The organism is Pseudoflavitalea sp. G-6-1-2, assembly GCF_012927185.1.
Taxonomy (GTDB): domain Bacteria; phylum Bacteroidota; class Bacteroidia; order Chitinophagales; family Chitinophagaceae; genus Pseudobacter.
This window is the reverse complement of record NZ_JABBGB010000002.1, coordinates 922,742-1,038,084: the sequence shown is the minus strand read 5'-3', so window position 1 is coordinate 1,038,084 and position 115,343 is coordinate 922,742. Positions and strand designations below refer to the sequence as shown.

Annotated in this window: 100 protein-coding genes, 1 tRNA gene and 1 other RNA gene (2 of these 102 running past the window's edge); 75 read left to right on the top strand and 27 right to left on the bottom strand. The window is 46.2% G+C overall.

Translation table 11 applies throughout. The features are described from left to right. From HHL16_RS13860 to HHL16_RS13815, 10 genes are all read left to right on the top strand, one after another. On the top strand, positions 1 to 562 hold the end of the coding sequence (locus HHL16_RS13860; protein ID WP_169425789.1) for an FG-GAP-like repeat-containing protein. It extends 2,615 nt beyond the left edge of the window; the window shows 562 of its 3,177 coding nt (coding positions 2,616-3,177); its start codon lies beyond the left edge, outside the window; the stop codon is at positions 560 to 562. 97 nt (positions 563 to 659) lie between these two features. Beyond that, positions 660 to 1,043 (top strand): hypothetical protein, encoded by a 384-nt coding sequence (locus tag HHL16_RS13855; RefSeq protein WP_169425788.1) that lies wholly within the window; start codon positions 660 to 662, stop codon positions 1,041 to 1,043. Between the two features lie 228 nt (positions 1,044 to 1,271). Next, entirely contained in the window at positions 1,272 to 2,078 is an 807-nt protein-coding gene (locus HHL16_RS13850) for an MbnP family protein (protein ID WP_169425787.1), read from the top strand. A 6-nt stretch (positions 2,079 to 2,084) separates the two neighbouring features. Then, complete coding sequence (locus HHL16_RS13845) at positions 2,085 to 3,110, top strand: cytochrome c peroxidase (protein ID WP_169425786.1); 1,026 nt, start codon at positions 2,085 to 2,087, stop codon at positions 3,108 to 3,110. Positions 3,111 to 3,128: 18 nt separating this feature from the next. After that, on the top strand, positions 3,129 to 3,776 hold the full coding sequence (locus HHL16_RS13840; RefSeq protein WP_169425785.1) for a DUF2911 domain-containing protein: 648 nt from the start codon (positions 3,129 to 3,131) through the stop codon (positions 3,774 to 3,776). Position 3,777: 1 nt separating this feature from the next. Beyond that, a complete protein-coding gene (locus tag HHL16_RS13835) occupies positions 3,778 to 4,695 on the top strand; it encodes a transporter (RefSeq protein WP_169425784.1) in 918 nt (305 codons plus the stop codon). Positions 4,696 to 4,712: 17 nt separating this feature from the next. Beyond that, positions 4,713 to 5,330: an SCO family protein gene (locus HHL16_RS13830; RefSeq protein ID WP_169425783.1), complete on the top strand. Its 618-nt coding sequence runs from the start codon at positions 4,713 to 4,715 to the stop codon at positions 5,328 to 5,330. Positions 5,331 to 5,491: 161 nt separating this feature from the next. Continuing rightward, positions 5,492 to 6,073: a Crp/Fnr family transcriptional regulator gene (locus tag HHL16_RS13825; protein WP_169425782.1), complete on the top strand. Its 582-nt coding sequence runs from the start codon at positions 5,492 to 5,494 to the stop codon at positions 6,071 to 6,073. Positions 6,074 to 6,183: 110 nt separating this feature from the next. Further along, entirely contained in the window at positions 6,184 to 6,738 is a 555-nt protein-coding gene (locus HHL16_RS13820) for a YceI family protein (RefSeq protein ID WP_169425781.1), read from the top strand. 50 nt (positions 6,739 to 6,788) lie between these two features. Further along, positions 6,789 to 7,424 (top strand): pirin-like C-terminal cupin domain-containing protein, encoded by a 636-nt coding sequence (locus HHL16_RS13815; protein ID WP_169425780.1) that lies wholly within the window; start codon positions 6,789 to 6,791, stop codon positions 7,422 to 7,424. A gap of 106 nt (positions 7,425 to 7,530) precedes the next feature. Here the strand turns inward: HHL16_RS13815 and HHL16_RS13810 are convergent, their stop codons facing one another. The 3 genes from HHL16_RS13810 to accD all read right to left on the bottom strand — a co-directional run bounded on the left by HHL16_RS13810 (position 7,531) and on the right by accD (position 10,285). Continuing rightward, positions 7,531 to 8,772, bottom strand: coding sequence for a hypothetical protein (locus HHL16_RS13810; RefSeq protein WP_169425779.1), 1,242 nt, complete (start codon positions 8,770 to 8,772; stop codon positions 7,531 to 7,533). 89 nt (positions 8,773 to 8,861) lie between these two features. Next, positions 8,862 to 9,299 carry an SsrA-binding protein SmpB gene (gene smpB, locus HHL16_RS13805; RefSeq protein ID WP_169425778.1) on the bottom strand — a complete coding sequence of 146 codons (438 nt, stop codon included), beginning with the start codon at positions 9,297 to 9,299 and terminating at the stop codon, positions 8,862 to 8,864. Positions 9,300 to 9,373: 74 nt separating this feature from the next. Beyond that, positions 9,374 to 10,285 (bottom strand): acetyl-CoA carboxylase, carboxyltransferase subunit beta, encoded by a 912-nt coding sequence (gene accD / locus HHL16_RS13800; protein WP_169425777.1) that lies wholly within the window; start codon positions 10,283 to 10,285, stop codon positions 9,374 to 9,376. A gap of 338 nt (positions 10,286 to 10,623) precedes the next feature. On the opposite strand from accD, the gene HHL16_RS13795 reads away from it, so the two are divergent. The 8 genes from HHL16_RS13795 (at position 10,624) to HHL16_RS13760 (ending at position 23,281) form a co-directional block, all read left to right on the top strand. Next, positions 10,624 to 11,331 (top strand): succinate dehydrogenase cytochrome b subunit, encoded by a 708-nt coding sequence (locus tag HHL16_RS13795; RefSeq protein WP_169425776.1) that lies wholly within the window; start codon positions 10,624 to 10,626, stop codon positions 11,329 to 11,331. Between the two features lie 52 nt (positions 11,332 to 11,383). Further along, positions 11,384 to 13,354 carry a fumarate reductase/succinate dehydrogenase flavoprotein subunit gene (locus tag HHL16_RS13790; protein WP_169425775.1) on the top strand — a complete coding sequence of 657 codons (1,971 nt, stop codon included), beginning with the start codon at positions 11,384 to 11,386 and terminating at the stop codon, positions 13,352 to 13,354. A gap of 21 nt (positions 13,355 to 13,375) precedes the next feature. Next, entirely contained in the window at positions 13,376 to 14,137 is a 762-nt protein-coding gene (locus HHL16_RS13785; RefSeq protein ID WP_169425774.1) for a succinate dehydrogenase/fumarate reductase iron-sulfur subunit, read from the top strand. 96 nt (positions 14,138 to 14,233) lie between these two features. Further along, entirely contained in the window at positions 14,234 to 14,725 is a 492-nt protein-coding gene (locus tag HHL16_RS13780; protein WP_169425773.1) for a VOC family protein, read from the top strand. Positions 14,726 to 14,895: 170 nt separating this feature from the next. Further along, the gene (locus HHL16_RS13775; RefSeq protein WP_206022417.1) at positions 14,896 to 16,974 is read left to right on the top strand and encodes a S9 family peptidase; all 2,079 of its coding nucleotides are present in this window, start codon (positions 14,896 to 14,898) and stop codon (positions 16,972 to 16,974) included. A 59-nt stretch (positions 16,975 to 17,033) separates the two neighbouring features. Further along, positions 17,034 to 18,653, top strand: coding sequence for an ATP-binding cassette domain-containing protein (locus HHL16_RS13770; protein ID WP_169425771.1), 1,620 nt, complete (start codon positions 17,034 to 17,036; stop codon positions 18,651 to 18,653). A gap of 290 nt (positions 18,654 to 18,943) precedes the next feature. Then, positions 18,944 to 19,552, top strand: a complete 609-nt coding sequence (locus HHL16_RS13765; RefSeq protein WP_169425770.1) for an outer membrane beta-barrel protein — start codon at positions 18,944 to 18,946, stop codon at positions 19,550 to 19,552. Between the two features lie 231 nt (positions 19,553 to 19,783). Next, positions 19,784 to 23,281: a hypothetical protein gene (locus HHL16_RS13760; RefSeq protein ID WP_240966140.1), complete on the top strand. Its 3,498-nt coding sequence runs from the start codon at positions 19,784 to 19,786 to the stop codon at positions 23,279 to 23,281. A 471-nt stretch (positions 23,282 to 23,752) separates the two neighbouring features. On the opposite strand, the gene HHL16_RS13755 is transcribed toward HHL16_RS13760, so the two are convergent. After that, positions 23,753 to 24,730, bottom strand: a complete 978-nt coding sequence (locus HHL16_RS13755; protein WP_169425769.1) for a hypothetical protein — start codon at positions 24,728 to 24,730, stop codon at positions 23,753 to 23,755. Between the two features lie 226 nt (positions 24,731 to 24,956). Here HHL16_RS13755 and holA point away from each other — a divergent pair, with 226 nt between their 5' ends. Continuing rightward, positions 24,957 to 25,955, top strand: coding sequence for a DNA polymerase III subunit delta (gene holA / locus HHL16_RS13750; RefSeq protein ID WP_169425768.1), 999 nt, complete (start codon positions 24,957 to 24,959; stop codon positions 25,953 to 25,955). On the opposite strand, the gene HHL16_RS13745 is transcribed toward holA, so the two are convergent. After that, on the bottom strand, positions 25,939 to 26,880 hold the full coding sequence (locus HHL16_RS13745) for a bifunctional riboflavin kinase/FAD synthetase (protein WP_240966138.1): 942 nt from the start codon (positions 26,878 to 26,880) through the stop codon (positions 25,939 to 25,941). The genes holA and HHL16_RS13745 overlap by 17 nt on opposite strands. A gap of 184 nt (positions 26,881 to 27,064) precedes the next feature. Between HHL16_RS13745 and HHL16_RS13740 the strand changes: the two genes are divergently transcribed. From HHL16_RS13740 to folB, 6 genes are all read left to right on the top strand, one after another. Next, a complete protein-coding gene (locus HHL16_RS13740) occupies positions 27,065 to 28,249 on the top strand; it encodes an AIR synthase-related protein (RefSeq protein ID WP_169425767.1) in 1,185 nt (394 codons plus the stop codon). A gap of 401 nt (positions 28,250 to 28,650) precedes the next feature. Then, positions 28,651 to 29,508: an RNA polymerase sigma factor RpoD/SigA gene (locus HHL16_RS13735; RefSeq protein ID WP_014217201.1), complete on the top strand. Its 858-nt coding sequence runs from the start codon at positions 28,651 to 28,653 to the stop codon at positions 29,506 to 29,508. 100 nt (positions 29,509 to 29,608) lie between these two features. Continuing rightward, positions 29,609 to 30,463: an alpha/beta hydrolase-fold protein gene (locus HHL16_RS13730; RefSeq protein WP_169425766.1), complete on the top strand. Its 855-nt coding sequence runs from the start codon at positions 29,609 to 29,611 to the stop codon at positions 30,461 to 30,463. Between the two features lie 17 nt (positions 30,464 to 30,480). After that, positions 30,481 to 31,359: a DUF4249 domain-containing protein gene (locus tag HHL16_RS13725; protein WP_169425765.1), complete on the top strand. Its 879-nt coding sequence runs from the start codon at positions 30,481 to 30,483 to the stop codon at positions 31,357 to 31,359. A 118-nt stretch (positions 31,360 to 31,477) separates the two neighbouring features. Continuing rightward, the gene (trxB, locus tag HHL16_RS13720) at positions 31,478 to 32,416 is read left to right on the top strand and encodes a thioredoxin-disulfide reductase (RefSeq protein WP_169425764.1); all 939 of its coding nucleotides are present in this window, start codon (positions 31,478 to 31,480) and stop codon (positions 32,414 to 32,416) included. An 83-nt stretch (positions 32,417 to 32,499) separates the two neighbouring features. Further along, positions 32,500 to 32,859: a dihydroneopterin aldolase gene (folB, locus tag HHL16_RS13715; protein WP_169425763.1), complete on the top strand. Its 360-nt coding sequence runs from the start codon at positions 32,500 to 32,502 to the stop codon at positions 32,857 to 32,859. A 19-nt stretch (positions 32,860 to 32,878) separates the two neighbouring features. Here the strand turns inward: folB and HHL16_RS13710 are convergent, their stop codons facing one another. After that, complete coding sequence (locus HHL16_RS13710; protein WP_169425762.1) at positions 32,879 to 33,322, bottom strand: hypothetical protein; 444 nt, start codon at positions 33,320 to 33,322, stop codon at positions 32,879 to 32,881. Between the two features lie 439 nt (positions 33,323 to 33,761). On the opposite strand from HHL16_RS13710, the gene HHL16_RS13705 reads away from it, so the two are divergent. The 4 genes from HHL16_RS13705 (at position 33,762) to HHL16_RS13690 (ending at position 42,310) form a co-directional block, all read left to right on the top strand. Next, positions 33,762 to 34,046 carry a hypothetical protein gene (locus tag HHL16_RS13705; RefSeq protein ID WP_169425761.1) on the top strand — a complete coding sequence of 95 codons (285 nt, stop codon included), beginning with the start codon at positions 33,762 to 33,764 and terminating at the stop codon, positions 34,044 to 34,046. A gap of 366 nt (positions 34,047 to 34,412) precedes the next feature. Continuing rightward, positions 34,413 to 37,457, top strand: coding sequence for an RHS repeat domain-containing protein (locus HHL16_RS25330; protein ID WP_206022415.1), 3,045 nt, complete (start codon positions 34,413 to 34,415; stop codon positions 37,455 to 37,457). 86 nt (positions 37,458 to 37,543) lie between these two features. Then, positions 37,544 to 41,848, top strand: a complete 4,305-nt coding sequence (locus HHL16_RS13695; RefSeq protein ID WP_169425759.1) for a DUF6443 domain-containing protein — start codon at positions 37,544 to 37,546, stop codon at positions 41,846 to 41,848. Between the two features lie 15 nt (positions 41,849 to 41,863). Beyond that, positions 41,864 to 42,310, top strand: a complete 447-nt coding sequence (locus tag HHL16_RS13690; RefSeq protein WP_169425758.1) for a hypothetical protein — start codon at positions 41,864 to 41,866, stop codon at positions 42,308 to 42,310. 79 nt (positions 42,311 to 42,389) lie between these two features. On the opposite strand, the gene HHL16_RS13685 is transcribed toward HHL16_RS13690, so the two are convergent. Further along, positions 42,390 to 43,763 (bottom strand): MATE family efflux transporter, encoded by a 1,374-nt coding sequence (locus HHL16_RS13685; protein WP_169425757.1) that lies wholly within the window; start codon positions 43,761 to 43,763, stop codon positions 42,390 to 42,392. A gap of 108 nt (positions 43,764 to 43,871) precedes the next feature. Here HHL16_RS13685 and HHL16_RS13680 point away from each other — a divergent pair, with 108 nt between their 5' ends. The 10 genes from HHL16_RS13680 to HHL16_RS13635 all read left to right on the top strand — a co-directional run bounded on the left by HHL16_RS13680 (position 43,872) and on the right by HHL16_RS13635 (position 54,166). After that, positions 43,872 to 44,720 carry a DUF3822 family protein gene (locus HHL16_RS13680; protein WP_169425756.1) on the top strand — a complete coding sequence of 283 codons (849 nt, stop codon included), beginning with the start codon at positions 43,872 to 43,874 and terminating at the stop codon, positions 44,718 to 44,720. A gap of 44 nt (positions 44,721 to 44,764) precedes the next feature. Then, the gene (locus HHL16_RS13675; RefSeq protein WP_240966136.1) at positions 44,765 to 45,259 is read left to right on the top strand and encodes an RsmD family RNA methyltransferase; all 495 of its coding nucleotides are present in this window, start codon (positions 44,765 to 44,767) and stop codon (positions 45,257 to 45,259) included. An 11-nt stretch (positions 45,260 to 45,270) separates the two neighbouring features. After that, a complete protein-coding gene (gene bioD, locus HHL16_RS13670) occupies positions 45,271 to 45,897 on the top strand; it encodes a dethiobiotin synthase (RefSeq protein WP_169425754.1) in 627 nt (208 codons plus the stop codon). Continuing rightward, on the top strand, positions 45,894 to 46,463 hold the full coding sequence (locus HHL16_RS13665; RefSeq protein WP_169425753.1) for a 5-formyltetrahydrofolate cyclo-ligase: 570 nt from the start codon (positions 45,894 to 45,896) through the stop codon (positions 46,461 to 46,463). Before bioD ends, HHL16_RS13665 begins: the two co-directional genes overlap by 4 nt. Next, positions 46,453 to 47,529 carry a tetraacyldisaccharide 4'-kinase gene (gene lpxK, locus HHL16_RS13660; protein ID WP_169425752.1) on the top strand — a complete coding sequence of 359 codons (1,077 nt, stop codon included), beginning with the start codon at positions 46,453 to 46,455 and terminating at the stop codon, positions 47,527 to 47,529. The genes HHL16_RS13665 and lpxK overlap by 11 nt, the downstream gene beginning before the upstream one ends. Positions 47,530 to 47,596: 67 nt before the next feature. After that, positions 47,597 to 49,753 carry a ribonuclease R gene (rnr, locus tag HHL16_RS13655; RefSeq protein WP_169425751.1) on the top strand — a complete coding sequence of 719 codons (2,157 nt, stop codon included), beginning with the start codon at positions 47,597 to 47,599 and terminating at the stop codon, positions 49,751 to 49,753. A 22-nt stretch (positions 49,754 to 49,775) separates the two neighbouring features. Continuing rightward, positions 49,776 to 50,741: a polyprenyl synthetase family protein gene (locus tag HHL16_RS13650; protein WP_169425750.1), complete on the top strand. Its 966-nt coding sequence runs from the start codon at positions 49,776 to 49,778 to the stop codon at positions 50,739 to 50,741. Positions 50,742 to 50,803: 62 nt separating this feature from the next. Then, entirely contained in the window at positions 50,804 to 52,492 is a 1,689-nt protein-coding gene (locus tag HHL16_RS13645; RefSeq protein WP_169425749.1) for an amino acid permease, read from the top strand. 2 nt (positions 52,493 to 52,494) lie between these two features. Beyond that, positions 52,495 to 53,136 (top strand): hypothetical protein, encoded by a 642-nt coding sequence (locus HHL16_RS13640; protein ID WP_169425748.1) that lies wholly within the window; start codon positions 52,495 to 52,497, stop codon positions 53,134 to 53,136. A 16-nt stretch (positions 53,137 to 53,152) separates the two neighbouring features. Further along, a complete protein-coding gene (locus tag HHL16_RS13635) occupies positions 53,153 to 54,166 on the top strand; it encodes a Smr/MutS family protein (RefSeq protein WP_169425747.1) in 1,014 nt (337 codons plus the stop codon). A gap of 64 nt (positions 54,167 to 54,230) precedes the next feature. On the opposite strand, the gene HHL16_RS13630 is transcribed toward HHL16_RS13635, so the two are convergent. Further along, positions 54,231 to 55,046, bottom strand: a complete 816-nt coding sequence (locus HHL16_RS13630; protein WP_169425746.1) for a hypothetical protein — start codon at positions 55,044 to 55,046, stop codon at positions 54,231 to 54,233. A 114-nt stretch (positions 55,047 to 55,160) separates the two neighbouring features. Here HHL16_RS13630 and rnpB point away from each other — a divergent pair. After that, positions 55,161 to 55,559: RNase P RNA component class A (gene rnpB, locus HHL16_RS13625), an RNA gene on the top strand. A 13-nt stretch (positions 55,560 to 55,572) separates the two neighbouring features. Here rnpB and HHL16_RS13620 read toward each other — a convergent pair. The 4 genes from HHL16_RS13620 to HHL16_RS13605 form a co-directional block, all read right to left on the bottom strand. After that, positions 55,573 to 56,499 (bottom strand): CPBP family intramembrane glutamic endopeptidase, encoded by a 927-nt coding sequence (locus HHL16_RS13620; protein ID WP_169425745.1) that lies wholly within the window; start codon positions 56,497 to 56,499, stop codon positions 55,573 to 55,575. An 87-nt stretch (positions 56,500 to 56,586) separates the two neighbouring features. Continuing rightward, a complete protein-coding gene (plsX, locus tag HHL16_RS13615; RefSeq protein ID WP_169425744.1) occupies positions 56,587 to 57,543 on the bottom strand; it encodes a phosphate acyltransferase PlsX in 957 nt (318 codons plus the stop codon). 35 nt (positions 57,544 to 57,578) lie between these two features. Then, entirely contained in the window at positions 57,579 to 57,770 is a 192-nt protein-coding gene (gene rpmF / locus HHL16_RS13610) for a 50S ribosomal protein L32 (RefSeq protein WP_127124431.1), read from the bottom strand. Positions 57,771 to 57,806: 36 nt separating this feature from the next. Then, positions 57,807 to 58,352, bottom strand: a complete 546-nt coding sequence (locus HHL16_RS13605) for a DUF177 domain-containing protein (protein WP_169425743.1) — start codon at positions 58,350 to 58,352, stop codon at positions 57,807 to 57,809. A 186-nt stretch (positions 58,353 to 58,538) separates the two neighbouring features. On the opposite strand from HHL16_RS13605, the gene HHL16_RS13600 reads away from it, so the two are divergent. Continuing rightward, positions 58,539 to 59,009: a DUF4920 domain-containing protein gene (locus tag HHL16_RS13600; RefSeq protein ID WP_169425742.1), complete on the top strand. Its 471-nt coding sequence runs from the start codon at positions 58,539 to 58,541 to the stop codon at positions 59,007 to 59,009. 144 nt (positions 59,010 to 59,153) lie between these two features. Here HHL16_RS13600 and HHL16_RS13595 read toward each other — a convergent pair whose 3' ends face one another. Continuing rightward, on the bottom strand, positions 59,154 to 59,630 hold the full coding sequence (locus tag HHL16_RS13595; protein WP_169425741.1) for a hypothetical protein: 477 nt from the start codon (positions 59,628 to 59,630) through the stop codon (positions 59,154 to 59,156). Between the two features lie 166 nt (positions 59,631 to 59,796). Here HHL16_RS13595 and HHL16_RS13590 point away from each other — a divergent pair, with 166 nt between their 5' ends. From HHL16_RS13590 to HHL16_RS13570, 5 genes are all read left to right on the top strand, one after another. Further along, positions 59,797 to 62,040 (top strand): sensor histidine kinase, encoded by a 2,244-nt coding sequence (locus HHL16_RS13590; RefSeq protein ID WP_169425740.1) that lies wholly within the window; start codon positions 59,797 to 59,799, stop codon positions 62,038 to 62,040. 12 nt (positions 62,041 to 62,052) lie between these two features. Then, a complete protein-coding gene (locus tag HHL16_RS13585; protein ID WP_169425739.1) occupies positions 62,053 to 62,676 on the top strand; it encodes a response regulator transcription factor in 624 nt (207 codons plus the stop codon). An 87-nt stretch (positions 62,677 to 62,763) separates the two neighbouring features. After that, positions 62,764 to 63,093 carry a DUF4870 domain-containing protein gene (locus tag HHL16_RS13580; RefSeq protein WP_169425738.1) on the top strand — a complete coding sequence of 110 codons (330 nt, stop codon included), beginning with the start codon at positions 62,764 to 62,766 and terminating at the stop codon, positions 63,091 to 63,093. Positions 63,094 to 63,150: 57 nt separating this feature from the next. Beyond that, positions 63,151 to 63,678: a hypothetical protein gene (locus tag HHL16_RS13575; protein ID WP_169425737.1), complete on the top strand. Its 528-nt coding sequence runs from the start codon at positions 63,151 to 63,153 to the stop codon at positions 63,676 to 63,678. Positions 63,679 to 63,730: 52 nt separating this feature from the next. Next, positions 63,731 to 64,246, top strand: a complete 516-nt coding sequence (locus tag HHL16_RS13570) for a hypothetical protein (protein ID WP_169425736.1) — start codon at positions 63,731 to 63,733, stop codon at positions 64,244 to 64,246. Between the two features lie 40 nt (positions 64,247 to 64,286). Here the strand turns inward: HHL16_RS13570 and HHL16_RS13565 are convergent, their stop codons facing one another. The 6 genes from HHL16_RS13565 to HHL16_RS13540 all read right to left on the bottom strand — a co-directional run bounded on the left by HHL16_RS13565 (position 64,287) and on the right by HHL16_RS13540 (position 68,914). After that, on the bottom strand, positions 64,287 to 64,910 hold the full coding sequence (locus HHL16_RS13565) for a hypothetical protein (RefSeq protein ID WP_169425735.1): 624 nt from the start codon (positions 64,908 to 64,910) through the stop codon (positions 64,287 to 64,289). A 75-nt stretch (positions 64,911 to 64,985) separates the two neighbouring features. Then, a complete protein-coding gene (locus tag HHL16_RS13560) occupies positions 64,986 to 65,678 on the bottom strand; it encodes a hypothetical protein (RefSeq protein ID WP_169425734.1) in 693 nt (230 codons plus the stop codon). A gap of 188 nt (positions 65,679 to 65,866) precedes the next feature. Beyond that, positions 65,867 to 66,625 (bottom strand): DUF2314 domain-containing protein, encoded by a 759-nt coding sequence (locus HHL16_RS13555; RefSeq protein ID WP_169425733.1) that lies wholly within the window; start codon positions 66,623 to 66,625, stop codon positions 65,867 to 65,869. A gap of 96 nt (positions 66,626 to 66,721) precedes the next feature. Next, a complete protein-coding gene (locus tag HHL16_RS13550) occupies positions 66,722 to 67,312 on the bottom strand; it encodes a DUF4303 domain-containing protein (protein WP_169425732.1) in 591 nt (196 codons plus the stop codon). A 70-nt stretch (positions 67,313 to 67,382) separates the two neighbouring features. After that, positions 67,383 to 68,306, bottom strand: coding sequence for an SMI1/KNR4 family protein (locus HHL16_RS13545; protein WP_169425731.1), 924 nt, complete (start codon positions 68,304 to 68,306; stop codon positions 67,383 to 67,385). After that, positions 68,303 to 68,914: a hypothetical protein gene (locus HHL16_RS13540; RefSeq protein ID WP_169425730.1), complete on the bottom strand. Its 612-nt coding sequence runs from the start codon at positions 68,912 to 68,914 to the stop codon at positions 68,303 to 68,305. Before HHL16_RS13540 ends, HHL16_RS13545 begins: the two co-directional genes overlap by 4 nt. 334 nt (positions 68,915 to 69,248) lie before the next feature. Here HHL16_RS13540 and HHL16_RS13535 point away from each other — a divergent pair, with 334 nt between their 5' ends. The 3 genes from HHL16_RS13535 to HHL16_RS13525 all read left to right on the top strand — a co-directional run bounded on the left by HHL16_RS13535 (position 69,249) and on the right by HHL16_RS13525 (position 72,407). Beyond that, positions 69,249 to 70,265: a hypothetical protein gene (locus HHL16_RS13535; protein ID WP_169425729.1), complete on the top strand. Its 1,017-nt coding sequence runs from the start codon at positions 69,249 to 69,251 to the stop codon at positions 70,263 to 70,265. Positions 70,266 to 70,399: 134 nt separating this feature from the next. After that, entirely contained in the window at positions 70,400 to 70,915 is a 516-nt protein-coding gene (locus HHL16_RS13530) for a hypothetical protein (RefSeq protein WP_169425728.1), read from the top strand. A 13-nt stretch (positions 70,916 to 70,928) separates the two neighbouring features. Further along, entirely contained in the window at positions 70,929 to 72,407 is a 1,479-nt protein-coding gene (locus tag HHL16_RS13525) for a hypothetical protein (RefSeq protein ID WP_169425727.1), read from the top strand. An 84-nt stretch (positions 72,408 to 72,491) separates the two neighbouring features. Here HHL16_RS13525 and HHL16_RS13520 read toward each other — a convergent pair whose 3' ends face one another. Continuing rightward, positions 72,492 to 73,457: a hypothetical protein gene (locus HHL16_RS13520; RefSeq protein ID WP_169425726.1), complete on the bottom strand. Its 966-nt coding sequence runs from the start codon at positions 73,455 to 73,457 to the stop codon at positions 72,492 to 72,494. 122 nt (positions 73,458 to 73,579) lie between these two features. Here HHL16_RS13520 and HHL16_RS13515 point away from each other — a divergent pair, with 122 nt between their 5' ends. Next, positions 73,580 to 74,404: a hypothetical protein gene (locus HHL16_RS13515; protein ID WP_169425725.1), complete on the top strand. Its 825-nt coding sequence runs from the start codon at positions 73,580 to 73,582 to the stop codon at positions 74,402 to 74,404. Positions 74,405 to 74,473: 69 nt separating this feature from the next. Further along, on the top strand, positions 74,474 to 74,953 hold the full coding sequence (locus HHL16_RS13510; RefSeq protein WP_169425724.1) for a hypothetical protein: 480 nt from the start codon (positions 74,474 to 74,476) through the stop codon (positions 74,951 to 74,953). Positions 74,954 to 75,020: 67 nt separating this feature from the next. Here the strand turns inward: HHL16_RS13510 and HHL16_RS13505 are convergent, their stop codons facing one another. The 3 genes from HHL16_RS13505 to HHL16_RS13495 form a co-directional block, all read right to left on the bottom strand. Next, a complete protein-coding gene (locus HHL16_RS13505) occupies positions 75,021 to 77,258 on the bottom strand; it encodes a cation:proton antiporter (RefSeq protein WP_169425723.1) in 2,238 nt (745 codons plus the stop codon). A gap of 66 nt (positions 77,259 to 77,324) precedes the next feature. Beyond that, positions 77,325 to 77,702, bottom strand: coding sequence for a hypothetical protein (locus tag HHL16_RS13500; RefSeq protein ID WP_169425722.1), 378 nt, complete (start codon positions 77,700 to 77,702; stop codon positions 77,325 to 77,327). A 23-nt stretch (positions 77,703 to 77,725) separates the two neighbouring features. Further along, positions 77,726 to 78,490 (bottom strand): DeoR/GlpR family DNA-binding transcription regulator, encoded by a 765-nt coding sequence (locus HHL16_RS13495; RefSeq protein ID WP_169425721.1) that lies wholly within the window; start codon positions 78,488 to 78,490, stop codon positions 77,726 to 77,728. 271 nt (positions 78,491 to 78,761) lie between these two features. Here HHL16_RS13495 and HHL16_RS13490 point away from each other — a divergent pair, with 271 nt between their 5' ends. From HHL16_RS13490 to HHL16_RS13440, 11 genes are all read left to right on the top strand, one after another. After that, positions 78,762 to 80,339 (top strand): glycerol-3-phosphate dehydrogenase/oxidase, encoded by a 1,578-nt coding sequence (locus tag HHL16_RS13490; protein WP_169425720.1) that lies wholly within the window; start codon positions 78,762 to 78,764, stop codon positions 80,337 to 80,339. Between the two features lie 228 nt (positions 80,340 to 80,567). After that, a complete protein-coding gene (locus HHL16_RS13485) occupies positions 80,568 to 83,762 on the top strand; it encodes a SusC/RagA family TonB-linked outer membrane protein (protein ID WP_169425719.1) in 3,195 nt (1,064 codons plus the stop codon). Positions 83,763 to 83,784: 22 nt separating this feature from the next. After that, positions 83,785 to 85,290 carry a SusD/RagB family nutrient-binding outer membrane lipoprotein gene (locus HHL16_RS13480; RefSeq protein WP_169425718.1) on the top strand — a complete coding sequence of 502 codons (1,506 nt, stop codon included), beginning with the start codon at positions 83,785 to 83,787 and terminating at the stop codon, positions 85,288 to 85,290. Positions 85,291 to 85,322: 32 nt separating this feature from the next. Continuing rightward, positions 85,323 to 86,591, top strand: a complete 1,269-nt coding sequence (locus HHL16_RS13475; protein WP_169425717.1) for a DUF5689 domain-containing protein — start codon at positions 85,323 to 85,325, stop codon at positions 86,589 to 86,591. Between the two features lie 53 nt (positions 86,592 to 86,644). Next, entirely contained in the window at positions 86,645 to 88,072 is a 1,428-nt protein-coding gene (locus tag HHL16_RS13470; RefSeq protein ID WP_169425716.1) for a calcineurin-like phosphoesterase family protein, read from the top strand. A gap of 36 nt (positions 88,073 to 88,108) precedes the next feature. Continuing rightward, positions 88,109 to 89,596 (top strand): glycerol kinase GlpK, encoded by a 1,488-nt coding sequence (glpK, locus tag HHL16_RS13465; RefSeq protein WP_169425715.1) that lies wholly within the window; start codon positions 88,109 to 88,111, stop codon positions 89,594 to 89,596. A 39-nt stretch (positions 89,597 to 89,635) separates the two neighbouring features. Beyond that, positions 89,636 to 90,376, top strand: coding sequence for an MIP/aquaporin family protein (locus tag HHL16_RS13460; protein ID WP_169425714.1), 741 nt, complete (start codon positions 89,636 to 89,638; stop codon positions 90,374 to 90,376). Positions 90,377 to 90,388: 12 nt separating this feature from the next. Next, entirely contained in the window at positions 90,389 to 91,297 is a 909-nt protein-coding gene (locus HHL16_RS13455) for a glycerophosphodiester phosphodiesterase family protein (protein ID WP_169425713.1), read from the top strand. Positions 91,298 to 91,597: 300 nt separating this feature from the next. Then, on the top strand, positions 91,598 to 92,167 hold the full coding sequence (locus HHL16_RS13450; protein WP_169425712.1) for a T9SS type A sorting domain-containing protein: 570 nt from the start codon (positions 91,598 to 91,600) through the stop codon (positions 92,165 to 92,167). A gap of 69 nt (positions 92,168 to 92,236) precedes the next feature. Continuing rightward, positions 92,237 to 96,118 carry a hypothetical protein gene (locus tag HHL16_RS24855; RefSeq protein WP_206022413.1) on the top strand — a complete coding sequence of 1,294 codons (3,882 nt, stop codon included), beginning with the start codon at positions 92,237 to 92,239 and terminating at the stop codon, positions 96,116 to 96,118. A gap of 19 nt (positions 96,119 to 96,137) precedes the next feature. Next, positions 96,138 to 96,581, top strand: coding sequence for a hypothetical protein (locus tag HHL16_RS13440; protein WP_169425711.1), 444 nt, complete (start codon positions 96,138 to 96,140; stop codon positions 96,579 to 96,581). Between the two features lie 175 nt (positions 96,582 to 96,756). On the opposite strand, the gene HHL16_RS13435 is transcribed toward HHL16_RS13440, so the two are convergent. Together HHL16_RS13435 and HHL16_RS13430 are read right to left on the bottom strand one after the other, a co-directional pair. Beyond that, complete coding sequence (locus tag HHL16_RS13435) at positions 96,757 to 97,410, bottom strand: NAD(P)-dependent oxidoreductase (protein WP_206022411.1); 654 nt, start codon at positions 97,408 to 97,410, stop codon at positions 96,757 to 96,759. A 130-nt stretch (positions 97,411 to 97,540) separates the two neighbouring features. Then, the gene (locus tag HHL16_RS13430; RefSeq protein ID WP_169425710.1) at positions 97,541 to 100,402 is read right to left on the bottom strand and encodes a DEAD/DEAH box helicase; all 2,862 of its coding nucleotides are present in this window, start codon (positions 100,400 to 100,402) and stop codon (positions 97,541 to 97,543) included. 126 nt (positions 100,403 to 100,528) lie between these two features. On the opposite strand from HHL16_RS13430, the gene HHL16_RS13425 reads away from it, so the two are divergent. From HHL16_RS13425 to HHL16_RS25035, 5 genes are all read left to right on the top strand, one after another. After that, complete coding sequence (locus HHL16_RS13425; protein ID WP_169425709.1) at positions 100,529 to 100,828, top strand: antibiotic biosynthesis monooxygenase; 300 nt, start codon at positions 100,529 to 100,531, stop codon at positions 100,826 to 100,828. Positions 100,829 to 100,930: 102 nt separating this feature from the next. Beyond that, positions 100,931 to 101,887 carry an SPFH domain-containing protein gene (locus HHL16_RS13420; protein ID WP_169425708.1) on the top strand — a complete coding sequence of 319 codons (957 nt, stop codon included), beginning with the start codon at positions 100,931 to 100,933 and terminating at the stop codon, positions 101,885 to 101,887. Positions 101,888 to 101,902: 15 nt separating this feature from the next. Further along, a complete protein-coding gene (locus HHL16_RS13415; RefSeq protein ID WP_169425707.1) occupies positions 101,903 to 102,151 on the top strand; it encodes a hypothetical protein in 249 nt (82 codons plus the stop codon). Between the two features lie 3 nt (positions 102,152 to 102,154). Beyond that, positions 102,155 to 103,105: a hypothetical protein gene (locus HHL16_RS13410; RefSeq protein WP_169425706.1), complete on the top strand. Its 951-nt coding sequence runs from the start codon at positions 102,155 to 102,157 to the stop codon at positions 103,103 to 103,105. 19 nt (positions 103,106 to 103,124) lie between these two features. Beyond that, positions 103,125 to 104,042, top strand: a complete 918-nt coding sequence (locus tag HHL16_RS25035; RefSeq protein ID WP_169425705.1) for a DUF6620 family protein — start codon at positions 103,125 to 103,127, stop codon at positions 104,040 to 104,042. A gap of 390 nt (positions 104,043 to 104,432) precedes the next feature. Here the strand turns inward: HHL16_RS25035 and HHL16_RS13400 are convergent, their stop codons facing one another. Further along, positions 104,433 to 105,080: a Crp/Fnr family transcriptional regulator gene (locus HHL16_RS13400; RefSeq protein WP_169425704.1), complete on the bottom strand. Its 648-nt coding sequence runs from the start codon at positions 105,078 to 105,080 to the stop codon at positions 104,433 to 104,435. 115 nt (positions 105,081 to 105,195) lie between these two features. Between HHL16_RS13400 and HHL16_RS13395 the strand changes: the two genes are divergently transcribed. The 5 genes from HHL16_RS13395 to HHL16_RS13375 all read left to right on the top strand — a co-directional run bounded on the left by HHL16_RS13395 (position 105,196) and on the right by HHL16_RS13375 (position 110,570). Then, on the top strand, positions 105,196 to 105,786 hold the full coding sequence (locus HHL16_RS13395; protein WP_169425703.1) for a TetR/AcrR family transcriptional regulator: 591 nt from the start codon (positions 105,196 to 105,198) through the stop codon (positions 105,784 to 105,786). 85 nt (positions 105,787 to 105,871) lie between these two features. Beyond that, positions 105,872 to 107,173: an MFS transporter gene (locus HHL16_RS13390; protein WP_169425702.1), complete on the top strand. Its 1,302-nt coding sequence runs from the start codon at positions 105,872 to 105,874 to the stop codon at positions 107,171 to 107,173. Between the two features lie 124 nt (positions 107,174 to 107,297). Continuing rightward, entirely contained in the window at positions 107,298 to 109,202 is a 1,905-nt protein-coding gene (locus HHL16_RS13385) for a M1 family metallopeptidase (RefSeq protein WP_206022409.1), read from the top strand. Next, positions 109,199 to 110,026 carry a formyltetrahydrofolate deformylase gene (gene purU / locus HHL16_RS13380; RefSeq protein WP_169425701.1) on the top strand — a complete coding sequence of 276 codons (828 nt, stop codon included), beginning with the start codon at positions 109,199 to 109,201 and terminating at the stop codon, positions 110,024 to 110,026. The genes HHL16_RS13385 and purU overlap by 4 nt, the downstream gene beginning before the upstream one ends. A 79-nt stretch (positions 110,027 to 110,105) precedes the next feature. Further along, positions 110,106 to 110,570, top strand: coding sequence for a GNAT family N-acetyltransferase (locus HHL16_RS13375; RefSeq protein ID WP_169425700.1), 465 nt, complete (start codon positions 110,106 to 110,108; stop codon positions 110,568 to 110,570). A gap of 163 nt (positions 110,571 to 110,733) precedes the next feature. Here HHL16_RS13375 and HHL16_RS13370 read toward each other — a convergent pair. Continuing rightward, positions 110,734 to 110,815 (bottom strand) — tRNA-Leu (locus HHL16_RS13370). A gap of 239 nt (positions 110,816 to 111,054) precedes the next feature. Here HHL16_RS13370 and HHL16_RS13365 point away from each other — a divergent pair. The 3 genes from HHL16_RS13365 to HHL16_RS13355 all read left to right on the top strand — a co-directional run. Continuing rightward, positions 111,055 to 111,615 (top strand): sigma-70 family RNA polymerase sigma factor, encoded by a 561-nt coding sequence (locus HHL16_RS13365; RefSeq protein ID WP_169425699.1) that lies wholly within the window; start codon positions 111,055 to 111,057, stop codon positions 111,613 to 111,615. A gap of 60 nt (positions 111,616 to 111,675) precedes the next feature. Further along, the gene (locus tag HHL16_RS13360) at positions 111,676 to 112,860 is read left to right on the top strand and encodes a FecR family protein (RefSeq protein WP_169425698.1); all 1,185 of its coding nucleotides are present in this window, start codon (positions 111,676 to 111,678) and stop codon (positions 112,858 to 112,860) included. Positions 112,861 to 113,047: 187 nt separating this feature from the next. Beyond that, positions 113,048 to 115,343, top strand: the 5' portion of a protein-coding gene (locus HHL16_RS13355; protein ID WP_169425697.1) for a SusC/RagA family TonB-linked outer membrane protein. The gene runs 1,106 nt beyond the window's last position; 2,296 of the gene's 3,402 nt are visible here — the first part of the coding sequence; its start codon is at positions 113,048 to 113,050; its stop codon lies beyond the right edge, outside the window.

Below are 115,343 nucleotides of genomic sequence, written 5' to 3'. Positions count from 1 at the left end.
CCTGCGTAAACCGGCAGAGAATCAAAAAATCGTTATCGGATCTACCAGCAAAATTGAATGGTCAGGGAAAGATATCGGCAACAAAGTTACCTTGCATTTGTCTGTAGACAGTGGCAGAACTTACCAGCTGCTTGCGGCAGATATTCCTTCGTCTGCAACAGGCGGATCATATCAGTGGAATACAAACGGCCTCGCACCTGCTAAATATTGTTTCGTAAAAGTGAGTGATAAGAATGGCCTCAGAGATTTGAACAACAAATCATTTGAGCTGAGAATGGTCACTGCTGTTGCAGATAATCCTTCACTGGGATATCAGGTGAAATACTATCCCAATCCCACCAGTGGCAGATCATTACTGGAATTGCAGGTGAGATCGGCTAAGAAGATATATGCCTCTGTGATCGATCAGTTTGGTGTTGAGCGCAGACGTTTTTTTGCGGGTGTTTCCAATGGACAAAAGATCACCACATCTGTTGATCTGAGCGGCCTTCCAAATGGGTTGTATTATCTGAAATTTATTTCTGAGAAAGCGCTTCCAGTATTGAAACTGATCAAACAGTAGACCCACAAATGGTATAATGATTATATATCGCATCTGTTAACGAAAGTTCTGCATGGCTGATCGCAATTGAATGATATGAATTACTTTTGCTTCCGCAATGCAGAACTTCATTCGTAATACGGCTGTCGCTTATCTGATGATACTGGTACTCTTCAAGATGCTGGCGGTTCCGTTCATTGTGCTGGATTACGAAGTGAACAAAGATTACATTGCCAACTATCTCTGCGTAAACAAAGGCAACACCGTAGCATATTGTTACGGCAAATGCCATCTGACCAAAGAGCTTGCAAAAGCAGCAGAGGCGCCGGTTTCCAACGAGAAGAACAATGCGAGACCGGCCACTGTGGATTTTGTAGAGCATTTCGAACCATTCAGTTTTGAAGCGAAACAGCCTCCTGTTTCTGATCACAATCTCTTCCGTGACAATCGCTTCACTGTATTTTCTCTCCACAGCATTTTTCATCCACCGGCATTCGCCTGATCAATCCCACACAGCATACGGAGTTGTCTGTTTTGTTTTAGACGGCAGAAGCTAGCGTACTGCATGAGTCGAGTCTGCACAATACGTGCTTCCGGAATCGGTTGTGTCCCCAGTTTTCCGGCAGACAGTTCCGTATGCTGATTTAAATTCAGTTGACTGCATTTGCATGCAGCAGCTGCGGGCTTTTCATGCCTGCACATCAATTATTTCATCCGAAAAAATAACCCGATGAATCATCTCATAAAACTGGCGCTGATGGTGCTGGTTGCTAATGTGCTGCTTGCTTCGTCCTGCAAGAAAACAAAAGACGAATTCGATAAGAGCCAACTTGCGTCGCTCTCCATCGAGTTTGATAATATCGTAGGCGGGCAAAACCTGATGCTCAATACTGGCAGTTACACCAACTCATCCAACGAAGAATTCTCTGTAAGCATGCTGCAATATTATGTCAGCAATATAAAACTGAAAAGAACCGATGGCGTGGAATTCACTGTGCCGCAGGACAGCAGCTATTTCCTCATCCGCGAAAATAATGCTGCAACAAGATATGCGAAACTCAAAGTGCCTGAAGGAGAATACAGCTCGCTGAGTTTTGTACTGGGCGTAGACAGCCTGCGAAGCACTATGGACCTGAGTCTCAGAAAAGGTGTGCTCGATCCGGCAGGTGGCATGGAAGACGGCATGTACTGGGGCTGGACCATGGGCTACATCTTTTTCAAGCTCGAAGGAAACTCTGCTCTCGCTCCGGTTGATCCTACCGGTGCACGAAAATTCAGGTACCATATCGGAGGATTCGGCAATGGTCAGATCAACAATATCAAAACCGTTACTGTGGATCTCACCGCAGGAGGTATTGCCAAAGTGCGTAAGGAAAGGCAAAGCAATATTCACCTGATGGTGGATGTAGCGAAGTTTTTCGGCGGAACACAACAGGTGAGCATAGCTGCGCATCCATCAGTAATGTTCAGCACATTCAGTACGCAGGTGGCGAATAATTTCAATGGAATGTTCAGGCACGATCATACAGAAAACTAGGAGCATATGCACGTTAAACATTGGATCGTTATTGCAGCGCTGATCAGCTTATGCGCCTGCTCGCGAAAAGTGATGGATGCATTTGCTTCATTCGAAAGACCTGCTCATTTTCCTGAGCCTGCGTACAGATTCAGCACCAACGAAATCACAGCAGAGAAATTCGAGCTGGGCAAGAAGCTGTTCTACGAAACGAAGCTCTCGCGCGATAACACCATCAGCTGTGGCACCTGCCATATTCAGACAGCCGGATTTACACACCATGGCCACGATGTGAGCCATGGCATCGAAGACCGGCTCGGCAAGCGCAATTCGCCGTCTGTTTCCAATATGGCCTGGAGCAAAAGTTTCTTCTGGGATGGAGGTGTTACAGATCTCGATCTGCAACCCATTGTGCCTATCACCAATCCTGTGGAGATGGATGAGACCATTCCGAACGTGTTGCAGAAACTGCGCGCTCATCCTGACTATCCGAAGCTCTTCAAACGCGCATTCGGATCGGAGGAGATCAATACCGAGCGGCTGATGAAAGCACTGTCGCAGTTCATGGTGATGCTGGTAAGCGCCGATTCGAAATACGATCGGGTGATCCATAAAACAGGCGAACAGTTTTCTCCCGAAGAACAGCAGGGTTTTCAGTTGTTTCAGCAACACTGCGGAAGTTGTCATAAGGAACCTTTGTTCACCGACGAGAGTTTTCGCAACAATGGCATCGGTATCGGATACAACGGAGATGAGGGACGTGCGACCGTTACTTTGAATGAAGCAGATAAATACAAATTCAAAGTGCCATCTCTTCGCAATCTTTCCTATACGGGTCCGTATATGCACGATGGTCGCTTTCTCACACTGGAAGCGGTTTTGGAGCATTATGCGAAACGGGTGAAAGATGTGCAGAATCTCGATCCGGCATTGAAGCAGAGTGGTGTATTGGGCATTCCGCTCACAGCAGCAGAACAATCCAATATCATCGCATTTCTGAAAACACTCAACGATCCGAAATTCATCAGCAACAAAAAGTTTGCTGAACAATAACACTCTAAATTTTCAATGATGAGAACAAGCCTGTGGTTGTACATTTTGTTGCTCGCCTGTGGCTGTGGTGAGCAAACCGAACAGAAAAAAGTTGAACAGAAGCAAGCAGCGCCGGATCCGCATAGCGGCCATATGAAAAGCAGCGGCGGTTCTTCGAAATACGTAGATCAGGTGAACAGTGGCGAAATAAAAGAGGATACGCTGAAAGGCAGTCCGCGTAAAATATCCATGAGTAATGTGGGTGATGTGCATGTGCATATCACTTACAGTTCTCCCGGTGTAAAAGGGCGAACCATCTGGGGTGGCCTGGTGCCATACGATCAGGTTTGGGTAGCCGGTGCGCATAAAGCCACTTCTGTAAACATCAACGGAGATATCGAAGTGGAAGGAAAAACCATTCCTGCCGGTACTTACGCATTCTTTGCCATCCCCGGAAAAACGTACTGGGTGCTGATTCTGAACAAAAACTATGAACAGCATCTGACGGATGATTATGATGCTGCGCAGGATGTGGTGCGCATCAAAGTAAAACCACAGGCTGTTGCTCTCACTCCCAGACTGATCTATGCCGTTGAAGAATTAAGCAGTAACAAAGGGTTGATCAACCTGCAATGGGAGAAAATAAAGGTAAGCCTGCCCTTTACCATTCATCATTCAACGAAGTAATATGAAGAAACACTTACTTGCAGCAATGCTGCTGCTGCTAACTGCGCCCGTATTTGCCTGCGATATCTGTGGCTGCGGGGTCGGCAGCTACTATATCGGCATACTTCCTGAATTCAATAAAAAGATCATTGGCATCCGTTACAGATACAATTCTTTGAAAACGCATATCGGTGCAGGTGGACAAACATCCTACCTCACCACCCGCGAAACATTTCACACAGCGGAGGTTTGGGGTGGATGGAATATCAGCAGGAAATTCAGAGTGATGGGCTATATCCCCGTAAACTTCAATGAAAAGAAAAGTCAGGAGACGACTGCATCGAAAACCGGATTGGGAGATATGGGCGTGCAGGGATTCTACAAATTATTCGATCAGCGAAAAACCATCGGTTCAAACCTTATGGTGCATGCTCTCTGGCTGGGAGCGGGTCTGAAACTGCCCACTGGGAAATATGAATCACCTGCAAAAGATCAGTCTGCGCCGGACGCGAATCTTTTTCAGCTGGGCACGGGAAGCACTGATTTCACCGTAAATGCGATGTACGATCTGCGCATTCAGGATGCAGGCATCAATGCTGCTGCGAGCTACAAGATCAATACAGCAAACAGCGACGACTATCGCTATGGCAACAGGCTCAGTGCAAGCATGCAGGCTTATTACAAATTCAGAATATTGAATGCATTCACGTTGTCGCCGAATGCGGGAGTATTGTACGAAACTGCTGAACACGATAAGGATGCCGGATTCAGTACAGACGTCTCCGGCGGAAATCTATTGCTCGGAACAGCCGGACTGGAAGCGGCTTTCGCTAAATTTGCCATCGGCGCAGGGTTTCAGCATCCCTTGTCGCAGGATCTTGCAGGAGGTTTTGTAAAAGCCAACAGCAGGGCGATGGTGCATATTTCATTTTTGTTGTAAAATCAAACAGTGCAACTATGGTTACAAAATTTGGTAAGATTGCCATACTGCTGGTAGTGGGAATCACAGTAACAGCCATCATATTTTTGGCAGGCTCTCTTTTCGGCAGAAAAACTGAATTGCCTTTTCCCGGTCCACCGGATCATGAACCCGGTGCATTCTCTTTTGTGAATCAATATGGACAAACGATTACGCAGAAGGATGTTGCAGGCAAGGTAACGGTTGTGGAGTATTTCTTCACCACCTGTCCGGGTATCTGCAAAGTGATGAACAAGAACCTTGGTGTGGTGTACGAAACATTCAAAGACCGGAAAGACGTGTGCATTCTTTCGCATACCGTAAATCCCGAAAACGATACAGTGCAGGTATTGAATGCATATGCGCAAAAGATGCATGCAGAGGGGCCTGTATGGCAGTTCCTCACAGGCGATAAAGAAAAATTGTACAAGGCTGCACGGATCGATTATCTGCTGGCAGTGGAAGATCCTCCGACGAATATTGCGGACGATTTCATTCATACAGAATATGTGGCATTGCTCGATAAGAAACGTCGCATACGCGGATTCTATGATGCTACCAAAGAGGAGAAAGTGAAGGAGCTGATTGCAGGAATAAAACAGTTGCTGGAAGAGTAGCGGCTTAACGGTCATGTTGATTCATTATCGAAGCAGTAATAACCAGACCGGTTGCTGAAAGGCAGCCGGTTTTTTTATCATTATCCCACTCCATCCCGGCAAAACAGACCAATGCGAAATGATGCTTCGCATTTCCCGATCTTTACCTAGTTTTGCCACGCATGAGTCAGCAACTTCTAATCGATAACATCCAGAGATACGTTCAGCTCGATCCCAATGAGCAGGAACTGCTGCTTTCCTACTTCAAACCAAAGAAGATCAAGAAAAAGCATTTTCTTTTTCAGGAAGGCGAAGTACATAAGAACGGATGTTTTGTACTTTCCGGTTGTCTCCGCTGTTACAGCATCGATAAGAACGGGTTTGAGCATGTGCTGCAATTCGGCCCTGCCGGATGGTGGGTAGGCGATATGCATAGCGCACTCAACGGCACTCCCGGCATTCTCAATGCCGATGCCATCTATGACAGTGAAATGCTGATCATCGCACGCGCCGATCAGGAAAAAGTGTACAACGAATTGCCTAAAGTAGAACGCTATTTTCGCATCATCTCCGAAAGATCCCTTGCTGCATTCCAGCAGCGCATGATAGGCAATCTCAGCAATACCGCTCTGGAACGATACGATAGTTTCTGCGCGCTCTATCCGAGCCTCATCGAAATACTCCCCCAAAAGCAGATTGCAAGCTATATCGGCGTTACGCCTGAGTTTCTGAGCAAGATGCTCAGCAGTCCCCGCCCCAAATAAAGGCATTCTTAATCTAGATTAAGAACTTCGCTTAACCTGGGTTATTGGTGCAGGGCCACGTTGCATGGTAATTTTGTTTCATCATTTAAAACAAAAACAAATTTACCAGTATGAATACTACAACAACAACCCCCGCAACTAAGACAACCTGGACTTTAGACGCAATGCACAGTGAGCTTGGTTTCAAGATCAAGCACCTGATGATCACCAACGTTACCGGATATTTTACCCAATTCAATGTTACCGCTGATGTAGATGGACACAATTTCACTACAGCTAAAATCGATGCTGAAGTTGAAGTAGCTTCTATCAATACCAATAACGAACAGCGCGATAGTCACCTGCTTAACAGCGATTTCTTCGAAACGGAGAAGTTCCCCAAAATGCGCTTCAAATCTACCGAAATCAAAAAAGTAGACGATGATGTGTTCGAACTGTTCGGAGACCTCACTATCAAAGGAGCTACCAAACCCGTTAAATTGGTGGTTGAATATTCCGACATCGTTAAAGACCCATATGGCAATACAAAAGCCGGATTCTCTTTCTCTGGAAAGATCAATAGAAAAGACTGGGGCGTTAGCTTCAATGCTGCTCTCGAAACCGGTGGTGTGATGCTGGGTGAAGAAGTTAAGATATTCGGCGAGCTTCAATTGATCAAACAATAAGTCTCCCGGATCTTATCAGGTATTCAGCAGAAGACTAATACACGTGAAAGATGAAAAAACTGATAAGGTATGTGGTACCGGCAAAGGAAGAACAGGCCAACGAAAATGATACTGTGCTGAATGTATTTCCGAATACGGAAATCGGGCCTGTAAATCCTTTCACGCTGTTGCAGCACAAACTGCCGGATTGTACCAGCAAAGAAAAATGCTGCAAAGAAACCCTCCATCTTCTGCTGAAAGGCAGCAGCTGCAAGGGTTTGAAAGAAAGAATGCTTTTATCTTCCGATGAAGTGAATCTGCCCTGTGTACTCAAACAGCGCGGAGTGGAACTGAAACTGATCACCGGAAGTTATGAAGATAGTTTGTCCCCTTTGGAAACTGATCCCGCTTTAGTATCCATTATCGGAGCCATTGAAAAGGGCAGGAGAGTGCAGTTCACTGCAGTTGAAGGATACAGCACCATGTTGTACGTGATCAAAGGAAGAGTGAATATACATCTCGATTCCATCGAAGAGCATCAGCTTGTTTTGTTTGAGAAAGAGAACGAAGAAATATTGGTTTGTTCAGAAGAGGATTCACAGCTGCTCTTTCTCATGGCAAGGCCTGTTCCTGATGAGGAAACGAGTACATTGAATATACAGTTCGAAGCGCCCGGAGGCAGGCTCTCTGTATATGAGGCTCAGTAGCCGCGTATGCCTGACTAATTTTTTTTCGGTTGAATATGGTTGGTTAAATTGAAAAAGCCTTCAGCATGGTCTTCGCTGGAGGCTTTTCATAATTTAAGCGGGTATGTTATCGCAGTTTTAGCCGGTGATCGCTGTCCCTTTTCTTTCGCACCAGGCGAACGGTGGCATTCTGAGTAAGGCTGCTGCTGAGATAAACTTCGTAGCGGGTATTGCCGTCGGTTACCACCATCAAAGCCGTGTTGGGCGGGAATTTGCCGAGATTCTGAGCAAACATGCTGATCTCATTTACAGACTTCACTTCATCCAGTTTCACATAGATGTTTGTGCCGCGGTCTGTGATCATCTGATTGGTGAGCACCGGTTCTCCGTTGAGGAATACCGAGATGGTGTCTCCATCGATATCACCATTATCGTAGAAGGTGATGCGGATAGAATCGCTTTCCACTTCGATATCCTTATTGTAGATATTCTTTCTCTTTTTGTAGGCGTCGGCGATCTTCTGTTCAACAGGTGTTACTTTAACACCGTTATTCTCGGCAGGAGAGATGGATTTGCTAACGCCAACGGGTACCTGTATGCTTGTAGAAGGGATTGTTTTCTTTTCAGCTGCGGCTTCTTTGGCTGCAACTTCCGCTTCTTTTTTGGCTGCCTCGCCTTCGCGGATCAGTTCTGCCTGACGCTGGGCGGCGGTTGGAGGTTCGGTCTTCGCAATTACTTCCTCCGCTTTTTTTACGGGTGTTTCCACTTTAACAATCACTTCTTCTTTCTTCTCCGGAGTTTCAGTTTTTGCAATGGCTTCTTTTACCGGCTCTGCTTTCTTTTCTGCTTCCACCACATGATCTTCTTCCTGTGGTTTCCAGAAACGCTGGCCTACGGCCATATTGCGAAGCACTGCAGTGGCGGTGCCTTCGGTTCTGTCCATAGTGAAATTCACTTTCAGTTCCGGACAGGTGTATTTGTATTTGTCGTTGGGGTAGAAGCTGCCGTTCATGGTGCTCTGTGCCTGACTCACCAGCAGTTTGCCGATAAAGGTCATGGGGCATTCGATGCCATTGCGGGCAGTGGATGCATAGAGCAGCATCGGAAGATTGGGAATAGTTACTTCGCGGGTTTCTTTGTTGTATTTGCCGCGAACGAAAAAGCTTTGGTACGTGTCTTTGAAATAGTAGCCGAATACGCCTTCTATTTCATTTCCCTTCTGCTGGATGATCAGCTCGGTGAGGTAGTTGCTGAATGAGCCCTGAAGCACCACGTCAGCTTTGCCGTACCAGGATCCTGATGCAGACTGTGCCCATGTAGAGTAGGAGAGCAGCAGCGCGATTGTCCAGATGAATAGTTTTTTGAACATACGTGAAGATAGGCAGAAAAAATCAAGCCAAATTGCTGGCTTGCTTCTTTTAATGCCTTAGTGCTGCTATTGGAAAAGTGGTGAAGCGATTATTTGAGAAAGCGTTTCATCTCTCTGTCGGTGTCGCGTTGCTTGATGGTCTCGCGTTTATCGTACAGTTTCTTTCCTTTGCCCAGGCCGATTTGCATCTTGGCCATATTTTTTTCGTTGAAGTAGATGCGCAGCGGAACTATGCTGTAGCCTTTCTCTTTTATTTTGGCTTCGAGCTTGCGCAGTTCTTTTTTGTGCAGCAGCAGTTTGCGTTCCTGCGTGGGAACGTGGTTATTGAAAGTGCCATGGCTGTACTCCGTTATGTGAAGGCTCTTGATCCAGAGCTCACCTTTGTGGAAAAAGCAATAGGCGTCATTGAAGCTGGCGCGGCCTTCGCGGAGTGATTTCACTTCGGTGCCGGCCAATACGATGCCTGCATCGTATTGATCTTCGATGAAATAATCGTGGTAGGCTGATCTGTTTCTGATCTCGGTCATGTGATGATAACAAAATACGAAATGCGAAGTTCGGACATTCCTCGTTCACATTTCGTATTGCGTGTATTGAACGGTTAGTTCTTGAATAAACTCAGTACTGTTGCCAGTTTATCTTTCAGTTCTTTTCTCGGAACGATGAAATCGAGGAAACCATGTTCCAGCAGGAATTCGCTTCGCTGGAAACCTTCGGGAAGGTCTTTCTTGATGGTTTCTTTGATCACACGCGGACCGGCAAAGCCGATCAGGGCACCGGGTTCAGCGATGTTGAGGTCTCCCAGCATCCCGAAAGAAGCAGAGATACCGCCGAAGCTCGGATCGGTAAGGAAAGAGATATAAGGCACCTGTGCATCGGTAAGCTGAGACAGCTTTCCGGATACTTTGGCCAGCTGCATGAGGGAGAAAGCGCTCTCCATCATCCGGGCTCCGCCCGATTTGCAGATGATCATCAGGGGTATTTTCTGTTCTATGCAAACGTCGGCTGCGCGGGCAATTCTTTCTCCCATTACACTTCCGAGTGAGCCTCCGATGAACTCGAAGTCCATACAGGCTATCATGAAGTCCTGGTTTTTGATCTTGCCTTGTGCAACACGAATGGAATCGGTCAGGTCTGTTTTTCCCCAGATCTCCTGCAATCTCTTGCCATAAGGCTTGAGGTCGGTGAACTGGAGGTAGTCTTTCGAGCGGATATTTTCAAACAATACATCGTATTGATTGTCGTCAAACAGGATTTCAAAATATTCTGTGCTGCCGATGCGGTGATGATACGCACATTTGGGGCAAACGAAAAGACTTTCCCTGAGTTCGGTTACGGTGCAGATGTATCCGCATTCGGGACATTTGCTCCAGAGACCTTCAGGGGTTTCTTTTTTTTCTGCCGTACTGGTCAGAATTCCTTTCTTAATCCTCTTGAACCAACTGCTCTTTGACTCTTCGGCCTGGCCATCTTCGCCTGCCAGGTTGGCGTCAAAGTCCTCTTCTTGTTTCATTCGGTTGGTTTTAGGCGGCTAAGATATGCATTTTAATAAATTAATAATTTCAGTCGGTGGGCAGGAAATTTTTTATTGTGATATGATTTCTGGCCTCACTGCGTTATTTTTGCGTCTGAGCAGTAAAACGTAACCACTTGCCCATGAGCTTTCTTCCACATTGATCATGGGGTGGTGATGCAGGCAGGACAGGCATTTGGCGGGATGAGCAGTATCAGAAAAAGGTCAATCACTTTCTATTCTTCAGAGCGTGATGCACATCCACCATACGCCGAAACCTTCCCGTTACCTGGTTACGAACCATTCAGTGCGACCTTTAATAACAAAATTTTTTTCAGATGAAATGGTCTGAACTCTTTACGTCTTCCATCGGCAAGAAACTTGTAATGGCTTTCACCGGTATCTTTCTCATCAGCTTTTTAGTAGTGCACGTAGGGATTAATGCCTGCATCTTTGCCGACCTCTTTGACCCCACTGAAAATGGAGAAATGTTCAACAGGGCTGCTCACTTCATGGGAGCCACCGTTCTGATCCGCATCGCTGAAGTAGGTCTCTTCGCTGGTATCATACTCCATATAGTACAGGGGTTGATGCTCGAAGTGCAGAACCGCTCCCGCAGAGGAAAAGGATATGCAGTTCAAATGGGCAACAAAGGCAGTAAATGGTACAGCCGCAGCATGGGCCTGCTGGGTACACTGTTGCTGTTGTTTCTGGTACTGCACGTATCTCAGTTCTGGTGGGACAGCCGCGTAGCGCACAACCTGCCTGAAGCAGGGTATGATCCTTCACACCACGATCTTTTCCTCAGAATGACTGAAACTTTCCAGAATCCATGGCTGGTAGTAATATATGTACTGGGATGCATTTCCCTTGCATATCACCTGCTGCACGGATTTCAGAGTGCTTTCAGAACCATCGGTGTTCATAATAACCGTTACCTGAAAATGCTCAACAGCATCGGAATCGGTTTTTCCATCATCGTTCCACTTGTTTTTGCGCTGATGCCTGTCAGCATGCATTTGGGATGGGTTGGTCTCAACAACTAATTATTGAGCGTAGTATCAGTGACTTCATAAACGCAAACCATAAACTGGTTATATGTTAGATGCAAAAATTCCTGCCGGCCCTTTAGACCAGAAATGGACTTATTACAAAGGCCATTGCAATCTGGTGAATCCGGCCAATAAACGTAAGCTGGAAATCATTGTTATCGGAACCGGTCTGGCCGGCGCTTCTGCTGCCGCAGCACTGGGTGAGCTTGGCTATAAAGTGAAGGCTTTCTGCTTTCAGGATTCTCCCCGCCGCGCACACAGTATCGCAGCGCAGGGCGGTATCAATGCTGCCAAGAACTATCAGAACGACGGCGACTCAGTGTTCCGTCTTTTTTATGATACCATCAAAGGTGGTGACTACCGCGCACGCGAAGGCAACGTTCACCGTCTGGCGGAAGTGAGTGGCAATATCATCGATCAGTGCGTGGCACAGGGTGTTCCCTTTGCCCGTGAATATGGCGGTCTGCTCAGCAACCGTTCATTCGGTGGTACTCAGGTACAAAGAACTTTCTATGCTGCCGGTCAAACCGGTCAGCAGCTCCTCATAGGTGCATATCAGGCGCTTGAGCGTCAGGTAGCCCTCGGTAATGTAAAACAATACTCCCGTCACGAAATGCTGGAGATCGTAATGGTCGATGGCAAAGCGCGCGGCATCATCGCCCGTGATCTCGTGACCGGCAAGCTGGAACGCCATTTCGGCCATGCCGTACTGTTATGTTCCGGCGGATACGGCAACGTATTCTATCTTTCCACCAACGCCATGGGCAGCAATGTAACAGCCGCCTGGAAAGCGCACAGGAAAGGAGCTTACTTCGCCAATCCATGTTTCACTCAGATCCACCCCACCTGCATTCCGGTGAGTGGAGATCATCAATCGAAGCTCACCCTCATGTCTGAGAGTTTGCGTAACGATGGTCGCATCTGGGTTCCAAAGAAAAAAGACGACAACCGCAAAGCAGTTGATATTCCAGAAGAAGAAAGGGATTATTATCTCGAAAGAAGATACCCTGCCTTCGGTAACCTCGTTCCCCGCGACGTGGCCAGCCGCGCTGCCAAAGAGCGTTGCGATGCCGGTTACGGAGTAGGTACTTCCAAACAGGCGGTATACCTCGATTACGCCAACGCCATTCAGCGTTACGGAGAAATCGAAGCCAATAAACAAGGTCTGCACGCATCTGCCGAAGAGATCACCAAACTCGGAAAGGCAGTAGTGAAAGAGAAATACGGCAACCTTTTCGATATGTACGAAAAGATCACCGGAGAGAACCCTTACGAAACACCGATGCGTATCTATCCTGCCGTTCACTATACCATGGGCGGTCTCTGGGTGGATTATGAACTGATGACAACCGTGCCTGGTCTGTACAGTCTGGGTGAGGCCAACTTCAGTGATCACGGTGCTAACCGCCTCGGTGCATCTGCGCTGATGCAGGGTCTGGCAGACGGATACTTTGTGATCCCTTATACCATGGGTAACTATCTCGCAGCAGATATCGCTACCAAACCGATCTCTCTCGATCACCCTGCATTTGTAGAAGCAGAGAAATCTGTGAGCGATCGCATCAATCAGCTCATGAACATCAAGGGCACCAAAACGGTGGAAAGTTTCCACAAACGCCTTGGACTGATCATGTGGGATAAATGTGGTATGGCCCGCAATGCGAAAGGATTGCAGGAAGCCATCACACAGATTCAGCAGCTGAAGAAAGAGTTCTGGAGCGATGTCCGCATCCCCGGAGCCATCAACGAAATGAACCCCGAACTGGATAAGGCCAACCGTGTTGCCGACTTCCTCGAACTGGGTGAACTGATGTGCATCGATGCCCTCAACCGCAACGAAAGCTGTGGTGGTCACTTCCGCGAAGAGTCTCAGACGGAAGAAGGGGAAGCAAAACGTGACGATGCCAATTTCTCATACGTAGCAGCATGGGAATACAAAGGCGATCACAACTGGCAGATGCATAAAGAAGATCTCAAATTCGAAGTAGCTAAACCAACTCAGCGTAGCTATAAATAACAATTACTACATCTATCGTCTATGGAACATTATAATATGAATCTCACACTGAAAGTGTGGAGGCAGAAGAGCACGAACGATGAGGGCGCATTCGAAACTTATGATGTGAAAGACATTTCTTCCGAGATGTCGTTCCTGGAAATGTTTGACGTGTTGAATGAGCGGCTGATCGCTGAAGGCAAAGACCCTATCGCTTTCGACCACGATTGCCGCGAAGGTATCTGCGGTATGTGCTCCATGTATATCGATGGCCGTCCGCACGGACCATGGCAAGCAAATACAACCTGTCAGCTGCACATGCGTGCCTACAAAGATGGCGATACCATCACTGTAGAGCCATGGAGAGCAAAGGCCTTCCCCGTGATCAAAGATCTGGTGGTAGACCGTATGGCTTTCGACCGCATTGTTCAGGCCGGCGGTTACATTTCGGTAAATACCGGTAATCCTCAGGATGCCAACAGCATTCTGATTGCAAAAGATAAAGCAGACCTCAGCTTCGCCAATGCAGCCTGCATCGGTTGCGGAGCCTGCGTAGCAGCCTGCAAAAACAGTTCTGCCATGCTGTTCCTCAGCGCCAAGGTTAGCCATCTCGCATTGCTGCCACAGGGAGATCCTGAGCGCAAATCGCGTGCTATCAACATGGTGGCACAGATGGATAAAGAAGGTTTCGGCAGCTGTACCAATACCGGCGCCTGCGAAGCGGTTTGTCCCAAAGAAATTTCCATCACCAATATCGCACGCCTCAACTACGAGTATCAGCGTGCAGGTTACCTGGCTGATTAATCAGTCCGGTGGTGATTTCAAGGCCCTGAAGCATGCTGCACCTGCAGTATGCCTCAGGGCTTTTTATTGTACCTTACAACCATTAATAAATTTCATATGAGCAACTATATCGTTCCTGCACAAACGAAGATGGGGCATGTGCATCTGAAGGTTTCGGATCTCGATAAGGCGCTGGAGTTTTATCAGGGGCTGCTGGGGTTTGAGATCATGCAGCGGTACGGAGATCAGGCAGTATTCATTTCGGCAGGAGGTTACCATCATCATATCGGACTGAACACCTGGTACAGCAAGGGGATGCCACCGGCGCCACGCAGGGCAGCCGGACTTTTCCATACGGCCATTCTCTATCCCACAAGAAAAGATCTGGCGGTTATTCTGCAACGGCTGATCGATGCCAAATACCCGCTCACCGGCGCTTCTGACCATGGCGTGTCCGAAGCCATCTACCTCGACGATCCTGATGGCAACGGCGTAGAACTGTATTGGGACAAACCACAGGATCAATGGCCCCTCGATGCTAACGGGCATCTTCAAATGGTGACCGAACCGCTCGATATTCCCGGTTTACTGGGAGAAATCACCGGGTAACGCATATTACCCATTTCCCATTAATTTTAATAACCTGTGATGAATGGACGAAACAAGCAGCACGGAATTTGTAATTTCCGTTCGTTCCAAATCACAGCAACATGAATCATACAAGGAAACTCTTGTTTATGACCCTGCTCGCAGCCGGTTGTAATCAAACTCCCTCAAACATGCAGAAACCATACGATTGGCCAGCCAATATTGCTACTCCGGTAGCAGAAGAAAAGCCTAAAGAATTTACAGCGCATGGCGACAAGCGCTCAGATCCCTGGTACTGGCTCAATGAAAGAGAAAATCCCAAAGTGATCGATTATCTCAAAGCTGAAAATGCTTATGTAGATACGATGATGGCCGGCACGAAGAAATTGCAGGAAGAACTCTTTCAGGAAATGAAAGCCCGCATCAAGGAGAAAGACGAATCGGTTCCAACCCTCGATCACGGTTATTATTACTACAACCGTTTTGAAGAAGGGAAGGACTATCCCGTTTTCTGCCGCAAAAAAGGAAGTCTCGACGCTCCCGAAGAAGTGATGTTCGATCAGAACAAGATGGCCGAAGGATTCAAATTCTTCTCCATCGGAACTATCGAGATCAGCGATAACGATGAATTGGCAGCCTTCACCACCGATCCGGTGAGCCGCCGTCTTTACAATCTGCAGATCAAGAACCTGAAAACAGGAGAGATCTATCCCGAAAAAATTCCGAATGTGGAAGGAGGCTCCATCATGTGGGCTGCCGACAACAAAACCATGTTCTATATTCTGCAGGATACTGTAACGTTGCTGGGATACGCCGTGTATCGTCATGAGCTCGGCTCCGATCCTAAAAACGATGTGAAGGTGTACGAAGAGAAGGACAACACTTTCGATCTCGGCATCGGCCGCACACGCAGCAGAAAATATCTTACCATCAACTCGGCGAAGAATCAGGTTTCTTCCGAATACAGAATACTCGATGCATCCACGCCAACCGGCGCCTTCACTGTGTTTGAGCCAAGGAAAGAGAATTTCATCTACGACATCGATCATGCAGATGATGGCAAATTCTATATCCTCACAGATTGGGATGCACCTAACTACAAACTGATGACGGCCCTTCCCGGCAAAACCGGCAAAGCCAACTGGCAGGAGCTGATCCCTGCACGCAAAGACGTGTTCATTGCCAGCTTCACCAATTTCAAAGATCATCTGGTGCTTTCTGAAGTGAAAGATGCCATGCGTCAGGTTCGTGTGATAAATCAGAAAACCAGCAAGGATGAATACATCAGCTTCGACGAAAAAGTATACACTGCACAACTGGGCTCGAACCCCGATGCCAACAGCAATGTACTTCGCCTGTCGTATACTTCGATGATCACTCCATCCATGGTGATCGATTATAACATGGACACCAAGGAAAGGGTAGTGAAGAAACAAACCGAAGTGATCGGCTACAAAAAAGACGATTACGAAACAGAGCGCATCTGGGCTGTTGCGAGAGATGGCGTGAAAGTGCCTATCACTCTCGTGTACAAAAAGGGAATGGAGAAAAATGGCAGCAACAGCTTCCTCCTGAATGGCTATGGTTCTTATGGTTTCAGTCAGTTCCCCGGATTCTACCGCAACATATTCTCATTGCTCGACAGAGGATTCATCTACGCAGTAGCGCATATCCGTGGCGGACAGGAAATGGGAAGGCAGTGGTATGAAGATGGCCATATGTTCAAAAAGAAAAACACATTCACCGATTTCATCGATTGCGGCAAATATGTGATTGAACAGAAATACACCAGCAGCGGACACATTTATGCCAATGGCGGAAGCGCAGGAGGCTTATTGATGGGCGCTGTGGTGAACATGGAACCCAAACTCTTCAATGGGGTAGTGGCCGAGGTACCATTTGTGGACGTGATCACTACTATGTCCGATGCAAGCATTCCCCTTACCACCAGCGAGTACAAAGAGTGGGGCAACCCCGCAGACAGCGCGGAGTATGCTTACATGCGTTCTTATTCACCTTATGATAACGTAGCGGCGATTGAATATCCCAACATGCTGGTAACCACCGGTCTGCACGACAGTCAGGTGCAATATTTCGAGCCAGCCAAATGGGTGGCCAGATTGCGCCAGATGAAGAAAGGGAACAACGTACTGCTCTTCAAAACCAATATGGACGCGGGTCACGGCGGAGCTTCGGGACGTTTCGAAGCCCTCCGCGACGAAGCCCTTCAGTTCGCCTTTTACCTCGCTCTCGAAGGCAAGGTGAATTAACTGGTTCAGAAGGGAATTAATGCGTACCTTTGCGGCTCTAAAAAAATCAGGAAGTCAGTATGATCTCAGTGAATAATGTGACCCTTTCGTTCGGAAAACGTGTATTGTTCGACGAAGTGAATCTCTCCTTCAGCAAAGGAAACTGCTATGGAGTGATCGGTGCCAATGGCGCCGGCAAATCTACTTTCCTTAAAATACTGTCCGGAGAAATCGAGCCCAACAAAGGCACCATCGATATTACTCCCGGCGAACGGATGGCAGTACTGAAACAAAACCATTTCGAGTTCGATGAAATTACAGTGCTCAATACTGTACTCATGGGACATAAAAAACTCTGGAGCGTAATGCACGAGCGTGATGCCATCTATGCCAAAGCTGATTTCAGCGAGGAAGACGGTCTCCGCGCGGGTGAACTCGAAGGAGAATTCGGAGAAATGGGTGGATACACAGCCGAAAGCGATGCAGGCAGCCTGCTCAGCGAACTGGGTGTGATGGACGACATGCATCAAACCCTGATGAAAGACATCAGCGGAGCTATGAAAGTGCGTGTGCTGCTGGCACAGGCGCTCTTCGGAAACCCCGATGTACTCATCCTCGATGAGCCTACCAACAACCTTGATGTAGTAACCATCTCCTGGCTGGAAAACTTCCTGGCAGAGTATGAGAACATCGTGATTGTGGTATCGCACGATCGTCACTTCCTCGATGCAGTATGTACGCACGTAGCGGATGTGGATCGTCAGAAGATCAAGATCTACACCGGTAACTATACTTTCTGGTACGAGAGCAGCCAGCTGGCAGCCCGTCAGCAGAACGATAAGAACAAGAAGACCGAAGAGAAGCGTAAAGACCTGATGGACTTCATCGCCCGATTCAGCGCCAACGCTTCGAAATCCAAACAGGCTACTTCACGTAAGAAAGCCCTGGAGAAACTGGTAATCGAAGACATCACTCCTTCAAACAGAAAATATCCTGGTATCATCTTCAAGCAACTGCGCGAAGTAGGCAACCAGATCCTGAATGTAGAGAAGCTCAGCAAAACGGTGGAAGGCAAACCGCTCTTCGCCAATATCAGCTTCACTGTAAACAAGGGTGATAAGATCGCTGTAGTGGCCGACGATCAGATGGCGGTGACTTCTTTCTTCGAGATCATCAATAACGAACAGCAGGCAGACAGCGGAACCATCGAGTGGGGAACCACCGTATCCAAAGCATACCTGCCCAACGATAACTCACAGTATTTTACACAGGATCTGAACCTGATGGACTGGCTGCGTCAATATGTGCCACCGCATGTAACTGATGTGGATGAGCCCTTCCTGCGTGGATTCCTCGGAAAGATGCTGTTCAGCGGAGACGAGGTGCTGAAACAAACATCTGTACTCAGCGGAGGAGAGAAAGTGCGTTGCATGCTCAGCCGCATGATGCTGCAGGATCCTAATGTGGTGCTGCTCGATGAGCCAACCAACCACCTCGATCTGGAATCTATCCAGGCTTTCAACGAAAGCATGGAGAACTTTAAAGGTATTGTGATGATCACTTCGCATGACCATACCTTCCTGCAAACGGTTTGTAACCGCATCATCGAACTCACTCCGAACGGAGCGATCGATAAGCTGATGACCTTCGACGAATTCCTCGAAGACAAGAAGGCAAGGAAGAAACTGGCCCTCGCTTAAACATTTCATGATCCGGATTTTGAGTAGTCCGGTCCCCATAAACCCTGAAAAGCAATGCTTTTCAGGGTTTCTTTTTTAGAAAATAGGGCGAAAATGTATTGATTTTAACATATATAATTTAATTTCGTAAAATATTGCTCAGCTAATCTCTGGCCTTAACGATCCTGATTCACTCCTTTTTTAAAGGATCAGCAAATTTCCCCCAACTCCCGTAAACGCGTAGGCGAAACCCATCATCGACCCCCGAAGCCGGCCGAAACTTTTTTTACTAACCAATTAAATTTTACATCATGAAACACGCTTACGCGGCGCTCATATGCTGTATGGCTATGGCATTGAGTGCAAATCGAGCCCAGGCCCAGCTTCAAAAGGGTAATATTCTCATTGGAGCGAACCTGATGGGGATGAGCTTAGACTTCCAGAAGGATAACAATACTTTCAACCTGAGCATCAATCCGAAAGCTGCCTGGTTTGTAGAAGACAATCTGGCGATCGGTGGTATGGTTGATCTCGGGCTTCGTACCAACAAAGGATCTACCACATTCACTTATGGCGTAGGTGTTCTGGGCCGCTATTACCTGGCCGACAAACAGGTGCAGCTGCTGAAACAGAGCCGTTTCTTCCTGGAAGGTAACGTGGGCATCAGCGGAAACAACGTGCATATCAAGGGCGGTTCTGATGCCAATACCAACGGATTGGGCATCGGTTTTGGTCCTGGTGTTGCTTACTTCCTCACACCAAATATCAGTTTGGAAGGATTGCTGAAATACAATCTCACTGTTGGTTTCGGTAACTCAACTACCAATAACCAGCTGGCATTCGGACTGGGCTTCCAGATCTATCTGCCTACCAAGAAGGCAAGAGCTATTTACAACGACGTGAAGTCGCAGATGAAATAATTGAAGTGTACACTTGCTCCGGAAAGGCCGGGAGAACGGAGAGGACAGACATCGCCTCCTATCCGGATTCCGGCCTTTTCAATTATGAGAATTGCCAGTCTGCACTGTCGATATAAAACACGTAATGGACGAGAGACCGCTATCTCAAAACAATAAATACCAATTTTCTACGCTTTTTACATACTCCGTTTGAATTTACGCTAATATTGCGGGGTCCAAATGCCGACATTGTTGACCGCGAGAATATTGATACTGTTTGTGTTATTGGCCTGCTGCCAATCGCAACTCTATTCTCAGCAGCCAATACCCGGCAGACCCATATCGAATCTCCGCACCAAAAAGGTGAGTACAAGAACACCTAAAGTGCAACTCGATTCGCTGAGCCTCATCCCGAACACGGTGTACATCGCGGGTATACCCGATTCTGCTTACACCATCGATTTCATCAATTCGACACTCACCTGGCACGGAAGATTTATTCTCGACAGCCTTTATATCCGCTATCGCGTGTTCCCTACAAGAATGAATGCTGTAGTGAATCGCATGGAATACGATTCTGTGATGAATCGTTTTATCGGTCAGGCTTACTCGCCCAATTTTGCAGGCGTACAGCAAACCGATAATTTCTTCAGCTTCGGCAATATCAATTACAACGGTAGTTTCGGACGATCCATTTCCTTCGGTAATAGTCAGGATGCCGTAGTGACCAGCAACCTGAACCTTCAGCTGAGCGGTTATCTGGCAGACAGTATCGAAATAGCAGCTGCCATCACCGATAACAATATTCCCATTCAGCCAGACGGAACCACACAGCAACTGAATGAATTCGATAAGATATTTCTGCAGTTCAAAAAACGCAACTGGGCGCTGAGTCTTGGTGATATCGATATACGCGAGCAGCAGAATTACTTCCTCAGTTTCTACAAACGATTGCAGGGTATAGCGTTCGAAACCACTTCGCAGATCAGCAGCAATATCACCAATAAAGCGATGGTGAGCGGATCTATCGCCAAAGGAAAATTCACACGCGATATACTCGAACCGCTCGAAGGCAATCAGGGACCTTACCGCCTGAAAGGTGCGAACAACGAATTCTTCTTCATTGTACTCGCCAATACCGAACGGGTGTTCATCGATGGCGAATTGCTGCAACGCGGCGAAGATCAGGACTACGTGATCAACTACAATACGGCCGAGATCACTTTCACGCCGCGCCGCATGATCACCAAAGACAAACGTATTCAGGTAGAGTTCGAATATGCCGACCGCAATTACCTCAACTCGAATATCTATCTCGCCGATGAGCTGAGCATAAAAGACAAAGTGAAAGTGAAACTCGCCTTCTTCAACAATGCAGATGCAAAGAGTTCACCCATCAACCAAACGCTGGATCCTGCACAGAAGAAATTCCTCAATAACCTTGGAGACAGCATCACGCGTGCATTCTATCCGAATTCGTCGATAGATACATTCGCAGTGGGAAAGATCCTTTACAAAAAAGTAGACACGGTTTTCACCGGCGGAAGAGATTCCATCTACATTTATTCCACCAATAAAGACAGTGCAAAATATTCGCTTTCCTTCATCGATGTAGGGCAAGGCAAAGGAAACTACCTGCCCGATTTCAACGGAGCGAATGGAAAAGTATATCGCTGGGTACAACCTGTAAACGGACAACCACAGGGGCAATACGAAGCCGCGGTGTTTCTGGTAACGCCGAAAAAATTACAGGTGATGTCGTTAGGAGTAGATTATGCCGTGAGCAAGAACACCGAAGTGAATACCGAAGTTGCGATGAGCAATTACAACGTAAACACATTCTCTTCAAAAGATAAGGCAGATGATAAAGGATATGCAGCGAAAGCATCCATCAAAAACACCATACCGCTTCGCGGAAAGAATGGGCTGGCGCTCACTTCCAATGCCGGTTTCGAATTTGTAGAGAGCAGATTCAAACCGCTGGAACGCCTGCGGAATATCGAGTTCGGCCGCGACTGGGGTCTGCCGATCATTCCAACTCCGGCCAACGAATCCATCATCACTGCCGGGCTCGCCATTACCGACAATAAAATCAATTCACTCAAATATCAGTTCACCAATTACAACAGGGGAGGGGATTTTACCGGTATCCGCAACAGCATTTACCACACACAGGATCTGAAAGGATGGAAGTTCAACAACGTATTGATGCTTTCCAATGTAAATGCAACAGATGTAAAAGGAGTATTCCTGCGTCCTACATTCGATGTTAGCCGCACTTTCAAAAAACTGCACAACTACTGGATTGGCTTGAACTATGCCATCGAACACACATCCATCAAAAACAAAGTAACTGACACACTTACTCCGCAAAGTTTCTCTTTCAAGAATTTTACGGCAACCATAAAATCGGATATCAGCAAGGCGAATCAATGGGGCGTTATTTACACTACGCGAACCAACCAGTATCCGCTCGGTAAAGACCTGGTGACTTCCGATCGGGGACAAAGCGTGAATGTATTTACAGAGTTGCTGAGGAACGAACGGCATCAGTTCCGCTTCAACGGAACCTACCGCATATTGCAGATACTGAACGATAAAGTAACAACACAGAAAGCAGACAAGAGCCTGCTCGGTAGAGCCGAATATCTCTTCAACGAATGGAAGGGGCTGGCTATCGGAAGTGTGCTCTACGAAGTAGGATCGGGGCAGGAGCAGAAGCGCGATTTCGCATACCTCGAAGTGCCCGCCGGACAGGGAGAATACACCTGGATCGATTACAACAACGACGGCATTCAGCAACTCAACGAATTTGAAGTGGCCAGGTTTCAGGATCAGGCAAAATATATTCGCATACTCACACCTACGAACGATTTCATCAAAGCCAATTACAATACCATCAACTACACGGTTGCACTGAATCCGCGTGCAGTGATGGATATTTCAAAGGCGAAAGGATTCAAAAAGTTGTTGTCGCGCATCAATCTGCAATCATCGCTTCAGCTCAACAAGAAAGAGATCGCAAAAGGAGTGGTGCAGCTCAATCCGTTTAAAGCGCCGCTGGGTGATACGTCGCTGATTACACTCAATCAGATTCTGATCAATACATTTTCGTTCAACCGTTTCAGCTCGGCCTGGGGGCTCGATATCAACAACAGCCGCAACAACAGCAAATCTTTACTCACCTACGGATACGAAAGCCGCAAACTCGATGAATGGAGTATCCGCGGTCGCATCAACCTCACCAAACGACTTTTATTTGAATTAACAGGAAGAACCGGCATCAATCAGTTATCGACATCCAATGCAAAATTCGATAACCGCAATTACAAAATACAGCAACGATCTGTTGAGCCTTCGATCAACTTCATCAACGGAAGCAATTTCCGCTGGCTGGTAGGATACAAATTCATGAGCCGCAAAAATGAACAGGGAGCGAAGGAAAGCACTTCATCGAATTCGTTGCTCACCGATATCAAGTATAATATTCTGCAAAGCACCAGCATCAATGGTAAGTTCACTTACAGCAATATCAACTTCAAATCTACAGAACTCAATCCCAACGTAAACTCGCCGGCAGCCTACATTCTCTTAGACGGATTAATGCCGGGCAAGAACTTTCTCTGGACGCTCGATCTCACCAAACGTCTCTCCAACAACCTCGAGCTGAACATTCAGTACGAAGGGCGTAAGCCGGGCACATCGCGCATTGTGCATGTAGGCCGTGCGGCCATCAGGGCATTACTGTAGTGAATTGCTGCAGGTGCAATCCTATTTCAGTACAGGAATCTGAATACTGTTTCATTGGTTTCTCATTGGATTTCCATTGGTTTCAGTCAGCATCTAAACCGCCACCCATTGATTTCGCCTTACTTCTCCATTGGCAAAACGCTGAGATCGCCGGAAAACTCACGGCCTGGCGTCCTCAGCCTCCTCATCCTCCTTCTTCTCCCGGTAAAGCCGGTACTCATCATGCAGGCCGGGTGACGGGGTATCATGGCTCCGCACTTAAAACGGGTTGGGCGAGAGCCCCGGCCTTATTCCACTGTCCCATCCTCCATTCCCAGGCCTCATCGCAGTTAACCCCTCCCTGGCCTGTTTTTCGGCGGCGCCTTGATACCCCGCACCCGGCCGGGAAAAAATAAAAAAAAGTGCCCCGGCCTAAACCGGGGCACTTTTTTCAAACTACTATTATAATGCAATATGAGAGAGCGCGATTGATTAGCTGAACAGACCGCCTTTCTTCAGAGTCTGGGTTCCTTCGCCAATTTTGAAGCCATTGTGATAAACTTCAATCTTGTAGTTACCAGTTTTGAAAGCGCTGTTTTGTTTCCATGGGAACTCTACGTGTTTCTTTTTGCCAGTCTCGATATCAACAGGCATTTTGAAAGTGTAGAATTTGTCGCCTTCTTCACGGGTAGTGAATGTACCTGATCCCAGTGCTTCAACTGTTACAGGTTTTCCTTCCGGATCAGTAACGCTAACATATACTTCGGTATTGCCTGATTGTGCGATTCTGTTGTCTACATCGAATGCGATCACCAGTTTGTCTACGCGCTTAGCGGTTGTAGTTACTTTTTCACGACCACCGCTTTTTTCGTTGATCGGAGTGATGCTGATGTTAGATGCATTGAGCGTAGAAGCGATGTCTACTTTCTTTTCCAGATCTTGCTTCTGAGTTGTTGTAGTAGCGAGATCGGTAGTGAGTTTTTCTTTGTCAGCTGTCAGTGCTGTTTTCTCAGTAGTCAACACTTGGTTTTCCTGAGTAAGACGAGCTACTTCTGCTTCCAGGTTATTGATCTTGTCGTTCAACTCCTGAATCTGGCTTCTCAGTTCGCCTTTTTCTTTTTCAGAGAGTCTGTCTTTTTTCAGTTTCGCAGCGATCTGACCTTTCAGTTTAGAAATTTCGCTGTTACGCTCGCTGAGTTTTCCTTCCAGTTCATTGTTATGACCAGTCAGAGAATCGAGACGGATAACTGCTGCATCAAAACTTTTTTGCAATTCATTCTTTGAAGAGTCAACTGCAACGTATTGAGTTTTCAGTTGAGTGATTTGCTGATCAGACTTGTTTTTGTCCCACAGGAAATATCCCCATGTACCAAGGATAGCTACAGCCAATAAGCCGATAATAAGATTTTTTGAATCCTTCTTTGGAGGCGTACTTTGGGGGCTAGCTGATGGATAATTGGTTGTACTCATAAAATGTGTATGGTTTTCAAAAGTTTAAAATGTTTGGTTGCGCCGTGTTCGGACTTCGACCTGATTTAGGCCAAAACCATGCCAAAATTCATGAAAATGGGTAGTTTGAAAGTTGGGAAAACTGGCGAAATGCAGTGCAGATGGGGATTTGGATTGTGTAAAATTCCATTCGGGGTACGCTTAAATTTGGTGTAATATTGCGATAATTTTTTAAATCTCATAGTTCATGTCTGCGGAGAAAATAATCGGTGATTGGAAAAAGAAGAAATTCAAACCTGTTTACTGGCTCGAAGGCGAGGAAGATTACTTTATCGATACCGTTGTTAATTATGCAGAGCATGAAATACTTTCCGAAGGAGAAGCAGGCTTCAACCTCATGGTATTTTATGGTAAAGATGCCAGCTGGATTGATGTAGTGAACTCCTGCAAAAGATATCCCATGTTCTCCGAAAGGCAGGTGGTGATTCTCAAAGAAGCACAACAGATGCGTGATATAGATAAGCTGGAATCTTATATCGAGAACCCGCTATCATCCACCATATTTGTTGTATCGTATAAAGAAAAGAAAGTAGACGGAAGAAGCAAGCTCGCCAAAACCCTCAAGGAAAAAGGGGAGATGCTTACTACTAAGAAGATGTACGATAACCAGCTGCCCGACTGGACCAACGATCTCATTCAGCAAAAAGGAAGAACCATTTCTCAGAAAGCGTTGATGCTGCTGGTAGATCATATAGGTAATGATCTCAGTCGCATCAATAATGAGATAGATAAAGTGCTGGTGAATCTCGGAGAGCGCAACAATATTACGGAGGATGATATCGAGAAGTATGTAGGCGTGAGCAAAGAGTACAATCCTTTTGAGCTGCAGAGCGCCATGGCTGCAAAGGATCTGGCAAAAGCGATGAAGATAATTCAGTACTTCGAGGCCAATCCCAAAGCAGCGCCTATTCAACTGATACTCCCAACGCTGTACAATCTGTTCAGCAAAACCTATATGATTTTCGGACAGCAGGCAAAGGATGATAAAACCATTGCAGCTAATATTGGTGTGAATCCTTTCTTTGCGAAAGACTATATCGCAGCTGCGCGCAATTATGGATACAACGGTGTTGAATCAGCGCTGTTGTTACTGCATCAGTACAACCTCAAAAGTGTAGGTGTGGGAGACAGCGGCACTTCCGATGGCAGCCTCCTGAAAGAGATGGTTGCTAAAATGATGGTGTAAAATACCGGATGGAATTTTCTTTGTCGATGGCCAGCTGCGCTTTCAGTGCATCGAGACCATTGAACTTTTGTTCACCCCGAAGATATTTCTGCACGTATACGCGGAGTGTGGTTCCGTAAATGTCCTGATCAAAATCAAAGATGTTCACTTCGATCATTCTTTTGGTGCCGTCTACTGTTGGGCGCACACCAATATTCATCATACCTGTTTTGTATTCTCCAGTTTGCAGTTTTACCGCTACCGCATAAACGCCGTTTCCTGGGATGAGTTTTTCTTCCTGTGCAATCTGCAGATTGGCTGTAGGGAAGCCAAGTGTTCTGCCGAGTTTATTTCCTTCCACTACTTTCCCTTCAAAGAAGTAATCGTATCCCAGCAGTGATTCGGCGAGTTCAACATTGCCATTGAGAACGGCTTCGCGAATGCGGGTAGAGCTCACAGTGCTTTCGTTGATCACATGCGCAGGGATTTCTTTCAGTTCGAATGCGTGTTTGGCGCTGTATTCTTCCAGCAATTTGTAATCGCCTTTGCGGCCCTGGCCGAAGCGGTGATCGTATCCGATGATTACGGTATGCGGATGGAATTTTTCAATGAGGAAGTGTTCGCAGTATTCTTCGGGAGACAACTGAGAGAACACTTCGGTGAAAGGAACTATCACCAGATTATTGATGCCGTTCTTTTCCAGCAGTTCGATCTTCTCTTCGATGGTGTTGATGAGATAGACGGGTGATTGTCCGGCTGCCACCACTTTGCGGGGGTGGGGGTGGAAGGTAATGATGACGGTTTCGCCACCGATTTTCGCGGCTTCCTGTTTCAGCTGGTGGATGATCTGCTGGTGTCCGATATGCACGCCGTCGAAGGTACCGATGGTTACAACTGCGTTTGTGAACGCAGGCATCTGTTCTGTGGAATGGTAAACTTTCATCATTGCGCTGCGAATTTACGGCATGGCTGGTAACCTGACCAAAAATCCGTTTGGCTTCTGTAAAATGGAGGGATAAGTGTCAACAGAATGGAAGAACAATGGAATTATTCATAAGTGTTATGGATTTTTCCAATGAAAAACATGCAAATTCTCATAAAATTCTGTACATCTCTGTACTTTCGCGCCCATGAGTTTATATTCAAAACGAGGCGTTTCTGCACAAAAAGAAGAAGTACACAAGGCTGTAGAAAAGCTCGATCAGGGACTATACCCATTCGCGTTCTGCAAAATCTACCCCGATTTTCTTACTGGCGACAGCAATTTCGTGAATCTCATGCATGCTGATGGCGCAGGAACCAAGAGCATTCTGGCTTACCTCTACTGGAAGGAAACCGGCGATATCTCTATCTGGAAAGGTATTGCGCAAGACGCCATCGTGATGAACCTGGACGACATGCTCTGCGTGGGCATCCACGACAACCTGCTGTTCTCATCCACCATCGACCGCAACAAGAAGCTGGTACCCGGCGAAGTGCTGGAAGTGGTGATCAACGGATCACAGGCCATTTTCGACGAACTGAAAAAGTTCGGTGTGAATATCCAATACCTCGGCGGCGAGACCGCTGATGTGGGAGACGTGGTTCGTACCATCGCCGTTAACGGAACGATGGCTTCCCGCTGGCCCAAAGACCAATTAGTTACCAACGAAAAAATCCAGGATGGCGACGTGATCGTAGGTTTTGCAAGCTACGGTCAGGCTGTCTATGAAGATGCATATAATAGTGGTATCGGAAGCAATGGCCTTACCAGTGCCCGCCACGATATGCTGAATAAATTTTACGCGAAGCAGTATCCTGAGTCGTTTGAACCAGGCCTGGCGGACGAAGTGGTATATATCGGACCTTATAAAATGACCGACCCCATTCCGGCAGAACATGCAGCCGGATTGCCGGCGGATCTGAATATCGGAAAGCTGCTGCTGAGCCCAACCAGAACCTATGCACCCGTGCTGAAGGCGCTGATAAGCGAGCATTTCAGCGATATCCACGGACTGATCCATTGCAGTGGCGGTGGACAAACCAAGTGCATGAAGTACCTGCCGGGGGATTTCCGTATCATCAAAGACAATCTCTTTGAAGCGCCGGCCATCTTCCAGCTGATTCAAAAAGCATCGGGCAGCGACCTCAGAGAAATGTACCAGGTTTTCAACATGGGACACCGTCTGGAGGTATTTACGAAACCCGAAGCAGCCGAAGCAATGATTGCTATCGGAAAGCAGCTCGGAATTGAAGCGAAAATTGTGGGAAGAGTGGAAAAAGCACCTGCGAAAGAGCTTGTTTTACGTGTGAACGGGCAGGAGATCGTTTATTAATCGCATATTTAATGTATTCTAACTGAATTCGCTGCTAAAAACTTATTTTACAAAGTGGCGATTTTAACATATTTTTAATGACGAGGTAGTGGGTAACCCGCACATATTGCGTCTAATGAAGGATAGTCAATAGGGGTGCAGGTTACAGGGAATAGAAAGTTAACCGTTTTTTTACGATCATTACTTTCAAGTGTAGTATCAGCTGGTGTTTTAGCGTTCGTTTTTTCCACAGGGCTATGACATTTGCTATTTGCTTTTTACTTTTGCAGACGGTACTGGACGGGACCCGCTTCTAAACAGCGTGTTTTGCAGGAGTTTTGCAACTTCCCCTAAACAATAGTAGTCTTATTCATGTTGATACTGTTACCCCCGTTACAGACCAGTAATACTTATATACAGATATGAGACAGCTCAAAATTGCTACCCAGATAACAAATCGCGACTCGCAGGCAGTAGAAAAGTATCTTCAGGAGATTTCCAAGATCCCAATGATCACTCCGGAAGAGGAAACTGTGCTTGCGCAGCGTATTAAAATGGGTGACCAAAAAGCGCTCGACAAATTGGTGCAGGCCAACTTACGTTTTGTGGTTTCTGTGGCTAAGCAGTACCAGCACCAGGGCCTTTCACTTAGCGATCTGATCAACGAGGGCAACCTCGGTCTGATAAAAGCAGCCCAGCGTTTCGACGAAACCAAGGGTTTTAAATTCATCTCTTACGCCGTTTGGTGGATTCGCCAGTCCATTTTGCAGGCGTTGGCAGAGCAGGGCAGATTAGTCCGCCTGCCTCAAAACAAAATTGGCACCTACAACAAAGCCAACAAAGCGTACATGGCATTCGAGCAGGAACACGAGCGCGAACCATCTACCGAAGAGCTGGCTGAATTGCTCGAAATGAGCGAAACAGAGATCAACAATATTTTCCAGAGCAATACCCGTCACACTTCCCTCGACGCTCCCGTTCACGAAGCAGAGGATGTAGCCATGGGCGACCTGCTGGAAGGTGGCGATGATACTGATGATGATGTAATGAAAGACTCTCTCCGCAATGAGATTCGCCGTGTACTCAAATCGCTGAGTCCACGCGAAGCTGAGATCGTAAACGCTTACTTCGGCCTCGACGGCGAAAACGGCGTTACCATCGAACAGATCGGTCAGAAATACGATCTTACCAAAGAACGTATCCGCCAGATCAAGGAAAGAGCTATCAAGCGTTTACAAAAAGCGCGTTACAGCAACGCCCTGAAAGCATATTTAGGTTAGTAAGAAAATTAGGATTTGTGATAAAAGAGGGTCGTCTCAGCAAAGGGGCGCCCTCTTTTTGGTTTCCGACCAATTCCGCAACAATCAATCATTCTTCCGCATGAAAATTCTCAGTTGCCTTCTTCTTGTAATCCTTTCCCTGTCTGCTTTTGCGCAGAAAGGCCAACCGGTTGTAATTGCGCATTCGTTTCAGCTCGAATCGCCTGCCCTCAAAGAAAAAAGAACCATCAATATCTATCTCCCCGAAGATTATAACGCTAAGGATACCACGAAATATCCCGTGATCTACATCATCGATGGAGGAGTAGAAGAAGATTTCATTCATGTTACTGGTATCGTTCGTTTCAATACGCAGCCATGGATCAACCGTTTCCCAAGATCCATTGTAGTTGGCATCGAAAACACCAACCGCAGAAGGGATTGCACATTTGCCGTGCCCGATCTGAATTTCCTCGATAAAATGGGTTTCAAAAAAGAAAGCTTTCCTGCATACGGCGGTTCTGCAAAGTATATCGCCTTTCTGGAGAAAGAACTGCAACCATGGATGAAGTATCATTACAACACCAACGGCACCAATACCCTCATCGGCGAGTCCCTTGCCGGATTGCTGGCCACGGAAATACTGCTGAAACACCGCGATCTTTTCAGCAACTATATCATTATGAGTCCGAGCCTCTGGTGGGGCAATGAGTCCTTGCTCACCGAAGCTCCGCAACTGCTGAAATCAGCCGCCAATAAGCCTGTAAACGTGTATGTAGGCGCCTGCAGCAAGGATGAAGATAAAGTGATGTATGACGATGCCATTTCACTTCGTGAGGTGCTGCAGCAGCACGGAGGCGCCGCCACCAAAGTATTCTACGATTACCTGCCCGATGAAATCCATTCCACCATGATGCATCAGGCAGTGTACAACGCCTTCAAGCTGATCTATCCGCAAACCGCTTTGCAGAAATAGTTACATTTGACTACTGCATGAAGCATCTCTTGCCCTTCATATTATCCCTGTTGTTTTTTTCCTGCGAAAAGAATATCAACTTCACTCCGCGTGATGCTGGGGAGCAGGTAGTGGTAGATGCTTCCATCGAATCGGGCCGTTATCCCGAAGTGAGGCTCAGCCGAAGCCTTAGCTATTTCAGCAAACTCACGCCCGAATTGCTTTCCGGCGCCTTCATTCATGGTGCGGAAATAACGGTTTCAAACGGAACGAAAACACATCGTTTGCGAGAATACGAACGCACCCTTCAGGGAGGATTGAAGATCTACTATTACACAGCAGATTCACTTCGGCCTGCCAATGCATTTCGCGGTGAGCATGGGAAAGAATATCATTTGAGCATCACCGTAAACGGGAAAAAATATACGGCATCCACCACCATTCCCTACATGAAGAAAACGTTGGATTCCCTCTGGTGGAAACCTGCACCCAAAAGTGATGATCCCACCAAAGCCATAGTGATGGGGCGTTTCACGGATCCACCAGGTTATGGGAATTATATCCGTTACTACATGCAGGTGAATGATGGACCTTTTTATCCGCCTCTCACTTCTGCATTTGACGATCAGATTGTTGATGGCAAAACCTACGATATTCAGCTCGAAAGCGGCGTCAACCGCGCAGATGATATCGATCTCGAAGACTATGGCTTCTTCTACCTTGGCGAAACAATCACGGTTAAATTTTGTAATATAGATAAGGCCACTTTCGATTTCTGGCGAACAATGGAATACAATTACTCCAGCATCGGAAACCCCTTTTCATCACCTACAAAAGTGCTGGGAAATATCCAGGGCGGCGCACTGGGGTATTTCGGCGGGTTTGCAGTGCAATACCGCTCCATTTCGATTCAGTAAGCAATTCATCATGCGTTAAAGAGGTTATGCACAGTAAATTCAGGTGTTGATCCTATTGGCGCTTTATTAACGGTTTTACGGTTATTTTTGGCAAATTTTCAAATTAGCAAACAGCAATATGGCAAGTGAAAAAGTACATTGTCTGATCATAGGTTCCGGACCGGCAGGATATACCGCAGCGATCTATGCAGCAAGAGCAAACATGAAGCCCGTACTCTATCAGGGCATTCAGCCCGGCGGGCAACTGACCATCACTACTGAAGTAGAAAACTATCCCGGTTACCCCGAAGGAATTCAGGGCCCCGAAATGATGGTGGATTTTGAAAAACAGGCTACCCGCATGGGAGCTGATATCAGATATGGCCTGGCTACCAAAGTTGATTTTTCGCAACAACCCTTCAAGGTTTGGATCGACGATGAAAAACTGATGGAAGCAGATGCAGTGATCATCGCAACAGGTGCTTCTGCACGCTGGCTCGGACTGCCCAGCGAAGAGCGTCTCAACGGCTTCGGCGTTAGCGCCTGCGCAGTGTGCGACGGATTCTTCTTCCGTGGTAAAGACGTTGCCATTGTTGGCGCCGGCGATACTGCAGCTGAAGAAGCGCTCTATCTGTCGAAGCTCACCAAAAATGTAAGCATGCTGGTTCGTAAAGATCAGATGCGTGCTTCTAAAGTGATGCAGGACAGAGTGCTGGCCACACCCAACATCAAAGTATACTGGGAAACTGAAACCGATGAAATTCTCGGAGAAAATAAAGTAGAAGCTGTTCGCGTGAAAAACGTGAAAACAGGCGCTACTGAAGAGATCCCTGTTCAGGGCTTCTTCGTAGCAATCGGGCATACGCCAAACTCGGACATCTTTAAAGGATGGCTGGATATGGACGAAGCTGGCTACATCAAAACCATCCCCGGTACTTCCAAAACCAATATCGAAGGCGTATTTGCTGCCGGAGATGTGCAGGATAAGATCTATCGCCAGGCTGTAACAGCCGCTGGTAGCGGATGTATGGCTGCACTGGATGCCGAACGCTACCTTTCTGCAAAGGGATTGGTATAGTCCGAGTAGCAAAAAAATAACATATAATTTCTCAGGTTATAACTAATTTGGCCGCGTCTCTCAGATGGGGCCAAATTAGTTTTATGGTATCAATCGAACTGCAAAACCTGCAACTGCACGCGTATCACGGATTGTATGATGGTGAAAAGAAAACCGGTAGTCCGTATGAAGTGAATGTAAAAGTTTCCTACGACGAAGGAAATGCTCAGTTCGATGATATCAGAAATACCATCAACTATGTTGAGGTGTTCGAAATTGTAAAGAGATGTATGGCAGTTCCCACGCCATTGCTCGAAAAAGTTGCGGAAGGAATTATCCGCAGAATCAAACACCAGTATCCGTTTTCCAAAGAAGTGATTATTTCGATTTATAAGCTGGAACCTCCGATAGAGAATATTCAGGGGAAGATCGGGATTTCGATGAAGAAGGAGTGGGAGCGATAGTTCAATTATTGCTGACGCATTATTGCGAAGATGGTCTTGTGCCTAGTAATTTCAAGTGATATTTATTGGTCAGGCAAAGTCCGGAAAGATTATGGGCTTCGTATACATCTTTTACCTTCTCTCTTTCAAGTAATACTGTTGTACCGTACCAGGAGAATCCTCCTATATGGAGGTTACTTCTTATGTCGATGATTGTATTGTTGATGGTGAGTGGTTCTGTGAGTGATCTTACAATAAATGAATAAACTTTGCCAACTTTCACATCTGCACAATCAGTGTTGATCTTTCGCGAAACTATTTTGTACAAAGCGCTGTCAGACTGCTTTTGGACGTATATCAGATATATTTTTTCTGCAGAATCGATACTTGTTACGGTGAATTTCTCATACAATTCTTTAGTGGGATCATATTCGTTTGTGCCTGGAATGTATACTTGAGTTTTGGGTTGAGCAACAATACCCATACATATAGATATTCTTCTGGAACAGCCTGAGAGAAGAAGAGTTAGTAAGCAGATTGTTGTTACAAATCGGGAAACATGCATGCTGAACATTTTTGGGTTACAGGGACAAGGATGCCGGATTGATTGTTTTTACATAGTGGAAACTATGCGCTGCATTTTCAGTCAAGCCGGAGCAGAAATCCGGTTACTTCAAACAGGAAGCCAGTGGTGAGAGCAAGTCCGATAATCAGGGTTTTCATGTATTCTTTTCATTTTGTCGATTGTCCAAGATAAGAATATGGGGATATTCTCTATATTGGACCTGCCTAAGATTTCACTTCTAATCCTATCCGTATTGTTGTGAGATTGATTTTCAAACTTAACTCAGTGTTTGTTTCTCATATTGCCTCAGTGCAATGGAGAAGTGATGGTTTGGCCATGAACTTTCTCTCACGTTTTTTTGAAAATCTCCAAAAACAATCTGAAAACATTCAAAACAGGATCGATACCGTTACTGAAAAGGCATTTCAACGTTCTTACCCGACAGGGAAAGACAATGGTTACGATCGATTCTGCAGATATAGAACTGCTCTTCCCGATAACGAATGATAAGCATGCAGCCCTGCATCAGACATTGAAAGGAATAGCCAACGCTTCTGGTTCAATGGAATACCTTCCATATTTCGGTACACCGAAAACTTTCCAGCATCAAAGGGAGAGTTATCGATACACGATTGCAAAGTAGCTTATGGGGTATTAGCAAGATCATTTCATTGAGGTACAAACTATACAAAAGGTCAAACTTCAACTATTACTGGATTTTCCGAATCAGCATCTGCGATCGCAGAGGCAGGCTCCGGAATTCAAGCCAGGATAGTGTTTCAAACAAGAGAGATTGATCAAATTAACCATTCATTTTATGAAAGGATTGCTTCTGTTATTATTAAAGAATATTTTCAGCACCACATTGCTATTGTTATTTTTTCCAAAGTGCATCAATGCTCAGGAAGCAGGGATACCAAAGGTAATACCTCCCTCTCCGGCAGCTATCTCATCATTGGCTGCAATAAATAATTCAAACAGTTTTTATACGGGCAAACTATCCGCATCAGTGCCTTTATGGGAGATTGTTACGCAAAGTTTTCAGATCCCTATCTCGTTAAATTATACCGGAGGAAATGGTATAAAACTCGAAGAAGTTTCTTCCTGGGTTGGCTTGGGTTGGGGCCTGGTGGCGGATTTCAATGTTTCGAGAGTTGTGAATGGTTTTCAGGATGATAAATACAAAGGCTTTCTCGACATGACCGAAATCCCGGTAAAAAATCAGGCCAATGCAGGTTTATACCAGGAGTTCGCGAAAGGAGAGCGCGACAGTGAACCTGATTTTTTCAGTTACTCTTTGCCCGATGGTGAGCAGGGGAGTTTCGTTTTTGATTTGGCTGACAGCGTTAAGTTGAAAGAGAAAAAGAATATCAAGATCAGTTATTCGAGAGACAACAATAATCTAATTAATGCATTCACTATTATAGGAGCCAATGGTAACATTTACTACTTCACGAGCGCCGAAAAAACCTTTTCCTGGCTAACTGATGCCCCGCCGCTTAGTGATCCTAACTATTATGCCACGTCGTGGTACCTTACCAAGATGGTGAATCATAACAGAACTGATTCGATTGTTTATGAGTATAGTCAGGACACTTACAGCATAACCAATGAAATACCAGTGTCTGAATATGTCAGCAGTGGTGGGGAGCTATCAAGATATTCTGATACCAGATACCAGGCCTCCCGATTGAGCAAGATCAGGTTCAGTAAAGGAGCTGTAGAATTTATTCCTTCCACTATCAGCAGAAAAGATGTTGGATGTTGCACTCCCTTTCTGGACAAGATCCTTGTGAAAAATAATCAGGGAACTCTCCTGCGAAGCATCCAGTTCAATTATGCCTATTTCACTGTAAATGGCAATTACGCAGTAACAGATAATATCAATTCAACCGGCATAAGGTTGAAATTATTATCGGTGGTAATAAGTCCCGGCGGAACTGGTACTGGGCCGGGCCTAGAAACAAAGTTCGAATATTTTGAAGACTATCGTTTGCCTGAAAGGAATTCAAAAGCGCGGGATCATTGGGGATATTACAACGGCAAGTCGAATACTACACTCGAACAAAAAAGAACTGTAAAGATCAAGACCCTTGGTGGTCCATGGGAAATTGTTGAACTGGGACAGGCAGACAGAAGTCCATCATTTGAATATGCAAAGTCCTATCTTCTTAAAAAGATAACTTATCCAACTGGCGGAACTGCCGACTTTACTTTTGAAGCAAATACTGTGAAGAGTAATAAACTGTTTAAGAAGGAAGCAGTGGGTGCTTCCGTAATACAGGCACCTGGTGAAATGATTAAGACCATTACCGTTACCAGTGCTTCACTCCAACAGGTAAAAATAACCGTCAGGTGCCTCATTGCCGACCTCGACGCTACCTTGCCTCCGGGCCAGGTTGTTTACAGAATACTTTTTATCAGGCAATCGGACAATATAGAAGTACAACGCCTCGAGTATTATTCACTTACTAATCCTGCTTCGCGCGCTAACAGGTCTTTTTATATTGCTCCTGGAGTTTATTCCGTGCAGCTGCAGGTAGTGGTTAATACCAACGATATGTTTGCATCTTTCCCATACAATTATGAAAATGAAACAGCATGCAACAATTGTGAGGTTGGGGGAGTGCGGCTCAAATCAATTGTGAACTTTGATGGAATAGGGCAATCGCTGCGTAAAACCTATAACTACGAAGATTCCACAGGTGTGTCTTCAGGAACACTTGCCGTGATTCCTGAGTATGGTTATTATCAGATCAACGACCAGGGGGTTCCATTCGGATACGTTTCAACTGTTACCTCAAGCTATCCGATGACCACCACACAGGGAAATACAGTAGGTTATGGAAAAGTGACTGAGTCTGCTGATGCTGGATATTCAAACGGAAAAACAGAATATTATTTTACAACATTCAATGATTTTCCCGATAATGACCGCGGGCGAATATATTATGATTGCGATGACTGGGTAACCTATGATGGAGTACTGATGCACCGGTATCCTGTTCCCACTATAGACTCCCGCGATTTTTTGCGGGGATTGCTGAAAAAACGAATAGACTATCTTAATCAGGGATCAGGGGTGCTTACAAAAATAAAAGAAACGGAGAATATCTATGAAATAGCTAAATACAATACCTGCCAGACTGTTCATGTTCCTGATGAAAATCTGATGAAGGATTATATACGTCAGACTGCAGCATTTAAAGGCTCCTGGGGTCTTGGATACTATATCAGGGATTACGAATTATATGGTGGGTATGCGAAGTTGAAAGAAACAATTGAGAGAACTTATGTTGGTGGAAATGAAATCGCAGTTTCAACGAAAACCGACTATGGCCGAAACGCTGATGGGTATATCAATTCGTTTGTTCCTTCAAAAATAGAAACCGTCAATAGTGCCAATCAAACCATTACCACGCTATTGAAATATCCGGCTGATTTTGCCGGAACGGCTCCATATGATCAAATGAAAAGCCGCAATATAGTAAACCAGTTAGTGGAACAGGAGCAGTTGAACACCACGTTGAATAAACCTATTTCCAAATTAAGAATGACATATGGCTCATTTTTGAATAATACGCTGATTACACTGCAATCGGTTAACAAATCAATTGCCGGCAATGGGCTGGAACAGCAGGATGTTATTGAAGAATACGACAGTTTCGGTAACATATGTCAGGTAAAAGGTAAAGATGGAATTACCACCTCCTTTCTATGGGGTTACAAGTCGAATGAGCTCGTAGCCAAAGTTGTCGGCAGTGGGTATCTTAATGCAAGGCAATACATCAATCAGGCCATATTGGATAATGCTGCTACAACGGATGCCCAGATGCGCACCGAACTGAACAAGCTTCGTGAAAATCTTCCAGGCGCCCAGGTGATAACTTATACTTATGCGCAGTTAGTTGGAATAACCAGTGAAACAGATCCGAATGGAAACACGCTGTTTTATGAATATGATGCAATGGGGCGGCTGAGTCTGATCCGTGATAAGGATGGTAATATAGTCAAGAAGTTTAGTTACAATTACTGGGGGCAGGTGGGGAATTGATGCTGATGAAACAGCAAACCTGCATCATAATTACGCTTTACTCATTTTGAAACTCACATACAAAGCATTACTTCAAATACATTCTTATGCATTGTGGTAAACTACTGTTGATCCTAAGCATGCTGCTTTCATCATTGGTTCTGTGGGCTCAATCTCCTTTGCCGCTTCCTGCTGCTTATAGTGCTAATACAAAAACTAACTATGTTCGTACCTGGACGGCTACTGCGCCTGTTAGTGATACAGCTTTGCTGATCACAAAACCTTTGCAGGATGTAAAGCAGTCTACTCAATATTTCGACGGTTTGGGCAGACCCTTGCAAACCGTAGTGAAACAAGGCTCATTGATTACGGAAGGTACTGCTGCAGATCTGGTTAGTCCGGTTGTGTATGATGCCTATGGGCGGGAAGCATTGAAGTATCTGCCATTTGTCGCCAACAACACAGGAGGTAATACTTCTATCAGTAATGGAACTTTCAAACTGAATCCTTTTCAGCAGGATTCAGTATTCAATAAACAGCAGTTTCCCGGCGAGACCTACTACTACAGCAAAACAAACTTTGAAACATCTCCACTCAGCAGAGTTACCGATGTTTATGCACCTGGAAATAGTTGGGCTGGCAGCGAAGGAAACACAGATCCCAATACACGCAGAAATATCAGCAGTCAGTACCTGATCAATACAGCGGCTGACTCCGTACGAAATTGGTCGGTGAGCGCTACAAATGTGATCACAACGGCTGCGACGTATCCTGCAGGAACCTTGTTTGAAAATGTTTCTATCGATGAACACAAACAGCAGACTGTTGAATACAAAGACAAGGCAGGAAAGGTGATTCTCAAAAAAGTACAGATTACTGCTACGCCAACTACTGGTCATTCGGGTTGGTTATGCACATATTACGTATATGACTATCTCAACAATTTGAGGTTGGTGATCCAGCCCAAAGGAGTGGAACTGCTGCTGGCAGGAAGCTGGTCTCTGACGAGTACTATCCTTAATGAATTCTGTTTCCGTTATGAATATGATGAACGGAACCGGATGGTGGTAAAAAAAATACCGGGTGCCGGTGAAGTATGGATGGTCTATGACTTTCGTGACAGGCTGGTACTGACCCAGGATTCCGTACTCAGGGAGTCCAGCCCGAAGAAGTGGCAGTATACATTGTACGATAGCCTGAACCGCCCTGTATCATCTGGCTTGTGGAATAACACTAATGACAGAGCCTATCATAAAACGCAGGCATACAACAGTTCTGCGTATCCTAACCTGAGTGGTCAGACGTATGAGGAGCTCACTGCAACATACTATGATAATTATGCCTGGGCAGCTTCGCTGCCTGCTGCTCTGAAGGATTTTGAAACTACCCATGCCAGCGCATATTTATTGGCAGCATCGAACAGTGTTTGGCCTTATCCCCAGACCATGCAAACTACAGGTGCTACTCTTGGGATGGTGACGGGTAGTAAAGTAAAAGTGTTGGGTAGCAGTCCGGCACAAATGCTTACCACAATTAGCTTTTATGATCCTAAAGGCCGATTGATCCAGGCCCGCTCCCAGAACATAACCGGGGGTGTTGACATTGTATCCACTCAATATAGTTGGACTGATCAGCCATTGGTAACTGTATTAAAGCAGGAGAAAGCAGGTACCAATCCTCAGACACATATCATCGTCACTAAACTGGCTTATGATAGTCTTGGACGTATGCTAAACGTAAAGAAATCAGTTAACAGCACAATCAATGGCATAGCCGTTAATAAGCCTGAGCAGCTGTTATTGAGCAATGAGTATGATGCGCTTGGGCAACTGACTAAAAAATCATTGGGTGCTGTGGTGATCGATTCCTTGCGGTATGACTACAATATCCGTGGCTGGATGCTCGGTGTCAACCGTGCTTATGCCAAAGATGCCCACCAGAACAACTACTTTGGGTTTGATCTGGGCTACGATAAGATTGCCAATGGCCTGATAGGAAATCAATCTTACAATGCTGCACAATACAACGGAAATATAGCTGGTATTGTCTGGAAGAGCAGGGGAGATGGTGAGAAACGTAAATACGATTTTGGGTATGATGGTGCCAACAGACTGCTGAATGCAAACTTTACCCAGTATACAAGCTCTGCTTTTAATTTGAATGCAGGCCTTGACTTCACTCTAAAAGACATGAGCTATGATGCCAATGGCAATATCCTTTCGATGAGCCAGCGTGGCTGGAAGTTGGGAGGCAGTGCTACTATCGACAGTCTGCTCTGCACTTACAACAACAGTAATAAATTACAGAACGTTATTGATCGTAGCAATGATGTACAAACTAAATTGGGGGATTTCAGGAGTTCATCCCTTTACATGACTGCGCTCAGCAACAACAAAACTGCTGCTGCGGTGGATTATGTTTATGACGGCAATGGCAATATGATCCGTGATCGTAATAAGGATATCGGAGATGGAGCTAATAACGGCATTGTTTACAATCATCTCAATCTTCCTTCAGTTGTTACAGTACGAACCTCCGGCGGCGGAGTTAAAGGTACTGTCGCGTATACCTATGATGCTACTGGTAATAAGCTGCAAAAGAAAGTAACTGAAACAGGACAGCCGACTAAAACAACACTATATCTTGGAGGAAGTGTCTATGAAAATGATACACTTCAATTTTTAAGGCATGAAGAAGGTCGTATCCGGTATACAAAACAATATTTTCAGAATGGCAGCAGCCAATTCAAATACTTCTATGATTACTTTCTGAAAGATCATCTGGGTAATGTTCGGGAGGTTCTCACAGAACAAGCGGATACTGCAATGTATATGGCCACAATGGAAGCTGCGTACCGTGCTAAAGAAAATGCCCTTTTCTTCAATATTCCTGAGACAGCCTATCCCAGAGCATCTGTTCCAGGCACCTATCCTACCGATGCAACAACCACTCCGAATGACTCACTTGCGAGGTTAAATGGTAGCGGCCGAAAAATTGGCCCATCTCTGGTGTTGAAAGTAATGAGCGGAGACAAAGTGGATATTGCCGTAAAATCATTCTACCGATCCAATGGCGCAACGCAATCTTACAGTGATCCTGTTGCTGATATTCTTGCTGTTCTGGCAGGAGGTATCGTAGGAGTTGCAGGTGAAACAAAAGGCACTATCCCACAATTGACCACTCCGGTAACAGGCCCTCTTGCTCAGGCACTTACAACCTTCCGGACAAACAGTAACGGTACACCTTTAGGAAAACCCAAGGCTTATCTGAACTGGATATTGCTTGACGAACAAATGAAAATCGTTTCTACTAACGGCATCAGTAGCGCTCAGGTTGTTGGTAATGCAGATGAATTGACCACATTGGCCCCAGCACAGCTAAATATCCCCAGGAACGGTTTTTTGTATATTTATGTAAGTAATGAAACTCAGAACTGGGATGTATTCTTTGATAATCTGAGTGTGAAGCATTACACCGGACCATTAACCGAAGAAACACATTATTATCCGTTTGGATTAACGATGGCGGGGATAAGTTCAAAGGCCATAGGCAGGACGGATAATAAATACGAATACAATGGAAAGGAAAAACAGGAAAAAGAGTTCAGCGATGGAAACGGGCTGGACTGGCTTGATTATGGAGCAAGAATGTATGATGCGCAGATTGGAAGATGGTTTGTTCAGGATCGGTTTTCTCCAAAATTCGAATATGAAACGCCTTACAATTACGCAGGAAATAATCCGGTTCAAAATATCGATGTGCTAGGGGATTTTAAATTCCCGGCTAACAAAGAAGCATACTATAAGAAAAAATATCCTAATCTATACAAGTTTCTGCAATCAGGGGTTCAGGATCTCCTGAAGAGCCAACGAATTCTGGATGCCTATGCAAAATATTCAACGCAGAGCCAGACTGATTTGAAAAGGGATTTTGAATATGGAAAAGGTGCCGAGATCGAGGAAATGGGTGGTAATGCCAAAGGTACCCTTGTAGGTACAAATATCAGAGTAAATGAAAAAATACTCAGTCTGTATGAAAATGCGAAAACTGAAGACAAGGATGCTGCTCTGATGTTTTTGGTATTGACTCTGTTACATGAACAGGCCCACAGAGGAAATGTGGTTAATGGCAATAAAGCTAATGTTGCAACTAAAGAAGACGGCTATGCATTGGTAGAGGATGTTTACCTGACTGGCTCTAAATCACAAGTTGACTTTTTTAGTTTTAATTTTGATGACACTGATTGGCAACAGCAGGCACTTCAGGTTGGACGTACATTGATTGCAGAAAAAAGAGAGAAACAGCAAGAGGCTGATATACCTGCAATAAGGGCTTTGGGACTAGATAAAAAAACCACACAGTTCCTATCGGATATGCGCGTTGCAGGAATAAAAGTGATTATTTCAGAATGAGCAAATAATCGAAATATGAAAAATAAAGTATTTATTTCAATATGCCTGATGATTTGTGGCTTTTCATCTGTTAGCCAGGAACGCTCTGGTATATGTACTTTTCTGGAGAAAGTCTTAGGTACAGATTCGGTTAAACAAGGAATGCAACTGGAATTTCAGAATGACTCACTAACACTTATTGATGTAGAACACAGGCTTAATGATAAATGTGATCATATCAAATGGGGTGCTAATTATGTTAAGATAAACCAGGACAGTAGTTTAATTAAGCTTATCAAAAGCAGTGATCCTTATTTTATTTACAAAAACAAGTGCCATACATTTATTTTTGATTCATTTAAGAAAAGTGGAAGCCTTGTGAAATTCAGTATCCACCAGCCCTGCTCTGGTGTTTTGGTTGAAGTAATTGCAAGGTGGAAGAAAGAAATAAAGGTGATTTCGGTAACACGTCTTATATTATAGAGAGTAGAACTAATTCATGAAAAAGTAAAAGCTGGCTCCAGTGCAGGAACCAGTTTTTACTTTTTTGCTTTATAATTCATTAAATCACTTTCTTCTTCCACCTTCCGCTTCGTATATACAAAAACGACAGCGCAAACAAACATATCCAATACAACCACTCACTCATCCAACCTATCGATATCGGCAATTTCAGCCACTCCAGAACAATAAAGCAATAGATACAATACACTATTATCGTAATCGCTTCAATACCCAGATTGATAGTTGTATTTCCTGTTCCCGTCACAGCATTCAGCCAGATGGTAGAAAAGCTCTGCAACACCATTGCAACGGCAACTACACGCACCACTGGTATTGCTGATTGCACAAATTCCGGCCCTTGCCCGTATATCAGTAAGAATACTCCCGGGAAAAGATTCAGCAGTATGCAGATGATCACCGCAAACGTTGTACTGATGCGAACGATCTTATGTATCACTTCAATCACCCGTTCTTTCTTTCCCTGCCCGATGATATTGCTCACCATCGTATTGCTGGTTGCTGCAAATGCCCAGGTGAACACGCCAAACAATCCAAACAGATTCCGCATGGTATTTGAAATGGCGAGATCGCGATTCGCCTGTCCCGAATGAAAGCCATGTCTCTCCACCAGCACATAAAAGAATACCCACGCCAGAATGCTGATCGCATGCTGAAAAATCAGCGGAGACGATTGTACAAATATGAGTTTGCTTACATCCGGGATATACTTAAAATGTTTGTACAACGAAAATCGTTTGCTGATGCCATTGTAATGGATCACCAGAAAAACTACAAACATACCTGTAGCTTCGGCGATCACCGATGCAATGGCGGCTCCGTTGAATCCTAGTTCAGGGAAGCCGAGTTTGCCATAGATCAGTGTATAATCGAAGAATACATTGGCTACGGTTTCGGCCAGCGTTCCGATAACTAAAAATTTGCTCTGATTGGTTCCTACGAGCAGGGCGTTCCGCATCTGGTAGATGTAGAGAAAGGGGAGACCCCAGATTCTGATCTTCAGAAAGCTGATGCTCTGCTGCTGCACGTGTTCATCTGATAAAGACATGCGCAATACCATCGGCGCCACAAACCAGGTGAGCAGAATGCCGATGGCGGCGATGATCATGGCAATGCGTACGCCCTGCGAAAACAGTTTCCCGATCTCGTCTACGCGGTTCTCGCCTGCGCGACGTGCAATCAGCGCCTGCAATCCGTTATTCAGTCCGAATCCGATAGCGCCAAAAATGAGGTAGTACACGCCCGTTAATCCGGCTGTGCCGAGTTCCTGTTCTCCCAATCCACCCAGGAAAATATTATTGGTGATGAAGTTGATCTGCGGAACCAGCAAGGCTAAGCTGATGGGTAATGCAATCTTCAGTATCTGTTTATTCGAAATCTCCAGCTGTAATGCCGGTGCTGTACTCTGTGCCATAGTGTTGAATCTAAATAAAATACGCCGGGCAAATATACCCCTATCGATGGTTTCAGGCTTTTATTGCCTCTTCACCCAAAATTATGTAACATTGCAACTTCTATTATTATGTTGAAAGCAACTTTTGATATTATTCCGGTAAATGCCACTCAGACTGATCTGAAAGAGAATCTGCTGCTGATGGAAGTGAGCGATCAGATCTTCTGTTATGTACTTTACAACCGCGAAGCGCAACGCTTCCTCGGTTTCCGGCAATACAACCTAGACTTTATCCCCGGCAAAAGCCCGCTCGAAGCGTTACAGGAAATTCTCTCTGGAGACGAATACCTGCAGCAATCCTATGCGGAAGCTTATCTGGTTTATCATTATACAGACAGCAATCTGCTGCCGGAAAAATATTTCACCATCGACCTTAACAAGCCCGTTACCGAAATAGTTTACGGCAATGCCCGCAAAGGACTGCTGCTGAACGATAAAGTAGATGGATGGGGGCTTTACAATATCTATCGCATTCCCCGCGAAGTGCACAGCCTGCTGCAGGGCAAATTCAGCAGCGGCAAATACTGGCACTACAACACTTTGCTGCTTTCCGGTATCGAGAAGAGCAGTATCGAAGGGGATCTGATAAAAGTGGTGATCGCTGCCGACAAGTTTGCAGTAGTGGTTTTCAAAGATCAGCAGCTGCAACTGGCACAGAGCTATCACTATCAGACACCCGAAGATGTTAGCTTTCAGCTGCTGGCTCTGGCGCTGCAGTTCGGTCTCGATCAGGAAACCCTGAATATGCAGGTATCGGGTTTGATGGACGAACAATCTATCCTCTATCAGGAATTGCTGAAATACTTCAACCAGGTTCAATGGGAACAGATGCCTGTTGAAACCACTATGGAAGAAGGATTCCGGAATTTCCCTGCACATTATTTTTCACCCTTGCTCAAGATGGCCTTATGCGTATAATCGGAGGAGATTTGGGAGGAAGACGGATCAATCCGCCGGCGAAAATGCCGTATACCCGACCCACTACCGATGTAGCCAAAGAAGGACTGTTCAATATCATTCAGAACAATCTCGATATCGAAGGGATGAAGACCCTCGATCTTTTCGGAGGTACCGGAAGCATCAGCTACGAGCTGGCTTCGCGTGGTGCAGCCGATCTCACCATAGTGGAGAAAGATACTGCGATGTTTGAGTTCATCCGCAAAACTTCCACCGACCTGAAGCTCGAAAACTTCAAGGTGATCAAAATGGAAGTATTCAAATTCATGGAGAACTGTGCGGATCAGTTCGACTTCATATTTGCCGGGCCGCCCTATGCGCTCAATACCATCGACGATCTTCCCAAAAAAGTGGTGGAGAAGCAACTGCTCAAACCCGATGGATGGTTTGTGCTGGAGCATACGCCCCGCAATAACTACGAGGGCTATCCGCTTTTTGTAACTGCAAGAAATTACGGCACTACCATTTTCAGCATCTTTGTAAACAAACAGGCCACTTAAAATCAGTTGCCATGAACATTTTTGTAACAGGTATCGGTACCGGGGTTGGCAAAACCGTGGTATCGGCGATACTTACGCGCGCATTGGAAGCCGATTACTGGAAACCAATACAGGCGGGCTTCGACGAGGGAACGGACAGTGAGTGGGTGCAGCATGCGCTCAGCGGAACCGGTTCTGTGATGCATCCTGAAGTATACAAATTGCAGCTGCCGGCATCTCCGCATATAGCAGCCCGACAGGAAGGAGTGGAGATTTCCATTCAAAAAATTTGTGCATCAATTCCCAATATAAATCGTAATTTGATCATAGAAGGTGCAGGTGGTTTATTGGTTCCGTTGAATGATGCGGAGTTTGTGGCAGACCTGATCAAAGCACTGGATGCACGTGTTGTACTGGTAAGCAGAAATTATCTCGGCAGCATCAATCATTCCCTGCTCACAGCAAGGGTCTGCAGAGAAATGGGACTGCCCGTTATAGGGTGGGTGTTTAACGACCAGTACCTGGATTATGAAGAAGAGATCGTAAAATGGAGCAACTTTCCAAAGATAGCAACTGTACCTTTTTCTGAAACGACTAACGGGGCGTTTATCAATTCACAGGCCAATGCAATGAAACAAAGGCTGAAAGCATTACTATGATAAAAAGTACCGTAAGAAAAGAGTATTTGCAACGCAGATTGGATTTACAGGAAGAAGAATTGCAGCAACAGATTGCGTTGATGGCTTTCAATTTTCAAAAACTGCAGCTGCCTGCAGTTAAGTACCTCCTGTCTTATTTTCCGCTCGCCAACCGCCGGGAATTCGATATCTCGGTTTGTGAAGATATTCTCCGCAAGCAAAATCCCTCCATGCAGGTGGCATGGCCCAGAATAGAAGTGCACAATGCCGATATGGAAGCCTGCCTCGTAGAAAAAGGAGGCCTCTTTCTCAAAAACAGATACAATATTCTCGAACCGATCAGCGGTATCATTATTGCACCCGAACAGATCGACATCATCTTCGTACCTTTGGTTGCCTTTGAATCCCGCGGTTATCGTGTGGGATATGGCAAAGGGTACTACGACAGGTACCTCATCCGCACCAGGCCGGATGCCATCAAAGTTGGATTCTCCTTCTTCGGACCGGTGGACTCCATCGAGGATATCAACGAATTTGATATACCTTTAAACTATTGTATCACACCGTATCGCACATATGAATTTTAATGCTCCTCTGTTACGACCCATACGGATCTTACTCGTTCCCATCTCCATCTTGTATGGCGCAATAGTATGGCTCAGAAACCGGTTGTACGATACGCAGGTGCTCAAAACAACCTCCTTCAATCTACCTGTGATCTGCGTTGGAAACCTCTCGGCAGGTGGTACCGGCAAATCGCCCATGGTAGAATTTCTGCTGAAACACCTCCATAAAACCCGCAATGTGGCTGTTCTCAGCAGAGGATACAAACGAAAAACAAAAGGATACTCTCTCGCAAATGCAGGCACCACCGCCCTCGAAATCGGCGACGAACCCATGCAGTTTCACCAGAAGTTTCCCGATGTAAGCATCGCTGTCGGAGAAGAAAGAGCAGTGGCCATTCCCATGCTGCTGCACGATAAACCCGATACCAATGTGATAATACTCGACGATGCCTTTCAGCATCGTGCTGTAAAAGCGGGCATGAATATTGTGCTTACCGATTACAGCAATCTCTTCACCAGAGACTATTACCTGCCCACCGGCGACCTCCGCGACGAACGCGCCAGTTATAAAAGAGCAGAAGTGTTGATAGTAACCAAATGCCCGCCTGCATTGACTCTGGAAGAAAAACAGGCTATTGAGAAAGAGATAAAACCACTCCCGCATCAGAAAGTTTTCTTCTCCGCTATCCGGTACGGACAACCTTATCATATTCTCACAAAAAACACTATAGAACTGTCTGCAGAGACAGAAGTACTGCTGGTTTCCGGCATCGCTAATCCGGAACCACTCAAAAAATACCTGCACGAAGTTGCGGATACGTATTACGAATTGCTGTACGGCGATCACCATATCTTCAGTATCGACGATCTGAAGGAGATAAAAAAGAAGTTCAGTCAGATGCAGGCTTCACAGAAGCTTATCATCACCACTGAGAAAGATGCCGTACGTTTGATCAAATTTGAACAACAATTGCAAGACCTGCCCCTGTATGTACTCCCCATTGAAGTGCAGTTCCTGTTCGGTGAAGAACCGGTTTTCACTGAATTAATGACTAAATTCATCACAGGATTCAAACTGCCGGCATAAAGGCCCCGCTCTCAGCAAGGTGTTATCCACCTGCCTTTATGATCCTTTAAAGTTTTAAATCAGAAGAATGAGCAAAAAGCATTCAAAAAAAGACAAGAAAAAAAGATCCTCTTCAGCTGCTCAGCAGACTGTAAAAGGAACCCTCGATATTACCCGTTCAGGCATCGGGTATGTGATAGTAGAAGGCCAGCCCAACGATATTCTCGTGCGCCCTGCAGATTTCAATACCGCTCTTCACGGAGATACCGTGCGGGTGCAGGTTGCAGGTGGCCGCCAGGGCAGCCGTCAGCAGGGAAAGATCGTTCAGGTGATCCAGCGAAAGCAATCCGAGTTCCTCGGAAAACTGCAGCTGGGCAAGAACTTCGCGTTCTTCATCGCCAATGCCGACAAACCGATGCCCGATATTTTCATCCCGCTGCAAAGCCTCAACAACGCCAAAGACAACGACCGCGTAATTGTTCGCATCGTAGAATGGCAACCCAATAAAAAGCCCGTTGGTGAGGTAGTGCAGGTGATGGACGCAGCGAACGAAGGCGACCTCGCCATGAAAGAAATTCTGATGGAGAACGGCTTCTCGCTTTTCTTCCCGGAAGATGTGGTGGAAGAAACTGCCCGCATCCCCGATACCATCTCTTCCGCAGAGATTGCGAAGAGAAAAGATTGCCGCGATATTCTCACATTCACCATCGACCCCGTTGATGCGAAAGATTTCGATGATGCCATTTCGTTCCGTGTACTGAAAAATGGCATGTACGAAATTGGAATTCATATCGCCGACGTGAGCTACTACGTAGAGCCCGGCACAGCGCTGGACAACGAAGCCTATGCACGCGCAACATCGGTATACCTTCCCGACAGAGTAGCGCCGATGCTGCCCGAAAGGATTTCCAACGAACTCTGTTCGCTTCGTCCGAATGAAGATAAACTCACTTTCTCCTGCATTGTGCAGATGAATGAAAAAGGAGAAGTGAAGCAGCATTGGATCGGCAGAACAGTGATCCATTCCGATCATCGTTTTGCATATGAAGATGTGCAGGAAATTCTCGAAAAAGGTGAAGGCCTTTATCAGAGTGAGCTGCTTATTCTGAACAATTTTGCGCAGCGCATGCGCAAGCAGCGATTCAAAAAAGGCGCTATCAATTTCTCATCCACTGAAGTGCGTTTCAAACTCGATGAAACCGGAAAGCCAATCGGCATCATGGTAAAAGAAAGCAAGGAAGCACATCAGCTGATCGAAGAATTTATGCTGCTGGCCAACAGGCTGGTGGCCGAGCGCGCCAGCAAAGAGCATCCGAACAAGAAACCATTGCCATTCCCATATCGTGTGCACGATCAGCCCGACGAAGCGAAGCTGATGCCATTCGTTGCATTCACGAAAAAGTTCGGGCATGAGTTCGATACATCATCGCCCGATGCCATTGCAGAAAGTTTCAATCAATTGCTGCAGGCTGTAAAAGGAAGACCAGAACAACACGTGCTGGAACAACTCGGTATCCGTACCATGGCCAAAGCCGCATACACGGCCGAGAATATCGGTCACTATGGATTGGGATTCGAAAACTATTGTCACTTTACATCACCCATCCGCCGTTATCCCGATGTAATGGTGCACCGCATCTTGCAGGAAATTCTCGATGGCAATGTGGAGCCCGATAAAAAGATGGAGCAGAAATGCAAACATTGCAGCGAGCGCGAGCGTGCTGCGATGGAAGCAGAACGCGCATCCAACAAATACAAACAGGTAGAATTCATGCAGCAGTTCCTGGGTGATGAATTCGATGGTGTGATCAGTGGCGTTGCCGCATTCGGATTCTGGGTTGAAACTGTCGAGCACAAATGCGAAGGTCTCGTGAGTATGAACAGCCTGCTTGAGTATGATGATTTCCGGCTGATCGAAGGCGATTACAGTATCGCCGGTATGCGCAGCGGAAGGAAATTCAGAATGGGCGATAAAGTGCGCATCAAAGTGGTGGCCGCCAATCTCGACAAACGTCAGCTCGATTACGATTGGGTTTTCGGATCGGGCTCCAACTCAGACAATGCACCTGTTGCCGAGGATGGAATGGCTAAGCGCAGCCGCAAACCTGCTGCAGCAGCGGACAATGATCCGTTCAGCAAATTCAGGGACAAAGGCAGCAAAGGTGGAAAAACAAAAAGTAGCAAAGGCAAGTCTGCGGCTTCTCCGGGCAAAACAAAACCAAAGAAGAAGTCGCCTAAAAAATAACACACGCCCCAACAAAAATCATATGCAGCGTTTTGAAGTCTTATTGCAGAAGTTTGCTGATCATTTTAACGTAAGGCATTTTCCTGAGCAACCTGCTTCGTTATACGATTCAGGTGAATACTTTCTCGCCATCGGCGGCAAACGTATCAGGCCGGTGCTGGTGCTGATGGGAAATGAATTGTTCGACGAAATAGTTCCCGATGCCTATCATGTAGGCACAGCTGTAGAACTTTTTCACAACTTCACATTGATTCATGACGATATCATGGACAATGCGCCGCTTCGCCGCAATCAGCAAACCCTGCATGAAAAATACGGTTTATCCAATGCTATCCTCGCCGGGGATGTAATGCTGGTGCAAGCCTATGATCAGTTGATGAAGATCAAAGTCGACTACCTCCGAAAAATCAATGTGCTCTTCAACAAAACGGCACGCGAAGTTTGCGAAGGACAGCAATTCGATATGGATTTTGAGAAGCGTGAACAGGTAGGTCTGGATGAATACATCCGCATGATTGAACTAAAAACCTCTGTGCTGCTGGCTGCCAGCCTTCAGATGGGAGGAATTCTCGGAGGTGCCGGAGAACGCAATCTGCAGCACCTGTACGAATTCGGCCGCAACCTCGGCATCGCATTTCAGGTACAGGACGATTACCTCGATTGCTTTGGCGATCCCACCAAATTCGGCAAACAGGTGGGAGGCGATATCATGGCCAATAAGAAAACATTCCTGCTCATCAAAGCACTGGAATCAGCGAATCCCGTTCAGCTGAAAGCCCTCAACAGTCTGCTGGCCGGCAACCCCGACAATAAAGTAGAGCAGATGCTCAACATATTCAGGGACATGAAAGTAGATCAGTGGGCATTCGATCTGAAAGAGCAGTACCTCGGCAAAGCTTACAATCACCTCGAAGAAATTGCAGTGGTTTCCGGAAGAAAGGAGCCGCTGGAAGCGCTTGGGCGTTTCCTTGTTCAAAGGGAATATTAGGTGAGAGTTTGCACTTGTACTGATTTTTTCCATAATTTAACCGCTTAATCAAAACAATACCCATGGCGGGCTCGCTGTTCCGTAAGAAATCAATTGATAAGATCCTCCAGGACGCACAGAATAGTTCAGAAGAACATGGTCATCATGGCCTTAAAAAAATCCTTTCAGTCCGGGATCTCACTTTCCTCGGAATAGCAGCTGTTGTAGGGGCAGGGGTATTCTCCACCATCGGAACCGCGGCAGCGGACGGAGGTCCGGGCATATCACTGTTGTTTGTGATCACTGCTGTAACCTGCGGATTCTCTGCGCTCTGTTATGCTGAATTCGCTTCGCGTGTGCCCATTGCAGGCAGCGCTTACACCTATGCATATGTAACATTCGGAGAACTGATAGCCTGGGTAATCGGCTGGGCGCTGATTCTGGAATACGCCATCGGAAACATAGTGGTGGCAATATCCTGGAGCAGTTACTTCAATAACCTGCTGATGGATGTTGGCATACATCTGCCCGGCTGGCTCGTAGTAGATCCTGCCACAGCAGAAAAAGCATTCAAAGCCACTACAGAGTCCGTTGCATCCGGAACAGCGGTTACGCCCGGCATGCAGTACATTCTCGATACCTGGAATAATGCACCTGTATTGTTTGGCAGCCGTTTCTTCGTAAATATTCCTGCCTTTGTAATTGTGGTGCTGATCACCATGCTTACTTATGTGGGCATCAAAGAAAGCAAGAAGAGCGCCAATGCCATGGTGGTGTTCAAAATTGCAGTGGTGATATTTGTGATCGTACTCGGTGCATTCTACGTAAAACCAAACTACTGGACGCCCTTCATGCCAAACGGATTTGAAGGCGTTCTCAAAGGCGTATCGGCTGTATTCTACGCCTATATTGGGTTTGATGCCATCTCTACAACAGCTGAAGAAGCCAAGAACCCTCAACGCGATCTGCCGCGTGGCATGATCTACTCACTGGTGATCTGTACCGTGCTCTACATTCTCATTGCACTGGTATTGACCGGCATGGTGCCATTCTCATCACTTCGCGTGAATGATCCGCTTGCATATGTATTCAAAAGCGTAGGCGCTGAATGGACCAGCTACATTGTATCCATAAGTGCAGTAGTGGCAACCACCAGTGTGCTGTTGGTGTTCCAGCTGGGACAACCACGCATCTGGATGAGCATGAGCCGCGACGGTCTGCTTCCAAAAGCATTCGGCAAAGTGCATAAGAAATATCATACTCCATACTTCTCTACCATCGTTACCGGTGTGCTGGTAGCGATCTGCGCACTGTTCATGGAAAGCTCACGCATGACGGACCTTACCAGTATCGGAACCCTCTTTGCATTCGTGCTGGTATCAGGTGGTGTACTGATGCTGCCAAGATTGGAGAACAGACCTGCGGGAAGCTTCAAACTTCCATACATCAACGGCCGTTTCATTGTACCAATTATGGTAGCCGTATTCCTCTGGCTCTTCCGCGGAAGAATTCAGGAAGCAGCTACGCATCTGGGAACGGATAAACTCACGGAAGTGCTGTTCCTCGCATTCGTTGTGGTGGCAGTAGTGATGGCGGTATTCACCTTCCTCAGAAAATTATCGCTGATACCTGTATTGGGTGTACTGTTCTGCTCTTATCTGCTCATTGAGATTCCGGCCATTTCGTGGATCTGGTTCTTTGTGTGGATGGCAGCAGGATTGGCGATCTACTTCATGTACGGGTACAAAAACAGCAATCTCGCCAAATACTAAAAATGGACTCCTGGTTTGCACCGGTGTGGAATTCGCTTACAGCCGGCTATGCGGTTGAGCCATCGCTGGCAGCCAGTTGCATTCAGCAGGTGGAGCAGGCCTATGCAGGGCGGAAAAGATTCTATCACAATGCAGAACATATTCTTGCGTTGCTGAAACTTTCTTCGGAATACAGGCATCAGCTGAAAGCCCCGCTGCTGGTGGATTTCGCGATTGTCTATCACGATCTCGTTTACAGGGTGGGGGTCGACAATGAGGCGCTCAGCGCTTACCATGCAGGAATGCGGCTTGCTGAAATTGGAATGAGTGAACAGGAGGTGAGCCTTGTAAAACTTTATATCGAAGCCACAAAGCATCATCGGATTCCCGAAAATCTCGAATACGCTTCAGATCTGGCTTATTTCCTCGATTTCGATATGTCCATTCTCGGTGCGCCCTGGAACGAATATGAATCCTACGCAGCAAAAGTGAGGAAAGAATACAGCGTTTTTCCTGATTTCCTGTACAAACCGGGCCGGAAGAAATTCCTCGAACAATGCCTGGCAGCTCCGGTTATCTTCCATACCCCCGAATTCCATCAGAAATTCGATACGGCAGCCCGAAGCAATATGCAAAAAGAACTTCAGTATCTTTGCGGCAAATAATACACTCAGATCCGGTATGAAATTTCAAGTTGGCGATAAAGTAGTGATTTTGCATTCCAATGAGGAAGGTGAAGTGGTGGATATTATCAATCCTAAAATGGTGATGGTAGATGTGCGCGGAGTAAAATTCCCTGCCTATACCGATCAGCTGGACTTCCCTTATTTCAAGCAGTTCAGCCAGAAAAAGCTTTTTCCTGAAAAACAGAAAACTTACATCGATAATATAGCGCACGAGAAAAAGAAAGTACTCACCAAAGTGGCCGATGGCGTTTGGCTTACATTCATTCCCGTGATGCATGCCGATGAGTTCGGAGATGATGTGGTAGATGATCTCAAGATCCACCTCATCAACAGAACACACGCAGAATTCAAATTCACCTACAAACTCAGTTATTCAGGTGATACCGATTTTGAACTGGTGAACCAGGTTCGTTCATTCGAGGATTTTTATCTGCATGATATTCCATTTGAGAATCTCAATGACAGCCCAACATTTTCTTTCGAGTTCTCTCTGCTGGTTCCGGATAAGAACAAGGCAGACTACTACGAGTCTTCGCTGAAACTCAAAGCCAAACAGGTTTTCACGCGGATAGAGCAACTGAAGGAAAAAGGTGAAGCTACATTCTCCTACAAACTCTTTGAAGAATATCCGCATAAGGAATACAATTCAGTGGATGTAAGTCCTCTCCTCAAAAAGGGCTACAAGGTGTATGATGCAGGCAGTGCGCGCGAGCATCTCGAACCCGCGAAGCATGAGATCGATCTGCATATCGAAGAGCTCACACCTTATCCGGATAAGCTGGATAATTTTGAAAAGCTCACCCTGCAGTTACAGACTTTTGAAAAGTACATGGAACTGTCGATTGCCCATCGCAGACCGAGTTTGATTGTGATCCACGGAGTGGGTACAGGCAAACTGCGCGATGAGATCCATGATATCTTAAGGGTGAAGAGGGAAGTGAGTTCCTTCATCAACCGCTACCATCCTGCATACGGATATGGCGCAACGGAAGTATATTTCAAATATTAAGCATTCAACATACAGCAAAATGCCTGCACAGATTTAGTCTATGCAGGCATTTTGTTATTTGCAACTATTGATTTTGTTTACGCGGAACATATGCTGCCCGGTCTTTTGCAAACCGGTTGAAAAGCGCAATGATAAGAGCAGGATCCTGTACTTGTTTCTTCTCCATTTCAATAGTAATCTGCCTTTCGAGCCTCAAAGAAGTATCCTTTCCCTGTGGGGCAGGGTTGAAAATCAAATTGAGTTTCACCAGTTTCATTTTTTTCAGACTGTCGAGTGAAGGAGAGATGCTAAACCTGAGATTGTTATGATCTTTCCGGAAAGTGTAATAGGCAGTATCAGGGTAGGAGTTGTCTTTCTTTTCCTGATAGATGTACTTCTCTGTAATGACGTTACTGTTTTTATCACCCGAAATCAGGATCTGGTTACTGTTGTCTTTGAAGTTTTTTCCGAACCTTCGGAAGTTGTTTGATAAGAATTTTTCTACAGAGATCGTATCGGTAATGGGCCCCTGAACTGAGTCGTAAGAAAATGCGATGCTGTCGTTATCAGCCTTAAAAACAACATAGCTGGAGGAGGAAGGCAATACAGAATCCATCACTTTTACGAGTTCTCCATTTTCTGGCCTGAAGGCAGACTTAGAACGAAGAACAGGTATCTGGTGCATTATCATATCATCATAGAAATAGATGGTCTCTTTGCCTCCCCACTTCTCAAGTACATTTCCGGTTTTATCAGAAAAAATATAGGCACCTCCGAATTCAACTGTTTCTATCTGTTTTACGAGTTGAATATTTTTCTGTGCTTTCTGTTGAGAACAATGGACAAACAGAAGTGAGAACACGCCAAGGAGTATGGCGCCCGATGGGGTAAACGAAATCATAATAGGATTGCTTAGGTTTATCCGGTGAAAATAATAAACGTTATTGAAACCTGCACTACAGAACTCAGTTTCAGCGGAAATCGAATCAGCGTATTTCAGTAACTTTGCCGTTCAACTACAAACCGGGTTATCGCTATGCCGCAAGGCAGAGAGGAAAGTCCGGACAACACAGAGCAATGCACCGGTTAAGCGCCGGGTCCGTAGCTGATTGTACATGCGATCCCTGCGGAACAGATAGTGCCACAGAAAATAACTGCCCTGCGCAAGCAGAGGTAAAGGTGAAAACGTGGGGTAAGAGCCCACGGCGGTGCCGGGTAATCGGCATCGGGGGTAAACCTTGCATGTTGAAATGCCATGTATACCAATCAATGAAGTTGCTCGCTTCGTTCACGCAAGTGAAGATTGGGTGGGTAGGCAGCTAGAGCCGTTCAGTAATGGGCGGCGCAGATAAATGATAGCCATGTTTTCCGAAAGGAATGCATACAGGATCCGGCTTACAGGTTTGTAGTTGAATTTTTTTTTCAGGTCATTTCAGGTAGGTATGCCCGATAGCGCCACCGATCTCCATCAGCCAGGCAATACCCAAATGCACAATCAATCCACCCCAGATGCTTTTGGTGTGATAGACCACCACTCCTAAGATCAGTCCTCCCCAGTAAGAAGTGATGCACTCCAGCAATGGCTTGCCAAAGTGAATGGCACAGTAGAATGCGGCCATGGGAAGAATCGCCGCCTTGCCTGCATAACGCGCGAAAGCGAGTATGAGAAACCCTCTGAAGAATGTTTCGATAGTGAGAAAATCGATGCCGTAGGAGATTTCGTAGAGCAGTTTATAACCCCAATTGCTTTCTACATAAGGAGCGATAAAATCTATGCGATGCACTTTCGGATAGGTGCGCAAAAAATCGGGTTGGGTAGAAGCGAATGCCAGCAACGGCACCATCATCAGCAGCAGAATAAAGTAGGGCGTTGCATTGAAGCCGCGGGAGCTGAGCCCTGCAACCGGTTTGCCGAACTGTCCCCATTTCCACAAAAGAGCAATCAAACCCAGTACCAACAAGCATTTCAACGGCCAGTTCACTACCATATAACCATAATGATCCCATGGGAAAGGGAAGTCGTTGGTGAAGAGGCGTGTGAGCCAGTCGAAGGAAACTTTTCCTGCAAAGATGGCCGGACCAGCCACCAGCAACAGCCAGAAGAATGGGGGAGTCTGAATGGATTTCTTATGTGCAGCAATCTGAATCAGCCAGGCAGCGCCGAAAGCAAAGAGAAATACTCCGAAGAATGCAAGGAATCTGAGACCGTAATGCTCGATATCCATGCAGTTGGCTTCGATGCCGAAAGTATAGTTGAGCGTAACGAGAACAGCCGTCAGCAGAGTGATACCCACAAAGGATATCAGGTGGAGAGATTGCGCGTATTGCCGTAAGTAACCTACAATAGATTTCATGCGGTATAGTAATGGCTGTTCAAATACAGCAGTATAATCAAAAACCGGATACTGGATCCGGTTTTAAAAAATCGTATGCTGTGGAGCTTATTGTTCTGTACTTTTTCCGTCGAAGCTGCTTTTCATCTTGCTCAGCAAATCAGAAGCGATCATCTTTTCAGCTACTTTGATCATATTGCTGAACGCCTTTGCGTGAGAGATGCCATGCCCGATGATAACGGGTTTGGCTACCCCAAGTACAGGTGTTCCGCCATAGTTCTCGAAGTTGAAGCGGTCGAGATATTCGTGCTGAATATTCTTCGCATGAGTGATCTCGTAGAAGCTCTCTGCCATTTTCAGAATCACGTTACCGGTGAAACCTTCGCAAACCATTACATCTGCCTTATCGAGGAAGATGTCGCGGCCTTCGACGTTGCCGGTAAAATTGATGGCAGTGTTCTCTTTGAGCAGGGGATAAGTGGCCTGGGCAAGGATATTTCCTTTCCCTTCTTCTTCTCCGATATTCACGAGGGCAACGCGTGGGTTATCGATACCCAGAATGTGCTGGGCATAGAGACTGCCGAGGATGGCAAACTGGTTCAGATGTTCCGGTTTGCAATCGGCATTGAGTCCTACATCGAGCAGAACACCCATTTTGCCATTGTCTTTGGGAATAAGCGTAGAGATTGTTGGGCGTTGAACACCATCGATAGCTTTGATGCTATACATGGCGCCTACAAGCATAGCACCGGTGTTGCCGGCGCTTATGAAGGCCTCAGACTTGCCGGTGGCAAGCAGATAGAAGCCTACAGCTATAGAAGAATCCTGCTTTTCCTTGAGCGCTTTAGTGGGATGCTCATTCATGTCTATGACCTGAGTAGTATGCACCACTTTCACTTTGTCTGCCGGAATATTGAATTCCTGCAGCAAAGGGTTTATTTGCGCTTCATCTCCGGTCAATAACAGCGTTGCCGGTGATTTTGTCTCAGAAAAATACAGGTGTATCCCTTTCACCGCTTCGCGGGGTGCAAAGTCTCCACCCATCATATCTAAACCGATAATCATAGCCGGCGATCAGACATTTGTATTAGGAAAGGAAATTACTTAATGGGGGAATTTTCGGCCACCACTTTTCCTTTATAATACAGTTTGCCTTCGCTAACATGAGCACGGTGGCGTACATGAATTTCGCCAGTAGTGCTGTCTTTGCTTAAAGTAACTTTCTCAGCCTTGTAGTGAGTTCTTCTCTTAGCACCTCTTTGTTGAGAATGTCTCCGTTTCGGATTGGGCATAACTCAGAAATTTATACAACTATAAAAAATGACTAATTAATTATCTTCCAAATCTTTGAACTTTTCCAATCCCTTCCACATCGGGTTGGCAGATTGGTTGTTCTGTGCATCCAGCTTTTTGAGCATGGCAAGTACTTCTTTATTGCAGCCGGGTCCACCCATTTCTTCGGGGGTGCACATGCGCTGCATCGGAATGCTCAGGTTTACGAATTCATAGATCCAGTCTGCGATCCTCAGATGGCTTTCGCCTTTCGATATGTAATACACATCGGGATCTTCTTCCTGGTCGTTCATCAGTTCAGGTTCTTCAACCATCTTGACAACGATATTGAACTCGTCCCAGAGATCCAGTGGCAGATCATTTCCGCAACGGTCGCAGGTAACATCCAGTTTGCCGCCCACTTCAAACTTCAGCATCATAAAGCTGGGGTGTTTGTCGAGGGTCAGTTTCACTCTGGCTACGCAGTTCCGGAAATCCTGTTCCTGGTAATCCTCAAAGAACTTGTCATTGATCTCATATTCAAACTCATGGATGCCCGGCTTTAGACCGACAAAAGCGATATCAAAATTCCGACGATTCATGAGCTACTCCTTTTAAAGAGTTTGCAAAGGTAGGGAAATTCAATTGATTAATAAAACAATAAGACCAGTTTTAAGCAGGATTGGGGATAAAGGTACGCCGTTTAAGCTAATATCCACATCCGTAAGGGTTAATATTACCGCGGGAATCCGTTATTTTTGGGTATCTAAAAACCTTCAGAGAAAAAAATGAAAAATCTACTGTTCAGCGCAGCCCTGATCTGCTCTTTCTCCCTGGCCAAGGCACAACCGCCTAAAGGTCCGGCTACTCCCGGAACCGTTTATGGAGCCAATTTAACCGCCACTTCAGCTACTCCCATTGCCGAATTACCCGCCATGCTGGCAAAAAACGACAGCATCAATGTTGCCATCGAGGCTAAAGTATTGGAAGTTTGCCCCAAAAAGGGCTGCTGGGTGAAGCTGCAGGTGAACGACAGCACCACGGCATTCGTTAAAATGAAAGGATATGCTTTCTTCGTTCCCGTGGACCTCGAAGGCAAAACTATCCTTCTCGAAGGAGTTGCCAAAGTTTCCACCACTTCCGTTGAAAGGCTCCGCCACTACGCAGAAGACGCAAAAAAATCCAAAGAGGAGATCGAGGCCATCACGCAACCTAAAAAAGAGATCAGCCTGCTCGCAAGCGGCATCAAAGTGAAATAAATCATTTCAGCATAGCTGATACAGGAAAAGCCGGCATCGATTGCCGGCTTTTTCAATACACAAGATCCGAGACACCCAAATTGATCCAACCTTCATAAGAGCCGGGTCGGTTTTTAAACACAGATAGAGTACGGATAAGGATTATTATTTTCCTGCAAACTTCTTCTCGAATGCAGCGGCAGCCTTATTGATATTGTTGGCGATCAGTTCGTATTCGTTGTTCATTTTTTCGAGAATGCTGTTGATCTGAGGCGTTACAGTTGCATCACCGTTTTTCTCTTTGGTACGCAGCTCGATGAGGCTTTTGTAATCTACATCGGCAGTTTTCTTGTATCCTTTCAAACCTTCTGTGATGGCTGATTTCAGGCCTTCGTCGTCTTTCAGTTGATCCATCTTTTCTATATCTGCAATGGATTTTCCCAGCTTCTCTGCCCAGGTTTTGCGAACGGACTCAGCTTTGGTGTAATCCTGACTGTTCATGGCTCCGTTCATCTGATTCATTTCCTTTTCATTATCGTTCATGGCCGTCATCAGCTTGTTGTTGTATTCAACAGGGTTTGGCGTATTGCAGCTAACAGCTACCAGCAGAAAGAAAGCGAGAATTACATTGAGTTTTTTCATCTTCAATTATTTTTGTTTTTTCTAATGACACAAAATTATACCGGTATGCAGGGGTTTTCTATCCCCGGAACCAGCTATTTTAATGCGGCTGAGGAGTGGTAGTTTTGCGTAAGTTGCAGTGGTGTGCTATCGATTGGCTGTTGCTGCTGCTATTAATTTATAAGGAATGACAAACCGGAAACGGATATCTATACATGGTGTAATTATTTTGATACTGGCATTCTTGTGCACTAACGTGCATGCACAGCGGCTGGAAGACTCTCTGAGGAATATCGTAAATCAGAAAAGCCTTCCGCTTGGTACCCGTGTTGAAACCATGGTGCGTCTGGCGCAGGCTGTGTTCTTCAATAAAGACTGGACCGAAGGGCAGGATATCTATCGCGAAGCCATCGCCATGGCAGCTCCGCTGAAAGACGGAAAATACCGTGCACACGCATACGGAGCGCTGGCATTATCTTTCTCCATTACCGGCGACAGCGAAGCTTCTGATCGTGCACTCGACAGTGCTTTCAGGTATTCTAAAAGAACTACCAGTAAAACCTCGCAGGGATATGTGCTCTACTGCAAAGGATGGCTTGAAAGCCGTGCCCAGAAAGAGCCACAGGCCATGCAGTCTTTTCAGCAGGCACTCGATCTGTTTGAGCAGGAACCGGTTACTTCATTGAAGTTTCAACAGACCATCTATGGTGAAATGGTGGGCATCTACTTCCATTGGTACGATCTCCCCAATGTGGAGAAATACACCAGGCTTGCACTGGAAACAGCTAAGAAACTCAATCTGCTCGACAAACTGATCACCGCCAATCAGGACAGAGGTTCTTACTTCATCAATATGTTCCGCAACGATGAATCGCAGCGTGTATGGCTCGATTCAGCGCTGTATTACATGCGCACATCCCTCAATCTTGCAATGAATAATCGGGAGAGATTGATCACGCCCAGCGATATACCTTTCAGCGCCATCGGCATCTCCAATATATTTCTCGCCTACTTCCCCAAAACAAAAGAATACAAAGACAGTATCGATTATTACAACGAGATTGCACTGGTAGAAGGTAAACGCACCAAACAGTTTTCGGTACAGGCCGGCGTGTACAATATGCTCGGCAGCATTGCGCAAAGCAATAACGATTATAATTCAGCCATTGCCTATTACAATCAGGCCCTTTCCGTAAGCATCACAGATCCGATGGCTGATAAATTCAATCTATCGCAATCTTTTCTCGGCGTAGCCGAAGCATACGATAAACGGGGAGATACTGCCCAGGCACTGCATCATTACAAACAATACATGAAGCTGTATGAAGAGTTGTTCGATGCCAGTAAAATGAACAAGACCAAAGAGCTTGAAGCCCGGTATGAAAATGCGAAGAAAGAAAAGGCCCTGCTCGAAATACGGCTCATCGCTGAACAGCGTAACAGAGAATTGATTCAGGCAAGATTATTGTCAGGAGAAAAAGACCAGGCCTTACTTGCAGCCCGCTATGCCGCTTCAGAAAAAGACAAGGCGTTGCTGGCTGCCAGGTTCGAAACCGAACAGAAGCAACTGGCACTCACCAATGCCAATTTCAAAACGGCCAAACGTGAGCAGGAACTGCGTGCGATGGAAGAAAGAATGAACTTCAACAGAAAGATGAACCGCATCTATGCCGCACTCGCAGTGGCTTTGCTGCTGGTGCTGCTCTTTCTTTTCTACGCCTACAAGCAACGTTCCAAAACACTGAAGCAGGCGAAGAGGCTGCACGAATTTGAGGTAGATAAAATGAAACAGGAGCACCGCATTTCCAACCTCTCCGCCATGCTCGAAGGGCAGGAGCAGGAGCGAAGCCGCCTCGCGCGCGATCTGCACGATGGGCTCGGTGGATTGCTCTCCGGCGTAAAAATCCAACTATCCGGATTGACTCCGTTGGTGAAGGAAGAAAAGCAGCAAACCATTGTAAGCAACTCTCTCGATCATCTCGACAATGCTGTTGATGAACTGCGCAGAATTGCCAAAAGCATGATGCCCGAAGTGCTGCTCACATACGGCCTGGGAGAAGCCACGCGCGAATATTGCAACGGGCTTAAGAAATCGGGCATCGCTATCGACTGTCAGGTTGTGCGATACAAAAACGATATGGATCACAGCCGTCAGGTTACCCTGTATCGCATTATGCAGGAGCTGGTGAACAATGCCGTAAAACATGCCGCAGCCTCGCAAATACTGGTGCAGCTGCAGCAAAGCGACGATCATATTTTTCTCACTGTGGAAGACGATGGCAAAGGCCTCGATAAATCGCAGCTGGAAAGCCTCAAAGGAGCCGGGCTTGCCAATATCCGCTCGCGGGTGGAAATGCTGCATGGCAGGCTGGATCTGCAATCGGCTCCCGGTACAGGCACCACATTTACTATTGAATGTTCTATCAAATAATAAAGCTGAATCATGATTAAAGTGATCATTATCGACGACCACCCGATTGTGCTGGAAGGACTGAAGAACCTGTTATCCAATCGCGACGATATGTCGCTCGCCGGATATTTCGAGAATGGGAAATCAGGTATTGAAGCCATCGGTAAACTCGATCCGAATGTTGTATTGCTCGATATAAATCTTCCCGATATCGATGGTGCTGAGATCTGCAGGCAGCTGCGTAAACATGATAAGGATATCCGCATCATTGCACTCAGTGTACACAACGAACGCACGGTAATCAAGAATATGCTCAACAGTGGCGCCAATGGTTATGTGCTGAAGAATTCAGTAGGAGAGGAAATCATCACTGCCATCCACACTACGCTCAATGGCAATAATTATCTCTGCCGCAAAACGAAGGAGATCATGGCGCAGGTGTCGGAAAACGATCTGGCAGAAATTCCAAAGATCACCAGAAGAGAAAAAGAAATTCTGGAGCTGGTAAGTCAGGGACTCACCACCACGCAGATTGCAGAGAAGCTCTTCATCAGCATGCACACGGTAGAAAGCCATCGCAAGAACATGATCGAAAAATTCGATGTGGCTTCGATGACTGCGGTGATCAAACTCGCATCGAAGTATGGACTGATCTGATCAAAATAGCTGGTTCCGGGGATAGTGTAGCTCCTTGCTTGCAGGTAATTTTGCCATATCAATAAACAATGACAAAAACACCACAAGATGGACAAGAAAACACTCTCAATTATTTCCTACATTACAATCATTGGCTGGCTGATCGCGTTCTTTCAATATAAAGACAAAGCGAAAGATCCGTTGGTGAGCTATCATTTGAAACAATCGCTCGGACTGGCCATCATTGGCATCGTAATCGGCATAATTCTGGGAATTGTGGTGCGTATGGTTCCGGCACTTGCAGTACTCACTTATGTAAACATTGTGCTGCTGGTACTCTGGATACTGGGCATCATCAATGCCGCAAACGAAAAGATGAAACCTGTGCCGGTTGTTGGACCGATGTTTGAAGATAAATTTAGTTTTCTCGATAAATAATATCTGGCCGTTCGTCCCGTTTCAAAAACGGGACGAACGGATTTCAAAAAACAAAGCATGAAAAAACAGGCCTTATTCCTTTTGCTATGTGTGATTTCTGCGCTGCAGGTAGCTGCTCAGACGGAGTTTCTCAATCCCAAAATTGTGAAACTCAATGGGAAAATTCCGGTGCTGGATGCCAAACTGAAGAATATAGTGAAAGAGCTTGGTGCAATCACTCACAGAGAGCCGGATGATTTGAAAAGCGGAGCATATTACGTTGCCGAAGAAGCGCCTTCAAATGTGGTACGTATCAAAGGTGTTGAGCTGGAAACCTGTGTAGAGAATGCGCACCTGCGTGCCATCGATTTCAGCAAAAGCCCTGATGTGTTTATCAGCTGGTCCGGAGGAAGAATTGATAATGCAACCACTTTGCAGGACATCAGAAAGCGTTTCCCGAGAACAGCCAAAGAAAAGACCAATCAGGATGCAAAGAAATTCTGGATCCGTACACTCGGTGATTCCAATGATGTTTGGATACTGGAATTCAACAACGGAAAGATTACAAAACTGATCTACCATATTATTTATGATGAAAACAATTAATCATCATCCCGCTATTGCATAAAAGCAGTAGTTTTTTTTATTAAAAATCATTATGAAAAAACTCCTTGTTCTTACAGCCTTCTTTGCTGCTGCTTTTCAGGTGTCTGCGCAGACTAAAGAAACTTTATCTGTGGCCACTTTAAAGCTGAACGGAAAACTCTCGCTACCCTGCAAACTGAGTGATGTTGTGAAGTTGCTGGGGCTGGTTACCTACACCAATCCTGAAGCATTGGAGTGCGGATCTTTTTTCCCGCAGGAAGCGGCGGAGTCGCATGTGATCCGCATTAAAGGATTCGACATAGAGAAGAACAGGGATAGTGTTTTTTATCATAGCATCGATTTGGTGAAGAGTCCGGATGCGTTTATTACCTGGTCTGGTGGCAGGTTCGATCGTAACACCACACTGGAACAAATGAGCAAACAATTTCCGGTTTCTGCGAAGCAGGCTAAAAAGAATGGAGGAACGACGGAGATGTTTCTCGAACTGGATCTGAGCTCTGATGATGTTTTTAAGTTCGATTTCAAAGGTGGAAAACTGATCCGGATCTCTTACTGGGGCCCTTGTTAGTAAAGGGAATGCAATAACGTTTTTACATTTGGAGGGGACTTTAGTCTCCTTTTTTTGTGGCTTCCAGAAATGACAGTGCTTCCTGTAGGTAGAAATTTTCTGTAATCAATGAGTCGATAGACACGATCAGGGCAGGTAGTGTTTGTTTGCGTTCTGCTTCGCATCCAACTACATCATCATCAATTTCAAGCTCATCGTTTACCAACTGACGAAGTGATGCGATAAGCCGCTGTTTTGCCGCATTATCAATGGACTGTTCTGGAGATCTTGAATATTTGTGAACAGCGTATTCAACATATGCTGGTATGCGGTTCTCCCGATGGACGTAATATTGACCACCACTGCATTTCAGCTGCGCATACAGGGTATGGATATGGCGGAACAGGCTATCCAGTTTTTTTCTGATGGCAGCCTTGCCAGGTTGTGATTGTTTCAGAAAGTATGCATAGACATCATAATACAAATCTTTACCGGCTTCGCTGTCGAAGAAGAGCAGTGCAGAGCTTCTTGAAAAATACAGTTGATCCGGAGCCTGTGGTTTTGCATGATGGATCAGTTCAGGGTAATGTTTCAGGACTGCCTGATAATATGATGCAGGAAGCAGTAAAGAATCTCCTGAAGCATTCGTGAGCAATATATCTGCACGGGATTTGCTTTGCGCCATCGTCTGCCGGGCTGGTGCCAAAGACAGGATACAACAAAGAGGCAGTGTCACAGAACGGAATTTGTTCATTACAGTTTAATTCATTGAAGGAGGATAGAGAATCATCATATTCTTCGGTATATTGAAAAAGGTAGCGGCTTTTTTCTGCTTAGTGATTTTTTTGACCCTGATGCATTCTACATCTCCGTATCCCCTGTCGTATTTCGTCAGGAGCAAGGCGCCCGGTATCCTTTCCAGATGATTCATAGTTGGCCAATAAGCAGCCGGAAGCTCCGGGCAATACCAGATATGCATCAATTTTTTCGGATCAGAACTTACTTTATCGGCTGCCGTAATTTCGATAATGGCTTTTTTGCAGTGATACCCTTCAATAGTGGCCGTGTCTACTGTAAAAGTCAATATGCCATAATCCATCAGCAGACTATCCCGCTCTTCGTTTTCAAGATAAACATCCGAGGTAAGGAAATCATCATAACTCAAGGGCAATGCGATGCTTCCTCGCAGTTCCCACAATTTTTTCTCATTGTATTGAACGAGCCATTTGGAAGAATCTGTTTTACTAATACGATCGGTTACCAAAAGATACCGTGAATGTGCGAATAAGGAGAATTTATGGACTTCGTTCTTCGGAATGGATACTGCCTTGACTTCTCCATCCTCCGCACGTGGTTCTGTATAGGAGGAATATACTATTTTATAAACTTCCAAATCAGTGACTTTGTTTTGTGCATGACTTATGTTGCCGATTAGTAGCAGTATAATGAACATAGATTTGCTCACGAAGCTGCGGAGTTGTCCTGCCGGGTACAGAAGGCTGCTGGGTGGATGTATCATACCTGCAAATTACTGCTTACTGAGGGCCGGGCGTATCCCCGGATACTGGTATTTATGCAAAAAGAATCCCGGTCAGTATTGACACTAACCGGGATCGAAATATTTGAATGATTCAGCAAGCTTTACTTTTCAAGCACAGGAATCAGGTGGTTCCATTGGAGCAGCTTCGCGAGATCCAGCGCTGTTCTTCCGTCTGGTGTAGCAGCATTCTTATCTGCTCCCATTTCCAGCAATGCTTCAACGGCATGGAGGTTTCCGGCGATGGTTTCAATATGCAGCAGGGTAAGCCCGAGTTCATCGGTAGTTTTTACTTCACCGGGGTTTTCTTTCAGGAAACTGAGCATGCCTTCTTTGGTGTTTCTGTCCATCGGATGCACTTCGAGATTTTCGGGTTGCTCTTTCTGGTTCATCACAATTTCGATGTCGTTGAAATCACCGAAGTCGATTCCCCATGCAGTATCGTGTTCCTGTCTTTCTTCATCAGACATTTGCGCGCGCATGGCGTGAATGGTGAATCCTCCGTAGGTTTTGCCATTGGATGCGAAGAGCCAGTCGCTGATCTGCGTCAGCGGAACGTTTACTTCATCGCCATTGCTGATATTGGTGAGTTCGTTTGGTTCGTTGATGAGTTCTCCGTAAACGTTTATGCCATCGAAGCCAACCTGATTGATCCACATATGTTCAACGATGGGTTCTTCCTGTCCGGCCACTTCTTCTGAAAAGGCCACTTTAACACAAGCCATATCCAATGCAGGAATGATGCGGCGGTATTCCCACGACATTTCTCTCCAGAAATATTTGAACGTCTGTTGAGCTTTTTCAAATGCTGCGATCATTTCGGGACTGTCGCCTTTTGCAAAAAAGAGTTTGGTGTCTGCCATGGGTATTTCTATTGATGGTTTTATCACAAATCAGGCGCCAAATTACAAAATAATGATGCTAACAATGTTATTCATTTATGAAGCAATGCTGCATCACTATGTTAGTGGGAATGCCTGTACAAATTCGTCGGTGAGTCCGGGAGGGTTGGCACGGACTGTCCAGCTGATGGGCTTTTCGTAGTATGCGGTTTCGTGAATGAGTATCGGGATGTTTCTATGGAACGTTTTTTCTATCCAGCCTTCCGCAAACAGTTGTTGTGTGAGTGAAATGATTTCTTCGATGAATAATTTTTCCAGCTGTTCACTTTTTTCGAGAATTTCTTCCGTGAGGTCATCGTCGTAATCTGCTTCATCATTTTCTTCCTCAGAAAAATACCAGGGAGTTGATTGGAACCAGCTTTGTAAAAAAGTATTATCACAACCGCCAATGGTACCGTATTCATTCGGAGGCCAGAATGCGAAGTTCCATCTGGCCTGGGCGGGCGTTGGCGCCTTTGTGATCTGTGTTTGATAATATTGTTCAGTGTTGTAGCCTACAAAAATTGCAGCATTACGCGCCACATCAACATCGCCATCATACCAGAAAGACAGGGCATAAATATCTCTTCTGACGGATTCGGGAATATTGCTGATGACCTCAATTACGTTTGTTAACGCTGCTTGTCTGAATTGTTCTTTGGCTTCCATACAGCTATTTGTTTTGAAAGATTTATTTTATTGAATCGGTCTGGGGCTGTATTATTTCCCCAATGATGAATTATTGATGCTTCTTTTGAATCAGAGATAGTATGCCTGAAAAATGAACAGGCAGATCGGCAAGTCTGAGAAATGCTGCTGCATGATAGGCTGGTTGCAGTTTTGCCCAGTTCAGGCATGCTTCAAAGCTGCCTGTAAACTTACTGGCTGACTTTTCTGCTTCGCTGTAATTACTGTTGAATGTTTCGAAGTACTCCACATCATTTGAATGTTCACCGGGATAGATTGAATGAATCCATGTTGCGCTGATCTGTGCATCTTGTTTTTCAAACCGCAACCACTCGTAAATGTATTTGCCATCCTGAACATTCATTGCGAGAAAAAGCGCCAAAGGTTTACCTGCTTTCAAATAACGACTTGCCTGTGGAGCATAGATGTACTCGATCGTTTCGAAAATTGTATAGCTGCAGGTTTTGTCCGGAAGCGTATTGCCATGCTGCTCTACAAACATCGATAGCCATGAAGGGAAATGTGCGCAGGTGAAACCAGTCATCCAGTCTTCAGGTGAAGCACCCATCACTTCGTGGTGCATGTTGCCGAAATGCACTACATTTTTGACGTCTTTGTAGAGACAGAGGTAGTCGCCGACGGTATCTTCCCCGATCATGACAAGCACTGGGAAGTGGGATGATCCTAATTCTTCGGCAATACGAAGGTTTTCTGTAAGAATTGCATCGAAGGGATAGATATTGATACTGTTTCCGAAGTCGTTTATGAACAACTTCGTTCCACCGAAAATACTAATGAAATCGAGGATGTTTTTATCGATGGAATACCCAAGTTTCGCCTGCAACGATTCTGCACCTTCGGCATGTTGTTCCGGAATGCCTTCGAAACGATATGTCCGATTTTCGGTTTGTTTCTCTGAACGGATGAGAGATCCCGACTTGAAAATTTGCAGAAGTGTTTCGAGCCCTGGGTTCATAGTGTTTTGATTTCACCGAGTACTCTTCCATCTGACAGACTGATGGTGTTGTTGCGATTCCAGAAAATCAGTTGCTGCGTGGAAGGTCCAAATATGAGTATGATTTCGTCAACTGCAAGCCAGCCGTATTTTTCAGCACTGATCACATCGCCGGAGTCGAATTCAAGTATTTGCAGACTGTCTTTGGTAAATGAGATCAACGTGGATGTATTGTCTTTTTCAAAAGCATATGACCTGTCTGTTACGTCCGCAGCGGGTTGCGGCGGGTGTTTGATTGAAAAATGAATCGGGGAGCTGCTGTTTTTCTGCAACAACTCGTAATCATTTCCCGGTGGTTGCGTCAGTAAAATAGTTTGCTTTCCCTGAATAGTGATGGTGTTTCCCTTTTGGGTCCATTTGTAATAGGTCCAGTCACCGTGAGTTCCGCTGAACAGATGATGACGATCATCTTGTTTAAATTCAATCTCGTAATCGAGGATTCCGACAGTGTCTTCTTTGAAATGGAAAAGCCTGTGCTGACTGTTGTTGAATCCTCCAGTGCTTGTTTTACCACACATTGAATTGATTACTCCTCCGTACAGCTTACCTGTCTGTGCGTGGGTTGCCATGGTTGCAAGAATTGGAAGTAGTATTTGGATGATTGATTTGTACATCTTGTGAATGTTCTGCTGTTCAAAGTTACTGATACAATCGGCGCTTCAAGTCCCCGTAATCCGGGATTTTTCGGTCAGTGTTTGCGCTGTCCGGATACTTCAGGATTGAACCCTGTCTCTGCTGATACAGTGCCGCCTACCTGCTTTCCGGTATTTTTGATTTCATGTTCTCCGGTGAGTTGTGATAGCGGGTAATGATTCTATATTTGAAGTGAACATCAATGCCGGGATGAAACGATTCTTCATTATTTCTACACTGTTTTATATTAACATGGCAAACGCGCAAACGATGAATATCCGTTATATGAAAGCAGGATATTGTTTTGCATCAGGCTTTGCAGAAGACAGTACTGCCTCGGATGATGCAAAGCTGTCTGCCAACTATCCCTGTGGAATCAATAACAGAGTACCTTTTCCTATGAAGAAAGTATCGTTGGAAATCTTCAGGCCATGGTACGGCAGCGCTCCAAATCTGATGCTGTCCAATGGAATCGATGAAACGATTTCGTTTCGCACTACTGACAGCAGATTGCCCATTATTGCCGAAGCATGGGTAGATGAAGCCTGGCAGCCGATAGAGTATATGCCTCAACATATAGACAGCCATCAGGTGATTGTGGATCTTGCTCCCTTGCACTACTGGAGCTTTAACATTCCCGGCTACAGAGGAGACATAACCACAAAGATCCGTTACAAACTCAGTCTGTCTGATGGCACTTTTGTGTACTCGAATGAGCTTTGGTGTGGCATCAACAAGGAACAGTTATCGGTGAAGGAAGAAACTTTACCAGATCAGCTGAGAGTGGAGAATCTCAGCGATGAAAGCCTGCCAGAAGCAATTCCTGCTGAAGTCTGGCTGTCGGCAGTTGGGAAGAGCAGTGATGATGTTGAATTGAAAGCCATCTTCCAGTCTTTGAACATCTGGGACAATTACCTTATGCAAATGCCCATCAGGGCGGCACACCAAAGATATTGGCCTGTTGCAGGCGGTAGTCTGCACCTGGAATTTATTGATGCCTCCGCCTTCAAAGAAAGCTACAGGAAGGTTCCCGGAAAAGTATCATGGGTGTTGCATGCTGTGATATTTCACAATGAGGTAAGAACATATGCAGGTGAACTTCCCTTTAGACTTCAATTCAGCGATAGCAGAAAAAATGTGAGAGAAAAGCTGAAGCAGCAAGGTGATTATCGTGAAGAAAAAGATTGGAATGCAGATAGTTGGAATTTACCCGGAAACAAGCAGTTGTTTGTATTCTACAAGAATAAGAAGGTCTTCAAAATCGATGTTGTATTTACGAAAAAATAGCCAGTTCCGGAGAGATGCTTCATTGTGAGCAAAGAATAAATCCGATAAATAGAATTGATATGAGATGGAGAATAATCATAGCAGCTGTATTTGCCATACAAACTTTAAATGCTCAACCAATGAATATTCATTATATGAAACAAGGGTATTGTTATGCAGCATCCCGCGTGCATGACAGCAGCGCCGCAGGTGGTTTTGCACCCAGTGATAATTTCCCGAAACCTGCTGACAACAGAATACCCTTTGTGTTGTTTGCTGTAACGCTGAAATTATTCAGGGAAACAAAAGCTGCTCCGTGGGCATTGTATCTTTCCAATGGAACTGCTATGGCACTTGAATTGCCTGCACTTGACAGTCGCCTGAATATTATTGCAGAAGCCTGGGTTGATGAACAATGGCAGCCTGTCGAGTACCTTCCATCAATAACTTGTGGAAACAGCAAACATAAACTGGTATTGTCATCGAAAGAATATTGGAAGTTTCCCATTCCTGCTTATGAAGGAAGCCTCTCTGCAAGAATCCGATATAAACTTCAGTTGCCGGATGGAACAACCCTTTATTCGAATGACATTGCAGCCGGCATCAACAGAGAACAACTGACAATCAGGGAAGAGGAATATCAGAAAGAACAAACACAAAGCCATCAATAAAATTAATCACCCTATGAGCATCAATTATCAGCAATTATTGTTTTCAGACATCAAGCATAAACTCCCCAAAGACTGCTGGGCTTATAGCCGGAATGAAAGGAAAAACGGAGAGTTGGATAATGAACCAGTACTGTATTTCAATGGTGATCTGCATATCAGTGATCTCGATCTGAATGATCCATTCGGAATTGAAAGCCGCGGTGTTGAGCCCGGTTATGCGCTGCTGATTCTGGTAGAAGGAAATATGGTCGTAGATAACTATATCTACAACGAAGAAGTAGATAGTGCAACCGGTTTGATTGTGCTCGGCGATCTTACAGCAAAGAACATCGTGGTAGGTGGCCAGGAGATCTACGTCGATAAAAATCTTCAGGTAGCTGAACTATTCTTTGGAGAGTACAATCATGGTGAACTAAAGGTAAACGGTTCTATTACTGCCCGGGTATTCATCTCCAAAGATTACCACTTCGATTATAAGCGCTTCGACGAAAAAAGAATGGTAGATGTGCAGCATTTTCTCTGGGACGAAAGAGACATGCTCGATGATGATGCCTTATCCATCCTCAATCCTGAAGTGCTAATACTGGGTGATGATGAGCCGATCATTGTGCGAAGTACTATCAGAGCATTTTTTGACGAAGGCAGATCTGTACTCGTGGAAAAAGTGCCGGAAAGCATTCCGTTTGTGTTTAAGGATGATCTGCTTACCATAGAAAATCTCACACGTCTCCGGAATTCAATCCTTTTCCTGGACAATTATCCTGCCGATAAAAATGAGGGCTGGCAAACACAGGAATACTGGAAAGGGGCAGATTACAAAAGAGTAAGGGTCATGAAAGAAATGCCTTTCTCGGAAACCGTTTATTTTGAACAGGGGAACAAAGCGATCTTAGTAGGATTTCAACTTGCAGGCGATCAGGAAGATGCTGCGGAAACAAAGCAGGAGTTGAATATTCTGGTACGTATCATTGAAAAAGACAAAGAACCGGACTGGTATTACTTCGATCCCACGCTCCCCGGGCAGCGGCCATTTATTTCGATGGGATCAACCCTCTGGAAAAACCTGCTGACTGAGTGGTCTGAAATGGAGTACTACATGCATAAATTCGATGAAACCGTTACACGGAAGCGTGTTGAAAAAATACTTGCATTGGATATTGCGAAGGAATATGGTCCGGATAGCGATGAAGATCTCTGGCAATCATCATTCGGGATGGGTTTTACGCAACCTGATGAAGATAATGTTGGTTGGGGTAAATTTCGAATCTGCAAAGAAATTCCCGGCAAGAAGGATGATTATGAATTCTACATTTTCCATATCCGCGAGTTATTGAATGGCGAAACAAAAGTACTGCTCTACACCCGTGATGGGCAGGGGGATGAACATGAAACCTATTTTGTAGGAAGAACCGATACGGAGAAATATAAAAAAGCAATTCAGTATTTCCTCTCTATGGAAAAGCGGCTTTATTTTCTCAATGAAGATGAATAGATATCGATTATCGAAGAAGCGAAGAAGATGCCGGAGAAAATCCGTTAAACCAATGCCCGGCAGCAAAAGCAATAGGATAACTGTCTACAATTTTTGAATCTGAAAAATCGATCCGCGTTTTCTTTTCTTATCTAAGTAGTATTCAATTCTGTACTGTTCACCAGGTTTCAGCGATCCCTTGTCGCCCGGTATTCCATGATACAAATCATTACCGATTCTGTACCAGGTTGAATAGCTCCATCCACCATATCTGCCCACTTTGTGTTTGAAGTAAAGTGACTCAGTAATGGTTCCGGTTACCACCTGTTTCTCTTTTGTTTTCCGCAGAATACGGGTTCCTGCTACGGTCAACCATAAAACAATTCCATAGATGAGTGCAAATACGCCGAGGATAAAGAACCAGAATTCAGCGCCTTTGATCAGCAATAAAAACACAACCAAAGCCGCAAGAATATATCCGGTGATCCTGAGACTTGCCCATGGTTCAGCTTTCAGTTGCTTTTCGAACTGGGTTCTGTCATCATCCCCGAATGGTACGATGGATGCTGTAGCTGTCATATATCCTGGGTAATCAACGCTCAGAAAAAAGTTCCTGCCAGACCGAAGCGGGAAAACTGAAAGTTTGATCTCTGTATCAAGCAGAGAGTTGGCACCTATGATTCCTGCCAGTGGTGCGGGAAGATCTACCAATACCGATTGCCCGCTGATATTGTAGATGAGTTTGTTAGGCCCTTTTATCTGCAGGCTTTTAATAATGCCGGAGTAGACGGTTTTTGATCCTGAATGGCAGGCCTGTTGCAGGTTATAGAGTTTTCGTGCAGAGAAGAAGAGACAGACAAGCAAAAACAAACCGATCGCAGAGAAGTAAAAAAGTATATCTGTCCCCTCGATTATTTCCTGCACAGTTCCTATCAATATATACAGGGCGAAAGCAAGAAAGAACAGGAAAACGATCAGTAACGATCTCACTGTAAGTTTCTTTCTTTTGATTTCCAGCTGAAAACTGCGTATGTCGTGGTCGTTGAGTATGGAGACTGTTTCCTTCATCATCTTTAGGTGTGCCTGATTAATGTATCAAAAATAAACCATGGCAGTTTCTTTCATATCACTGATTGCAGGGATATGAAACTACCATAATGCGTGTACTTTTGTACCGGAATAATAAATAATCTATGAAGAAATTGATCCTTGTGTTTTCTATGGTAGCTGGTTTTATGGGAGCATACGCCCAGCAGCGTTTTGAGGGAACTATTCTGTACAGTCAGACTTCGAAGTCGACCACCAGGGACAAAGCTCCTGATCTCTCGGTGCGTTTTGGGAAGAATGCCATCCGTATTGTTGCAACGAATGCAGCACGCGAAGAAATGGATGATCTGCTGATCAGACTCGACTCCGGAATGATGTACACACTGAGAGCAGACGAAAAAACATTCAAGGCGAAGCCGCTTATCAACACCGAAAGCAATCGGGAATTTGTTGGCCCCACCGAGATTGCAGGATATAAAGTGAATACATTCAATCTGGCTGATGCAGGGTATTCTGTGCTTAATGCCGTGATGGCCAAGATTGGAAAAGTGTGGTTGTTTCCTTCCAAAGACCTGCGTTATCCGGTTCCTGTAAAATATCTGCAAAACATGGAGCTGTGTATGATTCATGATAATCAGATCGTATTGGGAATCAGTATTATTGATCAGCTGAAATCATACAGCGACAGCGCCAGTTCCGATACAATGACCATCCAGGCAACTTCAGTGAAACCAGAGGTTTTTCCTGATTCTGTTTTTGAAGTACCGAAAGATTACACAGCCTATGTGGAGCCGGTTTACAATGATATGGATTCAGCAGCTTATCCGGCTGAAATTGTGACGGATTCTGCAGTTGATGCCACTTATGCTGTACCCGAAGGCCCGCCTGCTGCACCGAAGAAAAAAACTGCTGTGAAGAAGAAAGCAGGAGCTGTAAAATCTCCGGCCCGTAAACCATCAGTTAAGAAATAATCATGTGCATTGCCGATGAAACAGCGATTGGTCCTGTCACTCTTGTTTATTATCAGTTTTGCGGTAAGCATGGCGCAGGAAACAGATCATGTGTATCACAGAAAAATAGACAGTCTCTGGAATTATTGCATGAGTACTTCAGATAATGTGCCGGGGAAAAAGTTTACGAAGAAGATCATCCGCAATCAGAAAACATATGTGGCAAAATGGGAATACCGAGCGTTCGTATTTGAAGGTGATAGTTTGCTGATGCTGACTATCGGGTTTGATGTTAAGCCCAATCGCTCGCAGGATGAATGCTATCTCGTCAGAAACAATGAGCTCGTATATGCAGGCGTGTTTCACACAGTCTATGGGGCCTATCCGAACGGTTTGAAGCGGGAACCCGCTCCCGTAGCAGCCTCCAGCCTGTATTTTAAAGGACATTATGCAGGGAGAGCGTATCCTTCATATGGCGATTTCCCTGCAATCTGGAATAGTGCAGATGCAGTAAAGGAGCAATTTCAGCAAGTGTATGCATTGCTGAAAACTGAGATGAAAAAGAAATGATTCGCATAAAGAAAAGCCGCGTGAAAGTGCTCAGCACTCCTCACGCGGCTTTTGTATTTTGAAAGGATTATCTGTCTGCTTTTTCCGGGGGATGCAATAATTTATGGATCAGCCTGGCTTCGCCCACCACAAATACAACATCGTTCAGCTGAAATTCAAAAAACGATTCAGGGTTTAAGATGCGTTGATCTATTCTCTCAACACCTACCACAATCCCTTTTATCTTTTCGCGTATGCCTGATCCCCGGATAGTTTTATTCAGCAGCGGCGAGTGCTCATCAATCACAAACTCACGTAGCACCACATCGATCGGTGCAACGTTTTCTTCATCAGGATGTTTTACTGGTCTTATAATCGCCTGCAGTCTTTTGATCTGTGCATCGCTTCCAAGAACAAATAATTCATCACCGGGATACACACGCTCATCGCGGCCCGGAGCAGTGATGCTGATATCACCCCGTTTGATCAGTACTACATTTATGCCGAGCTGTTCGCGCCAATGCAGTTCCAGTAAGGTTTTTCCAATAACCGGTGATTCCGGATGCAGCTCCAGCGGCGCAATGTGTGCATCCCATGGCGCCAGCTCCGAGCGATTTTTTTCCGCTGCTGCCAACTCACGTTCATTGAAGTTGGAGATGAACCGCGCTTCGATACGGTCGTAGAATTTGCGGATCTTCTTATTGAATATCCCGATGATCACTCCGATTACAATTACTGAGATCAATCCGGCTTCGAATGAGAAGAAACGATGCATCAGAAAACCGATGAAACTGCCGGCAATGATCAGTCTGAAGAAGTGGATGAGGTTGAGTCGTCCATTGTACCTGTTGCTCTTGATCACTTCACGATAGGCAGCAGAATTGGTATTGCGCACCGCCAGTGCATACAGAAACGGAAGCATCAGCAACAACGTGAGAAATGCCGTTGCCCATTTAACCCATGAGCCATCACTGAAATGGCCTTTGATATAAGGCAATGCATACTCTGCCGATACCATCACAATACAAACCAGCAGCATGGAAATGAGGAAGGTGCTTACGAGTGTTGAGCGCACCACCTGATTCCAGGCGCTCAGACTTTCTTTGGCTTTGGAACCCATGCCAGATAAGGCATTCAGCACTTTATCAGGAAGTATTCTTTCCAGCCATTTGTAAAAAGGTTTGCTGCTCTTTATGAGGAATGGTGTAGTTAGTGTTGTTACTGCAGATACCGCCACCGCAATCGGATAAAGGAATCCGCTGGTTACTTTCAGGGTGAGACCGAGTGTAGCAATGATGAACGAGAACTCACCGATCTGCGCAAGGCTGAAGCCAGCCTGCACGGAGGTTTGCAGTGATTGTCCGGATAACAACGCACCGAAAGTGGTGCTGGTTACCTTACCTACAATGGTGATCACGGTGATCAATGCAATGGGACCTGCGTATTTCACCAGCATGGCCGGTTCGATCATCATACCTACCGATACGAAGAAGATGGCGCCGAAAAGATCTTTCACGGGTTTCACCAGGTGTTCGATCTTCTCTGCCTGTGTGGTTTCTGCCAGAATCGATCCCATGATGAAGGCGCCAAGGGCAGGGGAGAAGCCCACCGCACTTGCAAACCAAACCATCAGCAGACAAAGCGACAATGAAACCACCAGCAGCGTTTCTTCGTTCATCAGCTTCTTTGTTTTCTTCAATATGCTGGGAAGGAAAAAGATGCCGGAGGCAAACCAGATCACCAGGAAGAATACGAGTTTCAGAACGGAGAGCAGCATTTCGGTTCCTGCAAACTGCTGACTCAGTGCGAGTGTACTCAGCAATACCAATAATACGATGGCTACGAGATCTTCTACGATCAGTGCTCCGAAAACCAGTGAAGCAAAACGTTGTGTTTTAACATTCAATTCATCGAATGCGCGAAGAATGATGGTGGTGGAGGAAATGGACAAAATGCCTCCGAGAAAGAGACTGTCCATATTGTTCCAGCCTAATAGTTTGCCGGTACCGAAACCGAGTGCAATCATGGCCACCACTTCAAATACAGCGGTGATGGATGCCGGAGCGCCTACCTTGATCAGTTTCTTGAAACTGAATTCGAGACCCAGGCTGAACAGCAGAAAGATCACGCCGATCTCGCCCCATATCTGAATGTTGGAAGATTCGTATACGGTGGGCAGCCAGTGAAAATGCGGGCCTACAAAAAAGCCTGCAATGATATAGCCCAGCACCAATGGCTGCTTTAATTTCTTGAATAGTAATGTTACAATGGCTGCGGCTCCAAGGATCAGAGCCAGATCCATAATCAAATATGGCAGATGCGTCATTCGCGTGAATTGATCTGTTAAAACTTGGGTTGCACTAAGGTTAGAAGCAGTATGTGGCGCGATGCACTACCAGAAATAATGATTGGGGAAAAGCAGCAACCTGCTCAGGGTTCGGGTAAATGCCGGAAGCTCATGGCATGTGTGCTGCGAACGGGTACAGGGTATCAGTGCTAACGGCAATGCATGTCCGCTGATGATATTGTCGTTACCGTTTGTTCTGCATTGCGATACCGACCTGTTGCAGTTATCCCGGTGAACGGTTTCGGACCGATTGTGATGTGAATGGCTCTTTACAGGAGCGAAGAACGCTTTTTTAGGAGCGGATAACCCGATTGTGTAATAGCCGGGAATTGCCGCTGGTGGCTGTTTTGCGCGATCATACCGCGCTGCGTTTGCACAGAGCGCGAGCATGCATGTAACACATATGATCAGCCAGCGTTTCATGCAGCGAATATACGAAATTGCGGTTAGACTATCGTTACAGCGATGCCCATACCCTGTAATGTTTTAACTGTATGGTCCGAAATGCCGCTGTCTGTAATGATCTCTTCCACATCTTCCAATCCACATATTCTTCCGAATCCGCGCTTGCCGAATTTGGAACTGTCGGCCAGCACTATCGTTTTCTGTGCCGTCTCGATCATCTTTCTGTTCAGGTGCGCTTCCATCGCATTGGTGGTGGTGAGACCGAATTCGATATCGATGCCATCCACACCAAGAAATAATTTATTGCAACTGAGGTCGCCCAGGATCTTTTCTGAATATGGACCAGTAACCGAGGATGAGCTTTTGCGGAGCAACCCTCCCAGCTGAATCACTTCGATTTCCGGATGGCGGATCAGTTCCAGCGCTACATTCAGCGCAGCGGTTACTACCGTGAGTGAGCTGATGGGATGAATATGTTTGGCCAATGCCTGAACCGTGGTGCCCGATGCGATGATGATGCAATCGTCCGGTTCGATGAGCGAAGCACCGGCAATGGCTATGCGTGTTTTTTCTGCAGAACGGATCTTTTCCTTCTCATTCACCGGTTTGTCTACCGTGTAAGGATTGTGCATAGTGCCGCCACCATGCGTTCGAAAGAGCAGGTTTTTATCTTCCAGAAGTTTTAGATCCTTTCGGATTGTTACGGATGAAACATTGAGCTCGCGGCAAAGATCCAGTACTGTGACAGAACCCTCCGCCTGGAGGCGGGTAAGGATATGCTGATGGCGTTCTGTTATATTGAGCATAGCTTATTTCAGGTTTTCGATCAGAAAAAACGAAACCGATCGGTTTGGTTCAAGTTAAATGAAAGGAAGCAGTTTAGCAAATATCCCTCATAAATTTTAAAAACCAGCACGTTATGAAATTGTAAAGCATTCAGGCTGTGGAAAAGCCGGGGATAATAAGTTTCGGGACATTTCCTTTGTGCTTTCGAAAATTGCTTTTACTTTCGTTTTGTTGTTTTCGTTTTGTTTCGAAATTTGCAAACGAAAGCGCAAAGATCAAAAACTGGCTCTGATGAACCTCTCTTCCTTCCATGATGACGCCCGCCGGAAAGTATTTCTGCAACAGCTGGAAAGCGCAGAAACCTGGGACCTTGCCGTGATCGGCGGAGGCGCAACCGGACTGGGCATTGCAATGGAAGCCGCCACCCGTGGTTACAAAACCGTGCTGCTCGAACAGGCAGATTTTGCCAAAGGCACCAGCAGCCGCAGCACCAAACTGGTGCATGGAGGCGTTCGCTACCTCGCTCAGGGTAATGTGAAACTGGTGCGCGAAGCCAGCATCGAACGCGGACTCCTTTACCGGAATGCACCGCACCTCGTAAAGAATCAGTCTTTCATTATTCCGTTATACAATTTCTGGGATCGTCTCAAATATACCATCGGCCTGAAAGTCTATGACTGGATCGCCGGAAGACTCAGCCTCGGCTCTTCCGTATTCATCTCCCGCGAAGACACCATTCGCAGATTGCCGAATATAAAATCAGAAGGATTGATCGGCGGCGTATTGTATCACGATGGTCAGTTCGACGATTCGCGGCTCGCCGTGAACCTCGCACAAAGCATCTACGAACATGGTGGACTTGCATTCAATTACATCAAAGTAACCGGTCTCATCAGAGACTGTCAGCAGATCGCCGGAGTAGAATGCATCGATACAGAAACCCTGCGCACATATAAAGTACGTGCAAAAGCAGTAGTGAATGCAACTGGTGTATTTGTAGATGATATTCTGCAAATGGATAATCCCGCTGCATCGAAAACCATTACTGTGAGTCAGGGTACACACCTGGTGCTGGATAAGAAATTCTATCCTGCTGAACAGGCGCTGATGATCCCCGAAACCAGCGATGGGCGTGTATTATTTGCAGTTCCCTGGCATAACAAAGTAGTAGTGGGAACCACCGATACGCCAGTGGAAACAGCATCACTCGAACCACTCGCACTGGAAAAAGAAATCGCTTTCATACTCGATACAGCCGGACAATATTTTACGGAGAAGCCAACACGCAGCGATGTGCTGAGTGTGTTTGCCGGATTGCGACCATTGGCCGCGCCTGCAAAAGGACAGAAGACAAAAGAGATTTCCCGCAGCCACAAGATAATGGTGAGCCAATCGAAACTCTTTACCATCCTCGGTGGTAAGTGGACCACCTACAGAAAGATGGGGGAGGATATGGTTTCAAGAATAGAAACGGAACTCCACTGGGAGAAGAAAAAATCTGCCACACCGGCCATGCATATTCACGGATACACCAACAGCATCAATGAAGAAGATCCATTCGCTGTGTATGGCAGCGATGCGCATCGCATCAGAGGAATGATGAACGGCGATGCAGGCATCTGGATCAGCGAATCGCTGAAGATCCACAAAGCACAGGTGTTGTGGGCCGTGAACGAAGAAATGGCAAGGACTGTAGAAGATGTATTGAGCAGAAGAACCAGAGCATTGCTGCTCGATGCACAGGAAAGCATCAGAATCGCACCCGATGTAGCGGCTGTTATGGCCGATGTAATGGGTAAAGATGAAGAATGGATTAGTGAGCAGGTACGATCATATAAAAAACTGGCTGAAAAATATTTGCTGAAGTAAGTAACGAAGCATAGAAAGAGTGGTGCAAGGGCTTTGGTTGGTCAATATTTGTGATCGGCTGAAACCCTTGTGTGTGCTGTGTTTCAGCAAAAGAATTGTTTCGGTTTTTTAATGAAATAATTGCCGTTCTTAACAATCAGGTAACACGCAGTTTGGATTTTTGCAACGAAATCAAAATAGCGTATATACATGATGTTTAGAACTCCAACTCTTAACCATTTATTGCTTATGAACAGAAAAACGATTGCTGCGGGCAGGCTCTGTATGCGTATGCTGCTGAGCGCCTTGTTCGTGATGGTCTGCACTGTTGTGCTGGCCCAGCAAAAAAAGATCAGCGGAACCATTATCAATCCCGCTGACAATAAGCCCCTTTCTAACATCAGTGTGGTAGTTAAAGGTACCAGCCGCGGAACCACTACCGACGAAAAAGGAAACTTCAGCCTCTCTGCTGCTGAAGGAGAAACACTGATCATCTCCGCAGTTGGATACAAGAACCGCGAAATAAAAGTGAGTAAAGACAATACCATTTCCATTCAATTGCTTTCGTCGAGCAATGAAATGGAAAGCGTTGTTGTTACTGCACTTGGTATCAAACGCGATGAGAAGGCGCTGGGCTATTCTGTTACAAAGCTCGGAACGGAAGAACTGACCGATGCCATGAGCAATAACTGGACTAACTCCCTCCAGGGAAAAGTAGCTGGCCTCAGCCTGCTGAAATCAGGTGGCGGCCCGGCAGGTACAAACCGCATTTCGCTCCGTGGCGATAAAACCCTCACCGGATACAACGATGCACTCATTGTGGTGGATGGTGTGGTTACAAACGGAGCAAGCGGCACTATGACGGGTACGGGCAGCAGCTCTTATCTCCAGAACGAATCTCCCGTGGATTTCGGTACCAGCCTCAACGATATAAATCCTGAAGACATTGAAAGTGTGACGTTTCTGAAAGGTCCGGGTGCAGCTGCTCTCTATGGTGCACGCGGCTCAAACGGCGCCGTGATCATTACCACCAAGTCTGGTAAATCCAATACGCGCGGAATGGGTGTTACCATCAATTCCAATCTCAGCTTCGACCAGATCAACCGCTGGCCCGATTATCAATACGAATACGGTCAGGGTGCAGCAGGACAAAATACCTGGTACTCCTACAACGATTCTGAAGATGGACCAAGCACACGCAGCACCAGTTCTTCATGGGGACCCAAATTCAATGGTCAGAAATATTACCAGTACGATCCTGTCACCAGAACGAAAGGTGAAACAAGAACAGAGTGGGTACCTTACAAGAGTGCAAGGAACGATTTCTTCGAAACAGGAAATACTTTCACCAACACCATCACACTCGAAGGCGGATCGAAAAATACTTCTGCACGTCTCGCATATACCAATCTCAGCAATACCTGGATTATTCCCAACACCGGTTACAAAAGAAACACCGTAGCAGCATCGCTCAATCATAAACTCACCGACAAGCTGCAAATGGCGGTGAAGATGAACTATACCAACAAGTACAGCGATAACCTGCCTTCTACCGGTTACAATAACCAAACCATCATGTACTTCATCAGGGGCCTTACTCCCAACATGAACATCAACTGGTTTAAAGATTATTGGGTACCCGGTAAAGAACAGGAAGAACAGACAAGACCTTTCAGCTCTCTGCTCGACAACCCTTATCTGCAGGCATACGAGATGCTGAACAAAAGCAATAGAAACAATGTGATCGGTAACGTATCTGCTACTTACAGTTTCAATAAAGATCTCTCTCTGATGGTTCGTTCTTCACTGGACTACTCTTCGGAGCAGCGTGCACAGCAGCGTCCGAAAGGATCACAGAAGTTTGTAGATGGCATGTTCCGCACGCAGCATATTTTCTCTCAGGAAATGAACCACGATTTCATGTTGCGGTATGCTAAGAAAGTAACCAGCAAATTCAATCTGGTAGCCACATTGGGCGGATCCAACATGAGTAACCGCTACCAGAAAGATGAACTGAGAGCAGATAAATTGCTCTACCCCGGTGTGTACTCATTTGCCAACAGCAAAGTGCAGGTGCAGCCATATCCTTACCGCGCTGAATTCAAAGTGAACAGCATCTATGCGCTGGCGCAGTTTGAATGGGATGGCTGGATCTTCCTCGATATGACTTCACGGCACGACTGGGCAAGTACCCTGGCCACACCAACAAGTCTGGAGAATACAGGATTCTTCTATCCATCTGTGAACCTGAGCACTGTATTGAGTGAGCGATTCAAAATGCCTTCCATCATTTCGTACCTGAAACTCCGCGCATCGGTGGCAGAAGTAGGAGGTGGTGCATATAGTCCTTATCAGACGGCATACAATTATTCTGCAACTGGTTACCCCGGAGGACTTACCAATCCAAGCTCTATTCCGAAGGATGGCCTGAAACCATTCAAGGTGAGAAGTTTTGAAGCGGGCATGGATCTTCGGTTTGCGAAGAACAGGTACGGGCTCGATTTCACGTTCTACAACAACCACACGATGGATGATATCATCAATGTGCCAATCGATCGTGCATCAGGATATTATTCGCTCGTAACCAATGCAAGTGAACTGCGCAATATCGGTATCGAAATTTCTGCCAATGCCAATGTGATCAAAACTGCCAAAGGCCTTAACGTTACATTGCTCGGTACATTCTCTACCAACCGGAACAGAATTATAGGCCTGGCTGATGGTGTGGATACTTACGTATTGTCTACAGGCCCCGCCAACCGCGGTTCTCAGGAAGCAAGACCCGGCGGCAGAATAGGTGACCTTTACGGCCTCGGATACCAGCGTGCTCCGGACGGTCAGATTATCTACAACGATCAGGGACTTCCTCTGAAAACAGAAACAGTGAAGTATCTCGGTAACGTAAACCCCGACTGGAAAGCCAGCTTCAGCAGTAACCTGAAATGGAAGAACTGGGGCATGAGCTTCCTGTTCGATGGTCAGTTCGGTGGCATGGGTTATTCACTCACGCATGCGGTACTTGCTGAAGAAGGCAAGCTTACCAAAACACTTCCCGGCCGCGACAACGGCATCATCGGAAACGGTGTGGTGATGACGCCTGATGGAAAATACGTTCCCAATACCAAAGTGGTTACCAATATTCAGGCTTATTACGATGCGCATTTCAACAGAGATAACGTAGAAGCCAACACTTTCAACACAGACTTTATCAAATGGAGAGAGATGAGGATCGATTATACGTTCTCGCCATCTCTGGTGAAGAAGCTGGGATTGCAACGCGCCACTTTCGGGCTCTACGGACGCGACCTGATGGTGATCTCCAACTGGCCTGCATTCGATCCTGAATTCGGAACACTGAATGATGGAACCGTTACAGCCGGCTTCGAGATCGGGCAATTCCCTTCAACACGCAGCATCGGTATGTCGTTGCTGCTTGGATTCTAATCTTCACTCAAAATCTGCAATCATGAAACTCAAGATACAACTGTTGTCAGCTCTGATGGTCTCCGGAATGGGAATGATGAGCTGCAATAAAGGATTCGAAAATATCAATACCAACCCTAACACGGTTAATCAAACCACGCCGGAATCGCTGCTCGAATCTGCGCTCTACGACGTAGTTACAAGAAACCAAACAAGAGCGCTCCGCATCACCAACGAACTGATGCAGGTGCATGTAACAACTTCCAACTCCGATGAGATACATCGTTACATCATCCGGCCTTCAGAAAGCGATTATATGTGGAACAACTGGTATGTTCAACTGCTGAATATCCGCACCATGTATGATGTGGCTCAGAAGCTGGACGATCCTGCATTCAAGGGCATTTCACGCATTCTCGAAGCATGGGTGTATTCATTGCTTACCGATACCTATGGAGATGTTCCTTACTCCGAAGCGCTGAAAGGATATACCAATAGCATCTATCAGCCGAAATTCGATTCACAGAAAGACATCTATACAGACCTGCTGGTTAAAATGGAAGAAGCCAACACGCTGCTTCAGACAGATAAAGCATACAACGCGGAGATCATCGGCAGAGATCCGATCTACGGTAAAGCCATCGTGGCCAATATGGCTACCGATGCAAACGCTGCTACGGCGGCTTCCAACGCATTCAAGGCTGCCTGGAGAAAATTCGGCAATACGCTTTATCTGCGTCTGTTGCTGCGCGTATCGTCAAAGCCTGAAACAAATGCTGTTGCCAGGATCAAAGAGATCTGCGATACCAAAAAGAGCAGCTATCCGATGTTCGCCAGCAATGCAGAATCTGCAGTGCTTCGTTTCACCGGTATTGCTCCTTTTGTAAGCGCCTTCAATACTTACAGGGATTTCGATTTCAACGGAGATAATGGTCTTTCGCGCTTCTTCATCAATACACTCAACGATTGGGAAGATCCGCGCAGAGACGCATGGGCCAATCAGGCAGGTGGTGTTTTTGAAGGCATTCCGAGCGGATACCTCCCCGGCGCTATTCCCGAAAGAATGAGCACGTACAAAGTGACACTGAAAAATGAGCCGCTGCTGGGCAATATCATCAACTATTCCGAACTGCAGTTTATGCTGGCAGAAGCTGCGCTGAAAGGTTATACCGGAGGTGATGCCAAAACGCTGTATGAAAATGGCGTTACCAATGCCATCACTTTCTGGAACCTGACTGTTCCGGCAGGCCACCTTCAAAGACCAGGTGTGGCATGGGATGCTGCTGAATTGCCGGAAAAGAAACTGGAAAAGATCATTACACAGAAATATTTTACTTACTTCTTTACCGATTTTCAGATGTGGTTCGAATACAGAAGAACGGGGTATCCCAATCTTCCCAAAGGACCTGGTTTATCCAATAACGGGCAGATGCCTTCACGTCTCAAATATCCGGTTTCTGTTCAGTCGCTCAACAGAACCAACTACGAGAAAGCAGCTGCAGCAATGGGTGGTGACGACATCAACTCCAAAGTGTGGTGGAATAAATAATCCTTGCAGTTATTCACTTTAAAAAAAGAACAATGAAAATCTTACAATACAGTTTATTGATGGCAGGGCTCACCACATTTGCATCCTGCTTAAAAAAAGATATCAATCCGTCCGAAGGTGTTGCCAGCGATTTTGCGAGTGTATCGGTTGTTCGCGACATATACAAAGGCCAGCCCATTACCATCGACAGAGAAGTGCTCGATGGAGCAAGTAAAGTATATGGTGTGGTTACATCAGATGCGAATGCAAAGAATATCGCACCCGGCACTTTTGTGATGCAGGGAGATGTGGTTACTTCCAATCAGGTAGGTGATATTACCAGAGGTATTGTTGTTGATCTTGGTGGCGCTGCTGTAGCTGTTGCTCCTGGTGATTCTATTTCTATTGGTCTCGAAGGAGCAAAACTCAGCAGGGAAGATGGCCGTCTGGTGCTGTCGAATGTGAAGTCTGAGAAGATCACAAAACTGGCAACCAATGCAAAAGTTACCATCCGCACTGTAACCATGGCGATGCTTGCGCTCACGCCGGATGATTACGAATCGACCCTCGTTACTGTGCATGCAAACCTTACGGATTATGCGGCTGGCGGCACTTTCGCGGGCAGTCATACGATGTTCGATAATACCGGCGGAGATCTTACGCTCATCACAAGAGCCGATGCAGATTTTGCAGGAAGCACTATTCCGGCAAACGCTGGTTTCACAGGCATTTACTCTGCAGAAGGCGGAAAGAGAACACTGTCTCTGCGCAATGCAGCCGATATCAATTTTGTAGCCGGTTCGTTGTATGATAAATTCCCTGAAAGCTTCGAAGTTCCTGATGCTTCAAAGAAAGGATCATACGATATGGGCGGTGTTAAGAACGACATCGATCTCAATACAGGGAACTGGAAATTGTTACGCGCCATCTTAGGCAATACTTTCCTGCGCGACAAATACAATGTGCCCGGTAAACAATGCATCCGCATGCAACAGGACATTACCTCCGATGGCTTGCTTCAAATGAACTACGACCTCACCGAAGGAATTTCCAAAGTGACATTCTTCTACGGAAAATATTATACCGACCCTGTTTCAACATTGAAGCTGGAATATTCCACCAATGGAGGCACCACCTGGAAACAGTCCGGGCCCGAATTAAGCGACATGCCGGACCGTGGTTCCAAACAAGCCGTGTTTATGGTAAATGTTGCAGGAAATGTACGTATCAGAATCAATAAACGCGGACTGGGTAAGTCGTCTACCACTGTTAACAATGGAAGACTTTCGATAGAAGATATCGCTATCCATAAAGCACTTTAATTCAAAAGTTCGCTATCTTACCAATTCCCATAATAAACCTCAGGAAGACAAAAATGCAGCGTAGAAAATTCATTCAACAGGCAGGATTACTGGCAGGCGGAATTGTAGTGGCAGGATGGAATACAGCCAGTGCATTTTCAGTTTCGGACAAGAAAATAAAAGGCACGGTGAAGAGCGGAAAGAAAGCGCTGGCCAACGTTGTAGTGAGTGATGGATACAGTGTGGTAGCCACCAGCAACGCCGGCAAATTCGAATTCGATCTGCATGCCGATGCAGTAGCGGTTTTTGTGAGCACACCTGCAGGTTATGCCTTTCCGCAACAAAATGGTATAGCACGGCATTACAAACTTGTTTCGGAGATCAACACCAGAAAAGGAATTGAATTTGATCTGGAGAAACTGTCGCAGAATGATGATGAACACCAGTTCATCATCTGGGCAGACCCGCAGGTGAAGACGAAGAAAGATGTGGCGAAGATGATGGCGAATTCCGTACCCGATGTACAAAAATTTGTACAGGCGCAGGGAAGCAATGCACTCATTCACGGCATCACTGTCGGAGACATTGTCTGGGATAATCACGAGCTCTTTGCAGATTACAACGAAGCAGTAGGTGCCATGGGCATTCCGTTCTTCCAGGTGATCGGCAATCATGATATGGATTACAACAAGGGTTGGGATGATCAGAGTGATGATACCTTCCAGAAAATGTACGGTCCAACTTACTACTCATTCAATCGCGGCAAAGCGCATTATGTAGTGATGGATGATGTACGTTATCTTGGCAAAGACAGAGAGTACGATGGATACATTTCGCAGCAGCAACTCGATTGGCTCGAAAAGGATCTGCAATTCGTACCAAAAGATCATCTGGTGATCCTCAACGTGCATATCCCCGTTCATAATGATGTGAAGAACAATCTCGATCTCTATGCGATTCTGAAAGGAAGGGGCAACGTGCACATCATGAGCGGGCACACACATTACCACCGCAATGTGATCATCGGAAATGTGTTCGAACACAATCATGGTACGGTATGCGGAGCATGGTGGACCGGCCCCATCTGTGGCGATGGAACACCCTGCGGATACGGTGTGTACAAAGTGAAAGGCAATGAACTTACATGGACATACAAGCCAACGGGCATGGAAGATGATTATCAGTACAGTGTATTTGTGAACGATGTTTCTGCCACCGAAAAAGAAGTGGTGATCAATGTGTGGAATTACGATCCCGAATGGAAAGTGAATACCAGGCTGCCGGACAATACCGTTATCAAAGCGGAGAAATTCAAGGGCTTCGATCCACTGGCAGTGGCCACGCTCAAAGGACCTGATCTGCCCAAGCCACGCGGATTTGCAGAGCCCAACAAAACCGATCACCTGTTCCGTTTGCAGGTGCCTGCGAATCTGAAAGAGATAACCGTTGAAGTAACAGACAGATGGAAGCGTGTCTATAAATCAACAGTTCCCATCGCGTAAACGATCAACAAAGACAACATATAAAAACGCTACGATATGCCATACATTCTTGCACTCGATCAGGGCACAACCAGTTCCAGAGCCATCATCTTCGATGAGCATGGAGCCATCGTAAGCCTTGCGCAAAAAGAGTTCCAGCAGATCTATCCGAAGCCGGGCTGGGTAGAACACAATCCCCGCGACATCTGGAGTACACAGGTGGCCGTTGCTGCGGAAGCGATCGTAAAAGCAAATCTGCAATCGAAGAATATCAATGCCATCGGTATCACCAATCAGCGTGAGACCACGGTGGTGTGGGATCGCAAAACAGGAGAACCGGTGCACAATGCCATCGTATGGCAGGATCGCCGTACCGCTGAATTCTGCGACCAGCTTCGTGCGCAGGGACATGCAGACATGATTCAGCAGAAAACCGGACTGATCGTAGATGCATATTTCTCCGCCACCAAAGTGCGCTGGATACTCGATAACGTAAAAGGTGCACGCGAACGCGCCAATGCCGGCGAACTCGCATTCGGTACCATCGACAGCTGGCTGATCTGGAACCTCACTTCCGGAAAAGTGCATGCCACCGACGTTACCAACGCCAGCAGAACCATGCTCTACAATATTCACGATCTCCAATGGGATGATGAATTATTGAAGCTGCTCGATATTCCGGCATCCATGCTTCCTGAAGTGAAGAACTCCAGTGAAGTATTTGGTCATACTGCGCATCAGATCTTCACGGCAGATATTCCCATTGCAGGTGTGGCGGGAGATCAGCAGGCAGCGTTATTCGGACAGATGTGCACACAGAAAGGAATGGTGAAGAATACTTACGGAACGGGCTGTTTCATGCTGATGAATATCGGGGATCAGCCAATCGTGAGCAAGAATAATCTCGTTACGACCATCGCCTGGAAAATCGGCGACAAAGTTCAATATGCACTCGAAGGGAGCATCTTCATCGGCGGCGCTGTAGTGCAGTGGCTGCGCGATGGATTGGGCATCATCCGTTCGTCGGGTGATGTAGAAGCGCTGGCGAAAAAAGTACCCGATACCGGAGGTGTTTATCTCGTTCCTGCATTTGCCGGATTGGGCGCTCCTCACTGGAACCAATATGCGCGCGGAACAATGGTGGGCATTACACGCGGTACGGAAGCTGCGCATATTGCACGTGCAGCACTGGAGAGCATTGCCTTTCAGACCATCGATGTACTGAAAGCCATGGAAGCCGATGCCGGTCTGCCTATCAAAGAACTGCGCGTAGATGGTGGAGCAACTTCCAACAACCTGCTGATGCAGATCCAGGCCGACATATTGCAGGCAACAGTAGTTCGTCCGGAGATCACAGAAGTTACCGCAATTGGCGCGGCATATCTCGCGGGCCTTGCCACCAACGTCTGGAAAAGCCCTGAAGAAATTCAGAAACAATGGAAGATCAACCGCAGCTTCGAAGCAGACAGCAAAGTTGATACTGCCAGTATGATCAAGGGCTGGAACCGCGCCATCAAAGCAGCAAAAGCCTGGGCCGAAGACTAATCTTTCTGTTCACGTTCAATACCCAAAACTGAATCCTTTATGACAGCATTTATCGCAGAGATCATTGGCACGGCAGTGCTCATTTTACTGGGCAACGGTGTTGTTGCCAATGTAGTGCTCAATAAAACAAAAGGCAATGGGGGAGGATGGATTGTGATCACCACGGCATGGGCGCTCGCAGTGTTCGTTGGGGTGATATTGAGTGGCGCCGCAAGTGGTGCGCATCTGAATCCGGCAGTGACCATCGGATTGAGCATCGCAGGAAAGTTCAGCTGGAACCTTGTACCTACTTATATTCTGGCGCAGATGATCGGCGCTATGCTCGGTGCATTTCTCGTTTGGCTGTTCTACAAAGATCATTACAAAGAAACATCCGATGCAGGTGCGATACAGGCAACTTTTTGTACAGCGCCTGCCATCAGAAATAATTTCTCGAATCTCATCAGTGAGATCATCGGCACATTCGTACTGGTGTTCACCATCTTTTACTTTTCAGATCCGCTGCTGGGTTCGGCTGATATGCCGAAAACGCCGATTGGCATGGGTTCTATCGGTGCATTGCCTGTGGCATTTCTTGTGTGGGTGATTGGTTTGTCGCTCGGCGGCACTACCGGTTATGCCATCAATCCTGCGCGTGATCTCGGTCCGCGCATCATGCACGCCATTCTTCCTATTCCCGCAAAAGGACCAGGTGGATGGGATTATGCATGGATACCGGTGATTGGTCCGGTTATCGGAGCCGCTGCAGCTGCTGGTCTTTACATCTTGTTACAACACTAAGATCTGAATAGCATGAAGCAATTAATTCCTGTACTCGCATTCGGTTGCCTCGCAGCATGCGGTACATCAAAGCAATCCACCGGCAATCCGAAAGGATTCCCAACTTTTTATAAGGAAGGACATCGTGGAGCACGCGGCCTGATGCCTGAGAACACTATTCCTGCGATGATCAAAGGCATCGAATCCGGCGCCAATATGATCGAGGTGGATGTGTACCTGAGTAAAGACGGGCAGGTGTTGATTGCACACGATCCTTACGTGAACACTGCTATTTCGTTATTGCCCGGAGGACATACTGTATCTAAAGACAGTGCCAAACTCTATACCTGGCATCAAATGAATTATTCAGATATCCGCAGTATCGATGTGGGATCGAAAGGCAACACAGCTTTTCCTCAACAGCAGAAGCTGGCGACCTACATGCCGCTGCTGGGTGAACTGATCGATTCAGTGGAAGCCTATACCGCTTCTCATAAACTGCCCGGCACCATTTACAATATCGAGATCAAGAGCAATCCAAAGATGGATGGCATCTATCAGCCTGCTGCACCAGATGTGCTGGTGCGCGCGTTGATGGAAGTGGTGAACAGCAAAAAGATCGGCAATCGTTTCTATCTGCAATCCTTCGATATGCGTCCGCTTCGCGAAGCGAAGAAACTATACCCGAATGTGACCATTGGTTTTCTTACCGGAAACGAAAAGGCTACTGTGGATGATAACGTGAAAGAACTGGGCTTCAAACCCGATGTGTACAGTCCGGCTTTTCAGCTCGTAACCACCGCTACAGTAGAAGCCTGCCGCAGGCATGGCATGAAGCTGGTTCCCTGGACGGTGAACACGGCAGCGGAAATAGAGAAGCTGGTGAAGCTGGGTGTAAACGGAATAATTACAGATTATCCCAATCTTCTTACAGCGTACTAAGCGCTGAAATCTATACTGCAGGCGGCTCCGCGGTTCTTTGAGGGGAACTACGGAGCCGCTGTTTTATTTATCCGTATTTCTACCTCTTTTTTATAATATGTTTTTTTGCTACTTTTGAAATGTGAACGGCAAATCCCCGTAGCCGTTCTTCCAATTAGCCCCCATACCTAATAATTATTTCTCGCCCTGTAGGTCCCTTTCACGGAAGACCTTGTATTCCTTTTCACATAACCCTGTTACAGTGTCCTGCTCTGGTTAATAGCCCGATAGCAATTTTTAACCTTTTAAACAATCCTGCTTATGACAGATGTTTACAAGTCAGGGTTCGTATTGGCATTGATGTTCCTTCTATTCATGGCCCCTGCACGGGCACAGATGGTAACGCCATCGGTGTTCAATATTGCAGGAGGTTCCTACCAGAACGCCGATTCTTATTACCAGTATGAGTGGAGTTTGGGCGAGCTGATGCTGATCAGCGATTTTGCTACGCCCGACAGTTCACTGCGCGTAACGCATGGTGTGCTGCAACCCTGTACAGACAAGATCGGCAAGGATCCCTTCATTGTTTATTTCGAACCAGACGATTTCAGATTATTCCCTAACCCAACGAGGGGAAGATTTGAGCTGGACTTCTTTGTTCGCCAGACGGGGCGGATGGAGATCCAGATCACCGATGCTGCAGGCAAGGTGCTGCAGAAAAAGACATACGACTACGATGGATGCTGTCGTATCGATTACTTTGATCTGACGCCATATCAGAATGGCGTGTATTTCGTGATCGCCACATTGTTCCCTGATTCGGCAAGGCCGGATGGATTGAATGTGACACGCAGAAGCGGATTTAAAGTGATCAAAAATGCAGGCCGTTAAATGCATTGCATCCCTTACCTGAGGAGCTGTCCTCACTTGATTGATCAATAACCTATTAACAAAGCAACTATGAGACAATTTTTACTGGCAATAACCGCCATTCTCCTGGCCGTAGCCGGCAGTTATGCACAAGCGCCCGGCTTGCTCAATTACCAGGGCGTGGCAAGAAACGCAGTTGGCAATGTATTGGCCAACACAAAAATATCTTTGCGATTATCTATTCGAAATAATTCCAGTGCTGGTGCTGTTGTGTATTCAGAAACAAGGCAGGTAACTACCAATGCCGTGGGGCTTTTCAATATTCAGATGGGAAGTGCCGGCGCAACGAATGTGAGTGGTACAATACTCGGTGTAGACTGGAGTACAGGAAGTAAATACATACAGGTGGAGATCGATCCGAAAGGAGGAGCTGCCTTTACCAGCATCGGTACTGCACAGCTGGCTTCAGTGCCTTATGCGCTGACTGCGGGTACGGGTTCGCCGGTTGGTCCGGCTGGTGGTGATCTCAGTGGTACCTATCCCAATCCAACTATTGCTGCTAATGCGGTAACTACTGCAAAAGTGGCTAACGGGGCCATCACCCTGCCGAAGATCGCGCCAGGCGTGATTCCTATCACATTACCTCCGAGCGGTCCTGCGGGTGGTGATCTCAGTGGAGTATATCCCAATCCTGCGATAGCAGCTAACGTTATCACCACAGCGAAGATTGCTGATGGTGCCATCACGCAATCGAAGATCGGCCCGGGCGTAGTGCTTCCTCCGGGCGGCCCTGCAGGTGGAGATCTTACGGGTAATTTCCCCAATCCCACTATCAAACCTAATGCAGTGAACACAGCCAAGCTGGCTGATGGTTCTGTGAGCACTGCAAAAATCATAGATGCGAATGTTACGTCAGCGAAACTGGCCAACAATGCTGTTGAAACAAATAAAATAATGGATGCTGCTGTTACTACACCTAAACTTGCCGATGGTGCAGTAACGCAAGTAAAGATTGGTCCTGGTGTAACCCTCCCTCCGAGTGGCGCAGCTGGTGGCGATCTTACAGGTAACTATCCTAATCCAAATATTGCTGCCAATGCAGTGAATACAGGCAAGCTTGCTGATGGTGCAGTAACTGCTCCAAAACTTTCCGACGGCTCTGTAGGAACTGCAAAAATCATCGACGCAAATGTTACGGCAGGCAAACTGGCCAATGATGCTGTTACAACTGTGAAAGTATTGGATGCTGCTATCACCACACCAAAACTGGCTGATGGTGCAGTAACGCAAGTAAAGATTGGTCCTGGTGTAACCCTCCCTCCGAGTGGCGCAGCCGGTGGCGATCTTACAGGAAACTATCCTAATCCAACTATTGCTGCGAATGCAGTTACCGATACGAAGCTGGCTGACAATGCTGTTACTACTCCAAAAATTGCAGATGGTGCAGTGGCAATTGCAAAGCTTGCTGATGGATCTGTAGTAACTGTGAAAGTTGCAGACGGAGCCGTAACCGCACCTAAGCTCGCAGACGGATCTGTAGGAACTGCGAAGATCATCGACGCCAATGTAACTATGGCAAAACTTGCTGACGGATCTGTAGGAACTGCAAAGATCATCGATGCAAATGTAACTACAGCGAAACTTGCCGACGGATCAATAACGCTTCCGAAGATCGCACCAGGCGTGATTCCTACGTCTCTGCCTCCAAACGGACCGGCAAGTGGAGATCTCGGCGGTACCTATCCCAGCCCTTTAGTAGTGAAACTGCAGAATACTCCTGTGAGCAATGTAGTTCCTGCGCTGAATCAGGTGCTCAAGTTTGATGGTGCCAACTGGGCGCCTGCCAACATTGGTGGAGGAGGAAGTCTTACACTTCCATTCTTTGCCGCTGAAAACAATGCAGCTACTTTATTCTCCATTGCAAATGATGGAGACGGTACATCTATTGAAGGTGTCAATAATACAACCACTTCAAGCATTGCAGCTGTTCGCGGTATTGTGAGTAGCGCTGCTCCCGGTGGATTCTCTTCAGCTGTACGCGGTATCAATAATGGTACTGGTGGTTTAGGAATTGGAGTTTGGGGCAGTCAGAACGGTTCAGGATGGGGCGTGTATGGTACTACCCCAAATGGCCTTGGTGTATATGGTAATTCAAGCGCCAATGGATACGGTGTGTACGCAAACAGCAATACTGGTACGGGTTTGCAGGCGACCAGTAACAACGGTATACCTGCCAGCATCTCTATATTCAATAACTCAAATAACAATAATGCCCTAGTTGTAAACTCTGTAGGCAATGGTACGGTAGTGAACGTTACCACAACGGGTAACGGTGCAGGTGTAAGAAGTTCAACAGCGGCTGGATTCGCATTGCATGGCATTACTTCCGCTGTTAGCTCTGCAGGTGTTGTGGGTGATAATAACGGTGGTGGTGAAGCGGTGGTAGGAAGAACTACCAGCGATATTGCCGGTGCAGTTGTAGGCCGCAATGATGGCGGTGGTTATGGTGTGCGTGGTTTCATTGCCACCAGCACTGCAGGTACAGGTATCGGTGTATTAGGTCAGGTAGGTCTCAACAACAGTACAGGCAGTGGCGGCTGGTTTGAGAATTTCAATACAACCAATACTGATGCAAATACACTGAATGTAGTAACCAATGGCAATGGTAACATTCCGGATAATACATTGGGCAATGCTTCCAGCTTTTTGGTAGACAATACAAATAGCGTGGCCGCGGCCGTTAGAGGAGAAGTGAAAACGATCTTTGGCAACTTTGGAGCAGCGGGTATCTTCGGTATATCTTCCGGAACCGGTGGTTTTGCAGGTTTGTTCCATTCTTCCAATCCATCAGGCAATGGCCCTGCTCTGGTGGCTATTCAGGATGGTAATGGAAATGCCATCACTGCCAATGCCAGCAAAGATGGTAATGCAGTGGAAGCAAATATCGACGGAGCCGGAGTTGCAGTCTATGGCTGGGTGCCATCATTCGCTACCGGCCGTGCCGGCCGATTCCAGATCTACAATGAGGATAATGATAATGAGGTAATCACCGTAAAAACAGTTGGGAATGGTACAGCAGGTGATTTCTTCGTAGACAGAACTACAGGTACTTCACCAGCCGTAAGAGGTGAAGTGAATTCTCAGTTCGCCAACTTCGGTACTGCGGGTATCTATGGTATTAGTTCCGGTACCGGCGGTTTTGCAGGTCTGTTCCATGCCAGCAACCCGGCCGGCAATGGACCCGCGCTGGTTGCTATCGCTGATGGTAATGGCAATGGTATCACTGCCAATGCATCCAATGGTGGCGACGGTGTTGAAGCTACTGCAGATGGTACAGGCGCTGCCATTTTTGGCTGGATCCCCAACTTCGGTAATGGCCGTGCAGGCAGATTTGTAAACTTCAACACAGGCAATACCAATCCGGTGTTTACTGCTGAACAACATAGCAATGGTAGCATCGCAGTTTTCAAATCTGGTAATCCAGGTACAGTGAATGTTGCACGCATCAACTCTGCAGGCCGTGGGTTCTTCAATGGCGGTACTCAGAACAGTGGTGCCGACGTAGCTGAATCATTTGATGTAACCGGCACATCAGCTGCATATGAACCAGGTGATGTACTGGTGATTGCTACCGATGCAGATCGTACCGTCGAAAAATCGAGCACTCCTTACTCCACACTGGTGGCTGGTGTGTATGCTACCAAACCCGGCGTATTGCTCACCGAGAGCCATATCGATGATGATCTCTCTGCTCAGGTACCCATGGGTGTTGTAGGTGTGATCCCTACTAAAGTTTGCATGGAAGGTGGTGCTATTAAACGTGGCGATCTGCTGGTTACTTCATCCATCGCAGGTGTGGCCATGAAAGCCGATCCGGATAAAGTAAAAATCGGTCAGGTGATTGGTAAAGCATTGCAGGATTTCAATGCCAACAGTATCGGTAAGATCAAAGTATTGGTAAGCATTAAATAATCGAATCAATCAAAATAATATGAAAAGAATTCTTGCATATACACTTGTATTGGGATGTATTCTGTTTGGCCAGAGTAAACTGATGGCGCAGAATGATAATCCCAAATACAATACGAACCAGCGCATTTCCGATCAGCTCAAGAATGGCACTGCGCCCGGACTTCGCATGGGACCAAAATCGAGACCATCCATTCAATCAGATAAATCATCTAAATCTGATCGGGAGAGCTTCAATGCAAAAGTGAAAAAAGGAATAGGACCTAATGTAGCCGCTGGCGGCGGTACTGCCCGCGGACGCAGCAGTGCCTTCAAAAAATCTTCAAGCCCGGGTAATATGGCCAGCGATCAGAAAAGTGCCAACACTGATAGAACAGCTGCGCCAGTTGCTCCTAAAGTAGATCAGGGAAAAGAACCTTCTCTGCATGCTGAAGTGCCAAAAGTTGCTCCTAAAAAGAAAGAATAATGATGAACGCTCATGTTATCATAAAATCACTGGTTTGCTTTCTGCTGGCAATGATTCTTTGAAATTTTTGCAGGTATAGGCAGATCGATTGACTGATAACAGCCAAAATAATTCCGCAGTGCTTCAACCTAAGCTATAATGGTTGGCAGCGCTGCGGAACTTTTTTATGCCGGTATCAATATCCTACCGTGAAGCGTTTGCGCGGAAACTGAGGCTTCTCCGTTTCATCCATCAAGGCAACGCAGAGATCTTCTACTGAAATGAAACTGCGTTTGCTGTTGTCGAATACAGGCTGATCGGTGCCTGTGCGGTATTTGCCGGTTCTTCCGGTTTTTACGGTGGGGTTCATTTCGATGGCAGGACTGAGTAGTGTCCAGTCCAATGATTGTTCGCGCTTCAGCTGATCGAGAAAATCGCGGGCTGCCGTAGCGCCTGCTTTGTAAGCTTCGGGAAATTCGGGCGTATCTACCAGTTGCTTGCCTGGCGCTATTTCCAGGCTGCCTGCTCCGCCAACAACGAGCAGTCTCGGTACACCGGCCTCGCGCGTGGCGCGAAGAATAGCATCCGATCCACGCATAAAATCATCGTAGATATTCGGGTTGGTCCAGCCGGAATTATATGCGCTGATCACAGCATCATTGCCTGCCAGCAGCGGCGCCAGTGCAGCTGCATCCATTACGTCGCAGGCTTTTACAGTGAGGTGGGGATGATGGGTAGTGATCTTCGCAGGGTTGCGTACGATGGCAGTTACTTTATGGCCACGTTGCAAAGCCTCCTGCAACAAATGACTGCCAACAAAACCAGAAGCGCCAATGATCGCGAGTTTCATAATCATGGAATTTTATGGTTAGAAAAAAAGCAGCAAGCCGGAATGTTTAAGGAAGGAGGGGAGGTATGAACATAGTTCTTCGACCCAACAATAAAGTTGAGCAATTTCCGTAACCTGCCGAAGTTTATTTTTAGCTGAAGAGGAACTGGATATCGTCTTCCGTTAATGCCTTTACAAAACCTTCATCTTCAGAAACAAGATCTTCCGCCAGCTGCTTCTTGCGTTGCTGCAACTGAATGATCTTCTCTTCGATGCTGTCTTTGCAGATCATTTTGTACGCGAATATATTTTTCGTTTGTCCGATACGGTGAGTACGGTCGATCGCCTGCTGCTGAACCGCCGTATTCCACCAGGGGTCTACAAGGAAAACATAACTGGCTGCCGTTAAGTTCAATCCGGCATTGCCCGCTTTGAGACTGATGAGGAAAACATTGGTGGTATTGCCTTCCTGCTGAAATGCCTCCACCATTTCCGCTCTTTTGGCTGGCGGTGTTTGTCCGTCGAAATGGAAGAAGTCGATATTGCGCTCGCGGCATCCTTCGGCCAGCAGATCGAGCATGCTGGTGAATTGTGAGAATACCAGCACTTTCTGATCTTTCAGGTTATTGCTGAGCTCATCCATCAGCATCTCCGTTTTGATGGCATCGGTAGTGGTACGATCTTCCGACGGAAGCAGCATAGGCGAATTGCAGAGCTGGCGCAGTTTGAGCATGCCCTGCAATACAGCGAGCTTGCTTTTGCCGAGTCCTTCACTTTGTATGTTGAGGAATAGACTGCTGCGGATATTGTCGCGGATGCTGTCGTACAGCGCTTTCTGGGCCGTGCCCATTTCGCACCACATCACTATTTCGGTTTTCTCCGGCAGATCGCGCGCTACCTGAGATTTTGTTCTCCGCAGAATGAACGGAGCCGTGAGTTTCTGCAATGCCTGAATCTTGGCTTCGTCGCGAAAACGATCGATGGGGTCTGCATATTCGCGCTTGAAGAATTCTCTGCTGCCGAAAATGCCCGGAAGCAGAAAATCGAGCTGCGCATACAGATCGAATGTATTGTTCATCACCGGCGTACCACTTAATGCGATGCGGCTGGCGCATTGCAGTCGGGATACCGCTTTGGTGATCTGTGCTGCCGGGTTTTTGATGTTATGGCTTTCGTCGAGCACAACTACTCCAAACTGTTTGTTGCCGAGATGATCGATGTCCGAACGGATAGTTCCATAGCTGGTGATCACAATCTGACTCTTCGCATTCTGCAATGCATTGAGATCTCTGTCGCTTCCGTGATACACCCATGTGTTGATCTCCGGAGCAAATTTCTGCAACTCCGATTGCCAGTTGTAGATCAGTGAAGACGGACCAATGATCAGGTGAACCGCTTCCGGCGACACTTTCAGCTGATGCGCCAGAAAGCAGATGGTCTGTAAGGTTTTACCCAAACCCATGTCGTCTGCCAGACAGGCGCCGGCACCTGCTTCGGCAAGCAGTTGCATCCATTCATATCCTTTTTGCTGATAGGGGCGGAGTGTGGCATTCACGCCAGCGGGAACATTGTAAAGCGTACTGTCTGGTTCCTGCCAGCGTTGCCAGCGCTGACGCCAGCCATCCTGCAACACGGGTTTCAGTGCAGAGATGTTTTCTCCGGCATTCTGTTCACCGAATGCCATCCACTTGCTCACACGCATTTCTTTTTTGCTGTATCGGCCATGCTTGAAGAGTGCGCCGAACTGTTGCAGCCATTCGTCGTCGAGAATGCCGAGGGAGCCATCTTTCAACAGAATAGTGCGTTGCCCTGCCAGCAATATTTTCTGTAATTCTTCGATAGGGATTTCTTCTGCTCCGAAAGAAACTTTCACCTGCATCACCAGCATATGTTCCTCTTCTCTCAGAATATTCATCAGGGTCTCCGGCTTGTACTGCGAGTAGCGGAAATGTTGCAGCATATCCATTCCTATCAGTTCAATATTCTGATCGAGCAGTTTGTGATATACTTTCAGGAACCACTGTTTTTTCTGCGCTTCCGTGAAGGAGAGATAGTAGTAACCGTTCATCTGTTTGCCGAACATCGGGTGCATCGATTCGAGCAGTTGCGTGAACTGCTGTTCCGCTTCCTGACTGCGATTGATGCGATACACTTCTCCCTGACGATTGAATTCCACGCTTTGTTTGAATGGACCGTCGATGAGAAAACCATCATAGAGCCATTGCGGCGTAAGCATCAGAAAAGTATTGTTCAGCTCGCTCAGCATTACGCGGTTTACAGGAAGTGTATCGATGGCTTTCTGTTCGAACAGCTGATTGCGGTTAACGGTATAGTCTTCTTCGAGTTTGGCCAGTACTTCCTGTGCGAGCGCCTGAGGATCTTTGCTGTACTGCTCGGGTTTCTGAATCGCCAGCCATTCGAGGGTCTGATAATCTTTGAATCCGAGCAGGAAATATTCATTGCTGCTCTCCAGCAGAAAGTGATAACGGTTGAATGTTTCAATGGCATAGGGCTGATTGTTCAGCACCACCGTGGTTTTGAGATGAAGCAGGTTATCTTCTTTCACCACTTCAAATTGAAGCAACGGCTTATACACACTGAATACGCAGGGGCCGGTTCTGTAGCTTCCCTTTTCCGTTTTTATTTTATGGTACCATTTGGCGAGTATGGCAAATGGCTTGAGTGTTTCCAGTATGCCATGCAGTTCGCGTAGCATGGCGGTTTTGTAATAGGGTTCATATGCAATGCCGGCGCGTTTGAGCTGGTATTTTTGCTTTATCTGACCCACAATCTGGGTAATGCCGGTTTTGGAGAAATGCTGCAGCAGGTCGCGGGCAGGTTTGGGAAGGTTTTCATAATTGGCCTTCAACTCTGCATTATCCAGCTCCTTATTGAGAAAAGTAGTGCCTTTCGCATTCTTCACAATATGCAGGGATTCCAGTACCAGATGGTCTTCCAGCATTTTCTGGGGACTCAACAACAGAACGGTCTTCAGCTCTTCTTTCATTGCCATAGGTAAATAATTCCGGAGCGCGAACTTACAAACTTTAGACAATATGGACTATGGCGTGCAAAAAGAGGTATCCACAATAATATGAGGCACCTTTTTTGCGTTGTTGGGCCAGATAAACCTATCTATATGATCGCAAGGATCTGGCACGGCAAAACCAACATCGACAAACTGGATGTTTATACCGATTTTCTGAAGAAAAAAGCTATTCCCGATTACCAGAAAACTGCCGGTTTTCATTCACTTTCCTTTCTCAGGCAAATCAAAGACGGAGAAGCACATTTTACACTCATCACTTACTGGGAAGATCTGGAAAGCATCAAAAAATTTGCCGGACAGGATTTTGAAAAAGCAAAGTACTATCCCGAAGACAACGATTTTCTGCTGGAGTTCGAAGAAAAAGTGCAGCACTACGATGTGTTTGCATAATACCCAAAGACCATGGAGTTAATAAATTAACTTGGCCGAAGCTGATGCCGGCATTAATTTTAGAACCGAATCGAGATCCTTCACTATCAAGCATTACACTGTATGAGCCTTCCCTTTATAGAAATAATCGAAGCGGTAACACCAGATCCCAATCTTCTGATGTGGAAGTTTGCGGATGAAGATAAAGAGATCAAGAATGGTGCAAAGCTCACCGTTCGTGAAAGTCAGCATGCAATGCTGCTGAACGAAGGACAACTGGCCGATATTTTTGCTCCAGGATTGCATACGCTCAGCACTGAAAACATTCCCATACTCTCCAGATTGAAAGGCTGGAAGTACGGATTCAAAAGTCCATTCAAAGCAGATGTGTATTTCTTCAATACGCATCAGTTCATCAATAACAAATGGGGAACGCCTGCGCCGATACTGATGAATGATCCGGTATTCGGACAGGTACGTGTGCGTGCCTTCGGCAGTTTCGATCTCAGGATTGCCGACGTTGGTGTATTCTTCAAACAATACGCAGGTACCTACAAACAACTCACCATATTTGAACTGCAGCATCAGCTGCGCGATTTCATTGCACCCAAATTCGGTGAAGTATTAGCCAATGAACATATTGCAGTAACAGAAGTAGCGGGCAATGTAACGGAACTGAGCAAAAAGATAGAACCATTCCTGAAGCCGTACTTTCTGCAACTGGGTGTGGAGCTCACGCAGTTCACCATTACCAGCGTTACACTGCCCGATGAGGTAACCGCTTACTACGATAAGGTAACGGGCATGAACATGGTAAAAGACATCGACAAATACACCAAATTCAATACAGCCAATGCTATCGGCGAAGCCGGCAATGCACTCAACGATGCAACGCAGCAGGCAGTGGCCATGAGTGTAATGATGAATCAGCTGCAGGCGCAGCAAGCCCAGCAGGCAGCGCCACAGGCACAGCCCGATATCACCACCCGGTTGCAGAAATTGAAATCGCTCTTCGATGCCGGGCTGATCGATGAAGCAGAATACAAAAGCAAAAAAGAAGAATTGCTCAAAGAACTGTAATCAAAAGCATCTGGCATGACGGAGAAAAAAGTAAAATCATATCTCGATAAGCTCAAAGAAAAAGCAGCTGCACAGGAGAATTATGGAGGGAGCCTCGAAGCATCCGAAGCAAAGATGGATGCGGTGGACTGCCCCAACTGCGGCGCCGGCCGCGCAAAGCAGGATGGCGTTACACACTGCGCCTACTGCGGTTTCGAATTCATTGCAGTGAAACTCAGCAATGGCATAAACATCCAATCAACCGATAATTCAAGACAGGCATAACCGATGTTCAATCTCTTCAAGAAAGGCGACGCTCAGCAACCTCCTGAATGGTTGCAGGAGCTTAACGAAACGCGCGACAGATGGTACGCATTCCTCGACAAGCTCGAACAAAGAATGGAAGAGCTCTGCACCGAAGCCGTTCCCGAACTGAAACAACTGATGGCTACTGACGAAGATCAGTACAAACGTACATTTCTGAAAGTGCAGGCTGGTATCAGAGGACAACTTCAAAATATCCGCAGCAAAGCTTCGGAAGTGTACGACGAAAAAGTGAATGCGATGTATTATCGTCTTAACGATCAGGTTTCGGTATTGGATGACAATCACAACCTGTTGAGCCAATTCAGAAACGACTGCTCGGATCGATACCACAGCACTTTCGATCAAAAACTGAACTACTGGCTGGACCAGATAGCGCAAACATCGGCGAGGGATCTCGAAATTGAATACAAACAGATCATCGACGAATTCGATAGCATCAAAGACAAATTCACCTGCAAACAGTGCGGAGGTGGTATCCGTATAGAAAAGATCTTCCTCATTTCTACTTACATCGCATGTCCGCATTGCCAAACACAGAATACATTCGAGCCCGGAACACAGAGCCGCAGCCTGCAATACATTGCGCGTGAACTGGCCGAGCAGAGAACGCAGCATCTGTATCAGGCGTACAAAAAAGAAGAAGCGCTGGAGCGCGAAATATATCATATCAATCATAAGCTGGAGCTCAGTCTCATTCACGAGAAAGACAAAAAACGCATTCAACTTGTCGATGCTGAAATGGCGCTGAATGAAGCACGCCGCCAGCAATCCATCTCCGATGCACCAAAGCTGCACATGCAGTACCTGCGAGCCATGTACGACGAATGGAACAATATTACTCCCGATCTGAAGGAGCACAACGAGAAAATGTATCAGAACGAAGTTGCACATATTCAACACAGATCCATATAACCATTTAAGCATAACACCCATGTTCAAAAAATTATTCAGCAAAGGCAACAACGAAGAGCAGAAACCTCAGGAGGAGCCGCAATTTTCAGCTCCGCAGGAAATCGAATTTGATGAAGACACTCTTCATGGTACACATTATGATGAAGAAGATTTCGATGCAGAAGTAGCCCGCCAGGCGGAAGCATGGATCGCCGATGAAGAAGCTTCCGGAGAAAGACTGAGCGAAGCGGACAAACGCAATATCTACACCAATTACCGCAAGCAACTGTACCGCGAGTGGAACAATGCCGACGATGATCAGGTTGTTCGATTTGAAATGACCAACTCTTTGAAGTATACCGGCATGCAAACTTCCGGCTTCATCAAAGATACCGGCAGCGACAATCCTTACCTCGCACCTGTACACGGCCTCAGCCTTCGCGACTATGCAGCGATGGTGATCAAACTCACACAGGGTGTAAGCGAGCAGGAGATCTTCAAAGCCATGGGCATCGATCAGGCTATCTGGGATGAGCTGAATACCATCTGGCCGCAGCGTATGGGAGAAGATACCACCTTTACTGTAACCACATTGTACGGTCAATATTTTGCAGAGCCCGCAACATTGCCACAACTCGAATCGATCGGCGGCGGCGCTTCCAATCCGCATCTGGACAAAATAAAAACAGACCGTTACTACTACGAAGAGCTCGCCGGTGCACGCCAGGCAGCATACGAGTATGGTCTCGATGGCGCACAATGGATCCAGGAGAATTTCGGCATCAGCCTCGGAGATTTCCAGAGCGTTGCGATGCAGTGGCTTACCAAGCAAAATCAGGAGTGGAACAGCACCGACATTACGCACTACCACGATTATCAGCAACAAAAACAGAAAGAATACGCAGCGAAATTTGCCGCTGAACAAGGCGGTAATGTAGCAGACGATATCGATTTCTAAATATCATTCCGCAATGCCGAATGCAGGCAATGCGCAAAAAAAAAGGGTGTCCCAGCAAGCGCTGAGGCACCCTTTGCCTTTTGTTAAACCTACCTGAACAGCTTCTGCACAATACCTGTATTGGTTTTCAACGTATACAAATCTTACGGATAACCCGAAAGATCGATGGAGTACCTGCTACTGGTAATTGCGATCCGCTGCAGCAAAGCAAAAAAAATTATGAAGAGGATGAAAGAGAAAGGAATGTGGTGATTACCGATGAAGTACACCAGCTAAAATGAATAGACTTCCGGATCTTTTATTGTGTAAGGGTTTGGTAAGAATCGATTTGCAGGATGAGATGAAACGCAGATTATCTTTTAATGACAATTATCAGTTCACTCAAAACATTTACGCATTCTTTTTTCTGTTCTTCGAAGCTTTTTTGCTTCGCAGCCTGCTCAGTGTTTCACTTGCAATGCCAAGATAGGAGGCGATGTATTTGATGGGGATACGATTGGCAAGTGCAGCATGCTGCTCCAGAAAATGATTGTACTTTTTGTCAGCATTTTTCAATCGCGTAAGCAATGCCCTGTTCTCTGCTTCGGCATAGTATTGTTCGTAGATCTTTCTTGCAACGATATTGAAAGAAGGAAAACGCAGGTAGATCTTTTCGAGATCGGCATGTGAAAGCCCAAGCAATTCGCAGTTTTCGACAGCCTGTACATATTCGATGGCAGGAGCCTGAAATACAAAACTGCTGATGGCTGCGGCCATCTGATTTTCGGGAGTGATCCAGGTGGTGGTTTCGGTTCCGCCATCTTTGAGAAAACCACGCAATATGCCCGACCGGATAAAGAAGATATGGGTGCAGACTTCTCCCGGTTTCAGCAGATAGCTGCCTTTTTCAATTTTGCAGGGGAGAAGATGGGCTGCGATGAATTTTTTCAGGCCGTTGCTCATGGGGCCTTTGCTGCCCAGAACCTGCAGCAACGAAATGAAATCAGTGGGAGAGGGCTGGGTAAGAGGATGGTTTTGAATACGGTCGATGAATTCCAAGTGCTGGGTTTTGCACTAAGATAGTTGTGTTTTCAGATTGTAATGGCATCGGAACAGACAGATTCCGAAAATAAATATTGTAAGTGAATGACCATTCATTTATCTTTGTGTCATCATGCGCACCCGCGACGAAAATAAAATTGCTGCCATCAAAGAGAAAGCCATAGAGTTGATGGTTTCCGATGGGCTCGACGGCTTCAGTATCCAGAAGCTGGCGAAGGCAGCAGGGGTGAGTCCTGCAACGATCTATATTTATTACAAAGACAAGGAAGATCTGATAGTGCAGCTTAGTACAGACCTCACGTACAAGATGCTCGATCATAGTATGCAGGGCTTCGACCCCGAAATGGATTTCGCCGAAGGGATGCGTCTGCAGTGGAAGAACCGTGCAAATCATTGCATGAAATATCCGCTGGAACTGGCTTTCATTGAACATATCCGCTATTCACCCCTATATGAAAAAACGAAAGCGGAGATGACTGCCAGATTCAAAGACGAAATGGGACGGTTTGTACATTGCGCCATAAAAAACAAGCAACTGCACAAACTGCCATTCGAAGTGTACTGGTCTGTGGCATTTGCTCCCCTGTATCAACTGATAAAGTTTCATTCGCAGGGTAGAAGCCATAAGAACGAACACTTTGTTCTCAGTAATAAGCTCCTGATGCAAACCTGCGATTTGGTGATCAAGGCCCTCACCCCTTAATCACTGCCTTTTTTTCGGTGATTTATTTTATGGATGAACAATAAATGAATGTTCATTTAGTTGTAGCTTTTTTAATTTCACATTTATGACAACCAATCCTACTTCTCCTAAGAAGAAAGTTTTCAGTTCCTACCAGGTTCTCATGATAGTGATACTTGCGTTATTGCAGTTCACTATCATTGTAGACTTCATGGTACTGTCGCCACTCGGCGCCATTCTGATGCCACAACTGCACATGCAGCCGAATCAATTCGGTGCAGTGGTATCAGGTTATGCATACAGTGCATTTATTTCAGGTATCCTCGCAGCAGGCTTTGCCGATAAATTCGACAGAAAGAAGATGCTTGTATTCTTTTATATCGGTTTCATTGCAGGCACATTGTTATGTGCCACTGCTCCCAATTTTCATTTCCTGCTGATCGCAAGAATTGTAACGGGATTATTCGGAGGTGTGATCGGTTCAATCAGTTTCGCCATCATCACCGATATTTTTGCAATGGAAGTGAGAGGCCGTGTAATGGGATTTGTGCAGATGGCTTTATCTGCCAGCCAGGTACTCGGTTTACCTATCGGGCTCTTCCTGGCAAACAGACTCAGCTGGCATGCACCTTTCTGGATGCTGGTGATCTTCTGCTCGCTGGTACTTATCATGATCATTCGTTTTATGAAACCAATTACCGGTCACCTGGTGGTAAAGCACGATGTTAACCCATTCAGACACCTGGCTAAAACTGTAACAAACCGTCAGTACCTCCTTGCATTTGGAACCACTACCTTGCTGGCTACCGGTGGATTTATGCTGATGCCTTTCAGCAGTGCATTTTCTACCAATAACCTGGGCATTACCCTGGACCAGCTTACCTGGATCTATCTGGCAACAGGTATCAGCGCATTACTCATTGGACCACAGATCGGAAAACTGAGTGATAAGATCGGTAAGTTATCTGTTTTCATCGCAGGTTCAACGCTTACCATTATCACTGTAGTGATCTATTGCAACCTGGGCGTCACACCACTGGGTATTGTAATGGCCATAAGTGTGGTGATGTTCGCCGGGATCTCCGCCCGCATGATCGCCAGCTCTGCATTGTTCACTGCTGTTCCATCGATGCAGGACAGGGGTGCTTTCATGAGCCTCAACTCCTCCGTACAGCAGCTCGCCGGCGGAACGGGTGCAATCATTGCAGGATATATTGTGGTGCAAACTCCATCAGGAAAACTGCAGCATTATGATACGCTTGGATATGTGGTGGTCTGCACCAGTCTTATCACGATATTCATGATGTATCTGCTGAACAAAATGGTAAAGCGCATCATGGCCGCACGCGCACAAGCCTCTCAAAATGCACAGGCTGCCCAACCCGCACCGGTTGCCAGGCCCGCATAAATAATGGTAATCACTTAGTCGAATGCCGCTGCTGCCAACCGCAACAGCGGCATTTGCATGTTATATGATCAAAGGACAAAATGAACCATGGATATTTAATAACTTCCGTTTCCAAATTTTTATCATGATGTTCAAGTCCGGATGTATTGCACTGCTGCTGACCACTTCTCTGATGAGCATTGAAAAGGCGGACGCACAATCTTTATACATGCCTGCCGATATTAAGAAGGCATATGCCAACGGCACGCGCTCCGCGGATGGAAATCCCGGAAAGAATTACTGGCAGAATAAAGCCACTTACAATATTCAGCTGGCGGTGAATCCTCCTGAAAGAACTATCAGAGGGGTGGAAGAAATCGTGTATACGAATAATAGTCCGGATACACTCCGCGAACTGGTGCTCAAACTTTTCCTCAATATTCACAAGCCCGGCGCTCCGCGCGAAAGCAAAGCCTATGAAAACGATCTCACTGCCGGCGTACAACTCGACGACCTGAAAATAAACGGAGTGTCTTACGAGCTCAGTAACGACAAAACTTTCACCAATTATTTCATTGAACCCGGCGCACCAATTCTGCCGGGAAAATCTGTGAAACTGAATATCGGATGGCATTTCGATATCGCATCCTCCATGGGCAGGGAAGGCATGGCAGATAAGTCCAGTTACTTCCTCGCATACTTCTATCCACGCATTGCCGTATACGATGATTACAATGGATGGGATGATCATGATTTCACTGACGGACACGAATTCTACAGCGACTTCAACGATTATACCGTTACCATCAATGCACCCAGAAATTTTGTTGTATGGGGAACAGGAACATTGCAGCGGCCTGAAACACTGCTGCAGCCTGAGTTTACTGCGAGATACAAAAAATCATTCACCAGCGACACAGTAATTCATATCGCCACTGCTGACGAAATGAAAGCCAGACGCGTTACATCACAGGAAGCGGTGAACAGCTGGACGTTCAAAGCATCCGACATCCCGGACATGGCTTTCGCAATCAGCGATCATTATGCATGGGATGCATGGAGTGTGGAGGTAGATGAAAAATCAAAACGCAGAACCAGTGTACAATCTGCTTACAAACCGGAGTCGGCTGATTTCCACAAAATGGCGCTCGATGCAGGACTGAGCATTCGTTGGTTCTCTAAAGAATGGCCCGGCATTGCCTTTCCATATGAAAAAATGACTGTATTCAATGGCGATGATGGAATGGAGTTTCCGATGATGGCCAACGACGGATCATTCGACGAACAGAATTTCGCCAGAAATGTAGCGGCGCATGAGATCGCGCATATGTACATGCCGTTCTATATGGGCATCAACGAAACACGGTTCGGGTTCATGGACGAAGGATGGGCAACAGCACTCGAACTGCTGAGCGGCTACGATTACATGACGAAAACCTATGCAGAGGAGATGTTCACTGAGAACAGGGTATTCAAATGGATCAAAGACCGCTCCGGTGATATGGACATACCAATCATTACACCCGGTACCTCGCTTACAGGAAAAGCACTGAAAGTAAACCAATATGGAAAGCCAGCCCTTGCATATCTCGCACTGAAAGATCTGATGGGAGATGCTGCATTCAAAACTAGCCTGCATGCCTATATGGATCGCTGGCATGGCAAACATCCTACTCCGTGGGATTTCTTCCATACATTCAACAACACCTATAACAAGCCGTTGGACTGGTTCTGGAACAACTGGTTCTTTTCTCCCAACTACATGGATATTGGCATCGGCAGCGTATCCAAAAACCCTCATGCCAATATGGTACGGGTGCGAAATATAGGCGGGATGGCCGTTCCATTCGATGTGAACGTTACTTATATGGATGGAACAAAAGAAACCATTCATTGTACGCCATCGGTATGGGAGCGGGATACAAGGAATGCTATTGTACTGATCAACTACAATAAACGGGCTCAGTCCGTTACTATCGGGCATCCGGTATTTCTCGATGCAAATACAGCAGACAACAGTTACGAAGCCCCTAAACAACCAAAAAAATGATCATACTGATACAATGCAGAGACCAGGTTGGACTGGTAGCGGCCATTTCAGGCGTGTTGGCGAACGAATCGCTGAATATTGTTTCGTTGCGTGAGCATGTAGACAAGCAGGCAAATCTTTTTTTCATGCGTGTAGAAGTAGAGCAGCAAGGAGAGAGTGCTGGGCTTGAAGAAAAACTGCTCCGCGAACTGCCTTCGGATGCCGTAGTGAAAGTGAACCCCAGTCCACAGAAAAAGATAGTAGTGCTGGTAACAAAAGAATATCATTGTCTCGCGGATATTCTCATCAGAAATTATTTCGGATCACTCGGTGCAGAAGTGCAGGCCGTGATCGGCCATTACGATACATTGGAAGATATCTGCCGCCGTTTCGAGATCCCTTTCCATAAAGTTGAAGTGCCTGCATCTGCAAGGGTATTGTTCGAACAGCAGCTCGAAGATCTGATACAGCAGTATTCTCCGGATTTTCTGGTGCTGGCAAAATTCATGCGCATATTGTCGCCTGAGTTTGTAGCGAAATATCCGATGCGGATCATCAATATCCATCATTCATTTTTGCCGGCATTTGCGGGAGCGCATCCTTACAGGCAGGCGTTCGAGCGCGGCGTAAAACTGATCGGAGCTACGGCGCATTTTGTAACGGATCATCTGGATGAAGGTCCGATACTGGCGCAGCAGATCATTCCGGTTACCCATTCGGCCACTACTGCAGACATGGTGAAGGCAGGAAAAGAAATTGAAACAGCAGTGCTGGCACGCGGACTGCGACTGGTTTTCGAGGATAGAATATTTGTCTACGGAAATAAAACGGTGGTTTTTGAGTAAGCCTCCGAACAATCGAATGCAGAATTATGTATTCAACTACATAATTTCTGATTAAATTCGTTTCCGAAACCTTATAGACATGAGTACGATCATAACGAGAAAAGCTATTTTGAACGATCTGCCTGTGCTGGCTGAATTTCTGCAGTTGCTGGTAGATGCTGAAAGACCATTCGATGAAACCCTCAAAGAAGGAGATCTCATCTATTACGATTTGCAGGATCTGATACAGAGGGACGATTCTGAAGTTTTGGTGCTGGAAGATAATGGCAAACTGGTAGGAGCGGGGTATGCGCAGATCAGAAAAGCCAAGCCTTACCAGATAGAACCTGAGTATGCGCATCTGGGATTTCAATATGTACTGCCAGAATACAGAGGGCGGGGATTGAATCAGCAGCTGATAGAAGGGCTCAAGAGCTGGATAAGAACCAAAGGTGTGCGCGAAGTGCGGCTGGATGTGTATACGTATAATAATGCGGCGGTGCGGGCTTACGAGAAGGCGGGGTTTAAGCAGATCCTCACTACCATGCGCTGTGATATAGGCTAGTAATCCCCCAATCAGCAGCAAGACTATTCAACTTCTTACGAAGTAGGTTCATTGCATTTTTCTATGTTGGTCAAAACCAAAGGTTTTGCATGCATGCTTTTAGCCGGCTTAACTATATTGGCTATTACATAAAAAAACCTCAGCTTTCGCTGAGGTTTTTTTGTGCCCAGAACAGGAATCGAACCTGCACTACTTTCGTAACGTGAGTTTGAGTCACGCGCGTCTACCAATTCCGCCATCTGGGCATAAAACGAATTGGGGTGCAATGATACACGTTTATTGGGAAATTCCCAAAAAGGAAACAAAGATTGCTATAAATATGCTGTTTCAGTACCTGCCAAAGTGAAATAAATAAACAACCCGCGAATTGAAACCAGAAAGGTATAGACTATAATGAATTACAAAACCCCTACATTTGAACACCTAAATCACATTCATCCGTACTTTCTTGTTTGCCCTACTTAACAATGAACGAGAGCTTCTCTTGCAAATAGCATCCGGCGACGAAGCAGCTTTTACCCAGCTCATGCGGGCAAAACATATAGGTGTGTATCATGCCGTACTCCGCTTGACCGGAGACCAGTGGATGGCCGAAGAAGTAGTACAGGACTTATTCCTCAAAGTTTGGATGAAGCGCGACACCTTACCTGCGCTCGACAATTTCACTGCATGGCTGAATACTGTGGCAGAGAACATGGCATTGAATGTGATCAAACAATCCCTGCGCAAAAAAAATGACGTTAAGAGCTGGGTCGCCGACTTCTACAAAGAAATCAATCAGGAAGAAATCCAGGAGAACGCACTGACCGATCTGTTACAGCAAGCTGTTCAACAACTCTCGCCCCGCCAGCGCGAAGCATACCAGCTCATTAAGGAACAGGGATACAAACGCGAAGAAGCAGCCCTGCAGATGAATGTTTCTGCTGAAACTGTAAAATCGCATCTGGAACAGGCCATGCGGATCATCCGGGCCTATTGTACTTCGCGATTAGACAAATCCATCCCCATTATTCTGATTCTCACAGAAGCAAAAAAATATTTATAGCCCACTCCCCCAAAACGGATAGTGAATGTTGTCTCTATAAGAAAGCATTTATTTTCCGTTATGACTCATATAGATGAATTGTACAAAAAAGCAATGGAGAACAGGGCTACAGAGGCTGAACTCAAAGCGTTGCTGGAGTTCATGACCGATGCAGCTCATGAGTCTGAAAGCAGGAAGCTGATCCGCGATGCAATAGCAGAAGGATATATCAGCGGCCAGCCAATGCAGGAAAACAGGTTATTGCAGATCCAGGAAACCATCATAAACATTGCCGGCCAGCAGGCGTCACCCAACGTTGCACCCCGCAGGCGTTTATTCTCCATCAGATCTGCCGGCAGACTGAAATGGGCCGCCGCTATTGTATTGATCCTCGGAGCAGCCTCCTGGTTCCTGCTGTTCAAACAGGATACCGGATCAGCAGAGATCAGTAACAACCTTACTGCAAAAGATATTTTACCCGGCACCAATAAAGCAATACTCACACTCGCAGATGGATCATCCATCGTGCTCGATAGCTCCGCTACCGGGATCATTGCTCAACAAGGAACTGCTGCAATTGAAAAGCAATCCAATGGATCCATCGTCTACAATCCCAATGGCACACCTGACGGAAAAGTAATGACCAATACATTGCGAACACCCAAAGGCGGACAATACAAACTCACTTTGCCCGATGGCACCAGAGTATGGATGAATGCTGCATCTTCCATTACCTATCCTGCCATCTTCACCGGAAAGAAACGTTCAGTAAAAATTGCCGGAGAGCTTTATTTCGAAGTAGCTAAAAATGCTGCACAACCTTTCATCGTGGAGGTAGAGGACAGGTCTTCCATCGAAGTGCTGGGAACCAGCTTCAACATTAATGCCTACGACAATGAAAGTAATAGTAAAACAACATTGATCGAAGGAAAGGTGAGGATAAGCAAAGGAGATCAGTCCGAAATACTTCAACCGGGCCAGCAGGCAAGGGTTGGCGATGCCATTACCATCGCTCCCAAAATTGACCCCGATCAGATACTGGCCTGGAAAAATGGCCATTTTAATTTTGAGAACATGCCGCTTGTTGAGATCATGCGGCAGCTCGAACGCTGGTACGATATTGAAGTTCGCTACGAAGGCCCGATGCCCGCTATAAAATTCCGTGGCAAAATGAGCAGGGGCGTAGCGCTGGCTGATGTAATTAAATTCTTATCGGATAATGAGCTGAAGCTAAAACTGGAGAACCGCATTCTGATAGTTCAATAAACATTAAGGTAGGCCAAAAACAAAAACCGTTCCGACGGCCATCGGAACGGAAAAATGTTCAGGCTGATAAACAAAGTCGGGAAGACTGCTTTCATAACCCAAACAATGCAAATGTATGCCAAAAACTGCTTATTGTTCCCCGTTCGCCTGGTGGAGGCACCGGGGGATTGCTCAAATGTTATTAGCTATGAAGCTGACTGTACTCTTACTAACTGCTGCGTTCCTCAATGTGAGCGCCAATGGCCTGGCCCAGAATATTACTTATTCCGCTTCCGGCACTTCACTCGAAAAAGTGTTTACGGAAATTGAAAAACAAACAGGATTTGTTTTTCTCTACAAAGAAGGGCTGCTCTCCAACACTAAACCTGTTTCTATAAAAGCAAAGGATCTTCCGCTGGATGATTTCCTGGAAAGATTATTAAAAGGGCAACCGCTCAATTACCGGATTGCCGACAGAACTGTATTCATTACCCGGCAAATAATTGCCGAAGGGAATAAAAGCCTGGGAAGCCCGTTATCTTCCTACGGGGCCGGTTCCCCCATTCCCATCCCGCCGATACAGCTTAAAATAAAAGTTGTAAGTGCAGATGGGAATGCCCTCACCGGCGCTACTGTCACCAATAAGAACAGTGGCAGCTCCAAAGTTACCGGGCCAACCGGTGAACTCACGCTGCAGGTGAACGCAGGCGATGTACTTGAGATCTCCTATGTAGGGTTTGAAAAAGCCACACATAAAGTAACCGCTGATGCCACTTCTGTCCTCATTAAGTTGCAGATGGCCGAAAAAACGCTGGACGAAGTAGTGACCGGATACAGCCGCATGAAAAAAGAAAGTTTTACCGGCAACTCCATCCAGGTAACACAGAAAGACCTGCTCAAAGTAAGTAACCGGAATCTGGTGGATGTATTGCAGGTATTCGATCCTTCTTTCCGTATCGAAGTCAACAATGTGATGGGCAGTGATCCCAATACGCTTCCCGAGTTCTATATCAGAGGGCGTTCAGGCATTGGCGTTAAGGCGCTGGATCAGGTGGATGTGTCGCAGGCAGCACTCACCAACAATCCCAACCTTCCCATCTTCATCATGGATGGATACGAAGTATCTGCTGAACGCGTGTATGATTTCGACATCACCAGAATCAAGAACATCACCATTCTGAAAGATGCTGCAGCAACGGCTGTGTACGGCTCCCGCTCCGCCAATGGAGTAGTGGTGATCGAAACAGTTGCGCCCGAACCCGGCAAACTGAGATTGGATTATACGATGGCAGGGTCTTTATCATTACCCGATCTTTCCGATTATAACCTGATGAACGCTGCAGAAAAACTGGAGGCCGAAGTCCTCGCTGGTTATTACATTCCTCCACCCGGCATGACTCCCGTTAACAAAGGAGCACTCATGAAAGAGTTGCTGATGAAACAAAATCAAATTGCCCGTGGTGTGAATACAGACTGGATCGCACAGCCGGTACAGAATGTATTCAATCACAAACACACGCTCAATATCGATGGTGGTACAGATAACCTGCGCTTCAATTTTCTGGTGAAATACGATAAGCAGAATGGTGTGATGAAATCCTCCTTCCGCGAAAGAAAAGGTGGAGGTTTGGGAATCGATTACAGACAAAAGAAATTCCAGATCCGCAACGACATTACGTATGATGTGGTAGATGCCAAAGCTTCTCCTTACGGCGAATTCAGCGCGTATACCAGCAAAGCGCCTTACGATGAGATCTACGGACCGGATGGTCGCCCTGTAAAAAATACCACTGAATGGCATGTGGCAATCGAATCTGTCGCCAACCGGTTCAATCCCCTGTACGAAGCTTACCATACCAATAGTTTTGATAAGAACGGTTATTACAGCTTAGTGAATAACACAGCCATCATCTGGAACTTCTTACCCAAATTCCAGTTAAGGGCAGACCTGGCACTCACCAGGCAGGATTCCTGGACGGATATTTTTACCGACCCTGCTTCCAGTAAATACTCTTTCAATAACAATACAGACCTCAGCAATATCGGAGAGCTGGCACGCACCAAAACCATCAACAAAGGATTTAATTCTAATCTGTTCGTACGATATGAAAATCGTTTTGCCGGACACAGTTTCAATTTCTCAGGAGGCATGAATGCCCGCGAAACAAAAGTGACCATGTCTGCCGAGCTGTACACCGGCTTCCCCTCGGGCTCGCAGAACTCTCCCAATTTCGCCAACAAAATTGTGCGCAAACCCGGCTACTCGGATAATCATACCCGTTTGTTCGGCAGTTTCGTTACCATGAACTATGCTTTCCAGGATATTTACCTCCTGGATGTTTCAGGCCGTCTCGATGGTTCCTCCGAATTCGGTTCCGATAATCGCTTTGCCCCATTCTGGTCGGTGGGTACCGGTATCAACTTCCATAAATACAAATGGGTGAAAGAGCTTGGTATTTTCAACAGGCTGAGATTAACAGGAACAACGGGTGAGCTGGGTAAAA

Bases quoted from the DNA above. Each gene is read 5' to 3' on its own strand.
- HHL16_RS13855 (WP_169425788.1), top strand. From the start codon at position 660: ATGCAGAACTTCATTCGTAATACGGCTGTCGCTTATCTGATGATACTG.
- HHL16_RS13850 (WP_169425787.1), top strand. From the start codon at position 1,272: ATGAATCATCTCATAAAACTGGCGCTGATGGTGCTGGTTGCTAATGTG.
- HHL16_RS13845 (WP_169425786.1), top strand. From the start codon at position 2,085: ATGCACGTTAAACATTGGATCGTTATTGCAGCGCTGATCAGCTTATGC.
- HHL16_RS13840 (WP_169425785.1), top strand. From the start codon at position 3,129: ATGAGAACAAGCCTGTGGTTGTACATTTTGTTGCTCGCCTGTGGCTGT.
- HHL16_RS13835 (WP_169425784.1), top strand. From the start codon at position 3,778: ATGAAGAAACACTTACTTGCAGCAATGCTGCTGCTGCTAACTGCGCCC.
- HHL16_RS13830 (WP_169425783.1), top strand. From the start codon at position 4,713: ATGGTTACAAAATTTGGTAAGATTGCCATACTGCTGGTAGTGGGAATC.
- HHL16_RS13825 (WP_169425782.1), top strand. From the start codon at position 5,492: ATGAGTCAGCAACTTCTAATCGATAACATCCAGAGATACGTTCAGCTC.
- HHL16_RS13820 (WP_169425781.1), top strand. From the start codon at position 6,184: ATGAATACTACAACAACAACCCCCGCAACTAAGACAACCTGGACTTTA.
- HHL16_RS13815 (WP_169425780.1), top strand. From the start codon at position 6,789: ATGAAAAAACTGATAAGGTATGTGGTACCGGCAAAGGAAGAACAGGCC.
- HHL16_RS13810 (WP_169425779.1), bottom strand. From the start codon at position 8,772: ATGTTCAAAAAACTATTCATCTGGACAATCGCGCTGCTGCTCTCCTAC.
- smpB (WP_169425778.1), bottom strand. From the start codon at position 9,299: ATGACCGAGATCAGAAACAGATCAGCCTACCACGATTATTTCATCGAA.
- accD (WP_169425777.1), bottom strand. From the start codon at position 10,285: ATGAAACAAGAAGAGGACTTTGACGCCAACCTGGCAGGCGAAGATGGC.
- HHL16_RS13795 (WP_169425776.1), top strand. From the start codon at position 10,624: ATGAAATGGTCTGAACTCTTTACGTCTTCCATCGGCAAGAAACTTGTA.
- HHL16_RS13790 (WP_169425775.1), top strand. From the start codon at position 11,384: ATGTTAGATGCAAAAATTCCTGCCGGCCCTTTAGACCAGAAATGGACT.
- HHL16_RS13785 (WP_169425774.1), top strand. From the start codon at position 13,376: ATGGAACATTATAATATGAATCTCACACTGAAAGTGTGGAGGCAGAAG.
- HHL16_RS13780 (WP_169425773.1), top strand. From the start codon at position 14,234: ATGAGCAACTATATCGTTCCTGCACAAACGAAGATGGGGCATGTGCAT.
- HHL16_RS13775 (WP_206022417.1), top strand. From the start codon at position 14,896: ATGCAGAAACCATACGATTGGCCAGCCAATATTGCTACTCCGGTAGCA.
- HHL16_RS13770 (WP_169425771.1), top strand. From the start codon at position 17,034: ATGATCTCAGTGAATAATGTGACCCTTTCGTTCGGAAAACGTGTATTG.
- HHL16_RS13765 (WP_169425770.1), top strand. From the start codon at position 18,944: ATGAAACACGCTTACGCGGCGCTCATATGCTGTATGGCTATGGCATTG.
- HHL16_RS13755 (WP_169425769.1), bottom strand. From the start codon at position 24,730: ATGAGTACAACCAATTATCCATCAGCTAGCCCCCAAAGTACGCCTCCA.
- holA (WP_169425768.1), top strand. From the start codon at position 24,957: ATGTCTGCGGAGAAAATAATCGGTGATTGGAAAAAGAAGAAATTCAAA.
- HHL16_RS13745 (WP_240966138.1), bottom strand. From the start codon at position 26,880: ATGATGAAAGTTTACCATTCCACAGAACAGATGCCTGCGTTCACAAAC.
- HHL16_RS13740 (WP_169425767.1), top strand. From the start codon at position 27,065: ATGAGTTTATATTCAAAACGAGGCGTTTCTGCACAAAAAGAAGAAGTA.
- HHL16_RS13735 (WP_014217201.1), top strand. From the start codon at position 28,651: ATGAGACAGCTCAAAATTGCTACCCAGATAACAAATCGCGACTCGCAG.
- HHL16_RS13730 (WP_169425766.1), top strand. From the start codon at position 29,609: ATGAAAATTCTCAGTTGCCTTCTTCTTGTAATCCTTTCCCTGTCTGCT.
- HHL16_RS13725 (WP_169425765.1), top strand. From the start codon at position 30,481: ATGAAGCATCTCTTGCCCTTCATATTATCCCTGTTGTTTTTTTCCTGC.
- trxB (WP_169425764.1), top strand. From the start codon at position 31,478: ATGGCAAGTGAAAAAGTACATTGTCTGATCATAGGTTCCGGACCGGCA.
- folB (WP_169425763.1), top strand. From the start codon at position 32,500: ATGGTATCAATCGAACTGCAAAACCTGCAACTGCACGCGTATCACGGA.
- HHL16_RS13710 (WP_169425762.1), bottom strand. From the start codon at position 33,322: ATGGGTATTGTTGCTCAACCCAAAACTCAAGTATACATTCCAGGCACA.
- HHL16_RS13695 (WP_169425759.1), top strand. From the start codon at position 37,544: ATGCATTGTGGTAAACTACTGTTGATCCTAAGCATGCTGCTTTCATCA.
- HHL16_RS13690 (WP_169425758.1), top strand. From the start codon at position 41,864: ATGAAAAATAAAGTATTTATTTCAATATGCCTGATGATTTGTGGCTTT.
- HHL16_RS13685 (WP_169425757.1), bottom strand. From the start codon at position 43,763: ATGGCACAGAGTACAGCACCGGCATTACAGCTGGAGATTTCGAATAAA.
- HHL16_RS13680 (WP_169425756.1), top strand. From the start codon at position 43,872: ATGTTGAAAGCAACTTTTGATATTATTCCGGTAAATGCCACTCAGACT.
- HHL16_RS13675 (WP_240966136.1), top strand. From the start codon at position 44,765: ATGCCGTATACCCGACCCACTACCGATGTAGCCAAAGAAGGACTGTTC.
- bioD (WP_169425754.1), top strand. From the start codon at position 45,271: ATGAACATTTTTGTAACAGGTATCGGTACCGGGGTTGGCAAAACCGTG.
- HHL16_RS13665 (WP_169425753.1), top strand. From the start codon at position 45,894: ATGATAAAAAGTACCGTAAGAAAAGAGTATTTGCAACGCAGATTGGAT.
- lpxK (WP_169425752.1), top strand. From the start codon at position 46,453: ATGAATTTTAATGCTCCTCTGTTACGACCCATACGGATCTTACTCGTT.
- rnr (WP_169425751.1), top strand. From the start codon at position 47,597: ATGAGCAAAAAGCATTCAAAAAAAGACAAGAAAAAAAGATCCTCTTCA.
- HHL16_RS13650 (WP_169425750.1), top strand. From the start codon at position 49,776: ATGCAGCGTTTTGAAGTCTTATTGCAGAAGTTTGCTGATCATTTTAAC.
- HHL16_RS13645 (WP_169425749.1), top strand. From the start codon at position 50,804: ATGGCGGGCTCGCTGTTCCGTAAGAAATCAATTGATAAGATCCTCCAG.
- HHL16_RS13640 (WP_169425748.1), top strand. From the start codon at position 52,495: ATGGACTCCTGGTTTGCACCGGTGTGGAATTCGCTTACAGCCGGCTAT.
- HHL16_RS13635 (WP_169425747.1), top strand. From the start codon at position 53,153: ATGAAATTTCAAGTTGGCGATAAAGTAGTGATTTTGCATTCCAATGAG.
- HHL16_RS13630 (WP_169425746.1), bottom strand. From the start codon at position 55,046: ATGATTTCGTTTACCCCATCGGGCGCCATACTCCTTGGCGTGTTCTCA.
- HHL16_RS13620 (WP_169425745.1), bottom strand. From the start codon at position 56,499: ATGAAATCTATTGTAGGTTACTTACGGCAATACGCGCAATCTCTCCAC.
- plsX (WP_169425744.1), bottom strand. From the start codon at position 57,543: ATGATTATCGGTTTAGATATGATGGGTGGAGACTTTGCACCCCGCGAA.
- rpmF (WP_127124431.1), bottom strand. From the start codon at position 57,770: ATGCCCAATCCGAAACGGAGACATTCTCAACAAAGAGGTGCTAAGAGA.
- HHL16_RS13605 (WP_169425743.1), bottom strand. From the start codon at position 58,352: ATGAATCGTCGGAATTTTGATATCGCTTTTGTCGGTCTAAAGCCGGGC.
- HHL16_RS13600 (WP_169425742.1), top strand. From the start codon at position 58,539: ATGAAAAATCTACTGTTCAGCGCAGCCCTGATCTGCTCTTTCTCCCTG.
- HHL16_RS13595 (WP_169425741.1), bottom strand. From the start codon at position 59,630: ATGAAAAAACTCAATGTAATTCTCGCTTTCTTTCTGCTGGTAGCTGTT.
- HHL16_RS13590 (WP_169425740.1), top strand. From the start codon at position 59,797: ATGACAAACCGGAAACGGATATCTATACATGGTGTAATTATTTTGATA.
- HHL16_RS13585 (WP_169425739.1), top strand. From the start codon at position 62,053: ATGATTAAAGTGATCATTATCGACGACCACCCGATTGTGCTGGAAGGA.
- HHL16_RS13580 (WP_169425738.1), top strand. From the start codon at position 62,764: ATGGACAAGAAAACACTCTCAATTATTTCCTACATTACAATCATTGGC.
- HHL16_RS13575 (WP_169425737.1), top strand. From the start codon at position 63,151: ATGAAAAAACAGGCCTTATTCCTTTTGCTATGTGTGATTTCTGCGCTG.
- HHL16_RS13570 (WP_169425736.1), top strand. From the start codon at position 63,731: ATGAAAAAACTCCTTGTTCTTACAGCCTTCTTTGCTGCTGCTTTTCAG.
- HHL16_RS13565 (WP_169425735.1), bottom strand. From the start codon at position 64,910: ATGGCGCAAAGCAAATCCCGTGCAGATATATTGCTCACGAATGCTTCA.
- HHL16_RS13560 (WP_169425734.1), bottom strand. From the start codon at position 65,678: ATGTTCATTATACTGCTACTAATCGGCAACATAAGTCATGCACAAAAC.
- HHL16_RS13555 (WP_169425733.1), bottom strand. From the start codon at position 66,625: ATGGCAGACACCAAACTCTTTTTTGCAAAAGGCGACAGTCCCGAAATG.
- HHL16_RS13550 (WP_169425732.1), bottom strand. From the start codon at position 67,312: ATGGAAGCCAAAGAACAATTCAGACAAGCAGCGTTAACAAACGTAATT.
- HHL16_RS13545 (WP_169425731.1), bottom strand. From the start codon at position 68,306: ATGAACCCAGGGCTCGAAACACTTCTGCAAATTTTCAAGTCGGGATCT.
- HHL16_RS13540 (WP_169425730.1), bottom strand. From the start codon at position 68,914: ATGGCAACCCACGCACAGACAGGTAAGCTGTACGGAGGAGTAATCAAT.
- HHL16_RS13535 (WP_169425729.1), top strand. From the start codon at position 69,249: ATGAATATCCGTTATATGAAAGCAGGATATTGTTTTGCATCAGGCTTT.
- HHL16_RS13530 (WP_169425728.1), top strand. From the start codon at position 70,400: ATGAAACAAGGGTATTGTTATGCAGCATCCCGCGTGCATGACAGCAGC.
- HHL16_RS13525 (WP_169425727.1), top strand. From the start codon at position 70,929: ATGAGCATCAATTATCAGCAATTATTGTTTTCAGACATCAAGCATAAA.
- HHL16_RS13520 (WP_169425726.1), bottom strand. From the start codon at position 73,457: ATGATGAAGGAAACAGTCTCCATACTCAACGACCACGACATACGCAGT.
- HHL16_RS13515 (WP_169425725.1), top strand. From the start codon at position 73,580: ATGAAGAAATTGATCCTTGTGTTTTCTATGGTAGCTGGTTTTATGGGA.
- HHL16_RS13510 (WP_169425724.1), top strand. From the start codon at position 74,474: ATGGCGCAGGAAACAGATCATGTGTATCACAGAAAAATAGACAGTCTC.
- HHL16_RS13505 (WP_169425723.1), bottom strand. From the start codon at position 77,258: ATGACGCATCTGCCATATTTGATTATGGATCTGGCTCTGATCCTTGGA.
- HHL16_RS13500 (WP_169425722.1), bottom strand. From the start codon at position 77,702: ATGAAACGCTGGCTGATCATATGTGTTACATGCATGCTCGCGCTCTGT.
- HHL16_RS13495 (WP_169425721.1), bottom strand. From the start codon at position 78,490: ATGCTCAATATAACAGAACGCCATCAGCATATCCTTACCCGCCTCCAG.
- HHL16_RS13490 (WP_169425720.1), top strand. From the start codon at position 78,762: ATGAACCTCTCTTCCTTCCATGATGACGCCCGCCGGAAAGTATTTCTG.
- HHL16_RS13485 (WP_169425719.1), top strand. From the start codon at position 80,568: ATGAACAGAAAAACGATTGCTGCGGGCAGGCTCTGTATGCGTATGCTG.
- HHL16_RS13480 (WP_169425718.1), top strand. From the start codon at position 83,785: ATGAAACTCAAGATACAACTGTTGTCAGCTCTGATGGTCTCCGGAATG.
- HHL16_RS13475 (WP_169425717.1), top strand. From the start codon at position 85,323: ATGAAAATCTTACAATACAGTTTATTGATGGCAGGGCTCACCACATTT.
- HHL16_RS13470 (WP_169425716.1), top strand. From the start codon at position 86,645: ATGCAGCGTAGAAAATTCATTCAACAGGCAGGATTACTGGCAGGCGGA.
- glpK (WP_169425715.1), top strand. From the start codon at position 88,109: ATGCCATACATTCTTGCACTCGATCAGGGCACAACCAGTTCCAGAGCC.
- HHL16_RS13460 (WP_169425714.1), top strand. From the start codon at position 89,636: ATGACAGCATTTATCGCAGAGATCATTGGCACGGCAGTGCTCATTTTA.
- HHL16_RS13455 (WP_169425713.1), top strand. From the start codon at position 90,389: ATGAAGCAATTAATTCCTGTACTCGCATTCGGTTGCCTCGCAGCATGC.
- HHL16_RS13450 (WP_169425712.1), top strand. From the start codon at position 91,598: ATGACAGATGTTTACAAGTCAGGGTTCGTATTGGCATTGATGTTCCTT.
- HHL16_RS24855 (WP_206022413.1), top strand. From the start codon at position 92,237: ATGAGACAATTTTTACTGGCAATAACCGCCATTCTCCTGGCCGTAGCC.
- HHL16_RS13440 (WP_169425711.1), top strand. From the start codon at position 96,138: ATGAAAAGAATTCTTGCATATACACTTGTATTGGGATGTATTCTGTTT.
- HHL16_RS13435 (WP_206022411.1), bottom strand. From the start codon at position 97,410: ATGAAACTCGCGATCATTGGCGCTTCTGGTTTTGTTGGCAGTCATTTG.
- HHL16_RS13430 (WP_169425710.1), bottom strand. From the start codon at position 100,402: ATGGCAATGAAAGAAGAGCTGAAGACCGTTCTGTTGTTGAGTCCCCAG.
- HHL16_RS13425 (WP_169425709.1), top strand. From the start codon at position 100,529: ATGATCGCAAGGATCTGGCACGGCAAAACCAACATCGACAAACTGGAT.
- HHL16_RS13420 (WP_169425708.1), top strand. From the start codon at position 100,931: ATGAGCCTTCCCTTTATAGAAATAATCGAAGCGGTAACACCAGATCCC.
- HHL16_RS13415 (WP_169425707.1), top strand. From the start codon at position 101,903: ATGACGGAGAAAAAAGTAAAATCATATCTCGATAAGCTCAAAGAAAAA.
- HHL16_RS13410 (WP_169425706.1), top strand. From the start codon at position 102,155: ATGTTCAATCTCTTCAAGAAAGGCGACGCTCAGCAACCTCCTGAATGG.
- HHL16_RS25035 (WP_169425705.1), top strand. From the start codon at position 103,125: ATGTTCAAAAAATTATTCAGCAAAGGCAACAACGAAGAGCAGAAACCT.
- HHL16_RS13395 (WP_169425703.1), top strand. From the start codon at position 105,196: ATGCGCACCCGCGACGAAAATAAAATTGCTGCCATCAAAGAGAAAGCC.
- HHL16_RS13390 (WP_169425702.1), top strand. From the start codon at position 105,872: ATGACAACCAATCCTACTTCTCCTAAGAAGAAAGTTTTCAGTTCCTAC.
- HHL16_RS13385 (WP_206022409.1), top strand. From the start codon at position 107,298: ATGATGTTCAAGTCCGGATGTATTGCACTGCTGCTGACCACTTCTCTG.
- purU (WP_169425701.1), top strand. From the start codon at position 109,199: ATGATCATACTGATACAATGCAGAGACCAGGTTGGACTGGTAGCGGCC.
- HHL16_RS13375 (WP_169425700.1), top strand. From the start codon at position 110,106: ATGAGTACGATCATAACGAGAAAAGCTATTTTGAACGATCTGCCTGTG.
- HHL16_RS13360 (WP_169425698.1), top strand. From the start codon at position 111,676: ATGACTCATATAGATGAATTGTACAAAAAAGCAATGGAGAACAGGGCT.